The organism is Nonomuraea sp. GTA35, from assembly GCF_041950525.1.
Taxonomy (GTDB): Bacteria; Actinomycetota; Actinomycetes; order Streptosporangiales; family Streptosporangiaceae; genus Nonomuraea.
Map to the genome: position 1 here is coordinate 1 of NZ_JBGNUV010000006.1, position 111,395 is coordinate 111,395.

The following is a 111,395-nucleotide window of genomic DNA, read 5'->3' on the forward strand; positions in this document are numbered from 1 at the left end:
ATCACCTGACGGGATTCCTCGGTAAGTGTGTGGGGCGTGAGAACGCCCACACGCCCCGACCCCAAGATCGTTAACTCACTGCGGCGCCCCGGTGGCTAGAAGAGCGCTCTGTTCTCCAACAGTGCTCATGTACGCGATAATGGCTGGTTATCCCGTACATGAGCGATCATGGCGGCGCGCCGACCAGGACAACCCCTCGCCGGGAGGGTGCGCGACTCGGGCACGTTATCCGGTACATCGCCCAGGTCGGCGCAGCGCCCGCCACTCGGCGGGCGGTATGAGCGCCGCGCCGAAGATCACCGCCCTTCGCGGCGGGCACGTCACGCTCGCCGCGGCCGCCGTCGCCTTTCTGGCCACCCCGCGCACCGCCAATCCCCACACCCACCGCGCCTACGTCTCGGCCATCGACCGCGTCACCACCCTCCTTGGCCGCGACCGGCCGCTCGCCGAGGTCGCCGACACCGAGATCGGCACCGCCCTCACCGAGCTGTGGGGCCGATGCGCGCCGGCGACCTGGAACCGCAACCGCGCCGCCATCTCCTGGCTCGCCTGGTGCCAGACCAAAAAGCACTGGGCCGCCCCGTCGGTCCCGGCCGACGCCGAACGCCGCAAGGAGAGCGCCGACGAGACCCGCGCGGTCGCCAAGACCACGATCCACCGGCTGCTGTCGCGCCGTGACATCCCGCTGCGTGAGCGGGCGCTGTGGCGCGTGCTCTATGAAACGGCGGCCAGAGCAGCCGAGATCCTGGCGCTCAACGTCGAGGACCTCGACCTGGAGCACCGCCGCGCCCCCGTCCGCTCCAAGGGCGGCGCGACCGAGTGGGTCTACTGGGACAGTGGCACTGCCCACCTGCTGCCCCGGCTCCTCCGCCTCCCCGGCGGCAGCACGCGCACGCACGGGCCGCTGTTCCTGTCCGAACGGCGCCCCGTCCCGGCCCGCCGCCCGGCCGCGGGCGACATCTGCCCGCACACCGGCCGCGCCCGCCTCGGCTACGACCGCGCCCGCATCCTGCTGGAGAAGTACGCCGGACTCGATCTGCACCAGCTACGCCACTCCGCCGCCACCCATCTGGGCGAGGCCGAAGTCCCGCTGCAGCTCATCATGGGCAAGACCCGGCACAAGAACCCCCGCACCGCCATGCGCTACGTCAAACCAGGCCCGGAGGCCATCGGCAAGGTCACCGAGCACCTCGCCCCGCCCCGCCGCTGAGGCCCCGTCGCGTGGCCGGCACCTGGATGGTAGTCGCTCATATCCGCCCCGGTTCTCGGCGATCACTACGGTGGATCCCGACGACAAATACCGATCCAAGAATCACGACCTCAAGCGATCCAAGTCACACACCGGAGCACCGCCGATGGGCATGAGCTGAAGGAAGAGGGCCTCGGTTCCGGTTCCATGGCAGAGGGGAGCCGGCCCCGCAGCCCCCCTCCAACGTCTGCAGGGTCGGCCTCCCTCTGCTCACCACCCTCACCGATAGCGCGCTGAGCAGGAAGGACCCGGGGTTCCAGGGAATGATTTTCCCCGGAAGTTTGGCAGCAGGAGTGCCATCATGGCCGGACATGGACGGCGCCCGGATCTCTTCCCCGCGCGGACCGCTGGCCGACTTCCTGTCCGCCCGGCGCGCCGCGGTCGCCGCCGCCGACCATGGCCTGCCCGAACCGGCCTATCCCCGCCGGGTCCCCGGTCTGCGGCGGGAGGAGGTGGCCCAGCTCGCCGGGATCAGCACCGACTACTACAGCCGTCTGGAACAAGGCCGCGTCCGCACTGCCTCCCGTGCCGTCCTGGCCGCTATCGCCCGTGCCCTGTTGCTGAACGACGAACAGCAGCGGCACCTGTTCCTGCTGGCCCACCCCGAGGTGAAGGAGCAGCCCGGTGAGACCGAACAGCGCATCACCCCGCAAACGGTGCGGCTGCTGGCCAACCTCATCGATACCGCGGCCCTGGTGTTCGGCCGGGACCGACGGGGCGGCCCAGTGCTTCTTGGTCTGGCACCAGGTCAGCCAGGAGGTGATGGCGGCGCGGTTGCGGTTCCAGGTCGCCGGCGCGCATCGGCCCCACAGCTCGGTGAGCGCGGCGCCGATCTCGGCGTCGGCGACCTCGGCGAGCGGCCGGTCGCGACCGAGCCGTTCTATGGTGCGGTCGATGGCCGAGGCGTAGGCGCGGTGGGTGTTGGGGTTGGCGGTGCGCGGGGTGGCCAGGAAAGCGTCGGCGGCCGCGGCGAGGGTGACGCCTTCACCGCGAAGGGCGGTGATCTTCGGCGCGGTGCTCATGCGGGCCGCCGGGCGACGTTCGACATGATGTACCGGATAACGTGCCGGAGTCGTGCACCGTCCCGGCGGAGGGTTGTCCTGGTCGCCGCGCCGTCATGATCGCTCATGTACGTGATAATAGACAGTTATCACGTACATCATGTGGGCCAATGACTCTCGGATGTACTTCCTAGCAGCGGGTTAATGACGGGCAGATAATCGACTCGCGCGTCAGCGGGAATGCCGGTCTAATACCGCCATGCGCATCACCTCGGAAACGTGCACCGACGGCATCCACGAGCAACTCTTCACCATCGGAGACATACCTGGGGTGCTCTGGACGCCCGCCGAGGGCTCCGGTCCCCGCCCACTAGTCTTGATCGGACATGGCGGCGGCCAGCACAAGAAGGGATGGGAGGTCGTCTCCCGGGCCTTCCCCTACGTCACCTCCTGCGGCTTCGCGGTCGCCGCGATCGACGCCCCAGGGACCGGCGACAGGCCGGAACACCCGGAAATCCGGCGGCTCGTCGCACTCATCCAGGAACAAGAGGCCGCGGGCGCGCCCGTCCGGTCCTGCCCGGAGTGGCCCGCCCTCAACGAAACCGTGGCGGCGCAGCTCATCCCCGACTGGCAGACCACACTCGACGCGCTCCAGAAACTGGATTCCGTCGGCGACAGCCAGCCCGTCGGATACTACGGCCTGTCCCAGGGCGGCGAGATGGGCATCCGCCTCGTCGCGGCCGAACCTCGGATCACAGCGGCGGTCTTGGGCCTCGTCGGAAACAACTGGCTCATAGACATCGCGGCCCGGATCACGATCCCAGTCGAGTTTGTACTGCAGTGGGACGATGAAGGCCAACCGCGGGACTCGGTCATGAAGCTGTTCGACGCACTCGGCTCCGCCGAGAAAACCCTGCACGCTAACCCCGGCGGCCACTTCCGAATCCCGTCTTTCGAAATCGACAGCTCGATCCGATTCTTCGCTCGGCACCTGAGTAGCTCCTGACCACCGGTGCCCAATACATGCCCGGCATTGGAGCCGCATGTGGAATGGCCTCCACGACAACAACGAGCGCGCCGCCGCCATCACAGCGTTCCTCCAGAGCGAAGCCGTCGCCCCTGCCCGATTACCTAACCCGCACCGGCATCTCCGCCTTCCTGGCCCCCCACGCGGGTCCGCGCGACCGGCCCCAAAGTAGCTCTCTGTAATTGCCAAGCGACCTGAGAATGTCAGTGGCCTGCGACACGTGATATCAGTGGCGACGACACGAGAGCGTCAGTGCGTCGCGACACGAAAACGCCAGTAAGTCTGGCTTCCCGTCGGCGTGCTCAGCGGCGGACGTGTGACTTTCTGGCGTTCTGATGTCGTCGGTGGTGGGCCCGGCTCGGTGCCGTACCCGGGCTCGGCGTGTGCCTGCTCGATGGCCTCGGGGTAGGGCTGCGTCTTCTCATACTCGGCTTGGGCATGCCGGTAGATGCTGGCCAGGGACGGGTTCTCGCCTTTGCGCTTGCCGGTGGGGATGATCAGGTTCTTCGGATGTCTTCGACGCGTTCCCTGGCGGTTTTGCGGCGCAGCACGGTACGGCGCGGCGCGAACCTCAAAGGCGAGCCTCACCCCGCGATGCTACTGTTGGTAGTAATTAAACTACAAAAAGTTACTAGTCTTGGGTAGCCGAAGAGTAAGGTCTTCGGACCTAGGCACCCTCTTCCGGATGGCGGAGTCGCTGGCGGGCTACCTCAACAGCAAGATCAACCCAGTTGTGGGGCCTCTGGCGGGGTTCCTGCCGGCACCCCTACCGGGATCGGGCGGGCACGAAGGTCAGCGGCGACCGCTGGCCTGGAGCATGGCGAACTCGGCGTGTGCCTGCTCGACGGCCTCGGGAAAGGTCTGCGCGGCCGCCCACCTCGGCCTCACCTACCCCCGAGCCGCGATCAGCCGCAAATCCCGGCGATCCGGCGCGTGAGGCGCTCAAGCATCACGGCGCGGTGCTCCCGGGAACGGCAAGGTGGCGCCAGGGCAAGGCACAGCATCAGTCGCGCAGGGCGAAAGTGTCGCCGGCTCGTGGCACGCTGCGGTGATGTCGGGATTCACGCGCGACACCCAGCGCTACGGCGACAAGCTCGTGTACGAGGCCCTCGGTTCGAAGTGGCGCCGCTACCACGACACTCACTGCGGGTGCGGCCTGAACTGGGTCACCGAGCACGCCGAACCGGCCGGATTCACCGTGGTGCGCTCCGGCACCGGCTGGGTTGCCCTGACCGGCCCGGGCCTGACCGAGGACGTCGACGAATCCGCACTGACCACCGACGCCCTCTGGAAGGCCGTCACCGGCAAGCCCGGCACGGGCTGGGTCGAGTTGGTGCATGTCATCGACCGGACCCAGGCTGCACCCAAAGACCGCAAAAGGACCGGTGCCGACCCTGCGGCGCGTCGCGAGCGTCCAGCCAAAGCCGCGCCCGAGCCAGCCACCGACAAGCAACTGAAGTACCTCACCACCCTGGCCGGCAAGGTAGGACGCGAGCGATTCGATGCCGCGTTCAACACCGTGGTCCACGGAACCGAGATCGCACCGCGCGGAACTGACGAGAAGACCGGTCAGGCACTACGGCGTTTGACCAAAGCAGCAGCGCGCAAACTGATCACCGCCCTGGTCGGGCCCTGACGCCTCCCTGAGATCACCAACCCCGTACGGCCACACAGAGTAGCAGCGGTTACTTATTGTTTCTTTGAGACTGGTGACGCGGACCCGAGCGGGGGGCCTTATCAGGCGCTGTACTTGGCCCTCGGCTGGAGCCTGCACACGCCCGTGACGGCGGCCGTCCTCACAGCAGCCGGTAGGTGATCCCGAAGGTGCCGCGGGGGTCGTACACGGCCTTGAGCGCGGTCAGGCGCTCCAGGTCGGCCGAGTCGTAGGCGCTGCGCACCTGCTCGGGCCCCGCGTCCTCCCCGTGCCCCATGAGGTTCAGGAAGCGGCCCACGCTCCACGGCGCGAGCGCCCGCACCAGCTCCTTCGCCCTGGGCTCCGCACCCGGGTGCAGCTCCACCAGCAGGTAACGCGCGTCCCGGTGCCCGACGGCGTTCGGATGGGCGGGCGGCCGGGACAGAGCGCCGCCGAGGTGGCGCAGCTCCACGATCAGGTCGCCCTGCCCGATCCGCTCGTCGATCGTCCGGATCGCCGCGTCGTCCAGCTCGCCCAGCAGGACGTCGTCGGAGGTCCACGGCATGGGCACCGGCGGGTCGTCGTGGATGGAGGCGCACTCGGCGTACGGCAGGTCGCGCAGCGTCTCCATCAGCCTGGGGCCGATCGCGCGCAGCGGCTCGACCAGCCGCTCGCCCTCCTCCGGCGGCCCCGTGAACGCGACCCGCACGTGCAGGACCCGCCTGCCGCGCAGCTCCTCCGGCACGCCGGGCACGTCGGGGAACGGGATCAGCGCCACCGAGGAGTTCATCCGCTCCGGCACGGTGCCCGTCCAGCGCAGGTAGGCCGTCAGGACGCCCGGCACCTCGGCGGCGTCGAAGAACAGCCCGCCGCCGTAGAGCCGGGCCACCGGCATCAGGCCGAACTCCAGGCCGGTCACGATCCCGAAGTTGTCCCTGCCGCCGAGCAGCGCCCAGTACAGGTCCGGCTCGCCGTCCGGGGTGACGTGCCGCAGCCGCCCGTCCGCCGTCACCACGTCCATGCCGATCACCCGGTCGGCGGCGTAGCCGTGGCTGCGGCCGAGCAGGGGGAGCCCGCCGCCGAGGGTGTAACCCAGCACGCCGACGTGCGGCGCCGACCCGTTCAGCGGGGCCAGCCCGTACGGCGCCGCCCGCTCGATCACGTCCCCCCACCGGGCCCCTGCGCCCACCCGCGCCGTACGCGCCTCCGGATCCACCCGCACGTCCGTCATGCGCCGCGTGGAGACCAGCACCCCGCCCTCGGCCGCCACCGAGATCCCGTGCCCGGTGCCCTGCACCGCCACCGCGAGCCCGCGTGCCGCGGCGAACTCGACGGCGGCCCGCACGTCGCCCGCCCCCACGGCGCCGACGATCACGTCGGGCGCGTGCCGCGCGGCGAGGTTGAAGCCGGTGCGCTCCTCGTCGTACCCCTCGTCACCCGGCCGCAGCACCGGCCCCGCCACCCGGTCGATCAGGACCTTCACGTCGTTGTCGAAGTCGTTCATGGGGCCGAGTGTGGCGGCATAACTTGACAGCCGCCGTCATATATTGGGGCCGTGAAGTTCGACCGGCTGCTGTCGATCGTGCTGCTGCTCCAGCACCGCGACCTGGTCCCGGCCAAGGAGCTCGCCGAGCGGCTGGAGGTGTCGCCGCGCACGATCTACCGCGACGTCGAGGCGCTGTCGGCGGCAGGCGTGCCCGTCTACGCCGAGCGGGGCAAGCACGGCGGGGTCGGGCTGCTGGCCGGGTTCCGCACCGACGTCACCGGGCTCACCACCGACGAGGCCCGCGCGCTGTTCGTGCTGGCCTCCCGCAGCGCGCACTCGGCGCTCGGGCTGGACCGGGCGCTGTCCTCGGCGCTGCGCAAGGTGATGGCCGCCCTGCCCGCCCCGCACCGCCCGGCGGCCGAGCTGACCAGCCGGCGCATCCTCGTCGACCCCGACCGGTGGATGGCCCCGTCACTCGCCGAGCCGGACCTGGAGACCCTGCACACCGCCGTGCTCACCGACCGCAGGCTGCGCATCCGCTACCGGCACAGCGGCAGCACGGAGCTCGCCACCTACACCGTGGACCCGTACGGGCTGGTGGCCAAGGCCGGCGTCTGGTACCTCGTCGCCGACCACCGGGGCCGGCCGCGGCTGTTCCGCGCCGAGCGCATGCCGGGCGTCACCGTCACCGCCGCGGAGGCGCGCCGCCGCGAGGGCGTGGAGCTCCAGGAGGTCTGGGACGACCTGCGGCGCCGGGTGGAGGACAGGAACGACGAGGTACGCGTGTCCGTCCGGGTGCTGGCGGCCCGGCTCGACATGTTCACCCGCATCGCGGGCGGCTACTTCACCGGCACGCCCGTCGCGGGCGGCGACGGCTGGGCGCGGGTCGAGCTGGCCTACCCGCTGGTCGGAGCCGTCCGCCAGCTGCTGCAGTTCGGCCCCGACGTCGAGGTCATGGAGCCGCCCGAGGCCCGCGCGGAGATGGCCAGGGCGGCCGCCGAGATCTCCGCGCGGTACACGTGAAACGCCGGTCCGGCGGGCCGGACCGGCGGACACGCCACTGGGGTTGGCAGTTGCGCACTCTGACCGTCGAACGCTGGCAGGTCGCCGTGTTCGGCTCTTGCCTGGCCGGCGATGAGGAACTGCACACGGCGCTGCGCCAGGCGGCCCGCACCGGCGTGTGGGAGCGCCTGGCCAGACTGCCAGGTAGCTTCGTCACGATCAGGATCGGCCCGGACGGTGTCCTGGCAGTGCCAGACCTGGCGGGAGCGTGGCCCGTCTTCTTCACCTCAGGGGCAGGAGGCATCGCCTACAGCTCCTCACCCCTGCCCCTTGTCGACCTGATCGGCGCCGCCCCCGACCCGCGATGGCTTGCCGCCCGCCTGTTCACCCCCGACATCCCACAGGCCACCACAGACAGGTCCGCCTTCGCCGCCATCGGCCGGTCGCGGCCCGGCCACATGCTGCTGCTCGACGGCTCCGGACTCCGCCAGCAGCCGATCAGCCTGCCCGTCGGCGGCCTGCCCTTCGAGGCGGGAGCCGAGCAACTCAAGGACGCGCTACTGACCGCGACCGGCGTGCGTGCCGCACGCGCCGAGCGCCTGTCCAGCGACCTGTCCGGCGGCCTGGACTCCTCCAGCCTCGCGCTGCTGGCCGCCCGCCACCGCAGCACGCCCCTTCCGGCCATCACCTATGTCGATCCCATCAGCGGAGGCCAGGACGATCTCGCCTACGCCCACCTGTGTGCGGCCGCGGAACCCGGCCTGGACCACATCGTGCTCTCGCCTGGCCCGGACGCGCTGCCGCTGGCCGGCCTGGAGCACGCCCCGCTGCTGGATGAGCCCTCACAAGACGCCCTGTTCTGGGCTCGAGACCAGAGCCTGCTGGCGCCCGCCGCCGGCGGCCTGCACATGACCGGCGACGGCGGCGACTGCGTGCTGACCGGTCCGCTCGCCTACCTCGCCGATCTGGCCCGGCCCGCCACCATGAAACGGTTCGTGCGCGAGAGCGCGGCATGGGCACGCCTGCGGCACCGCCCCGCCCACGCCGTGATTCGCGCCGCGCTGCACATGGCCCGCACCACCTACCCGCAGGCCCTGGCCGCCGTTGTCTGCCACCTGCGCAGCGGGGACGTGCCTGCCCGGCGCGGAGTGGAGGACGCGCTGCGCTGGTGCGCACCCGGCCCGGCCACCGCCTGGGCCAACCGGCACGCCCGCCTGGACCTGGCCGGCCAGCTCGCCTGCCTCGCCGATACGGGACACGACCGACCGTACGACGCCGACGCCGAAGCGCTTCGGCTCGTTCACGAGGCGGGCGCCAGTAGCAGACTGTTTGCCCAGATGGCCGCCGGTTTCGGCGTGGACGTGGACACCCCGTACCTCGACAACCAGGTGATCATGGCCTGCTCGGCGGTCCCCGTGATCGAGCGGACCACCACCCGCGCCCTCAAGCCGCTGCTCAGCGCCGCGCTGACCGGACTGATCCCCCCGGCGCTGCTGGCCCGCACCACCAAAGGCTCCTTCACCGCCTGCCTGTACGCGGGGCTCCGCCATGCCGCCCCCTACCTGCGGGAACTGCTGGACTCCTCCCGGCTGGCCGACCTCGGCCTGTTGCAAGCCGCTCCCACCCGAAAGGCCCTCGACCTCCTGCTTCACGGGGCAAACGGGCCGGTGGCGGCCATGTGCGACGTGCTGGCCGCCGAGGTGTGGCTTCGCTCGCTGGAGCGGCCCCGCGCTCCACTGTGGTCCCCTGTCTCATCCATGCCCACCCCCCGAAAGCTCGATCATGCCTGTCCTACACGCCCGTGAGGGCGTCCGTTGCACCCACATCACCGATGAGGGAGCCGTCCTGCTGGATACCCGCGCGGGGCTCTTCTACGGCCTCAACCCGGCAGCCGCCGTTATCTGGGCCGCCGTCACCAGCGCCAGCGACGGCGAACCACTCGATCGCGCGACATCCGCCGTGGTCGCCCGGTTCGCCGTCGATGATGCGACGGCACGCGAGCATGCCCACGCCCACCTCGCCTTGCTGATCGAACAGGGCCTGTTGGAGGACTCCCGATGACCAGCCACATGGTGTTGCCGCCGATCCAGCAGCGCCTCACCGCCGTCGACCGCGTGTCCGCGCTGACGGCGCACGTGCTCGCCGCCGTCCTCGTGCGCCTGTCCCTCCCGTACCTGACCAAAGTGATCACCGTGGTGAGCCGGTGCTGCCGCCGCGCCGCCACCCCGCTGGAGGCGGAAATCGCCGCCGACGCGGCCCGCTGGGCGGGAGGATGGATGCCAGGCAGGGCCGCCTGCCTGGAGAACGCGCTGGCCGCCATGCTCACCGCCGCCATCCGTGGCCGACGTGTGCATGTGTGCTTGGGGGCTCGCATGCAGCCTTACGCCGTGCACGCCTGGATCGAGACTGCCGGGAAAGCCATCGGCGAGCCGCGCCAACCTGACCGGCCCTACCACCTGCTACTCCGCATCTGACCAACCACCACCAAGGAGGACCGCCTCGTGACCTTCGCGAACCCGATGACCATCAGCTCAGCCGTCCAGCACGCTCTGAACCACGTCACCGAGGAGCACTACACACTCCAGGCCGACGGGTCCAAGCTGCCGCAGACCTCCGCGCCCGAGATCATCGCTACCATGCTGGACCTGCTCCAGCCGGCTCCGGGCCAACGGATCCTGGAAATCGGCACCGGCTCGGGCTACTCCACAGCCCTGCTGTCCCATCTGGTTGGCGAGCAGGGCCACATCACGTCCCTCGACATCGACCCCAGCCTCACCCGCCGAGCCGAACAGCGGCTCCGCGCCGACGGGCGCACGAACGTCACGCTGCTCACGGACAACGGAGCCGCCAGCGTGCCCGTCACCGCGCCAGTCGATGGCATCATTGCCTGGGCCACCGTAGAACACATCCCGGCAGCGTGGACGCGCCAGACGTTGCCCGGCGCGGTCATCGTCACCCCGATCTCGGTCACCGATCTGGCCAAGACGTTCCTCGTCATCCGCGCCCGCCGCGGCGAGCACGACCGAGCGCTCACCGCCGATCGTCTCCTGCGGGCCGGGTTCGTCGAGGCGACCCCGCACACCGTCGAGCAGTGGATCATTCCACCCCATCGTGTGGACGCCCTGACCCATGACGATGACGGTCGTCCGTGGTGGATGTCGGCCACCTGGCTGCGGAGCAGTGACACCACGAGCGGGCAGGACCTCCTTCACCGCCTGATCAGCGACAGTCGCCAGGAGCCAGGTCCGCTGACCGACCAGCACAATGCGGCGGATTTCTACACCTACCTTCTGGCCCTCCGGCCGAAGGAACTGACCACCGCGGCCCTCGGCGAACCACTGTGGCGCATCGGCGCGGCCACCCCCACCGGCATCGCCCTGATCACCCAGCACGAGGCGCACCACCAGGTGGCCGCCGGGGACAACAGCGCCGCCGACCTGCTCGCAGGATGGGCACGCCAGTGGCGCAACCTGGGCGAGCCCGGCCTCAACCAGCTTCGGCCACAACTGCACGCCGTGAAGGGTGAGTGGGAAGTCAGAATCGTCCCGCCAGCCCTCACTACGGCACCCGCGACCTAGCCTCCCAGGAACGGCACGAAGCACAACTTCGATGAAGCTCCGCAAGGGCCAGCGCCAGCAAGCGGCGTACCGAAGGGCCGCCTCTCCCCCGTGGTCCGAGGGCACGACTTGCATCCGGCGCTCTACGGGGCCGTGGCGTGACCAGCCAGACCTTGACCCTGCCAGTCCATCGCGTGACCCTTGGGGCTCACGGCGTCCACCAGGAGGGCGAAATCTCGTGCAATCCTACGGTGACGGAGACGATCTCTCTCTAGCCTTCTACTGCAAGGACCCCGATTCCAACCAGGACAACGAGTGCGAGACGTTCTACCGGACAGATCGAGGGTCGTGGCTCGTCCAGGTCAAGAAGCGAGGCCCCCGGGTAGGGGCACAGCTCGTCGGCCTAGGGGAAGACGAGACGTTCGGGGAACTCTCCGAGCGCACCGTGAACGTGTTCGTCCGGAAGTACGTGAGGGAGCACTATGGAGTTGATCTCCCCGAAGGAACGGGCTGACCTGGTCAACGGCATCAGCCGGGAAGCTCTCCACGTCGAGATGCGAGACAATTACGGCATCGACGCCGACCTGTTCGCCAACTGGCAGGCAGGTGACCGGGAAGAAGTCCCCCGCGTCCTCAAGCCATGGTGCGACCGGGTCGGGGCCGGAGTTGCCGAGGGCAAGACGTACCGTCGCGTGTGCGTGGTGTCGGAACCGCTCTCGGCCTACCAACGGTGGTGCTTCGAGGCAACGAACGGCCTCAAGGTCGAGGCCGGCGAAGACCTGCGATGGGTGCCGCGACGGCTGACCTCAACGTTGAGCCTGCCGGGCAACGACTTCTGGCTGCTCGACGGTGAAGCGGTCGTGTTCAACGTCTTCGACGGAGCGGACAAGCGCGCCGAGATCCAGCTCTACCGAGACCCCGCCATCGTCAAGCAGTGCGCTGACGCGTTCTCGGCTCTGTGGGATCTGGCCATCCCGCACCGCGACTACCGGCCCGCCTGACAGCAGTGTGCCCTTGTCCGAACAAGACCAAGTACAAGCCGCCCGCAAGGCGTTTGGGCAGCGACTTCGCGGCCTGCGGCTGGACGCCAACCTCAACGGCCGTCAGCTCTCAGCTCGATCCGGGATGCGCGACTCCAAGATCTCCCGGATCGAGCTGGGGCGGCAGAATCCCACCGAAGACGACATACGCATCTGGTGCCGTGCCTGCGATGCAGAGGACCAGATCCCCGAGTTGATAGCCGCGCACCGGCAGATCGACGAGATGTGGGAGGAACACCGGCAAGCGCTGCGGGCCGGGCTCAAGCAGCAGAGCGAGCGCATCAAACCGCTCTACGAACACACCAAGCTGATCCGCGCCTACGAGCCTCAGACCATCCCCGGCTTCCTGCAGAGGCCGGGATACACGCGGGCCGTCATCGAAGATGTCTCCCGTTTCCACGGGCTGACCGACGACATCGACCAAGCCGTCGAAGGACGGCTCAACCGCCTGCGCGTCCTTGAGTCCGGCACGTGCATGTTCTCCCTGGTCATCGAGGCCGGGGCGCTCTACGCCCAACGCGGCGGCCTCGCGGTGATGTTGGATCAACTCGACTACATCGAACGTGCAGCCGGCTTCGCCAACGTGGCACTGGGCATCATCCCTCTGGGCCGACTGCGAACCATCTGGCCGGGGGAAGGGTTCTACGTCTATGACGAATCGCTGGTTCGCAGCGAGCACTGGACCGGCGGCTACCGGACCAAGCGCCCCAGCGAGATCGAGACGTACCTGCGGATCTTCAAGCTGCTGCAGTCCCAAGCCGTCTACGGCGAGGCCGCACGAGCGGAGATAGACGCGGCACGGCGACTGCTGCAATCTCGGGAAATCTCCTAGCCCCCGCTCTGGCGAGGCTCCTACGGTCGTTGCCATGCCGCCGGGACAGCCAGGACCAGCAAGAGTCCGCACGATCGAAGATCTTCGACTCCCCGCCGAGGAAGACTCTCGATCGGACCTGCTAGGGCTGGCTGCCGTGGTGCTACGCGAGCGGAAGATCCCCTTCCTCGCCCTCCAGCTCATCCGCCTTCAACTGGGCTTCGGTCATCCCGGGCTGCCCCAGAGCCTGGGCTTGCTGGAGATCGGCGGAACTGGGGGCGTGGTGGCCACGGTCGCCGTGAGCAAGGACGGCGGCCTCTACTACGTGTTCGTCCCCTCTTCGCAGGCCGAGCCTTACCAGGTACCGGCCGACCAGCCCGAGAGCATATCCGCCCTCATACCCGGTTACGGAGATCGACCATGACAGAGCCCAGCACACCACCCAGCCTCGATTCCGCCCTGGCCGTTCGCCGAGTCGGCAAGACCACGATGGTCCATATCTGCGACCTGACGGCCCCCGACCGCGTGATTCTGATGAGCGCCAGATGCTGGGTGGACTGGAAGGCCGAGGTCATGGAAGACCTCTTCCGTCCGCATCGTGATGGCGACCAGATCACCATCGAGATCGTGGACCGGGCAGTGGGCAAGGCCACTCAGCGCCTCTTCACCACCGAGGTGGCGTACAGGGCGTTCCAGAGTGCGGCGAAGACCGGAAGGTTCGACGGGCTTGCCCCCGTGCCCTACGGCCAGAAGCACGGCCCGTGGATCTGGGCCGGCGGCGTCTTGCAAGAAGCCGAGGCCAAGGCCATGCACGGAGCCGCTTGAGCTGCCCGCGATTTTGCTCGGAGAGGCACGATCCAGGGACGAGACACGCCCACGCCTGGCCCTCCCGCGCACCGACAGACCCCGGCCGATTCGCGTTCTGTTCCCGTCTCGGCCGACCCGCATCGCAGCATAGGGCCGTAGAACACCCAGTAACCTTCCCGCCGAGGCTGGAGCCCTGGCCGTTTGGCTCACACCACGTCCATCCCGGCCACCGAGTACGCAGCATCTCTGGCATGGCCGCCAGCACCTCGACACCTAAGGCGACCCTGCGTGATACGGAGCAGACAAGTCTGAGATCACATGGGTGTGACCTAGGAGGAGGAGCCGGCGCAGAGGGCTCTGGTCGCCTGGCTCACCCCAGTTCATCCCGGCCAGAGCCCGCGGACTCCCGATTAACATCTCTGGCGTGGCCCCGCTTGGGTTCCTCATTCGCCCCCGGGCGGGGTCCACCCGTTCCCGGCTGGGAGCGTGGACGTCAGCGCATAGAGCGATGCCGCGATCTCGCCACCCTCGGCGGCACAGACTCGGCCGTTGACGACTTTCCGCGTCTCGTTCGTCACACGTCCGTCCTCACCGCTCGCGGAAGGTTTGCTCAACCCGGTCAGCAGCCACAGCCAGCGGCGCCCGGCGAAGGCCGCCCGCCCCTCCACCAGATCGGCCAGAAACCGCCGCCGCTCCTGCCGGGCCACCGGCGGTAGACGCAGCGTGGCGAACACCGCGGGCTGAGACCAGGAACGTGAGCGCGTCCCAGGCGAGGATGACACCGGGGCTGCTCGCGGCGATCACCAGACCGGCCAGCCCCGGCCCGGCGATCGCGACCACGTTGAAGCAGATCTGCAGCAGCGCGTTGGCCTGCACCAGCATCGGCCCCGCCGGGACGAGCTGGACGACCAGACCCTTGGCGGCCGGTTGGAAGAACGCACCCGCCGCACCTGCAACCACCGCCAGCCCGGCCAGCGCCCACACCGTCGCCCTCCCGGATAGCACCAGCACGGCCGCGCCGAGCTGCGCCGCGCCGCAAACGAGCTGGCAGGCCACGATGATGGCCAGCCAGCACGCCGACGACCGGAGTGACCGCGAGGAAGATGAGCAGCCCGCTCATCAGCACGAACCCGAGCGCCGTGGCTCCGCCGCCGAGATCGACGACGGCGACTTCCACTGGAACCGCTCTAAAACACGGTCAGGCGCCGACCCGACTCAGCCAGCTCAGCCGGATCGACTACGAGAGGACGCCCAAATACATAATTAGCGCAGAAGATCGCCGACCGCAGCACGGTGGATCACGGGCAGAACGTTATCGCGAAGCATGCTGACAAGGGTCGGCTCATGGGCCACGACATGCTGCAGGGCCGCGCTCAGGGCCCGTGCTCCCTGGTCATCCGCGAGGGCGGCCACAATGGCTATCAACTCGTGCTGGTCAACCACCATCTCATCATCTTCCTGTTCATTCCACCCCCGCTCTCTGATCTGGCGAGTCGCCTGTACAGCCTTCGTCACTTTGTCGAACACGTCTACAGACATGGGGTGGGTCGCGATCTCGTCAGCAAAGTCGGCCCAGCCGTCTGGTGGTGATGGTGGCAAGTGGTCGCCGGGCCGCTTGAGCACCTTCGCCAGCCCGCGAATCTGCGAACGAGCACGAATCTCCTCGGCCACGTCGGGTATCCAACTTTGAAGCGTCTGCGCGGTTGCTCGTGCGGTTAGTGGTCCGCCGAGGGCATCGCGCAATCCTTCCGCGACGGCCTTACGCTGTTGCTCACCGGTGTCGGCGAAACGCAAGAGAACACGAGTGATCAGGAAGAGATCTGGAGGCGTCGGTTCGTACAACACTCGCAGACCGCAAGCGATGAGCCGGTCACGCCACTTGGGCAACGCGCGCGCCATCCCGTCATCGATGAGATCGAGCGCCAGTCTCGGCCCGATAGGCATAAGGTCGCCGAGCCGGTTACAGGCACCCTCATCGATGGACTCTACGAGGTCGACCAGCGTCTCGTGCTGATGACTTTGGGGAGTGGAAAACAACCGGCCAGCGGCGAATATCCACGTATTACGCCAGTGAGGGCTTGGGGCCGCCATCCGCAGGCGTTTCGTCACAGCGGCTGGGGTGCCGGTGGTTAGGTGCATTGCCGCCATGAGTTCTTGCAGTGAGCGTACGTCGAAGCCGTAGCCCTCGTCACCGCGCGGGGCGATGAGCACAAGGCGCCGAGTGGCAGCAGCAACGATGTTCGCCCGCAGCTCGGCGTCGGCTCCCGACGGTTTGAAGCCGGCATCTTCCAATACCGCCCAGGTGAAATCCATAAGCTCCCGATGGGTGAGGGTGGCGTTGGATCGATCACCAGCCTCACTGCGAGCCTGGAGCTCGAATCCGATTCGCTCGTGGAGTTGCAGGATCTGATGGCCGTGATCTTGCAGGATCCTGTTGAAGCTGGTCTGTTTGTCACGTTCGCGCCGGAAGACGGTTTCGTAGTAGCCCCAGAACAGGCTGAACCTGTCGGGCGCGAGGCGGCCGGACGAACCAACGATGATCGACATGATGAGGACCTGCAGTGGGGTGCGCAGCAGGTTTCGCAGCGACTCATCCTCGGCAGCATTTTTTAGCTGCCGAACGACTCTGTCGATTCGGTCCAAGTCGTTGCGAAGCCACACCTTGGTCACCAATGTGCCGTAGTGGATGGCTTGGCCGGGCTCAAGGTAGTCCAGATCAATACGCTCGAACTGTGTGGGCGCGATGTTCTCTGTGTAGCCGATAGGCCGAGTAGTGAGTACGACCAGCAGATCGCAATCATCGGCCTCGGCGTTGGTGACCAGCTCGGTGACGCGCTCAATAAGTCGCTTGCGCACGGTTGGATCGGTGACCTCGTCGAGCCCGTCGAGGACCAGGAACCAGGGCCAGCGTCTCATCCATAACATTAGCGTGGTGGGCGTGATGGTACCAAGGTTGGAGCGCTTGGAAACGCGTTCGGCAATATAGCGGATCAGTGTGGAATCTTCCTCGAACCCATGTTCATGGGCGTATTCAGCAAGGTCGATACGCATGGCCCAGCGGCGATGTCGAGGCAACGCTCTGCGAAAGCGCTGGAGTGCTTCTCCTACGCCAGCGATCACGTCTCGATGTTCCGTACTGAGGTCACTGGCGCCAGCAAGCATCGTAGCTCGGTATGCCTGCACCAAGAACTTGGAAATGGTCGTCTTCCCATTCCCCGGGGCGCCTGCGACGATGAGATGGCGTGGGCCACGGTGAGCGGTCAGGCTGGGGCGCAGCATGTGCTCCCCGCGGTCGAGCACATGCTGGATGACGCTGCCGTGTTTGGCACCATTATCGAGCGTGACCGGCAGGTCGATAACAACTCGGTGCACGGGCAGGCCACTTCCGTCGCCGCTGCCAGCCTCGTCGAAGTAGATGGTGCCTTCGCCCATCAATGTGGTTCTCGCGTGCGCTCGCAGCCCTGGTTCTAATTTCCCAACGGGCAGAGACCCGGTGAACTCGTTGAGGTTGGCGAAGACGTCAGCAGCGGTCAGGAATCCGGGGAATGCTTGGCGTATGCTGGGATACAACGCCAGAAGGCTCTGGATTTGGTTGCCGTCCCACAGGCGCCACTTGCGTACGCGAGAGATCCGGGCGAACTTAGCCCTTCGCTCCTCCCCGGACCCCACATCACGACTGTCATCTTCGAGGCTGGAGATGTAGCGCTGGATTTGGGTGTTCAGCCAATCATGACCACCGGCTGCAGGCACCGGCGTCAAAGCGATGTTCGTAATGATCACTAAGAAGTCAGGGACCGGGTTTCTGCGCTTCGCGGGGTTGGCCCAAGCGTCCAACTCCTTGCGAACCTGCGTCCACAGCCAGGTCGCATCGTCCTCGGGACGCCCGGACAGACGCTCCTTGTGCTTGACCTGAAAAACTGTGTATCCGTCCCAGGCCTCACCAGCTTGGCCTTCGGTCTCCTGCCAGATGAGGAGACCCTTGTGGTACAGATCGCGCCCACCATCACGGCCTGTGCCCATCACCTGAACACCTGGCCCGAAGATCTGCAGGGTTAGCGCAGCCGCAAGATCCTGAAACCCCGTAGGGCCCAGTTGCTCCAAGTTGTAGGCCACCGCATCCCCTTCTTCTCATACGTGAGGACCCGGCTCCGCGGGAGGGATCCTGAGCGCCCAACCTAGTGTCCGTGCGACGCTGTCGGCACGTCATTGACGTAGAGCCGCGCCAATCACTCACTTCGCCGGCTGAGGAGGAACCTCCTCGCAGGCGCGAATGCGCGCATGTGCACGGTTGGCAGAGCGCTGATGGCGCGACAGCAGTCGCAGCCAATGGCCTTTGAACGGCATGCCGGTGCTGTCATCCGCGCCTGAAATCCCCCGTCGGCGAGGGTCTTCACCCCTGCGGCGGTCAGCACCTCGATCAGGCCGACGGCGCGTGCCGCGGTCAGGTCATGCGTGGCACCGGCAGCATAGGCGAGACCATACGAGCCGCCTGGCCGGGTCGGGCAGGACCTGCACGTCGACTCCGTGGCCTCGGTGTTTGATGCATCTCCAGATACGACATTGGTGGCTGTAGTGGTACATCCAGATATAGATTGGCAGCATGGGATAATAAAGCTACCGACTTCAATCCGCAGGCGCGCTAACTTCCCAATGACCGTCGCACGCACCCTGCTGGCCGCCATGGCCGTTCACCCACCGACTCAAAGCAGGCAACCGCCAGCCGAGGACGGGGAGTGCGCACCGGATACGGATGCTTTGTCCGATAATCCTGGTCAAACCTTTACTTCGCCCGCGGTCTGGATCCGGGCCTGATCGCAGGTATTTATAAAGGTGACAGGGATCAGGTGGTCCAGGTGATCGGGCCACACCGACATGATCTCACCGCACGACACCGCAACACCACCGAACCACATCATCCGCTGCACTACGCGAACCGCGGACCATAACGTTCAGCACGACCGACGGCACTCATCTGCCGATCGAAGCGCATCATCGGGCCGACAGCGACTGCACGGTCATTCCAGGCCGGCGCCCTCGAACGGCTTCTCATCTCGCTCGCGCGCGTGGGAGCGGTCCTACGGCGAGAGCCGTCCTTGCTCTGTGGCGCCTTGAAGCGACGAGGGCAGAGCCGGCGGCGGCGCCGTGCGGAGACCGCCGGCACCCCGGTCCGGCGTTGCCCGTCGGATTCGGCCTTGACCAACGCTATCCAGGTGGGCGTCGATACGCCCTGTCCGGCACGGCCATCGATGCGGCGGGGTGACGACCACGGGCGTGCTCGCCCGATCACGCCCGTGGCATCGGCCGTGCCGGGCGGGAACGCGGCGGCCTTCGGCGCTCCACGCCGTACAGACGGTGACACGGGCGACAGGACCGCCGTGGCCCGTAGCCAGCCACCACCGGGGCCATGGCTGAACAGGAAAGCGCGGCATGCGTGTCCGGAACAGGACTGCCTAAGGCACGCCCGTCGAACAGGGCGATCAGTCCCTTCACCGGCCGCTTCCGGGGCTCAGCGCCACTCCGCCCTGCTCACCACCACACCGGCCCCGACCAACAGCACCAAGAGAACGGGGACAGGCACCACCATGGCTGAAGGACGCACCTTCAAACGCTGCTCCTGCCGCGACGCCAACGGCAAGGCAATCGGACAGCAATGCCCCAAACTGCGCCGCGCCGACGGCGGATGGAGCCACCGCCACGGCATCTGGAACTACCAGATCGAACTCCCATCCGGACCCGACGGCAAGCGGCGCGGGCCGCTGCGCCGCGGCGGCTTCGCCACCCAGGACGCCGCCAAGGACGAACTCAGCCGCGTGCGTGACCTGCTCGCGCTGGCCGACCCGCGCGAACCCGCCACCCGCACCCAAATCGCCGACCTGATCAAACGCACCCTGGCCGAGACCGACACCCTCCCGGACGCGGACACGATCCGCCGCAAGATCAAGACCGGGCAGCATCTCACCCAGGAGATCACCGTCGGACAGTGGCTGAACGAGTTCCTCAACCGCAAGCGGAAGATCGAGGAAACCACCCGCCGCTCCTACGAAGGCCACATCCGCCTCTACCTCACCCCCTACCTGGGACGGCTCCGGTTGGATCAGCTCAAGGTCAGCGACATCGCGTTGATGTTTGAACAGATCGAGGAGTTCAACGACACCATCGCCGAACGCCGCACCGACCCCGACCCAGCGGTGCGTCAGAGCGTCAAATATCGGCGGCCGATCAGCATCGCCACCATGCACCGCATCCGTGCCACCCTCCGGCACGCACTCAACATGGCCATGCGCCAAGACCGGCTCATCGACTTCAACCCCGCCGCCGTCTTGGAGATGGCCGCCTACACCCGGCCCAAGCCACTGGTGTGGACCGACGACCGCGTCCGCGCCTGGCAGACCGACTACCGCACCTACCGGGAGAGGGAGAAGCAGCGACGAGGCGGGCGGCGGGTCGATCCCATCGACGCCTACACCAGCGTGCCGCGACCGTCCTCGGTGATGGTGTGGACGCCCGCCCAGACCCGCCTGTTCCTCGAAGAAGCCAAGCGCCACCGCCTGTTCGCCCTGTACCAGCTGATCGCGCTGCGCGGGCTGCGCCGAGGCGAGGCCTGCGGGCTGCGCTGGAAGGAGATCGACCTCGACGGCCACACCCTGACCGTGAACTGGCAGCTCGTGCAGCTGGCCTGGGACGTTCGTGAGGGCACCCCGAAGACCGACGCCTCGGTGCGGACCATCGCCCTGGACACCGACACCGCCCGGGTGCTGCGTGCTCACCGGCAGCAGCAACTCCAGGAACGCCTGGCCATGGGCGACGCATGGACAGACACTGGGTTCGTCTTCACCCAGCCCGACGGCAACCGGCTGCATCCCCAGTACGTTTCCGACCAGTTCCTCTGGCTGGCCTACCTCGCCGGCCTGCCACCCATCCGGCTCCACGATCTTCGCCATGGGGCGGCCTCGCTGATGCTGGCGGCCGGGGTGGAGATGAAGGTGGTCCAGGAAACCCTGGGACACACCTCCAGCGCATTCACCGCCGACACCTACACCTCCGTCTACCCGCAGGTCGCCACGGCCGCGGCCGAGAAGACCGCCGCGCTGCTGTTCGGCAAGGAAGACCAGACCGCGCCTGGGAAAGTCATCTCGCTGAGGAGCTGACAGTCGGATTAAGCATCCGGCCCCGCATTCGCCGCCTGCTCGCGGCGAGGCGGGGCCGCCGCTCTTGCCGCAGCAGTCGGCGGTGGCGAATGGATCATGGTGTGTGCGCGGTTGGTGCGGGCGAGCACGTATGGAGCACGCAACCACTAGACGAAAATTCTAGAACGGGTCCGATCCCGCAAAGCCGCAGGTCAGGACATGATCAAAGCGCGCCCTGCAGGATTCGAACCTGCGACCGTCGGATTAGAAGTGGAGCGACAGTAAGAGTGAGCATGTGGCTCTGACCTCAGAGGATGAGCCTTGTGTGCTGCGGGTACGCGAAGATCGTTCCGCATATGGTCCGGATCTTGGTAGCCCTCTCAGGTCTCCGCCATCCGAATGCCGACGGGTTTACAGCGCGTGACCGTTGTCGCCCGCATCTAGGTCTTGACCTGCGACGTCGCCTCGTCGGTCCACCCTCGGCGCCAAGATCATTGCACGTATATTGCGCGACTCGCCTTGACCGACTCCGGAGAGACCACTGGCAAGGTAATCGCGACGGACCTGAAAGCTTGCGGCCGTCATACCATCGCGTACGCCCCTTTCAGATGACCGACGACCGGTGAGGATCGATGTAGTCGATCTCCTTCTCATCGAAGAGCGCTTCCAACGCTTCCAGACCGGCGTTCACGAGTAGGTCGCGTTCCGCCGCAGTGATCGGCAAAAGCCAGAGAATCCGAGCGTGACCGCCATCCCACCCGCAGACTTCGAAGTCCGGACCGAATGGGTAAGGAAGGCTGATCAGGTACCGGTCACACGCCGAGTCGGCAACCCACGGTCGGCCTATCGGGACGACATGGCCGTGATCGAGGCGCTGATGAGGAGGACCAGCGTGGTAGTAGGCGACCATGGTCATCGATTCAAGGTGCTGCCAGTCGTCGGTCTGCGCGGTGAGGACGAACTCCAGGCCGTGTCCGTCGCGCAATGTGATATCAGCGCATCCTGAGCTCACGTAGGTCCAGCCTCTGAACTTCGGCCCCGGCCCAATACGGAAGATCCGGAAGCCCGGGATTCGCTCCTCAACAGGGCCGGCGACTCCAGGAAGAGAGTCAACCCGATGCCCTCGGAAGAATCCCTCAAGATGACTCAGCAGGGCGTCATTGGCCTCAGCCACATCGTTCCTCTCAGTGCGCACTCGTCCTCACCAGCTCGTCAACGGAGATCAGCCACGTTCTCCGGTGAGCCAGGGTGAGGAACGAACCCTGGATCGTCGATCGCCCCCGAGCACGTACGGCGATCGACCATGCCGTGGCGATCGTAAGGGCTGCATCTGTGCGGCGGCGCGGCAACCCGGCTCTAGCGAGTCCGGCCGGTACGACGCGACTGCCGTGCGGCCCCGGCCCGGTGTCCCGCCGCCGTCCGGGACCGGCCCCCAGGCCGCACGCCCGGGCGGCGGGCGGGCGGAGGGCCGGGGTACGGCGGCGCGCCGCGCCGCCGCTTGATCTCTATGAGAGCAATTCAGCAACGACACACCGTCGTCGATACGTGTTGCCGTGCGTCTGGCCCGCGCTCCGGATGGGGCGACCTTGCGCTCTGGTTCGTCTCACTGCCCGAACAGCAATGAGCTGATGACAGCGACCTCAATCCTTGGGCGATTCTCCTACTTCGCCGAGCGGGCAGCGCCAGTGACGCAAGTGGCCTCGTGGAGATCATTGAGATGACTGAAGAAGACTTCAGAGATTGACATATGATGCAATAGATGTAACGTATGACTCACTCCTGCCGATATGCCATATAGCAGTACATATGTCTGGCTTGGAAGGCTTCACATGACACGCTATTCGGTCGCAGCATACGGGCTCAAAGTCGCACCATTTCGCCAGAACAAGAAGTTTCTCAATCTAGGAGACATGGATGGACGCGGCCTTGATCTACTACATCTAATACACGGGTTCCTTAAAAGCATCCAGACCAGCGCGATCATAGAAGAACAATTCGGTCACTATCTCTCGACAGAGAACATCACCATTCAAGGCAGGTCCATATCCTTTGGCGCTGAGTACGGCAGGTTCGGCTTCGAAGGCGCCGTAAAGAATGTCCGCACAAACCGACGCACTCATCGATTCGGCGTGGATGAGTCCGCAGTGGTTCACGTACGCAATATGATCATCGTTCCTCCCAGTTCGAACACCGCACTACTTCTGGCGGAGAGATGCAGCGGGAGAGGGGCTGCGAGCATTTTCCTGCGCCACCTCACGAAGGCCTTCCGGAAGCGATTCCATGACGAAGGGCTGATTCTACACAAGGAAGGATTAACAGAGGAGGCTGCCTGGAAGAGATTTATGGAGCGTGCTCGCCTTACACAGATTAAAGTGGTCCGGTATTCAAGGAACCACGACCTGGCCGACGCAATCACCGGGATCGGTGAAACTTATATCGGCAGGCTGGAATACACTGTCAAGCCCCTTCGCTCCAGCGGTCTTGCCAGGCAGCTTATATCCCCCCTAATGGATCGTTCCCTCAAGCCCGAAACTCAGATATTGGGACTGCGCGACGAGGTTGAGGCCGACGAGATTCGCCTTCAACTGACTGATGGAGACCAGCAGAGAGAGATCGTACTTGGCAAGGATGGACTCCCCACTCTCGTCTATCCAATCAAGACCTCCAACGAGGATCGCCCTCCCGATGAGGCCGTCTACGACTACATGACCGAGTTGGCCCTGACGCTGGCACAATCGCTAGAGCTTGGGTTACCATCGAATTGGAAACTGGGCTCTTGGACCAAGCAGGCCAAAGCGGTCCAGATGGAGGCGGTGAGAGATGAGTGCTAAATGGTCCATCCTGCCCCTCGTAGAAGATCACCTTGATACATTCAGAGATCAGCGTACCAACGAGCTACGGCGTCAAGATTATCTTTCTTTCTATGCATTTCCGCTAGCCATTGGAATAGCGTGCTACTTATTTGATTTCAAAATGCAAGACCCCGCGAGCATACTTGCAGGAATAGCTGTTTTCACCGCCCTTCTCTTCGGGTTACTCATACACATTTTCAGCATGGGCCTACGCGTCAATGATGATCCCCGTCTTCCCAAGTCAGGAAAATTGGCAACGCTGATCGACCAACTACAGGCCAATGTAAGCTACTCGATATTGATCGGCATTATAACTACCGCTTTTTTGATCGCAGCAGCAGCAATACGCGAGAACAATCAGCCAATCAACAGTTTTCTATCAGCTATTATCACTACGCTGTTAGTGCACTTGATGCTCACCGTGTTGATGGCCCTCAAGAGAACACGAGCAGCATACGCGGCTCTAAGATTCTAGCTGCTGGTCGAACTGCGAGACGGCTTATCTTGTTACTCAAGCAACTCTGGACGCCGGTTCGCGAGTGCTCGCCGTGCAGTCATAAATCGTTCGTGGAATTCAGTGGCAAGTGCATCTTTGCGGTAACGCTGCTGCAGGACACGGTCGAGGTCGCCAGCGCGATTAACCAAATCAGTGAGGGATCGTCGGTCGATGTCGAAGGCAGCCAGGCCCTCATCGACAGCCGCGTCGAGGTCGCCGCGCCGGGCGTGGATGATGCCGAGATCTATGTGCGCGTCGGCGACACGCATGGGGGCGTTGGAGGTGCCGTCCGGGCGGGTGTGCATCTGGATGGTTTCGCGGGCGTGTTCCTCTGCACGGTCGTCGTCGGCGAGCCAGGTGTAGCAGGTAGCGGCGTAGAAGATCCACTTGGCGTGGTCGAAGACGAAGTGGTGGTCGGGGTGCTCGGGCATGGGCAGGCTGCCGAGGACTTCGGCTCCGCGGGTCAGGGCGCGGTCGGCTTCGCGGCGGTCTCCGATGCGGGCCAGGCCGCGGGCTTCTTGGAGGGTGAGTTGGACCATGGCGCTGCTGGTGCCGGCGACGGCTTGGCCCATGCGGGCGGCGGCGACGACGTCTTCGTAGCGGCCTTCGACGAGGGCGAACCAGGCTGACATTTCGTGTGCCCAGCCCATGAGTTCGCCGTGTCCTACCTGGCGGCCCATCTCGAAGGCGGCGCGTCGGGCCGTTTCGGCCTCTTCTCTCTCGCCCAGGTCGTAGTGGACGCAGCCCAGCAGAGCTGTCAGCCAGCCGGTGATCACGAGCAGTTCGCGGTGCTGGTCCAGGGTGAGGCGTCCGGCGAGCAGGCGGTTGATCTGGGCGAGGCGCTTTTGGGTGCGGTCCCGTAGCGTGCCTGCGGGCACGACGGGGTAGGCGCGGCATAGCAGATCGACGGCCTCGGCAAGGGCCTCCAGGGTTCCGGTTCCTACGTCGGATCCCTGGAGTTGCTGGGCGAGTTCCATGGTGCCGTACAGGTCGGCCTCGGCACGGAGGGCGTCGGCGGGGATCACGCGGGCCTCGATGAGGCCGCCGCCGGTCTGCTTGGTCTGAGAGAACCCGAGCGCTTCTGGCTCCAGCCCGGTCAATTGGGTGAGTGCCAGCCGGTACGGCGTACGTGGCCAACGGACTTCGCCGGCCTCCCAGCGACGGACCCGTTCCTCATCACACGTCAGGCGTTCGGCGATGCCTACTGGTGTGGCGTTGATGCGGTCGGCCATGTCCGCGCGGGTGAGCCGGTGCTCGTTGCGCCAGGCGCGGAGGCGGACGTTCGGGATGTAGTCGGGCATCTTCGGGTCTTCCTCCCGGCTGGGGGCTCGAAAGGGGAAATGAGGGGGCCGTTCAGGGGTCCTGCTCAGACTCGGTTGCCGGTGGACTTGTCATCAATCAACCACGGTACGTCACGCGGCCTCCTGCCACAGGGAACGCCGGATGAACGAGGAGATGGCGACGGTGATCCGGCCAGACGAGACAAGCAAGACGTCGCCGTGCCCCGGCTGCCGGGGACGCGGGATCAAGCTGCGCGACTCGCGCCGTGCGCTCCTCATCGGCGACTGCGACACAGATCAGACCCCTAGTGAGGAGCGGGAGTGTCTCGACTGCCTCGGAGGCGGCCAGGCCGAAGGGAACGGGAAATGAACTCGATCATGCAAGCGGCGCTGAACTTCCCGCAGAACCGGGAAGAGGGCGACATGCTCGTCCGGCTGCGCGACCAGCTCACGAACCTCGGTGTCAACGCCGAGTTGCGGGACAACAACACCGCGCTCATGGTGCACAAGCGTGAGCCGGGGATGCCGGTGTGGGTGTTCGTCGGGTTCGGCGGGGCCTACTACTCCTGGCAGAGCGCCGAGCAACGGCACCCGACCAGTGATCCGGAGGGTGCGGCAAAGCTCCTGGCTGAGTACATCGCCAGGTGATGACCGGCGCGGCAAGACGAGCGCGTTCCCTATCGGAGGGGGTAGGGACGCCGCCGCCTCGTCTCGTCGCGCCGCTCCCGGCAGGCAGTTGCAGTGGTAGCCCCCGCGGCGTCCTTTCCCCGCCCGGCTGCTGTGCTGCCTGCCGGTTCTGTCCGTACGGCTCCCCGCCTTGTCGCAACAGCGTGGACAGGCTGTGGCTGGCCGGTTACTCTCAAACTTGGTAAAACAACCTGTCGGCTGTTGGACGGTCATGATGTCGCTAGAGTCCGTGCCGCCTAAGTATGCGCAGCTTGTCCAGACTCTTCAGAGGCGCATTGAGGCAGGAGACTACCCACCGGGCACGCTTCTCCCCAGTGAGAACCAGCTCATCCAAGAGTTCGGTGTCTCCCGTCCCACCGTGGTCGCCGCCCTGCGCGTGCTGCGTGAGCAGGGCTGGATCGAGTCCCAACAGGGCAAGGGGCGCTTCGTGCGCGGCCGTCCGGCCATGGCCTCCATTGAGCAGAAGCGGCCTGGACAGGCGTACCTGACCAAGCCGGAGGCCGACACTACCGGCGAGGTTGTCGAAGTGGGCGCTGTGGCCGTCCCGAACCGCGTCGGTCTGCTGCTAGACGTGCAGCCCAAGAGCAAGGTGTTCGTCCGGCGGCGGCTCATCGTGCGTGACGGCGAGCCGACCGAGTTGGTGTCGCTCTGGCTGCCGTTGGATCTCTCCGGAGGTACGGACCTCACCAGCGGTGAGCCGTTGCGACAGGGGTTCCGGGAGCATCTCCAGGCACGTAAGGGCATCCGGTTCGACCACATCGTGGAGCAGATCACCGCGCGCATGCCCGCGTCCGACGAGGCCAAGCAACTGGCCATGCCCAAGAACATCCCGCTCCTGGCAGTCTTCGGCGCCGTCCGTGATGCCTCCGGCCGGCCCCTTGCTGTCGTCGAGGTCCTGCTCCCTGCTGACCGGCACGAGTTGGAAGACGCCTACCCGACCACGTGATCGGGCTGCCGTCTATGTGCAGCGGTGGTCCCAATCGCTAGAGCTGACGTCGCTGAACTCCACAACGACGGCTCTACCGTCTCCGGTGTCCTCGCCCCAGGTCAGACGGACGTTGGCCTCGTTCTCCACTCCGGCAATCGCGGCCTTGCGGTAGTAGGCACCGATCTCCCCCGCCGACAGGCCGGTGCTGAGAGGCAGTCGGATCTCATAGTGGCAGTAGTCGCCACTTCCACCGGAGTTCTTGCCGAATTCGGCTTCGGTGTCGCCATTGCTGCGTGTCTCAGGCGGCAGCGGGATGGCCAGCACTCGCTCATGAAATTCGTCGAGCCGGGCATCGTCGCGCCACACCGGCTTCATGATCAGCAGGAACAGCCCAACCAGCGGGGCGATCACGGCCACGGCTGAGCAGCCCCACAGGATTCGCATCAGATCCTCCCCAGATGCCGGGTCATCGGCTTGGGCGCCTGTCTATCGCACAGGTGACACGCCCGTCACCTCACACCCAGTCACTTGACCTAGCAAGCTACGCAGAGTTACGGTGCAACTACTTGATAGGTCGAGTGCCTGTCATTCAAGAGAGGAACCCGTTATGGCTCTGCAAGGCCCCATCCCCGTCACCTTCGCCATGGTCTTCCCGCACGGCTGCTACATCGTCGGCGAGGTCGAGCCCGTCAAGGACTTCGACGCCTCGGCTGGCGGCCGATTCGTGCAGGCCCGCGACAAGCAGACCGCAGAGCTGGTCTGGCAGGTCGCGGTCATGGACGGTGACCCGACCCTCAAGCCCGCCCAGAAGACGGTGGCGGTCAAGATCCTGGCCCCGGTTCAGCCGGTGCCGCCGCAGCCCATGCCCGGGCTGCCGTTCACGCCCGTCGAGTTCGACGGCATCTCGGTCACGCCGTACGTCAACGCGGCCGGACGTCTCGCCTACTCGATCAAGGTCCGTGAGATGCACGCGCCCCGCCAGACCGCCCAGCCCGCCAAGGCCGGAAAGGAAGCCGCCTGATGACCCGACGCCGTACCCCGCGCAACAGCGTGATCCGGCTGACCACCGGGCACGCCGCCCGCACCATGAACCACCCGTTCGCCCGCCGTGAGCCCGTCCTGGCGCTCGACTTCGGCGCCACCTCCGTACTGGTCACCACCAACGGCCCCGTGACGGCCGAAGACCTGGAGTTCGCGCGCCAGCTCGCCCGCGAGGCCCACCGCTTCGCCCGCTCCCTGGAACGCAGCTTCTACGGCCTTCCCGACGGTCAGGGGATGGCGGCGTGAGCGAGCACCGGCCCTACACCTACGTCACCTTGTCCATGCGGCCCGACTCCGCACCACACGTCGGCGTCTCCTTCCACACGCCGCGCCTCCAGATCCGCGCCGGACTGCTGGTCAGCAATCCCCGGCCGTACCTGGAGTTCGTCTCCCACGAGGCCAACGTGCACATCTCTACCTCTGGGGCCGGGCCGGTAACCGACGCCGATCTGGACATCGCCCGCGAGATCTTCAACGCCGCCGCCCGCTATCTGGCTGACTGCGAGCTGCTGCACGCCGAAGAGTCGGCCAAGGACGCCACCGGCACGGCGGCCTGAGACGAAGCGGGGCCGCTGGAAGCGGCAACTTCCGGCGGCCCCTCGGTTCTCCCCTGACTCCACATCACGAGAGGTTCCCAGCTTATGTTCAAGCGGCTTCCTGGCGATGAGGCGCGCAACCTCGTCTCCACCACGCCGGATACGGCCGTCGTCTTCCGACCGGCCGTGCTCAAGACTCCCGCCATCATCACCTTCCTCGTCTACGGCTGGCGCTTCCTGGCCGCCCTCGTCCGCACGACATGGCGGCATCCGGTCGCCGTCGCCGTCCCCGTCGTCCTCGGCGGCATCGGGTACTGGTACGGCTGGTCTGCTGCGGCATCCACCCTTGGCATCGTCGTGCTGTCCCTGCTCGCCTGGGCCTGCACCGACGGCGATCTCTTCGCCCGTCTCGTCGGCTTCCGGCTGCTGGCCTGGTGGCGGCTGGTGTCGGTCTACCGGCGTCACTGGCATGGCGTCATGGACGTCTCCGGCCTGGCCAAGCGCGTCAACGGTCGCGTTTACATGCCGCGTATGCTCCGCGTCACCTGCGACGGCTGGGCCGACCGCATCACGGTCCGGATGCTCGGCGGCCAGGCGGTCAAAGACTGGTCCGACCGCATCGACAACCTCGCCCAAGGCTTCGGCGCCACCTCGTGCCGGGTCGCGCTCGTCAAGGGTGGCCGACTGCTGCTGACCTTCCCGCGCAGCGATCCACTCGCCGCGCCCATGCCCGCCCTTCCCATCCCGGACGAGCCATCGGTCGGACCGGTCGAGATCGGCAAACAAGAGGACGGCCGACCGCTCCGGCTCAAGGTCCACGGCACGCACGTCCTGATCGCGGGCGCGACCGGCGCTGGCAAGGGCTCGTTCCTGTGGGACACCATCCGCGGGCTGCTTCCCGCGATGCGGGCGGGCCTGGCCGAAGTATGGGCACTGGATCCCAAGCTGATGGAGCTGTCCTTCGGCCGAGAGCTGTTCCAAGGCCGCTACGCCGCCGATCCAGCCGACTGCGCCGACCTGCTCGACGAGGCCGTCTCCGTCATGCAGAAGCGGGCCGCCCGCTTCGCCGGACTCCAGCGCTCCCACGTCCCGACGATCGAGGACCCGTTCGTCCTGGTGCTCGTGGACGAGGTGGCGTTCCTGACCGCCTACCAGCCCGACCGGCAACTCCGGCAGCGCATCTCCGCCGCCCTGGCCACCCTCGCCACCCAAGGCCGCTCGGTCGGCGTCGGCGTCATGGCCGCACTCCAAGACCCACGCAAGGAAGTCATGAACATCCGCAACCTGTTCCCCGACAAGATCGCCCTCCGGCTCGACGAGTCGGAGCAGGTGGACATGGTCCTCGGCGATGGCGCACGCGATCGAGGCGCACTCGCCGACCACATCTCACCCGTCACGGAACTGGGCGCGGGCGTCGCGTACATGCGCCTGGAGACCTCACCCGAACCGATCCGCGTCCGCGCCGCCTACGTCTCCGACACCGACATCCGCGCCATGGTCGCCTACTACGGGCAGGCCGCATGACTCACCTGCTCCACGGCCTTCGCTGCGCCACCTGCCTCACCCTGAACGTTCTCTGGCTCGACCCTGTCCGCGCCCTGGTCGAGTGCTCCGAATGCGGCCAGACCGCGCTCATCGTCACCGACCCCGACGAAGGGAAGACCACATGACCCATGCGCAAGACCGCGCTCTCCCCCGCGCCGTCCGACAGGCCATGCCCATGGCCCGCGACGTACTCGTAGAGGTCGCCAAGCAGCACGGCGTCTGCGTACGCCCCATCCCTCTCCGGCGGCTCGACACCCACACCGGCAAGACCGAGATCATCGACGTCCCGTGCGGCGCCACCCTCGACAGCAAGTGCCCGCCCTGCGCCCAGCGCAACAAGCAGCTCCGCAAGGCCCAGTGCCGCGAGGGCTGGCACCTCGACGCCGAACCCATCGTCACGCCCGACGAACCGAACGAGGAACAGCGCTGGCTGGTGGAGTTTCGCGCCGACGTCCAAGCCCAGCGCGACGCCGCCGAAAAGGCCGGCGACGACACCACCGACCTGGACGCGCTCATCACCGGCCTGGACGATGAGATCAACGCCGCAGGCATGCGCGGCAACGTCCTCGGCCGCACAACCGCCAAGCGCTCCCGCTCCACCCGGCGGCGGCAGGACGCGCCCGACCTGCCCAAGCGCAAGATGACCCACACCACCCTTGGACGCACCTTCCAAGGCAGCGATGGCAAGGTCTACCGGCCGTCCCTGTTCGTCACGCTCACCTTGCCCTCGTACGGCAAGGTCCGCGACGGCGCACCCATCGACCCCGACACCTACGACTACCGGCGCGCCGCACGGGACGCCCTGCACTTTTCCAAACTCGTCGATCGCTTCGTACAGAACCTGCGCCGCGTCGCAGGCTACGACGTGCAGTACTTCGCCGCCGTGGAGCCTCAGAAGCGGCTCGCCCCGCACCTGCACATGGCCATCCGTGGAACGCTCCCACGCGCCGAGATCAAGCAGATAGCCGCCGCCACCTACCACCAGGTCTGGTGGCCCCAGGCCGACGAAGTGCTCTTCGACGGCGACCATCTGCCCGCCTGGCAGGACGGCACCGGCTACCTCAACCCGGCCACCGGCGAAGTCCTGCCCACCTGGGACGAAGCCCTCGACGCCCTCGACGAAGACGCCGAACCGCTCCACGTCATCCGCTTCGGCGAACAGGTCAATGTCCAAGGCGTGCTCGCTGGCACCCCGGACGCCGACCAGTGCATCCGCTACCTGTCCAAGTACCTCACCAAGTCCCTCGGCGACGCCCTCGACGGCGGCCAGGCCCAGCGCGAGCATGCCGCCCGCATGCTGGACGCCCTCCGCTACGAACCCTGCTCCCCCGCCTGCCCGAACTGGCTCCGCTACGGCATCCAACCCAAGGGAGCCAAGCCCGGCATGCAGCCCGGCCGCTGCCGCAGCAAGGCCCACAAACCCGAACACCTCGGCTACGCCGGACGCCGCATCCTCGTCTCCCGCAAGTGGAGCAACAAGACCCTCGCCGAACACAAGCAGGACCGCCGCACCTGGGTCCTGGAAGCCCTCGGCCAGACCGACCAGCCCATCGACCCCCACCGCTACGTCTGGCGCCCCGTACCGGCCGGAGACGCCAACGTGCCACCCCTTGCCGTACGCCTCCTCAGATCCGTCCACGAACGCCAACGCTGGCGCGCCCACCTGCGCGAACTGGAGGCCCGAGCAGCCGGACAAGATCTTTCGGCAACCGAGGACGTCGGGAGGGCCGCATGACCAAGCACGACGAACTACTGACCGTCCGCCAGGTCCTCGACGAGCTCGGCGGCGTCTCCCGCCGCACCTTCTACCGCTGGCGAGAGATCGGCAAGGCACCAGAGGGCATCCGCCTGCCCAACGGCGAACTCCGCATTTACCGCAGCGACCTCAACGCATGGCTCGAATCCCTCCGGAGCGCCGCATGACCACCTCCTACAAGGTCAAGTTCTGGGACATCCGAACCAACACCAGAGCGGACAAGCCCGATAAGAAGCCCCGGATCGTCTCCCACACTGTGCGGTGGACGGTCGGCAACCGCGAGAAGTCGCAGACCTTCAAGACCAAAGGGCTGGCCGAAAGCTTCCTGTCCGACCTGCGGCAGGCGGCCAAGAAGGGCGAAGCCTTCGAGGTGGGCAGCGGTCTTCCCGCTTCGATGGTCAAGGCCAAGGATGCCCGGACCTGGTATGCCTTCGCCGTCGCGTACGTCCACGCTTGGTGGCCTCACGCGGCGGCGAAGTCTCGCGAGGGCATGACCGACACCCTCGCCACCGTCACCCGCATCCTGGTCGGCGACGTACCCGGACGTCCGTCCGACGAGATCATCCGGCGGGCACTGCGCGAGTACTCTTTCCTGCCCGAGGACCGCAGGCGGGAGCCGGCACCGGAGATCTCCCGCGCTGTCCGCTGGCTGGAGGGCGCTTCACTCCCGCTGAGCGCCCTGGAGGAGACCAAGCACGCCCGTGCGGCGCTGGAAGCCCTGGCGCTGTGCCTGGACGGCACGCCTGCGGCGACCTCGACATACCGCCGCAAGCGGGCCGTCTTCCATCACGCGCTTGAGTACGCCGTGGAGCTGGAAGAGCTTTCGGCAAATCCACTGCACAAGGTCAAGTTCCGCAAGGCCAAGGTGAGCGGCGAGATCGATCGGCGCTCGGTGGTCAGCCCCAGCCAGGCGCGTGAACTGCTCACCGCGGTGACCTACGTGGGGCGATCGCGAGGGCCGATGCTGGCCGCCATGTTCGCCTGCATGTACTTCGGAGGTCTTCGTCCGGCAGAGGCGGCGGGACTGCGGCAGAAGGACTGCCGGCTTCCAGAGAAGGGCTGGGGGCTGCTGACGCTGGAGAAGACCAGGCCACAGAGCAACAGGCGGTTCACCGACTCAGGGCAGGCCCACGACGAGCGCGGGCTGAAGCACCGGGACGTGAAGCACACGCGCACCGTGCCCATCCCGCCCGAACTGGTGGCCATCCTCCGGGATCACATCGCGGCGTTCGGAGTCGGCGAGGATGGCCGGCTGTTCCGTACGCGCACGGGCGGCGTGATCTCGGGCTCGGCGTACGCGAAGGTCTGGCAGGAAGCCCGGACGTACGCCTTCACTCCTGACCAGGTCGCCTCTCCCCTGGCGGGCAGACCGTACGACCTCCGGCACGCGGCCGTCTCGCTCTGGCTCAACGCGGGCGTGCACGCCCCGGAAGCGGCCGAGAGAGCGGGACACGGCGTGGACGTGATGCTCCGCGTCTACGCCAAGTGCATCGACGGCCAACGGGAGATCGCCAACCGGCGCATCCTGGAAGCACTCGCGGCGTGACACACGAGCCACGGCAGGACCCCGGGACACCTCGGGGTCCTTTCGCCGTTCCGGGCCTCAAACTCCCTTGCCGACCTGGGAAAACGTGGCGGCGAGCATTCCGCGTATGTTCCGCGAGCAGTGGCACAGGGCTGCTTTCGGCGGCCTCCCCCTGCGTACGGCGCAACCGGGGCGATCATGCAAAAGACCAGGTCAACCCGCGGATTGCCTGGTCTCGATTGCGCGCCCTGCAGGATTCGAACCTGCGACCGTCGGATTAGAAGTCCGGTGCTCTATCCAGCTGAGCTAAGGGCGCTCCCGCCTTATTGTGCATGATCCGGCGACATGTCACGCACACGTTTTCCCCGTGTCAGTCTGTCAACCCGATCACACCCCACATGAACAGCGTTCCCAGCACGGTCGCCGTCAACGTCCATCCAGTGGCCCGTCTGGGCGTATGGGCCTCAGGGAGGATATCGGACGTGGCGAGGTAGAGGAGGAATCCGGCGAAAAGGCCGAGGTACGCGCCGAGGGTGGCGTCCGGGATGGTGAGGAGGGTGGTGATGGTGGCGCCGGCTATGGGGGCGAGGGCGTCCAGGGTGAGGGCGCGGTGGCGGGCGTTGCCGTAGAGGGAGGTGACGGTGTACGTGTTGAAGCCGTCCGTGAAGTCGTGAGCGATGACGCCTATCGCTACGGCCACCGCCAGGGAGGTGTCCGTCCGGTAGGCGGCGCCGTCCAGGAAGCTGTGGATGACGAGGGCCGAGCCGGCTGTGAGGCCGGCGCCCGCCCGGGCGTGTCGGTGGGTGGCGTAGTCGGTCTCGTGGGCGTCGTGCATGCCCATCGAGCGTTCCACGATGTGGATGCCGAGGAAGGCCAGGGCGAGCGTGAGCATGGGCAGAAGTACGCCGTGCACGCGCAGCGGTTCGAGGGCCAGGGCCTCCGGGAGGAGGCGGAAGGCGACCACGCCGGGCATGACGCCGGCCGCGAAGCCGAGGACGAGGTGGCGGCGGCCGCCGGTGCGGTCGGCGACGAGGCCGCCGAGCAGCGTCATCACGAAGGCGGCCGGCGACAGCAGGATCGGCATGAAGTCGCAGGCTGGCGGGCCGCGGCGGCAACCTTCTGAGTTGGAAAAGGCCAGGCGGGGACGGGGCAAATAGGTCTAAGCTGTCTGGGCATGGTCGCGACGCTCCTGCATGAGATTCCCCTGCAGGGCGGGGACGTGACAGACGGGGTGGTGCGCGTCGGTGACACCGTGCGCAGACCGGCCAGTACGTCCACGCCCGCCGTGCATGCCCTGCTCAGACACCTTGAAGCCGCCGGGTTCGACGGGGCGCCGAGGGTGGTGGGGATGGACGAGTTCGGCCGGGAGATCCTCACCTTTCTTCCTGGTACGACCGGGCTTCGGCTGGAGAGCGTGACCGACGAGGCCTTGGCCCAGCTTGCCGGGTTGTTGCGGCGGTTTCACGATGCGACCGCCGGGTTTCCGCTGACGGGGGCGGGGTGGGAAGGGGGGTCGAACGACGATCGGTCGCCGGAGGTGATCGGGCATTGTGATTTAACGCCCGAGAACGTGATATTTCGGCATCGTTCGGGTGGCCGCTCCGATGGGGTCGCCGGTGGTGAGACCGGTCCGTACGCGTTGATTGATTTCGATCTGGCCCGGCCGACGACCAGGCTCTTCGACATCGTGACCACCCTGCGCCACTGGGCCCCCATCTCCGACCCCGTCGATCGCGCCCCTCTCCTGCGCTCTGTGGACGTGGGTGCCCGGCTCCGCCTGTTCTGTGACGCGTACGGCGTGCCGCCCCGCGACCGCCGCCGCCTCCTGGAACTGGCCAGGCTCCGCTTCCACCGCTCCTACGCCGTCATGCGCACCCGCGCCACCGCCGGCGGCAACTGGGCCAAGATGTGGGCGGGCGGCGCCGGCGAGCGCATCCGTCGGGCCGCCGCGTGGCTGGATGTGCACGAAGATGAGCTTCATGCCCATTTGGTATGACCCTCTGGGGCTCGCCCTCGGCGTCGCCCTCGACCGGCTCCTCGCCGACCCGCAGAGCCCCGCACACCCGGTGGCGGTGTTCGGGCGCGGCGCGGCGCGGCTGGAGCGGGCCCTGTACGCCGACGACAGGCGGCGCGGCGTGCTGCACGTCGCCGTGTGCGTCGGCGGCACGGCCACGCTCGGCGTGCTGGCGGTGCGGGCGACCTCCCGCAGCAGAGTCCTCCGTACGACCCTGACGGCCCTGACCACCTGGGCCGTGCTCGGCGGCACCACGCTGGCCAGGGAGGGCGCGTACATGTCCGACGCCCTGGAGCACGGCGACCTGGAACGCGCCAGGGCCCGCCTCCCCCACCTGTGCGGCCGGGACCCCAGCGGGCTGGAGGCCCCCGAGCTGGCGCGGGCCACGGTCGAGTCGCTGGCCGAGAACACCTCCGACGCCGTCGTGGCCCCCCTGTTCTGGGGCGCGGTGGCGGGGGTGCCGGGGATGCTGGCGTACCGGGCGATCAACACGCTGGACGCCATGATCGGGCACCGTTCCCCTCGCTACGAGAGATTCGGCTGGGCCGCCGCCCGGCTCGACGACGTGGCGAACTACGTGCCGGCGCGGCTGACCGGCGTGCTCACGGTGCTGACCGCGCCCGATCCGGGCGGCGCGCGGGCCATGCTGCGCAGGGACGGGCACCGCCATCCCAGCCCGAACGCCGGACGGTGCGAGGCCGCGTTCGCCGGCGCCCTCGGCGTCACGCTCGGCGGGAAGAACGTCTACGGGGGGAGGGTCGAGGAGCGGCCGACGATGGGGGACGGGCCCTCGCCCCAGGTGCACGACATCCCCCGTGCGGTGCGGCTGACGCGGGCCGTGAGCGTGGCCGCTGCCTGCGTGGCGGGAGCCGCCATGATCGGGGCGTCCATCGCGGGCGCCTGGATACGCCGCCGCTGAGGACGCCGCTGAGGGCGGGGGTGAAGGTGAGGGGTGAGGGTGAGGGCTGCTCGGAACGGGCGGAGTGTGGTGCGCTGTGCGGCCCCGCCCAAGGGCCCGCACAGCGTGCCATGACCACCACACCGCAACCACACACACGCGCGCCCCGCGACGCGCGCCCCGCCTACATGATGCGGTTGAGGTTGAGTACGAGCCAGATCACGAAGATCACGACCAGCGTGATCCCGATCATCGACTTGGCGGCGTTGTGCGCGGTGGTCCTCCTCGCCATGACTTGCCTGGCGCTCTGCTTGTACACCTGACGCATGATGATCATGGCTTGGAATCGACGCCCGAGAGCGAACACGGCGAGCCCGATCAGGATGAATAAGATGACGCGGCCATCTGCAGGTTCCACGGGAATCCCCCCTGTGGTCCTCTGGAGTCGCTTACCGCCCCCGAAACTGTGAGAACACAGGATACTCGGCCGACAGCGGTTTGTGATGATATTTATGCATCCACGTCAACCACGATCGGCGCGTGATCCGACGGCCCCTTCCCCTTGCGCGCCTCCCGGTCCACGTACGCCGACCGCACCCGCCCGGCCACGTCCCCGCTCGCGTACACGAGGTCGATCCGCATCCCCTTGTTCTGGTGGAACATCCCGGCCCGATAGTCCCAGTACGTGAACGGATACGGCCCCTTCATCGGCGTCGGCACCACGTCGTGCAACCCGAGGGCACGCAGCTCGGCCAGCGCCTGGCGTTCGGCGGGCGTGACGTGGGTGGCCCCGGCGAACAGGGCGGGGTCCCACACGTCGGCGTCCGTCGGCGCCACGTTGTAGTCGCCGCAGGCCACCACGGGCCCGGCGGCCACCTCGGCGGCCAGCGCGTCACGCAGCGCGGCGAACCAGTCGAGCTTGTAGGCGTAGTGGGGCGAGTCGGGCGTGCGGCCGTTGGGCGCGTACAGGGACCAGACGCGCATCCCGGCGCAGGTCGCGCCGATGGCGCGGGCCTCGGGGCGGGCGGCGCCGACCCCTTCGAGCTCGCCGAAGCCGGGCTCGCCGGGGAAGCTGAGCGTCACGTCCGCCAGCCCCACCTTGGACAGCACGGCGACGCCGTTCCAGCGGCCGTCCCCGTGGGCCGCGGCGGCGTATCCGAGGGCCTCCACCTCCGCCATCGGGAACGCCTCCGCTGGGCATTTGGTCTCCTGCAGGCACACAATGTCAGGCGCGGTCTCCGCCAGCCAGTCGAGCAGGCGGGGCAGCCGTGCCTTGACGGAGTTCACGTTCCAGGTAGCCAGGCGCATCTCTCCAGCGTGCCACCACGACCCGCAGGAGACCCGCATGTACGGGCCTGTACATGCGCCCGTGGTCAGCGGCTGGTCCAGAGGGGCCTGTTGTCCTTGGAGCAGACGATGACCCGGCCGTCGTTGCCGACCGCGAGCCAGGCGCCGGGGTTGCCGGCGGTCTTGGCGCTCCGCAGCGCCTTGTTGTCGCGGTCGGCCACCACCCGGTTGCCCTCGGCCTGCATGATCGAGCGGGGCGCGTGGGTGGCGGCCGGCGCGTCCGGCCACGTGCTGCGGGCGGACTCCGAGCGGGTGGACGCGCTCGTCGGGCGCTCAGGTTCCGGTCGAGGGCGCCGAGCAGCGGGTACGACGAGGCCGGCGGCACGCTCGCCCGCGTGGACGTCCCGCTCGGCCTGCTCACCTCGACCGGGCCGAGCACGCGGATGTCCATCCCGGCCGAGCACAACGGGTCAGACCGCCTTCATCAGCGCGCCGGACACCTCCTCCAGCAGCCCGCCGGCGCCCCGGTCCATGGCCTGCTTGGCGTGCCGCGCGGCGTCCAGGGCGTTGCCCGCGGCGCTGGGCGAGTCCTCGACGACCAGGCGCAGCTCCAGCTCCAGCGGGGATCCGCCGAACCCCTCGCCGTCCAGCCTGATGTAGGCGACCTTGCGGTCGTCCATGAACGGGACGTACTGGGCGCCGACGTGGATGGACGTGCCCGCGCCTGTCGCCTTCGTCGCCTGCTTGCTCCGCATCCGCCCGGCGTCCTCCAGGTTGACGAAGTCCATGTTGCCGCCGCCCAGGAGCTGGTGGCCTCCGGTGAGGCTGACCCCGCTGCCGGTCAGGGCGTCGACCAGCGCGCGGTGCACGAGCGTGGCGCCGAACGAGCTCTTCAGGTCGTCGCCGACCAGCGGCAGCCCGGCCGCGGCGAAGCGGGCGCGCCACTCGGGCGAGCGGGCCAGCACGGCCGGCATACAGTTCACGAACGCGCATCCGGCCTCGATGGCGGCCTGCGCGTAGAGCTCGGCGGCGCGCTGCGCACCGGTCGGCAGGAAGTTGAGCACCACGTGGCTGCCCGTCTCCCGCAGGTGGGCGGCGACCTCGGCGGGCGTGGCCGCGCCGCGCGGGTCGACGAGGCCGGCCGAGCCCGGGCCGACGCCGTCGGCCAGGATGCCCTCCACCACGGGGACGCCCAGGTGCGGCACGTCCGCGAACCTGCGGGCGTTGTTCGGCGCGGTCCAGATGGCCTGCGACAGGTCCTGGCCGAGCTTGGCGCGGCCGACGTCGAAGGCGGCGGTGAAACGGACCTGGGAGATCGCGTAGCCGGCGCAGACAGGGTTCGGCAGGCCGGGGGCGTCGCCGTCACGGTAGTGCTCGACGCCCTGCACCAGGGCGGACACGCAGTTTCCGACGCCGATCACGGCGACGTTCACAGAGCTCATGCCCGGATTAGATCAGGCTCGTGCGCCGGGCACGCGCGACGGCCTCCACGCGGGAGGCCGCGCTGCCGCCGGCCAGGGTCAGGGTCGCCGGGTTCGCTCCACTCCCACGGTGATCTCGTTGCCCAGGCGGCGGCCCAGGAGCAGCTCCAGGTCGTCGCCGCTCCAGAACCTGCCGGGGTCGTACCAGTTGGGGCGGCGCCCGCCGGCCAGCAGCCCCATCGCCTCGTAGGTGACGGCCACCACCTCGGCGCAGTAGGCGCTCTCCAGGGTCTGCTCCCTGCGGCTCCTGCGCGGCACCCTGCCGCGCATCCAGCGCGCGGCCAGCCGGGCGGTGGAGGGGAACGGGGTGCCGTCGAGCCTGGCCACCGTGCGCAGGGCCGCGTCCTCCATCTCGGGGGTGGCCTCGGGGTCGAGCTGGCGCAGCCAGGCCCGCTGGTCGTAGCGGTCGGCCCACACGGTCACGGCCTCGCGCAGGTCGTGGAGCTGCACGCCGCGCTGGTGGGTGCCCGACCACAGGTCGAGCAGGGACTTGCCGAGTTCGGCGTGCCACATCATCGGCGGCATGTCCTCGATCACGATGGCCATGCCCACGTGGTTGACCGGGCTGTTGGTCATGGTCTGGATGGCGCGGTCGGGCACGGAGCGGCCGCGGAAGATCCACAGGTCGCCGGTCCTCGTCACCTTGACGGCCTCGTCGAGAGTCAGCACAGGGCTAGCCTAGGCAACATGCGCTGGTGGAAGATGCTCGGATTGGCCGGAATCATGGGTGTGGCGGCCACGGGAGTGGTGATCGCGCGGGCGGAGCGGCGGCGCCGCGCCTACACCCCCGAGGAGATCAGGGCGCGGCTGCGCGAACGGGTGGAGAGCGATCAGCCCGACGGCGGCACGTCGCAAGCGGGCAGCGATCAGCCCGACGGGCGCAGGTCGTAGACGAAGACCACGTCCGGGTAGGCGGGGTTGTCGTCGTAGCCCTGGATGCCGCCCAGGTAGGCCCGCCGCGACTTGACCACCCAGGGCAGCGCGGCGGCCACCCGCTGGTCCAGCACGCGCGTGGTGGCCTGCTCGTACGCCCGCTGCGCCGCCGGCTTGTCGGTCACCGTCAGCTCCGGCAGCGTGCCGAGCAGCGCGTCGAGGGTCCGGTCGTTGAGGTAGGACAGGTTCATCACGGGCGGGTTCGCGCTCTGGAAGACCTGGCCGAAGTAGGAGTAGCCGTCGGCGTAGTCGGGCCACCAGTACATGACGAAGATGTCCTGGCCGCGCTTCTTGCCCAGCTCCCACTGGGCGTTCCAGTGCATGCCCCTGACTTCGAGGGTGACGTTCAGCGTGCGCAGCGTGGCCCGTAGCCGCCGGGCGAGCACCTGCTCGTCGGCCTCGCCCTCGGCGTAGGTCAGCCGCAGCCGCAGCGGGCGGCCGCCGGGGCCGTAGCCGGCCTGCTGGAGGAGCCGGGTGGCGCCGGCGAGGTCCTGCTGGGGCACGCGGTCCGGCACGTGGCCGAGCAGCCCTTCCGGCACGACGCCGCTGGCCGGCATCACGGAGCCCTTGAGCGCCTTGATCAGGCCCTGGTAGTCGATGGCCTTCTGGACGGCCTTGCGCACCCTGATGTCCTTCATCGGCCCGGCGGCCGTGTTGAACAGCATCATGGCGGTCGTGAACGACGGCCGGTCGGAGGTGCGCAGCCCGGGCGCGGCGGAGGCGCGGGCGAACAGCCGCGGGTCGAGCCGGTCGACGAAGCTGGCCTCGCCGCTCTGCAACATCCGGTACGCCCGCTCGGTGTCGGGCACGACCTTGTACTTGATGGTGTTGTAGTGCGGGCGCCGCCAGCCGCCCCAGTACCCGTCGTACGCCGAGAGCGTGAGCTCGTCCTCCTTGCCCTTGTTCCACCTCGTCACCGTGTACGGGCCGGAGCCCGCGTCCCTGCCCTGCCGGAAGAACGCGGGCAGGTCGGGGGCGGCCTTGGTGTCGTAGATGTAGGCCGCGTACCCGGCGGAGGCCACCAGGTCCAGCGGCACGGGGTACTTCAGCGCGAACGTGACCGTGAGCGGCCCCTCGACCCGGATGGAGGAGACGGGGTCCCAGATGTAGGAGGCACCGGTCTTGGCCTGCATCGTGCGCTCGATGGACGCCTTGACCGCCTCGGCGTCCAGTGGCCTGCCGGTGTGGAAGGTGACGCCTGAGCGCAGGGAGAAGGTCCAGGTCCGGCCGTCGGCGGAGGAGCGCCAGGACGTGGCCAGGCGGGGGGCGGACTTCTTGGTGACGGGGTTCCAGAGCGTGAGGGTCTCGTAGACGTTCTGGAAGGCGATGATCTCGTTGGAGTAGGAGCGGCTGGGGTCCCACTCGGTGACGATGTCGGTGTTCTTGACGTAGACGAAGGGTGACTCCCCCGCCGGCGCCCGCTGCGGCTCCTGGGGGGTCGAGCAGGCCGCCACGAGGACCAGCGCGGCGGCCGCAACGAGTCGACGGCGCAACGCAGGCTCCCTCTGTGGCCGATGTGATTCCCGGGAAACCTACTCCAAGATCCAGCAGAGGCGTGACACGTGTCCAAAAGTCCCGAAAAATTGGGCATTCTGGTGATCGAATTGCTATTCTCGGGGCTTGTCCCGTCCGGGGTTGCCAGCTTGGGACCGACCGGAGTGAGGTGCCATGGGTCGTAGCCGAACGATCCGCATGAAGATCATCGGACTGCTACTGGTGCCGCTGACCTCCATGGTGGTGTTGTGGGGGGTCATCACCGCCGTCACTGCCAGCGAGAGCTTGGAGCTGCGTCAATACAAGACAGTCTGGACGAACCTCCGCCTGCCCGCGTACAAACTGATCAGCGAGATCCAGCGCGAGCGTCTCATCTCGGCCCAGCTCCTGCGTGACATGGCGGACGAGTCCGCCGTCGCCGCCCAGCGCACCAAGACCGACGCCGCCCGGGACTCGTTCATCCAGCTCTCCAGCACCTCCAAGGACAGATCGGAAGAGATCCGCACACAGGTGGACGCGGTGCACACGCAACTCGACAGGCTCGACTCGGTCCGTGGGGAGATCGACGCGGGTCTGTCCGACCGTCTGCACAGCGTGGAGGCGTACAACTCGGTCATCGACACCCTGTACGGCCTGCACCGCAAGGTCGCGCTGATCGACGACATCCCGATCTACGAGCAGTCGCGCGTGGTCGTCGACATGAGCTACGCCAGGGAGCTGCTGAGCAGGGAGCAGGCCATCGGCCTCGGCACGGTCGACGCGGCCGAGCGCAGGCTGTTCACCCAGATCGCGGGCAACCGGCGCTTCCTCATCGACCAGGGCCTCGGCGAGCTCGACCCGGCGCTGCGCGACCCCCAGGTCGCCCTCATCAGCTCCCCCGCCTACCAGCGGATGCGGATGATGGAGGACCAGATCATCGCCGGTGGCACGCCGCAGGGCTGGCTGAGCACCACCGAAGGGCTGGCCAAGTCGTTCAACGAGGCCCAGCTCAGGGCCAGTACGCTGCTGAACGAGCGCGCCGACCCGGTGGCCGACCAGGTGCTGTCGCGGGCGTTCCTGCTGGCGGGCACGGCGCTGGCGCTGGTGATCGTGTCGATCGCGTTCTCGCTGCGCATGGGCAACCGCCTGTCGAAGGAGCTCGGCGCGCTGCGGCTGGCGGCGCTGGAGGTCTCCCAGGAGCGGCTGCCGCACGTGGTCGCCAAGCTGCGCAAGGGCGAGAAGGTCGAGATGCCCGAGCTGTCCGTGGCCAGCACCACGGTCGAGATCGACGACGTGGGCCAGGCGTTCTCCGCCGTGCAGCAGACGGCGGTGGAGGCCGCGGTCGGCCAGGCGCAGCTCAGCGAGGGCGTCGGGCACGTCTTCCGCAACCTGGCCAGGCGCAGCCAGACGCTGCTGCACCGCCAGCGCATCCAGCTGGCGGACATGCAGCACCGGGCCACCGACCCCGAGCAGCTCGACGACCTGTTCAAGCTGGACCACCTGACGACACGCATGCGCCGCCACGCGGAAGGCCTGATCATCCTGTCGGGCGCCACGCCCGGGCGCGGCTGGAGCCGGCCGGTGCCGCTGCTCGACGTGGCCCGCGGCGCCGCCGCCGAGGTGGAGGACTACCAGCGCGTCGTCATCGAGCCGATGTCCGGCCAGCGCCTGGCCGGCACCGTGGTCGGTGACGTGATCCACCTCATCGCCGAACTGATCGAGAACGCCACCGTCTACTCCCCCGCGCACACCTCGGTCATCGTGCGCGGAGAGGGGACGGCCCGGGGCTTCGCCTTCGAGGTCGAGGACCGGGGGTTCGGGATGGAACCAGAAGAGCTGGCCGAGTACAACGAGCGGCTGGCCAGCCCGCCGGAGTTCGACCTGGCCGACAGTGACCGGCTCGGCCTCTTCGTCGTCTCCCGCCTGGCCGCCAGGCATGACATCCGCGTGACGTTGCGCGGTTCACCATATGGAGGGACCACCGCGATCGTGTTGATCCCGGAAGAGCACGTGGCAGAGCCGGAGCCCGAGGCCCCGGCGATCGCCGTGCAGAAGGAGCCCGCCGCTCGCCCCATGCGGGTGGTGCGAAGTGACTGAAGAGCGCTGGCTGGACGAGGACGCCGGTCCGATCGTCCCCGCCTACCTGCTGACCAGGGGGCGCACGGTGCCCGCGAGCGAGGCCATCGACCTCATCGCGGTCATCATCACCGCCGGCGGCCTCACGCCGCCCCGCGGCCTCGACCCCGAACACCTCATCATCCTGCAGAAGTGCACCCAGCCCACGCGGCTGGTGGACGTGGCGGCCGAGCTGAACCTGCCCATCGGCGTGGTCCGGGTCCTGGTCGGCGACCTGCACGCCCAGCAACTCGTGCAGGTCGAGCTGCCGCCGCCCGCCCCGGACGCCAAGGTGCTGCTGGAAGTGATCAGTGGCCTGAAGGCGCTGTGACCGGCCTGCGGTTGAGATAGCCGTACCCGGCCGCGAACAGCGCGGCCACGACGCCCGCTCCGGCGGCTGCCCCGAAGACCCACGGGTAGCCGCCGCCCGCGGCGAGCACGGCGGCGATCGCGGCGCCCGCCACGCTGCCGCCCACGATGCGGACCAGGGCGTTCACCCCCGCCGCCACGGCGGTCCTGTCCGGAGCCACGTGCTCCACGGCCATGGTGCCCAGCGCCGCGTAGCCGACGCCGAGGCCCACGCCCATCAGCGAGGACGCCACGTACAGGTGCGCCGGAGCCGTGTGCTGGACCACCAGCCAGAGCCCGGCCAGCGCGGTGACCCCCGAGCCGATCGCCACCATGGCGGACGCCGGGAGCCTGCGCATGATCCGGCCCGCGAACAGCGAGATCACCAGCATGAAGAGCGTGCTCGGCAGCAGGTAGATCCCCACCTGCAGGGTGGTCGCCGCGAGCCCGCCCGCCGCCTCCGGCGCCTGGGCGAAGCCGGACATGCCGGTCAGCAGGGTGAAGAACGAGAACCCGAGCAGGAAGGAGGACACCGTCGCGCCGACCGTCCCCCTGTGCACCAGCATCGCCATCTCCACCAGCGGCTCGGCCACCCTGCGCTCCACCAGCACCCAGACGACCGCCAGCACGGCCGCCGCGCCGAAGAGCCCGAGCACGCCCGGCGAGGTCCAGCCCCAGGAGCCGCCCTCGCTGACGGCCAGCAGCAGCGCGACCAGCCACGCGGTCAGCAGCGCCGCACCCAGCAGATCGGGACGGCCCTTGACCGGCGGGGCCGAGTCACGCACGAGGAAGGCCACGACGATGCCCGCCACCAGCGAGATGCCGCCGGTGATCCAGAAGACCAGGTGGTAGTCGCCGGAGGCGAGCCCGGCCAGGATCATGCCGCCGCCGCTGCCGAACCCCATGGTCGCGCTCAGCACCCCGATGCCCGTCGCGAGCTGCTGCCTGGGCAGGGAGTCCCTGACCACCCCGATCGACAGCGGCACCAGCGCGGACACGAAGCCCTGCAGCACCCGCGCCACGATCAGCCAGGTCAGCGAGGTCGCCAGCGCGGCCATGACCGAGCCGATCACCAGGAGCGTCAGGGCGGCGAGGATCATGCGGCGCCTGCCGTACATGTCGCCGAAGCGCGACAGCAACGGCGTGGACACCGCGCCCACCATCAGGCTCAGCGTGAGTGTCCAGCTCACGGCGCTCAACGAGGTGTTCAGCTCTCGTTGCAGCACGGGAAGCAGCGGAACCACCGCGGTGTTCTGGAGAGCGGCGATGGAGGCGGCGAAGGCCAGTGAGATCACCGCGGGCCAAGGGTTCCGGCTGGTCGTTGCCCGCGACGCGGGCACGACGACTGTCGCCATGTCGGCTCCTTTAGATAACTTAGGTAAGTAACCGGGAACCGATAATACATACGTAAGTTAGGTAATCAAGCGGATGGACGAGAATCTGCGCCGAACGGTGGACGCCTATCGCCGGCTCGCGACCTCAATGAACCGCGCCAAGACGCACGAGCGGCTGACCGAGGCCGCGGGCGTCCGCCTGGACCGGCCGGACGTCCAGATCCTCGTCGATCTGCTGGACGCGGGCGAGCCGCGCCGGATCGGCAAGATCGCCGAGAGCCTGCAGGTGGAGAGCCCGCACGTGACGCGCCACGTGGCCGCGCTGGAGCGGCGCGGGCTGGTCGAGCGGGTACGCGACCCCGACGACGGCCGGGCGTGGCGCATCGCGCTCACCGAGGAGGGCGGCCAGGCGGCGCTGGCGTGCCGCCGGGCCGCCTCACAGTGGTTCGAGGCCGCGCTGGCCGGCTGGTCCGAGCCGGAGCGGGCGGAGCTGGCCCGGCTGATGGACAAGCTCGCCGACGACATGTGCGCGCACCTGAAGGGTCAGGTGGAGAGCACGTCCTCCGCCCGGTGACAGGCCACCTGACGGCCTGCCACGTCCCGCGCCACGGGGGCCTGCTCGCACGCGGGCACGGCCAGCGGGCAGCGCAGCCTGAACGGGCACCCGGTCGCCGCGGGGACCGCCTCCGTCCTGCCCCCGAGGGCCGAGGCGGCCTCGGGCGGGGCGCCGCCCAGCTTGGGCACGGCGTCGCGCAGCGCCCTGGTGTACGGGTGGGTCGGGTTCGCCAGGAGCTCGGAGGTGGGGCCCGACTCGACCACGCGGCCCGCGAAGAGCACGTGGGAGGTGCGGCAGAGCCGCTCCACGACGGCCAGGTTGTGGGTGATGAGCAGGCGCTCGGTCTCCAGCGAGGCCAGCAGGTCGAGGATCCTGGCCTGGACGGTGACGTCGAGCGCGCTGGTGGGCTCGTCGAGGATGAGCAGGCGGGGGCCGACGGCCAGGGCCCTGGCGATCACCACGCGCTGGCGCTGGCCGCCCGAGAGCTGGTGGGGGCGGCGATCGGCCAGCGCGGGATCGAGGCCGACCTGTTCGAGCAGCTCGCCGACGCGGGCGCGGGCGGCGCGCGGGAGAGCCTCGGCGATCGAGCGGCCGACGCGCATCCGGGGGTCGAGGGCCTCGGCCTGGAAGACGGGCTGCACGTCCTTCCTGAACGCCCTCAGGTCCGCCTTCTTGAGGTCTTGGTCGCCGTACCAGATATTTCCGGATATGGGGCTCAGGAGGCCCAGGAACGCGCGCGCCAGCGTCGTCTTGCCGGAGCCGCTCTCCCCGATCAGGCCCACGCCGCCCCCGGTGATGTCCAGGCTGACGTCGTGCACGACGGGGCGGCGGCCGTACCCGAGCGTCACGCGCTCGGCCCTGAGCATGGTCACGGCAGCGCCTCCAGCAGCTCGCGGGTGTAGGGATGGGACGGCTCGGCCAGCACCTCGGCGGCGGGCCCCGACTCCACGACCGCGCCGTCCTTCATGACGAGCACCCGGTCGGCGATCGTCGAGACCAGGGCCAGGTCGTGGGAGACCAGCAGCAGCGCGAGGTCCCGCTCGGCCCGCAGCCGCCGCAGCACTCCGACCACCTCGGCCTGTACGGTCACGTCCAGCGCGCTGGTGGGCTCGTCGGCCAGGACGACCTCGGCGCCCAGGGCGATGGCCAGCGCGATGGCGAAGCGCTGGGCCTGGCCGCCGGAGATCTCGTGGGGGTAGCGGCGCAGGATCTCGCGGTCGAGCACGACCGTTTCCAGGGCCCGCGCCATGACCTCGTCCGTGGCTTGCCTGCCGTGCAGCTTGAGGGCGCGGCGCATGAGCACGCCGAGGCGGGTGGCGGGGCTGAGCGCGGCCTGCGGCGACTGCATGACCAGGGCCGCGCGGGCGCCGCGGATCTGGCGGAGCGCCTTCGGGGAGGCGGTGACCACGTCCACGCCACACACCCGCACTTGTCCCGAAATTTCGGCATTCTCGGTGAGGCCGAGGAGCGAGAGCAGCGTCGTGGACTTGCCCGACCCGCTCTCCCCCACGATCGCCACGCACTCCCCCGCGCCGACGTCCAGCTCGGGCACGTCGGCGACCAGCCGCCCGCCGTACCGCACCTGGAGGTCGCGTACTTCGATCACTTGACCGCCCTGCGTGCTCATGGTCGCGGCCGCTCCGGCATCCGTTGGCTCCTTCGTCGCTCTCTCCTGCCGAGCACCTGCGCCCGGGGGTCGAGCGCGTTGCGCAGCCCCTCCCCCAGCACGTTGAACGCGAACGCCGTCACCAGGATCGCCAGCCCGGGAAAGGTCACCACCCACCAGTTCGTGGTGAACAGCGTCTGCCCCTGCTGCACCATCAACCCCCACTCCGCCGTCGGCTCCTGCGCGCCCAGCCCCAGGTACGACAGCGCCGCCGAGGTCAGGATCACCCCGCCCGCGTCCAGCGAGAGCTGCACCAGGACGGGGGTGAGCGAGTTCGGCAGCACGTGCCGCACGATGATCAGCGGCGCGGGCACGCCGAGGCAGCGCGCGGCGTCCACGTACGGGCGGGTGGCGATCGAGGCGGCCACGGAGGCGGCCAGCCGGGTGTACCACGGCCACCAGGTCACCGCGATGGCCAGGATCACGGTGTTCACGCTGGGCTGCAGCACGACGGCCAGCGCCAGGGAGAGCAGCAGCGCGGGGAAGGCCAGGAACACGTCCGTGACCCGCATGATCACGTCCCGGATCCAGCCGCCCGCGTACCCGGCGACCACGCCGAGCGTCACCCCGACGGCCGCCGAGACGCCCAGCACGGCCACGGCGATGGTCAGCGAGGTGCGCCCGCCGTACAGGATCCGGGTGAGCACGTCCCGCCCGACCTGGTCGGTGCCGAACCAGTGGGCGCCGCTCGGCGGCAGCAGCCGCTCCAGCGGGCGCGGCTCGTCCAGCGGGTACGGCGCCAGCCACGGCGCCAGCAGCGCCGCCAGCACGACGACCGCGAGCAGCACCGCCCCCAGCGCGGCGAACCGGTCGGGGACGCGGGGCAGGCCGCGGCGCGGCGGTTGACCGTCCATGGTGATCGGGGGCGTCATCGGGACCTCGTGCGGGGATCGACGTAGCCCTGGAGGATGTCCACGACCAGGTTGGCCAGGACGTACACCAGGGCGACCAGCAGGGTGACGCCCGCGATGCCGGGGGTGTCCAGCGAGCGGATCGACTCGGCGGCGTAACGGCCCAGGCCGGGCCAGTTGAAGACGGCCTCGACGAGGAACCCGTTGACGATCGCGTACGCGAAGACCAGCGCGATCAGCGACAGCACCGGGCTCAGCGCGGGCCGCAGCGCGAACCTGGTCAGGATCGACGTCTCGCCGAACCCGAGCGCCCGCTCCAGCCTGGCGTGGTCCTGGCCCGACTCCTCGATGAGCGCGGCCCTGGTCATCTGGGCGATCACGCCCGTGGGGTAGGCGGCCACGACCAGGGCGGGCAGCACCAGGTGTTCGAGGGTGCTGGTGAAGATGGGCCAGTTGCCGGTGATGAGGGCGTCGACGATGGTGATGTTCGTCCAGAGGGTGAGCGGGCTGGTGGTGTCGAGCGAGGTGTCGTACTCGCCGGCGATCGGGAACCAGCCGAGGTGGCCGGCGAACACCGTCTGCAGCGCCAGGGCCAGCCAGAAGACCGGTACGGAGACGGCCAGCATGCTGCCCAGCCGTACCCCGAAGTCCGGCAGCCTCCTGTGGTGGCGGGCGGCGAGCACCCCGAGCGGGACGCCCAGGGCGATCGCCACGAGCAGCGCCGCCCCGACCAGCTCCAGCGAGGCGGGGAAGGCCAGGTAGAGGTCGTCGCGCACGGGCTGCCTGGTGCGCAGGCTCGTCCCCCAGTCGCCGGTGACCAGGTCGCGCGCGTAGTTCAGCAGCTGCACGGGCAGCGGGTCGTCCAGGCCGAACCGCGCGCGGGCCTCGGCGAGCTGCTCGGGCGTGGCCTTCGGCCCGGCGAACGCGACCGCCGGGTCGCCGGGCACCAGCCGCATGATCGCGAACGTGAGCACGACCACGCCGGCCACGACCAGGAGGGCCTGGCCGAGCCGGCGGGCCAGATAGCGGAGCATGGCCTAGCTTGCGCGCGTGAGCTCGTAGAAGAAGACCACGCTGGGATAGGCCGGGTTGTCCTGGTAACCCTGGACGTCCGCCGACAGCGCGCGCTGGTAGCGCTGCACGTACGGCACCGCGACCGCCGCCTCCTCCTGGATGATCTTCTGCTGGAGCTTCCGGTACTCCTGCTCGGCCGCCGTCCGGTCCGTGGCCGTCAGCTCCGGCAGCTTGTCGATGGCCGTGTCGATCTCCGCGTTCTTCAGGTACGACAGGTTGAACTGCGGCTTGTCGGCACTCTTGAACACGTTGAGGAACCAGGAGTAGGCGTCCGGGTAGTCCGGGTACCAGTACATGACGAAGACGTCCTGGCCGCGCTTCTTGCCCAGGTCCCACTGCGCGCCCCAGTTCATGGGCTTGGCCCGCAGCGTCACGTTGAGCTGCTTCAGCGTCGAGCTGAGCAGCGTCACCAGCAGCTTCTGGTCCTCGTCGCCGATGGCGTAGGTCAGGCTGAGCTCCAGCTCCTCCAGGTCGGGGCCGTACCCGGCGTCGGCGAGCAGTTGCTGGGCCCTGGCCAGGTCCTGCTTGGGCTCCATGCCGTCCACGTGGCCGAGCAGGCCCTGCGGCACCAGGCCGCTGGCCTTCACGCCCGAGCCCTCCAGCGCCGCCGCCAGGCCGTCGTAGTCGATCGCGAGTTGCAGCGCCTGCCGCACCCTGACGTCCTTGGTGGGGCCGTCGGCGGTGTTGAAGAGCACCAGCAGGTTCTGGAACGACTGCGTCTGCGCGCTCTGCACGCCCCGCGTGGTGCCGGCCTGGGCGAAGAGCTGCGGGTTCAGGCGCCTGACGAAGTTGACCTCGCCCTTCTGCAGGAGCTGCCAGGCGGTGGTGATCTCCGGCGTGACGCGGAAGGTGACCTTCCTGTACTGCTCGGGCTTCCAGCCGCCCCAGTAGTCCTCGAACGCCTTCAGCGTCAGCTCGTTCTCCTCGCCCTTGCGCCACGAGTCGATGGTGTACGGGCCGGTGCCGGCGGTCGTCCCGCCGTCGGCGTCCACGGCGTCCACGTCGTAGATCCAGGCGGCGTAGCCGGAGGAGGTGACCAGGTCGAGCGGGGCGGCGTACTTGAGCGTGAACTTCAGCGTGCTCGCGTCCACCGCCTCGATCTCGTCCACCGGGTCCCAGATGTAGGCGGCGCCGCCCTTCTTCTCGATCGTCCGCTCGATCGCCTTCTTGGCGGCCTCGGCGTCCATCGGGTCGCCGGTGTGGAACTTCACGCCCTGCCGCAGCTTGAACGTCCACTCCTTGCCGTCGCCCGACGAGGTCCATTCGGTCGCCAGGCGGGGCTCGGCCTGCTTGGTCTGGGAGTTGTACCTGGTGAGACCCTCGTAGATGTTGGCCAGGGCGACGATCTCGTTGGAGTAGGAGGTCGCCGGGTCCCAGTCGGTGACCACGTCGGAGTTCGGCGCGTAGACGAACGTGCTGTCGTTGGCCTGCCCGCCGGTCTGGTCCGCCGGACTGCCGCTGCTCGCCTGCGGCTGGGGCGTCCCGCCGGCGCCGCGCACCTGTCCGCCCGCGCACGCGGACGCGGTCAGGGCGAGGACACCGGCTACCCCGGCGACGAGCAGACGCTTGTGCCAGCGCATGGTGGGGGGGTCCTTTCGATTGTCACCGGGCGAGGGGTCCGGCTGCTTTGACGTGCACCCGCACGGCGGGCTCGGAGAGATAGCTCAGCGGCACCTCGAGGAGGTCCACGATCTCGACTCCGGCGGGGTCGGCCCCCGCCGCCACGGCTCGCGCCCGCGCCTCCTCCTTGGCGCTCTCGATCGCCGCCGCCCGGCTGTCTCCCGCTGGCAAGATCGTATCGACTCTGCCGCTCGCGAGGGCGATGGCGGCGCCCACGGCGTTGGCCACCTCGGCGTGCTCGGGCCTGATCACGCGGCTCACCCCGGGGATGTGATCGGGCAGCAGGAACGCCCCGCCCCCCACCGCCACCAGGGGACGGTCGCTCCTGCCGAGCGTCATCCGGTCCACCGCGTCGATCACCATCTCGTCGGCCCAGGTAACCGCGCTTTCCAGAATGTCTGCCTTTTCTTCCGACATGTCACCTTGGAGGACTTCTTCTTCTGACATGCCACCTTTCAGGCGTCCTCCTTCCGACAGGGCGCGCCGAAGGCGTTCGCGCCAGTCGTGGGCGCCCGGCGGGACGCGGCCCGCCGCGACGGCCGCGTCCGTCATCGTCGCCGTCGCCCCGCCGAACACCAGCGCCTCGCGCACGATCCGGTAGCCGACCGAGTCGGGGCCGAGGCCTCGCGGGCGCACGACGGTGCCGCCGCCGAGCGCGATGGCCAGGATGTCGGGCATGCGGAAGTTGGTCAGCACCCCGCCGATCTCCACCGCCGCCGCCGACTCCCGGGGGAAGCCGCCGGCCAGCACCCCGAGGTCCGTGGACGTGCCGCCCACGTCCACCACGACCGCGTCGGCCACCCCCGACAGGTACGCGGCGCCGCGCAGGGAGTTCGCCGGGCCAGAGCCGATCGTGGAGACGGGCAGCCGCGCGGCGTGCTCCAGCGTCATGAGCGTGCCGTCGTTCTGGGCCAGGTACGGCCGCGCCCCCAGGCCCCGCTCCGCCAGCGCCGTGACCAGGGCGTCGGTGACGTGGGCGGCGACGCCGTGGAGCGCGGCGTTCAGCACGGTCGCGTTCTCGCGCTCCAGCAGGCCCAGCGAGCCGATCTCGCAGCTCACCGAGACCGGCAGGCCGTACTCGGCCCTGACCAGCTCCGCGACCCGCCGCTCGTGCCCGTCGTCGGCGGGGCTGAACACGCTGGTGACGGCCACGGCGTCGGCCCGCACGCCGTCCAGGAAGCGGCGGACGGCGTCCAGGTCGAGCGGGCTGATCTCGCGGCCGTCCACGTAGTGGCCGCCGGGCACGACGGCCTCGCCCGCCGAGACGGCCTTGCGCAGGTCGTCCGGCCAGTCGGAGAGCGGGGGCACGGCGGTGGTGGCGGGCGCGCCCAGCCGCACCACGGCCACCCGGCCGAGGCCGCGCCGCTCCAGGATGGCGTTCGTGGCGTGCGTGGTGCCGAGCATGACGCGCGTGATGCTCTGCCGGCCCTCGCTGTCGAGCCCGGCCAGCACGGCGTCGAGTGCCGCCCGCAGGCCGCCGGTCACCTCCGGGGTGGTCGGCCGCTTGGCCTTCGCGATCACCCGGCCGTCAGGGTCGAGCACGACCGCGTCGGTGTTCGTGCCTCCGACGTCGATCCCTATGCGCAGGTCAGCCATGCGACAGCTCCTCGACGGGCACGTAGCCCAGGTCGTAGCCGAAGGCCCGCGGCCCGGCCGTCTCCAGGCCCTTCGGGGTGCGCCAGAGCGGGTCGCAGGGCCAGGCGAGCACCGTGACGCGCTGGCCGTACCTGAGGCCCTCGGTCTGGACGGCGGCGGCGGTCTCGGTGTCCACGACCGTGATGAGGTCGGGCACCATGGCGCGGATCCGGCCGCCCTCCTCCGCGACCAGGTTCTCGTTCTGCAGCTCCAGGGTCAGGCGGCGGCCGCGGTCGTCGCCGGTGCCCTCGATCGTGGCGGTGCCGCGGACGAAGCCGCCCGTGGTGCGCCGCTCCACGTCGGTCAGCTTGCCGGTGATGAGCCTGGTGGCGCCCAGGCGGTCGCGCAGGGCGCCGAGCGGGTCCGCCGAGCCCTCCGTGGCGCGGCCGATCTCCAGGGCGCGGGTGACCGTACCCTCGATGACCGCGCCCCTGGCCCGGTCGGCGGTCAGGATGTAGTCGGACATCAGCGCGTGCGAGCCCGCCGCCACGCAGACGGCCCGCGCGATGCGCTCGGACCAGAGCCCGTCGACCGGGCGGATCGTCACCACGTTGCCCGCCACGTCGGACATGATCACGAGGTCGGCCGGGATCCCCGCCACGTACATCGAGACCATCTGGACCTCGGGGAAGGCCCGGCCCATGCCGTCGGCGTCGAGCAGCGGCACCCCGAGCTGGGCGGCCCAGGCGACGGGCGCGACGCCGTTGGCGCCCCCGATCTCGGAGGACATGATCGCGCTCGGCGGCCGGCCGAAGATGCGCTCGGCCTCCTCGGCGATGCGCTTCGGCTCGTCCTCCCCGTGGATCATCTCGTGGCTGACGGTCGGCGCGCCGATGCCGGACAGCGGCAGGATCAGCGCGTCGCCCGGCAGGTCGTCGAGTTTCAGCAGGGGCACGGGGCCGTACTCGCGGATGGCTCGCATCGCGGCCAGCGACCCCGTACGCACGTCTCCCCCGCCGCCGGTGCCCAGCACGGCGCAGCCGCGGGCGAGGGCCGGAATGTCGTTCGCGTCAATTCTCATATGCCGCCACAACCAAGCACATACCGCCTCATGACGCCAGCCTCACCGCCCCGTGCCGCCTCTACGCTGGAACGGGAAGGGGAGCCGACCTGGAGGGACGCATGCGGATTTCGGTGGCCGCCGACAGCAAGGACGGCGTGGCGGAGCGGGTCGTGTCCGAGCTGCGCCGGCGGGGGCACGAGGTGGTGACCCACGGGGCGCTCGACGACGGCGAGCGCGACGACTGGGCGTGGGCCTGCGAGCTGGCCGCCAGGGACGTCAGCGAGGGCCGCGCCGAGCAGGCGGTCGTCTGCTGCTGGACCGGCACGGGCGCGTCGATCGCCGCGAACAAGGTGCCCGGCGTGCGCGCGGCCCTGTGCGTGGACGCCTACACCGCCGACGGCGCCCGCAAGTGGAACGACGCCAATGTGCTGGCGCTCAGCCTCCGCCTCACCTCGGACGTGGTGCTGGACGAGATCCTGGACGCCTGGCTGGCGGGGCGCCCGAGCACCGACCCTGCCGACGTCGCGAACGTCGCCCACCTCGACGCCATCTGATCAGGGTCTCAGCACCCGGGCGAGCGCGGTCTCCACGGCGGCCCTGACGGTGGCGGGGTCGTCGAGGTCGAAGCCGACCACGAGCCCGTCCCTGACCAGCAGCAGCACGTCGGCGGTCCGCTCGGGGTCCGGGTGGCCGTCGGCGGCCAGGAGGTCGCGGTAGAGGTCGCGCGTCCAGCGCCGGTGCTCGGCGATGGCCTGGCGTACGGGATGGGCGGGGTCGGGATACTCGGCCGCCGTGTTGACGAAGGCGCAGCCCCGGTAGGCGGGGCCGGCGCCGAACTCGCACATGAACGTGAAGATCGCCAGCAGCCGCTCTCGCGGTGATCCCTCGCGCATGCTCTCGGCCATGCCGCGCTGCGCCGCGCCCTGCTCGACGATGTACGCCCTGACCAGGTCGTCCTTGCTCGGGAAGTGGTGGTAGAAGGTCGCCTTCGCCACGCCCGCCTCCGCGATGATGCGGTCGATGCCCACCGTGTGGACGCCCTCGCCGTAGAACAGGCGGGCGGCGGTCTCCAGCACCCGGGTCCGCGCCGGGCTCCGCGTTCCTGCGCTCACCTGTTGACGATACCAGACAGACCTGTCTACTCTCAGATGCACAGACAGGTCTGTCTACCAAGGGAGCCAGGATCATGTACACCGCCATCGCCACCGCGGCGGGCCGCGACGGCCGCGCCGTCTCCTCCGACGGAAAGCTCGACGTCCGGCTCGCCCTGCAGAAGGAGCTGGGCGGCAACGGCGAGGGCACCAACCCCGAGCAGCTCTTCGCCGCCGGCTACGCGGCCTGTTTCGCCTCCTCGCTGCAGTTCGTGGGGGCGAGCAAGAAGGTCGACGTCTCCGACGCCGCCGTCACGGCCGAGATCGGCCTGTCGCCCAACGGCAAGGGCGGCTTCCGGCTCGACGCCACGCTCAGGGTGGAGCTGCCCGACGGCATCGCGCCGGAGGTCGCGCAGGAGCTCGTCGAGGCCGCTCACCAGGTGTGCCCGTACTCCAACGCCACCCGCGGCAACATCCCGGTCAAGCTGGTCGTCGAGTAGGTCTTCAGAACCGTCACACCAGGGGGCAGGGAAATCGTCGGTCCCGCCCCTTAGGGTGCTGGGCATGACCGACGTGCTGCTCCGCGGTGGGCTCCCCTGGGGGCTCGGAGCGCCTGCCGACATCCTGGTCCGCGACGGCCGCATCGACCGGGTCTCGCTCGGCCCCGTCGAGGCGCCCGGCGCCCAGGTCTTCGACGTGGCGGGGCAGCTCGTCCTGCCCGGCCTCGTCGAGGCCCACTGCCATCTCGACAAGACCCTCTACGGCGGGCCGTGGGTGCCCCACTCCGCCGACGACACGCTCTCCGGCCGCATCGCCAACGACCTCGGCCGCCGCGCCGAGCTGGGCGTGCCGAGCGTGGCCCGGATCGCCGCCCTGCTGGAGCGCATGAGCGCGGCGGGCACCACGCACGTGCGCACCCACACCGACATCGACCCCGCGGCCGGGTTGCGGGGCGTGGAGGCCGTGCGCGAGGCCGCGGCCGGCTCGCCCGTCGAGGTGCGCCAGGTCGCCTTCCCCCAGCACGGCGTGCTCACCAACCCGGGCACCGCCGAGCTGCTGGAAGAAGCGCTGAAGAGCGGCGTGGAGGCGGTGGGCGGGCTCGACCCCGCGGGCATCGACCGCGACCCGGTGCGCCACCTCGACCTCGTCTTCGGCCTGGCCGGGCGCTACGGCACCCATCTCGACATCCACCTGCACGACGGGGGCTCGCTGGGCGGGTGGGAGCTGGAGCTGATCATCGAGCGGACGAAGGCGCTCGGGCTGGGCGGCAGGGTGGCGGTCAGCCACGCGTACGCGCTGGGCCAGCTCGACGACGCCCACCAGGACCGCCTCGTCGAGGGCCTGGCCGAGGCCGGGGTCGCGGTGGTGACCGCGGCCGTCTACAGCTTCCCCGTGCCACCCGTGAAGAAGCTGCGGGCCGCGGGGGTCACGGTCGCGTGCGGGCACGACGGCATCCGCGACCTGTGGGGCCCGTACGGCAGCGGCGACATGCTGGAGCGGGCCATGCACCTCGCCTACCGCAGCACGTTCCGCAGGGACGACGACATCGAGCTGGCGCTGGAGGCCGCCACCGTCGGCGGCGCGCGGGCGCTGGGGCTCGACGACTACGGCCTGGCGCCCGGCGACCGGGCCGACCTCGTCGTGGTGCCGGCCGGGAGCCCGGCGGAGGCCGTGGTCGTTCACCCAGCGCGCACTCTGGTCATGAAGGACGGCGTCGTCCTGCACAATTGACCGGCGGGACCATCGAAAGGCAGGCAAGTGCTCTCTATTCACCAGCGGATCGCCGCAGAGCTCGGCGTACGCGACGGGCAGGTGCAGGCGGCCGTCGACCTGCTCGACGGCGGCGCGACCGTGCCGTTCATCGCGCGATACCGCAAAGAGGCCACCGGCGCCCTCGACGACGCGCAACTGCGCACGCTGGAGGAGCGGCTGCGTTACCTGCGCGAGCTTGACGAGCGCAGGACGGCGATCCTGGAGTCCATCGAGTCTCAGGGCAAGCTCGACGACGAGCTGCGCGAGCAGATCATGGCCGCCGAGACCAAGGCCAGGCTCGAGGACATCTACCTGCCGTACAAGCCCAAGCGGCGCACCAAGGCGCAGATCGCCCGCGAGCTGGGGCTGGAGCCGCTGGCCGACCAGCTCCTGGCCGACCCCACGCTCGACCCCGAGGCCACCGCCAAGGGCTTCGTCACCGAGGGCGTCGCCGACGCGGGCGCCGCGCTCGAAGGGGCCAGGGCCATCCTGATCGAGCGCTTCGCGGAGGACGCCGACCTCATCGGCGGGCTGCGCGAGCAGTTCTGGAACCACGGGCGGCTGGTGTCGAAGGTCCGCGAGGGCAAGGAGGAGGCGGGGGCCAAGTTCTCCGACTACTTCGAGTTCGGCGAGCCGTTCACCAAGCTGCCCTCCCACCGGATCCTGGCCATGTTCAGGGGCGAGAAGGAGGAGGTCCTCTCCGTCACCCTGGAGCCCGACGACAGCCCCGACTACGAGCTGCGCATCGCCTCCCGGTTCGGCGTCTCCGACCAGGGCCGCCCGGCCGACAAGTGGCTGAGCGAGACCGTGCGCTGGGCCTGGCGCACCCGCATCCTCGTGCACCTGGGCATCGACCTGCGCATGCGGCTGTGGCAGGCGGCCGAGGACGAGGCTGTGCGGGTGTTCGCGGCCAACCTGCGCGACCTGCTGCTCGCCGCCCCGGCCGGCGCGCGGCCGACGATGGGGCTCGACCCCGGCCTGCGTACGGGCGTGAAGGTCGCCGTGGTCGACGCCACCGGCAAGGTCGTCGAGACCGCCACCATCTACCCCCACGAGCCCAAGCGGCAGTGGGACCAGTCGCTGGCGGTGCTGGGCGCGCTCGCGCAGCGGCACGGCGTCGAGCTGATCGCCATCGGCAACGGCACGGCCTCGCGCGAGACCGACAAGCTGGCCGGCGAGCTGGTCAAGCACATGCCGTCGCTCACCAAGATCGTGGTCTCGGAGGCGGGCGCCTCGGTCTACTCGGCCTCCGCGTACGCCTCGCAGGAGCTGCCCGAGCTCGACGTGTCGCTGCGCGGCGCGGTCTCCATCGCCCGGCGCCTGCAGGACCCGCTCGCCGAGCTGGTCAAGATCGACCCCAAGTCGATCGGCGTCGGCCAGTACCAGCACGACCTGGCCGAGTCCAAGCTCTCCCGCTCGCTCGACGCGGTCGTCGAGGACGCCGTGAACGCCGTCGGGGTCGACGTCAACACCGCCTCGGCGCCCCTGCTCACGCGCGTGTCGGGCATCGGCTCCACGCTGGCGGAGAGCATCGTCCGCCACCGCGACGCCAACGGCCCCTTCCGCACCCGCGCGGCGCTCAAGAGCGTGCCCCGCCTCGGCCCGAAGGCGTTCGAGCAGTGCGCGGGCTTCCTGCGCATCCGGGGCGGCGACGACCCGCTCGACATGTCGAGCGTGCACCCCGAGTCCTACCCCGTGGTGCGCCGCATCCTGACCTCCGCCAAGACCGACCTCAAGGAGCTGATCGGCAACACGGCGGCGCTGCGCACACTGCGGCCCGAGGAGTTCACCGACGAGACCTTCGGCCTCCCGACGGTCACCGACATCCTGCGCGAGCTGGAGAAGCCGGGCCGCGACCCGCGTCCCGCCTTCAAGACCGCCACCTTCAAGGAGGGCGTGGAGAAGATCTCCGACCTCACGTCCGGCATGATCCTGGAGGGTGTGGTCACCAACGTGGCGGCGTTCGGCGCGTTCGTCGACGTCGGCGTGCACCAGGACGGCCTGGTGCACGTGTCGGCCATGTCGCGCAACTACGTCAAGGATCCGCGTGACGTGGTCAAGCCCGGCGACATCGTCCGCGTCAAGGTCCTCGACGTGGACATCCCGCGCAAGCGCATCTCCCTGACGCTGCGCCTGGAGGACGAGACGACGGCCCAGCAGGGCGGCGAGGGGCCTCGCAAGGGCGCCGGCCGGCCAGGGGGCGGTCGCGGCGACGGCCAGCCGGGGCGCGGCGCGCGTGGTGACGGCGGGCGCGGGCACGGCGGCCGCGGAGACGCCCGTGGCGAAGGCGGTCGTGGTGAAAGCGGTCGTGGTGAAGGCGGTCGTGGTGAAGGCGGGCGCGGTGAAGGCGGCGGTCGTGGCGATGGCGGGCGCGGGAACGGCGGCCGCGGTGACGGTGGCCGCGGCAGGGGTGACGGCCAGCGCGGCGGTGACGGCGGTCAGCGCGGGCGCGGCGACGGCCGGGGCGGCCAGCGCCGCCAGGACCGGCCCGCGCCGACCGGCGCCATGGCCGAGGCCCTGCGGAAGGCGGGCCTGACCGGCGACAACCGCTAGCACGAACGCACGGCCCGGGCCCACGGACGCACCTGCGCGTAGGCCCGGGCCGCCGCATATCCGCCCGAACGCGGGCACACTTGCCCCGTCCCATCCCGCGCTCTGCCCGCCCCGCCCCGCCCTGCCTTGCCGTGCCCGCCCCGCCCTGCCGTGCCCACCCCGCCCTGCCGTGCCCGCCTCACCCCGTCCTGTGCGCCTCGATGCCGCGCACGCAACGGCGCGCACATGACGCAGGGGCACGCCTTGCACTAGTGCACAGCCCGGCGATTTCCCTCGTGGCGCTGGGGCTGGGCGCCCGGCTCCGTACGGTGCTCACATGAAGTATCTGGAGGGGGCCTTCGCCCCCGTCACCGAAGAGATCACCGCCTTCGACCTCCCCGTCACCGGGCGGATCCCCGTCGAGCTGAACGGCCGCTACCTGCGCAACGGGCCGAACCCGCTGAACGTGGAAGATCCCGCCGTGCACATCTGGGGCATGGGCCAGGGCATGGTGCACGGGGTGAGGCTGCGTGACGGCCGGGCCGAGTGGTACCGGAACCGTTTCGTCCGGACGCCGGGCTTCGCGCCCATGGTGCACGTGTTCGAGCACGCCCGCCGCGTCTTCGCCCTGGCCGAGGGCGGCCTGCCGCCCGCCGAGCTGGACGCGGAGCTGAACACGGTGGGATTGTGCGACCTGGGCGGGACGGCGCAGGGGCTCACGGCGGGAGCGCACTCCAAGCACGACCCGCTCACCGGCGAACTGCACTCGCTGTCGTACATGCCGGGCCACGACTTCGTCCAGCACATCGTGACCGACGCCGGGGGAAGCGTCGCCCGGACCACCACCATCCCCATGACCCGGACGCCGTTCCTGCACGACTTCGCGCTCACCGAGTCCCACGTAGTGTTGTGGGACACTCCGCTGGGCTTCGACGGGTTCGAGTGCCGGTGGCTGCCGGGGCGCCCGACCCGGGTGGGTGTGCTGCCGCGAGCCGGTGGTGAGGTGCGCTGGCTGGACGTCGGCCCCGTGCACGTCAGCCACACGCTCAACGCCTACGACGACGGCCACTCCGTCGTGGTCGACCTGGTCACGGCCGAAGGGCCGTTCGACCCCGCCGACCCCGGGGCGATCCGGCCCGTGCTGGACCGCTGGACGATCACGCCGGACGGCATCGACCAGCGGCGCCTCGACGACCGGCCCCAGGACTTCCCGCGCGTGAACGAGGCGCGGGCCACCCGCCCGTACCGATACGGCTATTCGGCCGCGACCGCCCTGTACGGGATCCCGTTCACGTCCGAGGGCCCGCCGCCCGACGACGCCTTCACCAACGCCCTGGTCAAGCACGACCTGGAACGGGGGACGGCCGAGGTGCACGGGTTCGGCAGGGACGCGGCGGTCGGGGAGGCCGTGTTCGCCGGCACGGGCGCGGGCGAGGACGAGGGGTACCTGCTGACGTACGTGCACGACGCCGAGCGCGGTGCCGCCGACCTGGTGATCCTCTCCGCCCAGGACTTCACCGGCGAGCCCGTCGCGCGGGTCCACCTACCCGCCAGGGTGCCGCTCGGCCTGCACGGCAACTGGCTGCCCGATCACTGAGGCATGGCAGCATGACGTCGTGAACGATCCGCGACCGCCGTACCTGCGCATCGTGGCCGACATCGAGCGCCGCATCGCCGAGGGAGAGCTGCGGCCCGGCGATCCCGTCCCCACGACCAGGGCGATCATGAGCGAGTGGGGCGTGGCGATGGCGACGGCCACCAAGGCGCTGGCCGCGCTCAAGCAGGCGGGCGCCATCGAGTCCACGTCCCGGGTCGGCGCCGTGGTCGCTCCCCGGAGGCTGCCGTCGCGCTCCGCCGGAGGGCTGGAACGCGACCGCGTCGTCCGCGCGGCCATGGAGATCGCCGACACCGACGGCCTGGCCGCGCTGTCCATGCGCGCGGTGGCGGCCAAGCTCGGGGTCGCCACCATGACCCTCTACCGGCACCTCGACGCCAGGGCCGAGCTCACCCAGCTGATCGCGGACGCCGCGTTCGCCGGCATCGAGTATCCGGAGCCGCCGCCGGGATGGCGCTCCCACCTGCGGGTGGCCGCTCAGCTCCAGTGGGCCGCCTACCATCGCCATCCCTGGTTGCCGCGGCTGGTGTCCATCACCCGGCCGGTCGCGCTGCCGGGGCTGCTGGCGTACGGGCAGTGGACCCTACGCGCGCTGGACGGCCTCGGTCTGGATCCGGGCACCCGGCTGCACGTCTACGGCACGCTGGTCAACTTCGTGCGGGGGACGGCGATCAACATCGAGAGCGAGGCGGGCGCCGAGCTGGACACGGGGCTGACCAGCAAGCAGTGGGTCGCGGCGCGGCTGCCCTTCGAAGGGCCGCTGATCGCCCGGATCACGGAGCCGGGCGCGGAGCTGGACCTGGAGTCGCTGTTCGCCTTCGGCCTCGAACGCCTGCTGGACGGCCTGGCCACCGTGATCACGCCGCGGGACCTCCACCGGTGACAGCCGCCACCGGTGCGTCCCGCCCGGCCGGTACGCCGTGACGATACGGTCTAGGGGTGAGCACGACTGCGTTCGACACGGCGATCACTCAGGCCCGCGACCTGCTCAGATGGCGTTCCCCGCTGCGGACGGAGCTCTGGGCGGCCCGCCTCACGGCCGAGCTGGAGGCGTCGGAGCAGGTGGAGGCGTTCCTGCGGCGATCGGCGGAGGACGGCGGCCAGGAAGCGCGCCTCGCCCTGGCCGCCCTGGCGGCGGTCAACGGCCAGGGCGCGCAAGGCCCGTACGCGGCGGCCGGCGACGCGGCGGCCGAGAGCCTGCCCGGATGGGTGCGCCGGATGGGCCAGGTCACCTGCGACGGCGGCTGGTACGGCAAGGCCGACCCCTACGGCGAGCAGGTTCTGGCAGCCCTGTCCTTCCGTTACGACAACGGCAAGGAGCCGCACGTCCTCGTCGCCGGCATCGACCAGCCCAGCGGCGGCCTGGCCGTGGACGCGGTGGTGGAGGAGGCGAAGTTCCTCGACGAGCTGGACCTGCGGCCGACGCCGCCGGAGAGCGTGGCGGCGCGGATCCTGGACGCCTTCGAGCTGACCGACCGCGTCATGGGGGCGCAGGTCGCCGAGACGCTGCCGGGCGTGCGCCCGTTCGCGATCACCCGCGCCCGCTCCGCGCTCACCCGCACGCACGACGCCACGCCGAACGCAGCCGCCGGGCCTGCGGACGGCGGTGCGCCCGGCCGCACGCGTGACACCGCGTCCGAGATCGCGTCCGAGATCGCTCTGGACGCGCTGCCCGACGTGCCCGGCGCCCAGGAGGCGTTCGGGAAGCTGGTCGAGTTCGTCGGGGATCGCCCGCTGTGGTGGAGCCCGTCCAGGGTCGCGCAGTTCCTGACCCAATGGCTGCCCAGGGAGGCGATCCTCTCGGAGGCGGCGATCGCGGCCATGCCCGAGGTCGTCCGCGCCTGGACCCGCCACCAGGGTGGACATCCCGCCGTGCTGCGCCAGATCGACGAGGACGCGCCCCGCCTGCCGGGCCTCATGGCCGACGACTCCCTGGCCTCGCTCAACAAGCGCCTGGCGCGCGGCCGCTAGAACGCGTACCGGATGCGGCAGTACGGCAGCCGCTCCCCGATCAGGCCGGTGAGCGCCGCGACGTAACGCCCCTTGTGCCCGTTGCGGTAGCGCACGTTCCACCCGCCCGTCTCCGACCGCTTGGCCTGCTGCAGCTCAGGCCGCCACAGCACCTCCTCGGCCTTCGGATGCCAGCCGAGGTTGACCTGGTGCAGCCGGTCGTTGTGGGTCAGGAAGATCACCTCGGCGGCGAGCCGGCGGCGGGCCTCGGCGCTCAGGGCGTCGTCGAGGTGGCCGAGCAGCTCCGCCCAGTCCTCCAGCCACCCGTCCCGTACGACGACCGGGCTGAAGTTGACGTGCACCTCGTACCCGGCCGCCACGAAGTCGTCGATCGCCGCGATGCGGTCGGCGATGGGCGAGGTGCGGATGTCGAGCAGCTTGGAGTCCGCCGCCGGCATGAGGCTGAACCGCACTCTGGTACGCCCCCGGGGCTCCCAGTCGAGCAGGTCGCGGTTGACGTACTTGGTGGCGAAGCTGGCCTTGGCATGCGGCAGCCGGCCGAACAGCTCCACCAGGTCCCGCACGTTGTCGGACACCGTGGCGTCGAGCGAGCAGTCGGAGTTCTCCCCGATGTCGTAGACCCAGGCGTGCGGGTCGATCTGGTCGGGCTCGGCCTTCACGCCCTGCCGGCCGGCGTGCCGCTCGACGTACCCGAGGATCTGGTCGATGTTGGCGAAGACCGTGATCGGGTTGCTGTAGCCCTTGCGGCGCGGCACGTAGCAGTAGGCGCAGGCCATGGCGCAGCCGTTGGCCGTGGAGGGGGCGATGAAGTGGGCCGAGCGGCCGTTGGGGCGCGCGGTCAGCGACTTCTTGACCCCGAGCACGAGGGCCTCGGTCTTGATGCGGACCCAGCGGGCCACGTTCGCCTCGTCGCCGTGGAGCTCGGGGATGCGGTGATGGCTCTCGACCTCGACGCGCTCGGCTGCGGGGAAGCGGGCCAGGATCTCCCGGCCGCGCGGCAGCTCGGCGGCGGCGGGCTCGACGTAGAGGCGCCGGATGTCCAGCAGCGGGTTACGGATCGTGGTGGCCATGTCACTTTTCAGGCTACCGGGGCTGGTCCAGTGGACAGGCGTACGCGGTCCTGGAGGCGAGCTGCCAGGTCTCGACGGGCGCGCCGCAGCGGCGGCAGCGCTCCCGCTTGTAGACCCAGCGCTCGTCGGGCGCCGCCGGGTCGCTGACCACCTGCCCCGCGTCCCTGCCCAGGGCGAGGTACGTGACCGCCGCCTCCCACAGCCGCAGCGCCGTCTCCGCGTCGATGCCGCGCGAGCCGGGGTGGAGCCCCACGAGGAAGAGCAGCTCCGCCCGCCAGGCGTTCCCGATGCCCGCCCACACCCCCTGGTCGAGCACCCCGGCCCCGACCGGCCCCCCGAACCGGGTCAGCCGCCGCACCGCCTCCGCCGCGGACGCGTCCTCGCGCAGCGGGTCCGGCCCCAGCGAGCCGCGCAGCGCGGCCACCTCCTCCGCTTCGAGCGGCTCGCACCGGGAGGGGGCGATGAGGTCGTAGGCCACCTCCCCCGTGGCCAGCCGCAGCCGGGTACCGCGCCGGGGCCCGGACTCCGGATCGTCGTACCGCAGGAAGATCCCCCGCATGCCCAGGTGCACGTGGATCGCCGGGAGGCCGTCCTCGAAGTGGTAGAGGAGGTGCTTGCCGACCGCCTCCACCCCGGCCAGCACCCGCCCGTCGTACGGCCGGGCCTCGAAGCGCCCCTGCGGGCCGGCGGCGCGCACGACGTGACCGGCCAGGGCGGCGTGCTGCTCGCGGGCGTGGCGGTGGATCAGATGACCTTCCGGCATACCCGGGGCTCTACCCCGCGAGCTGGGCCGCCGCGCTGGAGAGCAGCAGGTCGAGCGCCGTCGGGTAGGCGCTGTCGTTCATCCGGGCGACCAGCAGCGGCGCGGTGGCCGCGATGTTGGGGTGGGTGCTGGCCGGCAGCCGCGCGTACGTGTCGCGCCACACCTCCTCGTCGGCCTCCCGCGCCGCCTTCGGCAGGGCCAGGGTGGCGGCGTCGAGGATGGCGAAGGCCAGGCTCTGGTCGATGAACGCGTGGTAGATCCGCACCGCGTCCCTGTCCGCGAACCCGGCGCCGCGCAGGATCCCGATGATCGTCTCGTCGCTGGCCACCTCGTTCGGACGGCCGGTGACCCGGCTGGCGGTCAGCACGGCGGCCTGCGGGTGCGCCAGGTAGGCGTTGTGGATGCGCGTGCCCAGCTCGCGCAGGTCGGCCCGCCAGTCGCCGGTGGGCAGGAACGAGGCCATGGCGCGGCCGAACAGCTCGTCCGCGATGGCCAGGAGCAGATCGTCCATGCCGCGGAAGTACCGGTAGACGGTGCTGGCGTCGGCGCCGAGCGCCAGGCCCAGGCGGCGGGCGGTGAGCCCGGCGGCCCCGTGCTCGCGCAACATGCGCAGCGCGGTCTCCACGATGAGCGCGTGGGTGAGCACCTGCCCCTGCTTGGTCGGACGCCGCCGACGGCGTGCCGCCTCCGGCACCACCCGCTTGGCCATGGAAGGCCTCCCTTATGCCAACACCATTGACGTTGATGAGCATACGAGCGTTTGATGTACGACACACCCCCCGAAAAAGCCATAAAAGGGGATTTATCGTCATGCGTATCCTTCTTGTGGGAGCCGGCGGCGTGGGAACCGCCGTCACCCGGATCGCCGCACGCCGCCCGTTCTTCGACCACATGGTGGTCGCCGACTACGATCTCCCCCGCGCCAAGGCGGCCGTCGCCGCGCTCGGCGACGAGGCCACCAGGTTCACCCCTGCCAGGATCGACGCCGCCGACGCCGGCGCGGTCGCCGCGCTGCTGGCCGAGCACCGCTGCGACGTGCTGCTCAACGCCACCGACCCCCGGTTCGTGCTGCCCCTGTTCGACGCAGCGCTCGCCGCGGGCGTCGACTACCTCGACATGGCCATGTCGATGTCCAAGCCACACCCCGACCGCCCGTACGAGGAGGTCGGCGTCAAGCTCGGCGACGAGCAGTTCGACCGCGCGCCCCAGTGGGCCGACAGGGGCAGGCTGGCGCTGGTCGGCATGGGCGTCGAGCCCGGCCTGGCCGACGTCTTCGCCCGGTACGCCGCCGACGAGCTCTTCGACGAGATCGAGGAGATCGGGATCAGGGACGGCGCGAACCTGACCGTGGACGGCTACGACTTCGCCCCCTCCTTCTCCATCTGGACCACGATCGAGGAGTGCCTCAACCCGCCGATCGTCTACGAGAAGGGCCGCGGCTGGTACACCACCGAGCCGTTCAGCGAGCCCGAGATCTTCGACTTCCCCGACGGGATCGGCCCCGTGGAGTGCGTGAACGTCGAGCACGAAGAGGTCGTGCTGGTGCCCAGGTGGATCCCGGCCCAGCGGGTGACGTTCAAGTACGGGCTGGGCGAGGAGTTCATCGGCACCCTGAAGACCCTGCACGCGCTGGGCGTGGACCGCACCGAGCCGGTCGCGGTCAGGACCGACCGGGGCACCGCCAGGGTGTCGCCGCGCGACGTGGTCGCCGCCGTGCTGCCCGACCCGGCCGAGCTGGGCGAGCGCATGCACGGCAAGACGTGCGCCGGCACCTGGGTGAAGGGCGTCAAGGACGGCCGGCCCCGCGAGGTGTACCTCTACCACGTGGTGGACAACCAGTGGTCGATGCGCGAGTACGGCTCGCAGGCCGTGGTCTGGCAGACCGCGGTCAACCCGGTGATCGCGCTGGAGCTGCTGGCCGGCGGGGTCTGGCAGGGCACGGGCGTGCTGGGGCCGGAGGCGTTCGAGCCGCGCCCGTTCCTGGATCTGCTGGTCGAGTACGGCTCCCCCTGGGGCATGCGCGAGCAGTGAGGGGGGCGGCAGGCGCCACCGGATCCGGACACTGGATCATTGAGGTGCCGCAACCTGTACATCGGAGGAATCCTGTTGAGCATCGCCGACGATCCCGACCGCGCACCGGCCCGCTCCCACCTGTACGCCATGGGCATGTCGGAGGAGGAGATGCGCCGCCCCGTGGTCGGCATCGCCTCCACCTGGACCGGCACCATGCCGTGCAACCTGACCCACCGCGAGCTCGCCGCCGAGGTGGCCGAGGGGGTGCGCGCGGCCGGCGGGCTGCCGATGGAGTTCAACACCATCGCGGTCTCCGACAACCTCACCATGCACACGCCCGGCATGCGGGCCTCGCTGATCAGCCGGGAGGTCATCGCCGACTCGATCGAGCTGATGGGCCTGGCCCACCAGTTCGACGCGCTGGTGGCGATCGTCGGCTGCGACAAGACCGTGCCGGCGGCGATCATGGCGCTGGCCCGCCTCGACGTGCCGTCGGTGGTCCTTTACAGCGGCAGCATGATGCCGGGCCGCTGGCGCGGCCGTGACGTGACCATCCAGGACATGTGGGAGGCGCTCGGCGAGCGCGCGGTGGGCCGGATGGACCAGGCGGACCTCGACGACCTGGCCCGGCACGCCTGCCCGGGCGCCGGCACCTGCGCCGCGCAGTACACCGCCAACACCATGGGCACGGTCGCCGAGTTCCTGGGCCTGGCCCCGTTCGGCATCGGCGACATCCCCGCGGTGGCCCAGGAGAAGGGTGCCGCGGCCCGCCGGGTCGGCGAGCTCGCCATGCAGGCGCTGGCCCGCGACGCCCGCCCCTCGCGCGTGCTCACCGAGGACGCCCTGCACAACGCGATCGTGTCGGTGGCGGCCATGGGCGGCTCCACGAACGCCGTGCTGCACCTGCTGGCCATCGCGCGCGAGGCCGGGCTGCCGCTGGAGATCGACCGGATCGGCGAGGTCTGCCGCCAGGTCCCGATCATCACCGGGCTCAAGCCGAGCGGCGGCGACGCCACCGCGCTGGACCTGTGGCGGGCCGGCGGCACCTCGCTGGTGGTGCGCCGCCTGCTGGAGGCGGGGCTGCTGCGCGAGAGCGTCACGCTGGTGGACGGCCGCTCGCTGGCCGACGTGGCCGCGGACGCGCGGGAGACGCCGGGGCAGCAGGTGGTGGCGAGCGCCGAGCAGCCGTTCAAGCCGCGTGGCGCGCTGGCCATCCTGCGCGGCTCGCTGGCGCCTGACGGGTGCGTGCTCAAGCTGGGCGGCAAGGACGACTTCCGCCACGAGGGACCGGCGAAGGTGTTCGACTCGGAGAGTGACTGCTACGTCGCCATCCAGGAGGGCCGGATCGTGGCCGGGGACGTCATCGTGGTCCGGTACGAGGGCCCGGCGGGCGGCCCCGGCATGCGCGAGATGCTCTCCATCACCGGCCCGCTGGTCGGCCGGGGCCTGGGCACCTCCGTGGCGCTGGTCACCGACGGCCGCTTCAGCGGGGTTTCGCACGGGCTGGTGATCGGGCACGTGGCGCCGGAGGCGTACCACGGCGGGCCGATCGCGCTGGTGCGCGACGGCGACACGGTGGTCATCGACAGCGCCGCCGGCACCCTCGACCTGCTGGTGCCCGAGGCGGAGCTGGCCGAGCGGCGGGCCGCGTGGGTGCGGCCCGAGCGGGCGGTCGAGCGCGGGGTGCTGACCAAGTACGTGGCGACCGTCGGCTCCGCCTCCGACGGGGCCGTGACGGCGTGAGGCCAGGGACCGAGCAGCGGGCGGGGACGGCTATGCTGCGCATTGACGTTTGCCCCGCCCCCTGATGCGAAGGAGACCTGCGCGATGTACAAGGAGTTCGCCGGCGAGGTCGTGATGTGGCTCGTCCCGGTCGTGGTGCTGATCGGAGTGGCACTCCTCGTCACCGCGTGAGCCCCGGAGGGGCCGGGTGTCCCGGCCCCTTCCGCCGTCGTCAGCGGTAGTACCTGTACGACACGTACGTGCTGGCGTAGGTGCGGAAGTTGCCGTACCCGTCGATGTAGTCGTTCCACGCCTCGGACAACCGCGCGGTGCGCACGGTGCAGCCCGTGTAGCGCACCTTGCGCGCCGCGATGCGGCCCACGTTGCTGTAGCACGAGCCGACCTTGCGGCCGTTCACCTTCAGGTTGACGTTGAGCTTGACGTTGAAGAGGTTCTTGCGGGAGATGTTGGTGATCCGCACCTTGACGCGGCAGGTGTCCTCGCACTTGCCCCAGTAGGACTTGGTGCGGATGAGCTGCGCGCCGGTAGTGGCGGCTTCGGCGGGTGCGGCCGGCAGCGTGGTCGCGGCGAGCGCCACTAACGCCGTGGCGGCAAGGCTTTTGAACATTTCGCCCCCATAGTCGAGACAGTCGCTCCCCCCTGTCGGCAGCGACACGTACGTGTCCGACTACTACCAGGCAGCCCGCTTCCTCGCGTTTGCCGGGCATGATCCGATACGAAACGGTTATCCCTTTATATCGGGCTTATCCGCCCGCAACCTGGCCGGGTCAGGACGCCCACGCCAGCAACGGCCCCCCTTGCCTGAGCCGTCTCAACGCCTGCTTCTCCAGTTGCCTGATGCGCTCCCTCGTGAGGCCGAGACACTGCGCGATCTCCGTGTAGGTGTGGACCTCCTCTCCGGTCAGCCCGTACCTGAGCCTGATCACGAACGCCTCCCGCGGCGGCAGGGTCGTGACCACCTGGCGCAGCTCCGCGCTGAGCGCGCGCAGCTCGGTCAGCTCCTGCACCTGCAGCCCGTCCTCGTCGGCGATCATGTCGCCGATCCGGCCCTCGCCGTGCTCCCCGACGGGAATGTCGAGGCTGACCATGTCCTGGCCGAGCCTGCGTAACGCCGCGACCTGGCCGGGCGAGCGCTCGGCCACCTCGGCCAGCTCCACGTCGGTCGGCTCGCGGCCCAGCTCGGTGGCGAGCTGCCGCTCCACCCTGATCAGCCGCGACAGCTCCTCCGCGACGTGGATCGGCAGCCGCACGGTACGGCTCTTGTCGTGGATGCCGCGCTCGATGGCCTGGCGGATCCACCACATCCCATACGTGGAGAACTTGTATCCCCGCGTGTAGTCGAACTTCTCCACCGCCCTGATCAGCCCGAGGTTGCCCTCCTGGATGATGTCGAGCAGCGGCAGCCCCCGGTAGGAGTACCGCCTGGCGGCGGACACCACGAGCCGGAGGTTGGACCTGATCAGCAGGTCCTTGGCGCGCTTGCCATCGAGCGCGACGAGTTCGAGTTCTGGCGTGCCCTCACCACGCTCGATCAGATGGCCCGCGTACAGGCCTGCCTCGATCCGCCGGGCGAGCTCCACTTCGTCCGCGGCGGAGAGCAAGGGGGTCTTTCCGATCTGCTCGAGGTACGTACCGAGCAGATCGGGCTCTTCGGCCGACATGCACGAGCACTACCCGGTAAACGGCGGCGAATTCCCCACTTCGTTGAGCTCGGCGATGGCCAGCTCCGCCGTACTGCGGATATCGAAGAACTTGTCCAGCGCGGTGATCGCGAACAGGTGCTTGCACCGGCCGTTCAGGCCCGACAGCAGCAGCCGCCCGCCCGAGGCCGTGACCGCCTTGTGCAGGTAGACCAGCACGGAAAGACCCGAGGAGTCGCACACGCTGACGGCCTGCATGTCGATGACGAGCATCGGGGGCTGCGTGAGATCGAGCGCCTTGGTGACGCGGTCGCGCACCTCCGCCGCGGACCCGAAGTCGAAATCCCCCGTCAACCGCGCGATGACGCAGGGTCCCTGGAGTCCGAGGCTGATCGACAAGGCCTGCTCCGAAGTCACCCAGCTCCACCTACCCGCGTCGCTCTCCCGATCCACCCACTTTACGAGAAGTAGCGCTTCGGGTTGAACACCAGCATCTGCTCAATCTGGTCATCGGTCACACCCGCGTCCAGCAGGGCGGCCAAGACATCGTCGTGAATGTGATCGTAGCGCCAGTTCGGCGCCAGCGTCTGGAGGGCCTCGTCCCAGGCGCCGCCGAAGTAGTCCATGAAGCAGGCGGCGTCGTGGCTGAGGACCATACGGTCGGCGTACCCTCGCCGGCACAGGGCCGCGATCGTGGCCACGCGCTGCGGCGTCGGGTTGAAGACGTCCAGACCGAACCGGTCCATGCCCAGGATCGCGCCCGTGTCGGCCAGCCGCATGAGGTAGTCGAGGTCGTTGCTGTCACCCGCGTGCCCGACGACGACCTTCTCCAGGCTCACGCCCTCCTTGGCGAACAGGTCGAGCGTGATCAGGCCGCTGCGCGTGAACGAGTTCGTGTGGACGGTGATCGGCGCGCCGGTGCGTACGTGGGCCTGCGCGACGGCCCGGCAGATGCGCTCGACGCCGGGCGTGAGCCCCTTGGCCTCGACCACGCACTTGAGGAAGGCCGCCTTGACCCCGGTGTCGGCGATGCCCACGGTGAGGTCGCGGACGAAGTCGTCGATCATCGGGTCGGGGCCGTCGACGAACAGGCCGGGGCCGCGGTGCTCGTACTGGTGGGGCAGCTCCTCGTAGGAGTAGATGCCGGTGGCGGCGATGATGTGCAGGCCGGGCACCTGCTCGGCGATCCGCTGGACGCGCGGGATGTAGCGGCCCAGCCCCCACACCGTCGGGTCCGCGATCGTGCGCACGCCCTTCGCGGCCACCGCGTTGAGCTTGGTGACCGCGTCCGCCACCCGGAGCTCCTCGTCCCACCAGGCGCCCCTGCCGTAGTTGTCCAGGTGCTCGGTGGCCACCACGAACACGTGCTCGTGCATCAGCGTCTGCCCGAGCTCGTCGACGTCCACGGGGCCGCGCAGGGTTTCGACGGTGGGCATGCACGCCTCCATACCAGCCGGTCGGTGTGGCCGCAAACCTAGGCTCTCCCGGGATCTCCGTCAACAGGCACGCCGCGGGGATCACCGGCCGGCGCGTCCGCGTCGTACCGCGTGGATCGCCAGCCCGGCCGCGAACACCGCCAGGCCCGCCACCACCGACGTCATCGGCAGCGTGGCCGCCAGCCCCAGGCACAGCGCCAGCCCCAGCACCGGAACGGCGCGGGGCGGCGCGCCCTCGTCGCGGCGGAGCGTGAGGGCGCAGGCGTTGGCGACGGCGTAGTAGACGAGCACGCCGAACGAGGAGAACCCGATCGCCTCCCGCAGGTCGGCCACGAGCAGCAGCACGATCACCGCGCCGCCGACCGCCAGCTCCGCCCGCCTCGGCACCTGCCGCACCGGGTCGACGGCGGCCAGGGCGCCGGGCAGATCGCGCTCGCGCGCCATGGCCAGCACCGTACGCGAGACACCCAGCAGCAGCGCCAGCAGCGCGCCCAGCGCCGCCACCGCCGCCCCCGCGCCCACCACCGGCGCCAGCCACCCGAACCCCGCCCGCCTGACCAGGTCGGCCAGCGGCGCGTCGGACGTGGCCAGCAGCTCGGGCCGCAGCGTACGCAGCGCGGCCACGGCGACCAGCGCGTAGACGGCCAGCGTGATGCCCAGCGCGATCCCGACGGCCCTGGGGATGGTGCGGGCGGGATCGCGTACCTCCTCGCCGAGGGTGGCGATCCTGGCGTATCCGGCGAACGCGAAGAACAGCAGCCCCGCCCCCTGCATCACCCCCCACCCGTCGAAGCGCAGGGACACCTCGGTCCCGGGCGGGTGGGCGGACCAGCCGAAGCCGGCCGAGCCGTCACCTGCCAGCCCGGCCAGGATCACGATGACCAGCACGGCCAGCACGAACGCCACGATGATCCGCGCCGCACCCGCCGAGCGCTGCACGCCGAACAGGTTGAGCAGGGTCAGCACGGCCACCGCGGCGATCGCGAGCGGCCGTTCGAGGCCGGGCAGGGCGTAGGAGCCGAACGTGAGCGCCATGGCCGCGCACGAGGCGGTCTTGCCGACCGTGAAACCCCAGCCCGCCAGGTAGCCCCACAGAGGGCCGAGCCGGCGCCGGCCGTAGACGTAGGTGCCGCCCGACTCGGGATAGAGGGCGGCCAGCCGGGCCGAGGAGGTGGCGTTGCAGTAGGCGACGACGGCGGCCAGCGCCAGCGAGGCCAGCAGCCAGTGGCCGGCCGCCGCGGCGGCCGGGGCGAAGGCGGCGAACACGCCCGCGCCGATCATCGCGCTCAGCCCCACGACGACCGCGTCGGTGGTGCCCAGCCGCCTTGCCAGCTCCTCCGGCAACGCCGGCCTCCCCTCGCGCTCGCAGGAGGCACCCACTCTGCCGCACCCCACCGGCATCCCGCATCAACGCCCGGGTGAACGCCTTGAGGCGAGCTGTCCCCTGACTGTCGAGCCGGGTCAGCCGCCCTTGCCGTTCGGGCCGGGGACCACCAGCACCGGCCGGTGCGCGTGGTGCAGCACCCGGTCCGACGTGCTGCCCAGCAGCAGCGACCGCACCCCGCCCAGCCCCCTGGTGCCGGTCACGATGAGCTGGGCGTCGAGCTCGTCGGCCACGTCCACGATGGTCGACCAGACGGCCACGGAGTCCGCGTCGCACCGCGGCGTCGCGTCCAGCCCGGCCTGGCGGGCCAGCTCGGCCCCGTGCCTGGCCAGCTCGCTCATCGCCTGGCCGATGGCCTCGTCCTCGACCCCGGACTGGTCGAGCGCCACCATGAGCCCGGCCGACGCCCTGGCCGAGGTCATCGCCAGCCGCTCCCACACCGTCAGCACGACCGCCTGCTCGCCGCGGAACAGCTCGCCCGCGAAGGCGATGGCGGCCTTGGAGTCATCAGATCCGTCGTACGCGATCAAAATCGTCATCTCAGCCACTCCTGGAAAGAGGTCGGGAACCTTCCTCTTTCCAGGCAGGCGCAGTTCAAGCCTGGTGGGACCTCACGCCATGACCGCCGACACCGCGGGCCGGGCCGACGGCTTGAGCAGCGACAACCCGGCCAGCGCCAGCACGGCGAGCTCCGTCACGACCACGAACCGCTGGGTCAGCCCCGCCGGGATGTCCTCGTTGCTCAGCGGGATGCCGAACATGCGCACCACGTACGGGATCACGACCAGCACCAGCGCGCCCAGGGCCACCCCGCTGAGCACCCGCATCGCCCCGGCGTACCGGATCCTCGCCCTGGCCAGCAGCAAGCCGGCCACCGGCATCACCAGGAAGGCGGCGAAGGCGGCGTAGCGGTGGATGCCACCCGACATCGACAGCGGCACGCCGGGCCTGTCGGTCGGGAAGGCCCCGATCAGGAACATGCTCGCCCCCCATGCCAGCAGCAGCGCGACGATCCAGCGGCTCATGCCGGCCCGCCGCACCGCCTCGGCGATCAGCGCGGCGCCCGCGGCGAACAACGTCAGCGAGGCGGGCAGCAACCATCCGGCCGACTGCCACACGTACTCGCTGATCACGCTGTGGAACGGATCGAGGTCGGATCCGGCGTGCAGGCTGAGCATCGCGCCGCTCCCGGCGCCGATGGCCGCGCAACCACTGACAAGCAAACCCTTCATGCCTCCAAGCTCGTGGAACGCGGACTTGACGACCATCGGAGATCGGCCCGAACCGGCCCTGAAGTACCCCTTAATACCTTGGTCCGGTCAACCCCTGGCCGGGGCCGATGACCTGCCCTTACGCGACCCCGGGTAGGGACAGCCCCCTCAGGGTGGCGGCGGTTGCCCCGACGCCGATTTGACTTGGAGTGCGCTCTAAGGTCCAACCTGGACACATGACGATCCAGGAGGCCGCGCAGCGGTCCGGCCTGAGCGCTCACACGCTGCGCTACTACGAGCGCATCGGCCTGATCCACTCCGTGGGCCGCAACAGCAGCGGCCATCGCGACTACGCGGAGGAGGACCTCCAGTGGCTGGAGTTCCTCACCAAACTGCGCACGACCGGCATGCCGATCGCCGACATGTGCCGGTACGCGGAGCTGCGCCGGATGGGGCAGCACACCGCCGACGAGCGCAGGGAGATGCTGGAACTGCACCGCGAGCGCGTCAGCGCCAGGATCGCCCAGCTCAGCCAGGACCTGAAGGTTCTGGACTACAAGATCGACAACTATCGCAGGGGGCAACTGGCATGAACAAGCGCACTCTCGGCAGGGAAGGCCTCCAGGTCTCCGCGCTCGGGCTCGGCTGCATGGGCATGTCCGAGTTCTACGGCCAGGGCGACGAGAAGGAGTCGATCGCGGTCATCCACCGCGCCCTCGACCTTGGCATGAATTTTCTGGACACCGCCGACATGTACGGCAGCGGCGCCAACGAGGAACTGGTCGGCCGCGCCATCAGGGACCGGCGCGACGAGGTCGTGCTGGCCACCAAGTTCGGCATCAAGCGCGACGGCGCCACCCGCACGATCGAGAACAGCCCGGAGTACATCAGGGCCGCGTGCGACGCCTCGCTCCGGCGCCTCGGCGTCGACCACATCGACCTGTACTACATGCACCGCCGCAACCCCGACGTCCCCGTCGAGGAGTCGGTCGGGGCCATGGCCGAGCTGGTACGGCAGGGCAAGGTGCGGCATCTCGGCCTGTCGGAGGTGAGCGCCGACACCCTGCGCAAGGCCGGCGCCGTGCACCCGATCGCGGCCCTGCAGAGCGAGTACTCGCTGTTCACCAGGGGCCTGGAGGCGGAGATCCTGCCGGCGGCCAGGGAGCTGGGGGTCGGGCTGGTGGCGTACTCGCCGATCAGCCGCGGCCTGCTGTCGGCCGCGCTGCCCAGCGCCGACGAGCTGCCCGCCGACGACTTCCGCCGCTACCTGCCGCGCAACACCGGCGAGAACGCCGAGCACAACCGGGCGCTGGCGGCCGGGGTCAAGAAGATCGCGGACGCGGCCGGGGTGACGGCCGCCCAGCTCTCCCTGGCCTGGCTGCTCGCCCAGGGCGAGGACATCGTGCCGATCCCCGGCACCAAGCGGCTGAAGTACCTGGAGGAGAACGCCGCCGCGGCGGACCTCACCCTCACGCCCGAGCAGCTCGACGCGCTGGCCGCCGCCGTGCCCGCGGACGCCGTGCGCGGCACCCGTTACCCCAGCATGCAGGAGGTCGAGCGCTAGGGCAGGTCGAAGTAGGCGCGTACGGCGGTCGCGCCCGCGCGGGTGTGCACGCGTACGAGATCGCTGAGGAGGTTGACGATGAGCAGGCCGCGCGAGCCCGCGTCACGCGGATCGACCGGCCTGCGGCCCACCAGCGGGTCGGTGATGTGCCCCGCGTCGCTGACCTCGCACACCAGCCGGTCGTCCTCGACCCACACCCGCAGCACGCCGGAGCCGCCGCCGTGGTCGAGGCTGTTGGCGCCGAGCTCGGCCACCGCGAGCCGGATGTCGTCGAGCCGGTCGCCCTGGAAGCCCAGCGCGGCGGCCTCCCGGGCGGCCAGCCCCCGCACCGCCGACAGGTTGGTGTGGTCGAAGCTCAGCCAGGCGGCCTTCTCGGGCTCGACAAGCGGCTGGTTGTGCCCGTCGACGACCAGCTCGGGCGCGTAGTCGGCGCTGGCCCGCTCCCCCGCCGTGTCGCGCAGCACGGGGTGGGTGCGCGCCGCCTCGCGGATGACCTCGCCGCTCAGCCCCACGAGGTCGTACGGGCACAGGATCGTCACCCTCCGCCCCGTGAACGACAGGTTGATCAGTGCCTCGTGCTGGGCGCAGGCCGGATACTCCGTCTCGGTGCGCCCCGGCCAGATCGGCTCGCCGATGATCCGCACGTGGTGGTCGGGATGCCGGTCGGCGAAGGCCCGCAGCACGCCGGGGATGATCCGCCCGGGATTGCGGCCGGCCTGCGTCATGTCGAGCAGGAGCACGTCGCCGGCCTGCGCGCCGAGCTCCGCCTCGATCAGCGCGAGGTTCCACGGCGGAACGGCCACGGCGACGGGCTCTCCGGCCGCCAGCCCTTCGCGGATGAAGGTCGTGGTGGCAGCGACGTACTCACCGGCGCCCCGATAGAAGAGCGCCGGATGCACGAACGGTTCCGACCACATCAGAACCACGCTACCTAACGTTGATGAGTTCACGGCAATCCGTTGGGTACCTATTGAGATGTGAAGAGAGTCCAGCTCATCCGCCGCCCCCGTCCCGAACGCCGTCCCTTCCCCCTCGACCTCCGCACCCCCTCCGGGCGACGCCTCCCGTTCTGACCCCGCCGCGCCTATGCTCGGGACATGTCGGAATTGCAGATGCGGGTCTCCGACGAGGACCGGGAGCGCACCGCGCAGCAGCTCCAGCAGGCGTTCGCGGAGGGCCGGCTGACCCAGCCGGAGCTCGAGGACCGGCTGGGGGCGGCGCTGTCCGCGAAGACCTACGGCGACCTGCTCGGCCTGATCACCGACCTGCCGAGCACGCAGCCGCAGGTCGATGACGTGGTGGAGCTGGCGTCCAAGAACGGTAACGTCAAGCGCTCGGGCGACTGGGCCGTCCCGCGCCGGCTGCGGGTCGCCTCCAAGTACGGCAGCGTCGAGCTGGACTTCACCGAGGCGGTCGTCCCCCACCAGGTCGTCGACATCGAGCTGGACCTCACGTACGGATCCGCCAAGATCATCCTGCCCGAGGGCGCGGTGGCGAACGTGGACGCCTTCCAGAGCGACTGGGGCCACCCGACGTCCAAGGTGCCGGGCAGGCCCCGTCCCGGCGTGCTCTGCGTGGTGATCACCGGCCGGGCCAAGTACGGCGGCCTCACCGTGCGCTATCCGCGCAGGCGCTGGTTCACCCACTGATGGAACAGGGCGATGTGGTGCTCGCTCGGCACGAGCACCCCGCCCTCCCGGTACGCCCGTGACGACATGCCGGGCTGGGTCCGCTCGCAGGCGTCGAAGTCCTGCTCGTTGACGCGGTGGAACAGCTCCACCGACAGCGTCAGGTCGGCCCCGGAGTCCACGACGTCGGGATGGTAGAGCCAGTCGCACTCCACCACGGTGCGGTCCGCGGCCATGGGGAACATCCGGTGCAGGATCACGTGGTCGGGCACCAGGTTCACGAACACCTGGGGCTTGACGGTGATCGCGTAGTAGCGGCGGTCCTGGTCCTCCGACACGCCGGGCAGCCTGCCGAACCCGGGGCTGCCGTCCACCGTGAACCCCTCGGCCCGCTCGGCGAACTCGGCGCCGTGCCCGACGTAGTACTGCGCCGCGTAACCGCCGGCGAACTCGGGGAGCACCGCGGTCAGCTCCGGGTGGATGGTGGCGCAGTGGTAGCACTCCATGAAGTTCTCGACCAGGAGCTTCCAGTTGGCCCTGACGTCGTAGACGATGCGGCGGCCGAGCGCGAGCCGATCCACGTGGTAGTGCTCGATGGCGGCGGGGTCGCCGAGGCGCTCGGTGGCCGCGTACGTCACGCTCTGCTCGAACGAGGGCGGCTCGGCGGCCAGGCACACCCACGCGTACCCGAGCCACTCGCGCAGGTGCACGGGCACCAGCCCGTACGCGACGCGGTCGATGTCGGGCATCCTGGCCAGGTTGGGCGCGGCGGCCAGCCGGCCGTCGAGGTCGTAGGACCAGGCGTGGTAGGCGCACCTGATCGTCCGCCTGACCTCCCCCGCCTCCTCCGGGCACAGGCGGGCGCCGCGGTGGCGGCAGACGTTGAGGAACGCGCGCAGCAGGCCGTCGCGCCCGCGCACCACGATCACGCTCTCGCGGCCGACCTGGACCGTCCTGAACGCGCCCGGGCCCGGCAGGTCACCGGATCTCACGGCGCAGAACCAGAGGCTCTCGAAGATCCTGGCCTGCTCCTCGGCGAAGATCTCGGGGTCGGTGTAGGCACGGCCGGGAAGCGTGGAGATCAAGCTCGACGTGGTGGTCAACCGACACCCCTTGTTGCGTATTACGCACCGAGTTGCCCTATATGCGACATCGTCAGGCGGCCTCAGGGGGCTGTCAAGAGGTAGTTGCTGTAGCCGCGCAGCATGGAGGCGTACACCTTCGTCGCGACCCCGTCGGGGATCAGCCGCACGATCGGCCCCTGCCTGTCGGTGAGCTCCGTGCCCGCCATCCTGGCGGGCCTGCGCACCACCTTCGACCTGGCCCGCTCGTAGGCGCGCAGGTCACCGAGCGACCGGGCGAGCAGCCAGGCGTCCTCCAGCGCCTGGTTGGCGCCCTGGGCCATGGTGGGCGGCATGGTGTGCGCGGAGTCGCCGGCCAGCGTGGTGGGGCCCCTGCCCCACACGTCGGGGATCGGCTGCTTGTGGTGCGGGAAGAACTCGACGTCGGCCATCGTGTCGAGGATGCCGGGCACCGGGTCCACCCAGCCGCGGAACCGCTCCCGCAGCCGCTCCACCACGTGCGGGTCGTCGGCCCAGAAGGGCTTGCCGGGAGCCGACCTGACGTCGAACCACCACAGCAGCCGCCCCCGCCCCGCCGGGATCAGCCCGCACAGCCCCTGCCTGCCCGCGATCATCACCGCCCGGTGGTCCTCCGTCAGCGCGGTCGGCCTGGTGGTGAACCCCTGCCAGGTGACCCAGCCGCTCAGTTTCGCCCGGTCGCCGCCCATCAGGGCCTCGCGCACCACCGATCGGCGGCCGTCGGCGCCCACCAGCACGTCGCCGCGTACCGTGCGGCCGTCCGACAGCCGCACCTCGGCCCGCTCGGGCACCACGTGCTCGGCCCGCGCGCCGTACGTCACCGGCACGCCGTCGGCGAGCAGCTCGACCAGCTCACGCCGGGCCACGTGCACGACGGGGTGGCCGTAGCGGCGCTCGGGCACGGTGAGGTCGACGGTGAGCAGCCGCCGCCCGTCGGAGGCCCACGACTCCAGGGTCTCCAGCCGCCGGCCGACGCCGGTGTAGTCGGCCTTCAGCTCCTCCAGGATGGCCGTGCTGCCGGGCCAGAGCGATACGGAGCCGCCGGCGGTGCGCAGCTCGGGGGCCTCCTCGTACACCTCGGCCTCGTGTCCCGCGTTGAGCAGGCCGCGCGCCAGGGCGAGCCCCGCGACGCCCGCGCCGACGACGATTACCCTCATTACGTCTCCCTATACTGAGACTCTAAATATCAGATACTAGGAGTATCACAATGTCTGCGCGCGGCCGCAAGCCCGACCCCACGGTCGACCACCGCATCAGGCAGGCCGCGGCCGGACTGGTGCTCTCCCACGGCCTCGACTTCACCATGGACGACGTCGCCGCGGCGGCAGGCGTGGGCAGGGCGAGCGTGTTCCGCCGCTACGCCTCCAAGCGCGACATGCTGCTCGAAACCCTCACCGGCCTGATGAACGCGCACGTCGCCATCCCCGACACCGGCTCGCTGGAAGGCGACCTGCGCGTGGTGGTCGCCGACACGCTCGCCCTGTGGCACCAGCCCGGCGTCGCCCGCATGGCCAAGCAGGTGTACGGCGAGGCGGGCCGCGACCCGGCGGTGGCCGAGCTCATCCGCACCTCGATGCGCACCCGGATGGAGCGGTCGTGGGTCGTGTACGAGCGCGCGATCGAGCGCGGCGAGCTGCCGCCGAACGCGGACCTGTGGATGCTGACCGACCTGTTCACCGGCCTCGTCGCCTACCGGGGGCTCCTGGATCTTCCACTGCCGGATCCGGAGGAGATCGTGCAGGTCCTGCTGCACGGCTTTACACCCGCCTGACACTCCTGGTGTTAGTGGGGTGCAAGCGGCGATCAAGTCAGGGCCCATAATGTTCCCTTCGTTCGCTAAACCTACGAAGGGCACGGAACATGACTCCCCCTCGTCGTCGCCTCGCCGTTGCGGTCGCGACGCTGACTCTTGCCGCTCTCACCACCGCCTGTGGTGCGATCGGCCAGGCTGTTGACTGCACGCAGGTCAGCCAGGAGATCACCAAGATCACCAATGAGTACAGCAGCTCGCTGAGCAGCGCCGCCACCGACCCGAAGGCCATCGAGAAGGCGAGCCAGGAGACCGCCGACAAGCTCAAGACCCTCGCGAGCAAGTACGACGGGGATCTCGCGGGCGCCGTGAACGACATGGCGACCGTCTTCTCGAGCATCAAGGTCGACGACCCGTCCGGCGCCACCGAGGCGATGGGCAAGCTCCCCGAGATCCAGGCCAAGGCCGTCGCGGCCTGCGGCTGATCGGCTCGCGGCCGTCGCGCGACCGCCTGTGGGGGGCAGGTCGGAGCGGGCGGCCGCGTCGTGGCGGGCGAGACGGTCGTGGCGCACGTGGGGGTGCCACCGCCGGGGTGGTGGCGCACATGGGGGGGCGCCGCCGCCGAGATCGTGGCGCACATGGGGGACGCCACGTGCGAGGTCGTGGCGCAGCCCGGGGGGCGCGCCATCTCCTCCCCGCCACAGGCTTCCGGCCACCGCGTGCGAGCACGACGCTCGCCGCGGTGGCCGTTCGCGTTCGCGCGCTGGCCGTTCGCCTTTCCGCGGCGGCCGTTCGCGTTCGCGGAGGGCCGTGCCGGCCGCGCGTCCGCCGGCCGCGCGTGGCCTATCGCGTCTCCGCGGAGCCCCGCCGGCCACGTGCCAGCTCGGACGCCTGCTCGTAGGCCCGCTCGAACCCTTCGAGCACGGTGGGCCACGAGCCGGCGGCGGGCGGGGTCGCGCGGTTGTGCGCGGCGATCGACTCGCGCAGCTCCGCGTCGGTGCACAGCCGCGCCACCGCCCGGGCCAGGTCGCCGAGCGTGCGGCCGAGCAGCCCCTCGGTGCCGTCCTTGACGAAGTCGGCGACCCCGCTCTGCGCCCTGGCCACCACCGGCAGCCCCGCGGCCCGCGCCTCGAGCGCCGCGATGCCGAACGACTCGCGCGGCGCCGGGGCCACGAACACGTCGGCCGACTCCAGCACCTTCGCGATCTGCTCGCGGGTGTGCCGCCCCGGCAGGGAGACCCAGCCGGCCATGCCGTGCCTGTCGAGGAAGCGCGCCATCTGGCCCCGAGCCGGCCCGTCGCCGACGATCGTGGCCCGCATGGGGATCCGGGAGGGCACGCGCGCGCGGGCCGCCTGGAGCAGCTTCAGCAGGCGCAGCGGCTGCTTGCGCGGCGCCAGCCGGCCCACGGCCACGATGTGCACGCCGTCGCGGGGGCCGGGCCGGCTGCCGGGAGGCGGCGCCCAGCCCGAGAGGTCGAGCCCGTTGGAGACCACCCGCACCGGCACCCGCGGCCCGGCCACGGCCCTGATGGGAGCCGCCGCGGCGGTGCTGACCGTGGTGGCCACCAGCCGCCACCGCTGCCAGCCGTACACGAGCCGCAGCAGCCGGTACATCGCCCGCGTCACCGGATCCCACATGCTGTGGACGGTCACCACGCACGGCACCCCCGCGCGGAACGCGGCCCGCACGCCCATCCACGCGAACGGCGAGACCGCCCCCGCGTGGACGTGCACCACGTCGGGACGCGCCGAGGTGATGCGGCGTGTGAGATGGCCCACGCCGAACGGATGCACGGGCAGGTCGAACGGCATCTTCGCGACGATCCTGTGCACCCCGGGCAGCGGCTCGCCCCTGGTCGCGGTGGCCACCGACACCTCGTGCCCCGCCTCCCGCTGCATCCGCACGAGATCGGCGACCTGGACCTCGATCCCTCCGAGTCGCGGCAGGTAACAGTCACTCACGTGAAAGATCCGCACCCCTCCCAGACTAATCTGGGCGTGTGCCTCCACGTACCGCTGTGTTCTTCCATGCCCATCCCGACGACGAGGCCCTGCTGACGGCGGGCACCATGGCGATGCTCGCGGCCGAGGGGCACCGGGTGGTGCTCGTGGTGGCCACGGCGGGCGAGCGCGGCCTGGCCGAGATGGAGCCGGGCGAGGCGCTGGGCGAGACCCGCCTCAAGGAGCTGTACAAGTCGGCCGCGCTGCTCGGCTGCGCCCGCGTCGAGTGCCTCGGCTACGGCGACTCGGGGCTCAGCCCCAAGGGCGGCAGCGCCGAGGAGCGGCCCGACAACGCCTTCATCGACGCCGACACCGAGGCGGCGGCCAAGGCGCTGGCCGCGATCCTGCAGGAGGAGCAGGCCGACCTGCTGGCGATCTACGATCCGGCGGGCGGCTACGGGCATCCCGACCACGTCCAGGTGCACCGGGTCGGCAAACGGGCGGCGAAGATCGCGGGTACGGAGATCGTCCTGGAGGCGACGGTCAACCGCGATCCGCTGCTGTGGCTGCTGCGGGTGGCGGGCCGGTTCTACAAGTTCCCGCCGGAGTTCGACGTACGGACGTTCGAGAGCGCGTACTCGCCCGGCGAGGCGATCACCCACCGCGTCAACGTCCGGAAGTACACCAGGCAGAAGCGGGCCTCCATGGCCGCGCACGCCTCCCAGGCCAGCGGCGGCGACAGCGACCGCACGCTCGCTGTCATGCTGAAGGTCCCCCGCCCCCTCTACCGCTTCGTCTTCGGCACCGAGTGGTACGTCCGCCGCGACCTGCCCCCCGGCGCCCGCCTCACTCATCCCTTCGACCGGTGGCCCACCTAGTACTTCAGAACGACGAGGCCGCCCGCCGTGACCCGGCAGACTGGACTTCGATGAAGAACAAGTGGCTACAGATCGCCCTGTCCGTGCTGTCGCTCGGCCTGGCCGTGGCGCTCGTGGTCTACCTCCCCCAGATCGTGCAGGCGCTCACCGGCAAGCCCGTCTCCTGGGCCGAGATCGGCCGGGTGTTCGGCACGCTCGGCGCGGGCGAGATCGCGCTGATGGCCGCGCTGTGGCTGCTGAGCCTGCTGGCCTACACGTTCGTGCTGACCAACTCCCTGCCCGGCCTGAACAACCTGCAGGGCCTGGCGCTCAACGCGGCGGGCAGCGCGGTCAGCAACCTGCTGCCGTTCGGCGGCGCGGTGGGCGTGGCGCTGTCGTGGGCGATGACCAAGGGCTGGGGCTTCACCAGCCGGGCCTTCGTGGTCATGACGCTGGTCAGCGGCGTGTGGAACACGTTGTTCAGGTTCGTCCTGCCCGCCGTCGGGATCATCGCGCTGCTCATCGCCGGGCAGGCGCCCAACGCGACCGTGGCCAACGCGGGCTGGACGGGCGCGATCTCGATCATCGTGCTCTGCGTGGTCGTGGCCGTCGCGCTCTACTGGGAGCGCGCGGCCGTCTGGCTCGGCAAGGGCCTCGACGGGGTGACCCGGCTGCTGCGGCTGAAGATCCACGCCTCCGAGGCGTTCCACCGCCTGCGCGCCGACACCGCGGGCATCGTACGCGGGCGGTGGCCGGGGCTGTCGCTCGGCATGATCTTCTTCCTCGGCTTCCAGTGGGCGATCATGGCGGTCTGCATGCAGGCCACCGGCGCCTGGCCCGGCCTGGCCCAGTCGATCGCCGTCTTCGCCCTGTCGCGGGTGCTCACCAGCGCCCTGATCACGCCCAGCGGGGCGGGGATCATGGAGGGCGGGGTGGTGCTCCTGCTGACCTCCGCCTTCGGCGTGCCGGCCGCTCCGGCGACCGCGACCGCACTGCTTTTCGGCTTCTGGACTTACACTATCGAGATCCCGTTCGGCGGCCTGGCACTGGGCGCATGGGCGCTGCTGCGCAGGCGCAACGGCCGGAACGCCGGCGCGGAGCCCCCGTCCGCGATCTCGAAGGCCACCCAGTGACAATCCCAAACCCATCGCGTGCTAATCGACCACGGGCCTTGTGCGTGATTCGCAGGCCCGCATAGCGTGGCGGCTGACATGGTGGCGTTCCGAGTTCTGGGGCCAGTCGAGGCGTACGAACACGACGACGAGCTCGACCTCGGCGGGTTGCGGCAGCGGGCCGTCCTCGCCCGACTTCTCGTGGCCAGAGGTCAGGTCGTGCCGGTTGACACGCTTCTTTACGATCTGTGGGACGACGACGCGGCCAAGGGCGCGCAGTCGGGCCTGCAGGTCTACATCTCCCGCCTGCGCCGGGTGCTCGAGCCGGGCCGCCCGCGCGGCGGGCCCAACCGGCTGCTGGTGACCGTCGCGTCCGGCTACGCGCTGCGCGTGGCGCCCGACCAGGTCGACGCGCTGCGCTTCGAGCAGCTCGTCCGGGCGGCCGGCGAGCACCTGGAAGAGGGCGACCCGCAGTCGGCGCGCGACCGCCTGGAGAAGGCGCTGGGGTTGTGGCGCGGCACCCCCTACTCCGACTTCGCCGACCAGGCGTGGGCCGAGGCCGAGGTCAACCGGCTGACGGAGCTGCGCCTGGTGTCCAGGGAGCGGCACGCCGACACCGGGCTGCGGCTCGGCCTGCACGCCGAGACCGTGCCCGACCTGGAGGCGCTCACCACCGAGCACCCGCTGCGCGAGGAGGGCTGGCGGCTGCTGGCGCTCGGCCTCTACCGCTGCGGTCGGCAGGGCGACGCGCTGGCCGCGCTGCGCCGCGCCAGGAACATGCTGGCCGACGAGCTCGGCATCGACCCGGGCCCCGCGCTGCGCAAGCTGGAGTCCGACATCCTGGCCCAGGCTCCCGAGCTGGAGCTGGCGCCCGCTCCCGCGCGGGCGCCGCGGCCGTCGGCGCCGGTCAGCGACACCTGGCCGCCGCGCCCCGCCACGCCGATCGAGCCGCCGCCGCTGGAGCCCGAGCCGTTCGTCGGCCGCGACGCCGAGCTGACCAGGCTGACCACGGCCGCCTCGCGCACCGGCCGGTTCCAGGTCGCGATCGTGACCGGCGTGGCCGGCGCGGGCAAGACCACGCTGCTGCGCCAGCTCGAGAGCAGGCTGGCCGCCGACGGCTGGACCACCGCCTCCGGCGCCTGCCCCGACTCCAGCGCCACCCCGCCCGGCTGGGCCTGGGTGGAGATCCTGCGCACGCTCATCGACATGACGGGCGCGGGCGAGTACGCCCAGCTCCTCGCGCCGCTGCTCGACGACGCCGCCCCCGACCCCGACGAGGACGAGGCGTCCGGCGGGTTCCGGCTGCACCGCGCGGTCGGCGGTTACCTGGCGGGCGTGGCCCGGCGCGGCCCCGTCCTGCTGACGCTGGAGGACCTGCACTGGGCCGACGACCAGACGCTCGCCCTGCTGCGCGCGCTGCCGAGCCTGCTGGCGACCAGCCGGGTGCTGCTCGTGGTGACGTGCAGGGAGAGCGAGCTCGACGACCGCCAGTCCGACGTGCTGGCCGCCCTGGCCAGGCTGGGCCCGGTGCGGGTGGGGCTGTCCGGGCTCGACCCGAAGGCCGTGGCCGAGCTGGTCAAGGCCACCTGCGTCCGCGAGATCGACGAGGACGCGGTCGAGTCGATCGTCGAGCGCACCGGCGGCAACCCGTTCTTCGTCCGCGAGACCGTGCGGCTGCTCGACTCCGAGGGCGCGGCCGACCGGGCCAGCGCCACCGAGGTGCTCTCGCAGGTGCCCTCGGGCGTGCGTGACGTGCTGCGGCGGCGCATCTCGCGGCTGCCCGCCGGGGCGCAGCAGATCCTGCTGCAGGCCGCGGTGATCGGCCGCGACGTCGACCTCGACGTGCTGGTCGCGGTGGCCGTGGACGAGGAGTCGGTGATCGAGGCCGTCGAGGCGGCGCTGCTGGCCGGGCTGGTGACCGAGCCGGGCCCCGGGCTGCTGCGCTTCGACCACGACCTGGTGCGCGACACGATCTACTCCGACGCCTCCAGGCTGCGCCGCACCCGGCTGCACGCCGCCGTGGCGTCCGTCATCGAGCAGCGCACGCCGTCCGACGTGGCGGCGCTGGCGCACCACTACTTCCTGGCCGACGCCGCCGACAAGGCGGTCCACTACGCGGGCCTGGCGGCCGAGCAGGCCGAGCGGCGCTTCGCGCATCGCGAGGCGGCCACGCTGTGGGAGCAGGGCATCGCCGCCTTCGACCGCTCTCGCAGCGACGAGCAGAGCGGCGAGCAGCGGCCCGAGCGGGCCAAGGAGCGCCTGCGGCTGATGCTGCGCCAGATCAGGGCCCTGGCGCTGTGCGGCGACATGCACGCCGCGCGGCTGCTGCGGCGCCAGGCCATGGACGCCGCGCTGCCGCTGGGCGACCTGGAGATCACCGCGAAGGTGGCGGCGTCGCTGGCGGTGCCGCACAAGGGCATGGCGCGCGACTTCACCCGCACCGCGTGGGAGATCGTGGACGTCACCGAGAAGGCGCTCATGGAGCTGCCGGCGGGCGAGCAGCGGCTGCGGGCGAGCCTGCTGACCACGCTGGCCCTGGAGCTGGAGGGCTCCTCCTCGCCCGAGCGGGGCCGGCAGGCGTCGCTGGAGGCGCTGGAGCTGGCCCGGCAGAGCGGCGATCCGGCGCTGATCGCGGCGGCGCTGAGCGGGCGGCTGCGGCAGTCGTACGACATCCCCGCGGTCGACTCCCGCGAGAGCATCGGCAGGGAGCTGCTGGAGGTGGCCCAGCGCTCGGGGCAGATGGCCACGCAGGCGCTGGCCCACCTGGTGCTGCTGGAGTGTGCGGCGGCCCGCGGCGAGTTCACCGTGGCCGACGAGCACGCGGCGGCGGCCGACCAGCTGGCCAAGCAGTACGACCTGTCGGCCAACGCCGCGGTCGTCGTCTGGTACCGGGGCCAGCGGCTGATGATCGCCGGCGACTACGAGGGCGCCGAGCGGGCCTACGCGGAGGCGGCCAGGATGACCGCGCGGGCGGGCATGCTGGAGGGCCGCCAGGACCTGCCGCTGATCACCAGGTTCTGCCTGCATCTGGTGGCCGGCCGGGCGGCCGACATGGTGGAGCCGCTGGCCGAGGCGCACATGCGGGGCGCCAAGTGGACGCTCGACGCGTACGCGCTGGCCCTGGCCTCGGCCGGGCACCAGAAGGACGCCAGAGCCGTGGCCGCGACCCGGCCGCCGGTGCGCCCCGACTTCCTGTACGAGCTGGCGATGACCTGGCGGGCGCTGGCCGGGATGCTGCTCGACGACCGGGAGCGGATGGTCGACTGCTACGACAAGCTCAAGCCGTTCGCCGACCGGGTGGCGGGCGCGGGCACCGGCGTGGTGGCGCTGTGGCCGGTGGCGCTGACGCTCGGCGACCTGGCCATCCGCCTGGGGCAGCCGGACGCCGCGCGCGAGCACTACGAGAAGGCTCTGGAGGTGGCCGAACGGGTGGGCGTGCCGCGCTGGGTGGAGGCCGCGCGGCAGTCGGTCAGCAGCTCGCTCGGAAGCGGTCGCTCCTGATCGGTCAGCAGCTCACTTGGAAGCGGTCGCTCCTGATCGGCTCGGTGCCCTCGATCGTCAGCTCGACGCGGTACCACCCCGGGTTCCCCGAGACCATGGGGCGCCACTCGACCGCGCGCTCGGGGGCGGCGAAGCCGTCGTGGTCGGCCAGGTACGTGCGCCACGCCTTGGCCGCCGGGCTCCAGCGGGCCAGTCTCCAGTGGTAGGAGACGGCTCCGGCCGGGTCCGGGTTGGTCAGGAGGCTGCGGGCGACGTACGACTTGGCGCAGCCGGGGCCGCCGTCGGCCAGCACGCTCATGGTGACGCGGCCCGCCGTGGCGAGCTCCTCTGCCGGGGCGGTGACGGGCAGCTCGCGGGCCGACAGGGTGACCTGCGTGGCGGGCTCGGGTGTGGAGCTGGCGTTGCTGTAGGCGGACAGGCCGACGTACGCGCTGGTGAACGCCAGGGCCGCCACGAACAGCTTGGCGGCGGTGGCGGTCCCGCTGGTCAGGACGGCTGCGCTTTTCGTCGGCATCTTCAACACCCCTTTTGGCTCACCCCTAGAGTGGGGCTGGGTGGTTGAGCGCTGGTTGTCGGCCGGTTGCACCTTTTGCGGGAGGCTTGCAGCCTGGTGTGGCCTCCGCCGGCACCTGAGGGTAAGGTAAGGCTGGCCTAAGGTTTGTGGAGGGGTGGTGGGCCGGACCATGTGGCATGCGGCGATCGCCGTCCCCGCGCCGACCGAGCCGTTCTGGCTGGGGCTGCCGTACTGGCTGGTGGGCGCCGTTCTGATCCTGGCGCTGTTCGGCGCGTTCCAGGTGTACTACTGGGTCGGGCGCAGGCTCGGCGAGAAGCTGTACGACTCGCGCATCGGCGTCAAGGTGGGCCGCGAGCGGATCCAGAAGATCGAGCAGGTCGTCGAGCGGTGGGGCGCGCTGGCCGTCTACGGCTGTTTCTGGGTGCCGATGCTGCGCCACACGCTGCCCTGGGTGGCGGGGGCGCTGCGCGTGTCCTACCCCTGGTACGTCGTCGCCAGCGCGCTGGGCTGCCTGACGTGGGCGCCACTGTGGTGGTTCGGCGGCACGGCGGCCGTGTTCGGGTGGCTGGAGCTGGCCAGGCGATCGCCCGTCACGGCGGCGGTCGTGGCCGTGGCCGTGGTCGGGCTCGTCGCCTGGCTCGTGATCCGGCGCAGGCTGAAGCGGCGGCGCGACGCCGACGACAAGGCCCTGGCCTCCTGAGACTTGCGGCATCCGCCCTGCCCTCGCCGCCGAGTGCCCATCATGGGCCCCGTTCCCGCACCTACCGCCCGCTCCGAGGAACCGCACCGCGGGCGGGCGGTGGCACGCACAGGGCGGGCGGTCAGGCGCCGACGTAGTCGGCCAGGTGCTCCCCGGTGAGGGTGGAGCGGGCGGCGACCAGGTCGGCCGGGGTGCCTTCGAAGACGACCCGGCCGCCGTCGTGACCGGCGCCGGGCCCCAGGTCGATGATCCAGTCGGCGTGCGCCATGACCGCCTGGTGGTGCTCGATGACGATGACCGACTTGCCGGCGTCCACGAGCCGGTCGAGCAGCCCGAGCAGCTGCTCGACGTCCGCGAGGTGCAGGCCGTTGGTCGGCTCGTCGAGGACGTAGACGCCGCCCTTGTCGGCCATGTGGGTGGCCAGCTTGAGCCGCTGCCGCTCGCCGCCCGACAGCGTGGTGAGCGGCTGGCCGATGGTGAGGTAGCCGAGCCCGACGCTCGCGAGCCGTTCGAGGATGGCGTGCGCGGCCGGCGTACGCGCCTCGCCCGCGCCGAAGAACTCCTCGGCCTCGGTCACCGGCATCGCGAGCACCTCGCTGATGTCGCGCCCGCCGAGCTTGTAGTCCAGCACCGCGGCCTGGAACCGCTTGCCCTCGCACTCCTCGCAGGTGCTGGACACGCTGGCCATGATCCCGAGGTCGGTGTAGACGACGCCGGCGCCGTTGCAGCCGGGGCAGGCGCCCTCGGAGTTGGCGCTGAACAGCGCCGGCTTGACGCCGTTGGCCTTGGCGAAGGCCTTGCGGATCGGGTCCAGCAGCCCCGTGTACGTGGCCGGGTTGCTCCGCCGGGAGCCGCGGATCGGGCTCTGGTCGACCGACACCACGCCCGCGCCCCTGGGGATGGACCCGTGCACGAGCGAGCTCTTGCCCGAGCCGGCGACGCCGGTGATGACGGCGAGCACCCCGAGCGGGATGTCCACGTCCACGTCCTGCAGGTTGTGCGTCGTCGCGCCGCGGATCTCCAGCGTGCCGGTGGGCTTGCGCACCGCCTGCTTGAGCTTGGCCCGGTCGTCGAGGTGGCGTCCGGTGATGGTGCCGGCGGCCCGCAGGCCCTCGACCGTGCCCTCGAAGCAGACGGTGCCGCCCGCCGTGCCTGCGCCGGGGCCGAGGTCGACGACGTGGTCGGCGATCGCGATCACCTCCGGCTTGTGCTCGACGACGAGCACCGTGTTGCCCTTGTCCCGCAGTCGCAGCAGCAGGTTGTTCATGCGCTGGATGTCGTGGGGGTGCAGGCCGGCGGTGGGCTCGTCGAAGACGTAGGTGACGTCGGTGAGCGAGGAGCCGAGGTGGCGGATCATCTTGGTGCGCTGGGCCTCGCCGCCCGACAGCGTGCCGGCCGGCCGGTCGAGCGACAGGTAACCCAGCCCGATCTCCACGAACGACTCGAGGGTCCGCAGCAGCGCGGTGAGCAGCGGCCGCACCGACGGCTCGTCGAGGCCGCGGACCCATTCGACCAGGTCGCTGATCTGCATGGCGCAGGCGTCGGCGATGTTGATCCCGGCGATCCGCGACGACCTGGCCGCCTCGCTGAGCCGCGTGCCGTCGCACTCGGGGCAGGTGGTGAAGGTGACCGCCCGGTCCACGAACTCGCGGATGTGCGGCTGCATCCCCTCGCGGTCCTTGGACAGGAACGACTTCTGGATCCTCGGGATCAGCCCCTCGTAGGTGAGGGTCGAGCCTTCGACCTTCACCTTGGTCGGCTCCCGATACAGGAAGTCCTGCATCTCCTGCTTGGTGAAGTCGCGGATGGGCTTGTTCGGGTCGAGGAAGCCCGACGCGGCGTAGGTCCGCACCGTCCACCAGCTGTCCGACTTCCAGCCGGGGATGGTGAACGCGCCCTCGGCGATCGACTTGGAGTCGTCGTAGAGCTGGGTGAGGTCGATGTCGGAGACCGTGCCGCGGCCCTCGCAGCGCGGGCACATGCCGCCCAGCCGGGTGTACGTCGCCCGTTCGGCCTTCTTGTTGCCGCGCTCGACGGTGATCGCGCCGCTGGCCCGTACCGTGGGGACGTTGAAGGAGAACGCGTTGGGCGAGCCGATGTGCGGCTGCCCGAGCCGGCTGAACAGGATGCGCAGCATCGCGTTGGCGTCGGTGGCCGTGCCGACCGTGGAGCGGGGGTCGGCGCCCATCCGCTGCTGGTCGACGATGATCGCGGTCGTCAGCCCGTCGAGCACGTCGACCTCGGGCCGCGCCAGCGTCGGCATGAAACCCTGCACGAAGGCGCTGTAGGTCTCGTTGATCATCCGCTGCGACTCGGCGGCGATCGTGTTGAACACCAGCGAGCTCTTGCCCGAGCCGGACACGCCGGTGAACACGGTCAGCCTGCGCTTGGGGATCTCGATGCTGACGTCCTTGAGGTTGTTCTCGCGCGCGCCGTGCACGCGGATCAAGCCGTGGCTGTCGGCAACGTGCTGCGCGGACGGCTGGGTTTCCGTGGTCGTATCCGTGCTCATCGTGTCTCCATCTATCGGGCCCGGCTGTGAGGCGGGGCCGCTTTCACGGGCTCCGTCGGTGCTCAGCGGTCCTGAAGCACACCGAGGACGTTGCCGTCGGGGTCGGTGAAGGTGGCCACCACGCGGCCGCCGCCCACCTCCCGGGGCTTGTCCTTGATCGTGGCGCCGGCGGCGGTCACCTCGGCCAGCTTCGCCTCGATGTCCTCCACCTGCCAGTACGCCACCGGCGCGGTCATGCCCTGTGCCGCGCCACCCGGGACCAGCCCGATGTGCTGGCCCTCGGCCTCGAACCCGACATAGTAGGACTCATCGGTCTGGGGCGGGAAGCCGAGGAGGGCGGTGTAGACCGCCTTGGCCGCCTCGATGTCGGACACGGGGTGCAGCACGGTCTTGATGCCCTGGGTGGAAGAGTCAGCCATGGTTCGCTCCTGCAGTCGGGGGTCGGTTCGACCCGGTGTGCGCCGTCGAGCCCGAAGGCCCGAAGGGCGATGTATCTGCAGGTTAGGCGGGCCTCCGCGAGCGGCGCTTCTCGATTCCTGATCGGTTCTCGCCCGCCGGCGGAGAAGCCGTGGTCAGTCCGTCGCCGGCGACGGTTCCGGGCCGCTCCGGTCGTCGATGGGGGCGTCAGGGGCGTTCCTGCGTACGGTCTCGATGCCGTTCACGCATGCCACCTTGTTCGGGAAACCCTCGCCGACCGCCAGCGTCTGCCCGTTGTTCGCGACCAGCGCGAAACGGTAGCCGCCCTGGCCGTCCTCGCTGATGATGAATCTTCCTGCCATGGCCGCCGCCCCCCGCCATATCGGATCTATCAATGATTTACCCCCATCTGAGGGCGGCACGTGGCCCAGTCAGGCAAACGGAGCGTCCGGCTCTGTCAACATGATGGGCATGCGTATTGGGCGTTTGATGGGCTCTGTCGTGATCGCCTTGGTCGTGGGGGTCTCCTCCCCCGCCATGGCCGCCGACGAGCCGACCGTGGGGGCCAAGGCGGCGTACGTCATCGATTCCGCAGGAACGATCCACTTCGGCAAGCGGGAGACGAAGCGGGTGCCGGTGGCCAGCCTGGTCAAGATCATGACCGCGTACGTCGTGCTCAGCGAGGGCCGGCTGAACGACACGATCACGATCACCGCAGCCGACGTCAAGTACGCCGCCAAGGGCGGCGCCGCCACGGCGGGACTGCGCAAGGGCGAGCGCTTCACGACCAGGGACCTGCTGTACGCGCTCATGCTGCCCTCCGGCGCCGACGCGGCCAACGCCCTGGCCCGCCACTACGGGCCGGGCAAGACGGCCTTCATCGCCAAGATGAACCGCACGGCCCGCGCCCTCGGCCTCGCCGACACCCGCTACACGAACGCGGACGGCATGCCCACCCCGGCCGGCGGCTACTCCACGGCCGTCGACCAGGCCAGGCTGGCGCAGCTCGCGTTGCGGAGCAGCGCCTTCACGACCGTGGTCAGCAGCACCGCGCACAAGGTGACCAAGACCAAGGTGCACCGGGCGCACACGTGGCGGAACACCAACAAGCTGCTCACGCGGGCCGACGACGTGCTGGGCGTGAAGACCGGCTACACGGACGCGGCCGGGTACTGCCTGCTGTTCGCCGCCGAGCGCAACGGGCTCCAGGTCGTCGGCGTGCTGCTGGACGACGAGAACGAGCGCCGCTTCTCGACGGCCGAGAAGCTGCTGGACTACGCGGGCGACCAGATCGGCCTCGCCTGACCAGGCCCGCCCCGGCCGTACGAGCCCGTCAGCCGAACACGATGCGGCCGCTGCCCGGGAGCGTGGCCATGCCCCGCGTGGCGCAGCCGAGGATGGCCGTGGCGGGGCTGATGCCACCCCTCACCGGCTCCTTGGCCAGCCATCCCGCCGTGACGGTGCCGGTGAGCAGCGTGTCCGCCGGGCGCTGGGCCACGAGCCGGTCGGCCCTGACGCGCAGCCTCGACGTGCCGACGGGGCGCCCGTTCTCCCCGAACCAGGTGATCACCGCGCTGCCGCGCACCTGACGGGCGCTGGTGCACGACACCTGGGCGGTGGCTCGCACGCTGGCCCACCCGGAGCGCAGGTACGTGGCCGTGCCGTCGGGCGAGGTGCACCCGGTGAGCTCCAGGTGCCCGCGCGCCTGGACCCGGCGAGGCGTGAGCCCGACCTTGGGTTCGAACACCAACGGCCGCGCCGCGGGAGTGGCGACGGCGCAGCTCAGCGCGACAGGCGCCGCCGCACCCCCGGCGCCCGCCCCCGAGCTCAAGTACCCCGCTGTGGCGGTCAGGGCGATGATCCAGGCCACGTTCATGGAGCCCCCGCTCTGCACGTGTTTCTGTAATCGATCGCTCACATTGTGCATCATCGGGCGGCGCGGCACGCCGGATCCCGCCGGTCGCCCGAGCCGGTCGTCCGCCGTTCCCGCGCCCCTCTTCCGGGCGATGACCTGCGCACCTGCACCCACGACACGAACTAACCGGGAAATCCCCGTGAAATCCGGCCTCTCTTTCGTTTCCGCAGGTAGGGTGAGGCCCACACCTCTCCACTAAGGACAACTCATGGCGGAATTCGTCGAGATCCGCATGACGATCGGGAGTCACGAGAGGGCGGCCGAGCTGGCGCACGGCATCCTCCTCGCGGGCCTGGCCACGTCGATCGACATCGCAGAAGCCCCCGACCCGGCCGCCCCCCGCGACGAGCTCGCCTGGCAGCTCACGCTCATCACGACGGATGAGCAGGTCCCGATGCTGGAGCGGCACGTCAGGGGCGCCGGCGCCGACGCCCCCATCGACTGCCGGCCGGTGATCCACGACTTCGACGGCCATCCCGACTGGCTCGCGGGCGACCAGCAGTGACGGCGTCCCGCCTCAGTGGCCCCGGTGCCGGAAGGTCTGCGCGCCGGCGCGGTGCACGGCGGCCTTGACCAGCCCGAAGATCGCTCCCTGCAGGGCCGCGGCGACGAGGACCTCGGTCCAGCCGCGTTCGAGGTCGTCGGCGTCCGGGGCGTCGTCCTGACCGGACGCCAGCTTCCAGGCCCGCTTGAACAGCGCGGACGCCAGCACGCCGCCCAGCAGGCCCATCCCCAGCGACGTGGCTTTCTCTACGGATTGCATGGCATCTCCTTACCGTGATGTGGTGTCTGCCCGTGCCCCGTACCAGCCGCTTAAACCCCGATCAGCCGACTCGGCGCATCAGGCCGTGGCAGGCGATGGCGGCGGCGGCCACCACGTTCAGCGAGTCGACCCCGGCTGCCATGGCCTGCGCGCTCATCGGGATGCACACCGCCTGGTCCGCCTCCTCCAGCCAGTGGGACGACAGGCCGTCGCCCTCCGCGCCGAGCAGCAGCGCCACCCGGTCGCCCAGCTCGACGCCGTCGATGGGGGCGGCGCTCTGGTCGGGGGTCAGGGCCAGGGTGCGGTAGCCGGCGGCGCGCAGCCGGTCGAGGCCGGTGAACCAGTCGTCCATGCGCGCGTACGGGATCGAGAAGACCGCGCCCATCGAGACCTTCACCGCCCGCCGGTAGAGCGGGTCGGCGCACCGGGGGGACAGGATGACGGCGTCCACACCCAGCGCGGCGGCGGATCGGAAGATCGCGCCGACGTTGCTGTGGTCGACCAGGTCCTCCAGGACCAGGAGGCGGCCGGTGCCGCTCTTGAGCAGGGCCTCCATGGGAGGCAGCGGCAGGCGCTCCATCGAGGCCAGCGCTCCCCTGTGCACCTGGAAGCCCGCGATGCCCGCCATGATCTCGTCGCTCACGACGTAGACGGTGGCCTCGCCGAGGACGTCCTCCAGCGAAGCGAGCCAGCGGCGGGTGGTCAGGACCGAGCGGATCGGGTAGCCGGCGCCGATGGCCCGCCTGATCACCTTCTCTCCCTCGGCCAGGAACAGGCCCCGCTCGGCTTCGAGGCTCTTGCGCAGCTCGACGTCCCTGAGCCGGGTGTAGTCGGACAGGCGGGGGTCGTCGGCGTCGGTGACGTACTCAAGCACCTTCCGATACTGCCACGCGCCGCCTGACCTGCCAGACCACGGCGTAGCAGAGGAGGACCGCGGCCAGGCCGATCACCGTCCCCGCGCCGGTCTTGGTGATCACGGCGGCGATGCCGAACTTCGGGTTGGGCTCGTCGATCAGGGGCCAGAACAGGCCTCCGGCCAGGACGCCGGCGCCGGCCGCCGCCAGCACGGCCCAGCGGGCGCGGCCGGGCAGGCGCAACCGCTCAGGTACGGGCGCCGCCACCATGCGGGACAGCCCGCGCCAGCCCCACCACACCACCACGGCCAGGCCGATCGCGGAGGAGACGTACTGCAGGAGGCGGAAGAGCCTGATCACGCCGAAGACGGAGACCGACAGCCACGCGCCCCACTCGGCGGGGCCCGTGGAGTGGGTGAAGGAGTCCCACAGCACGTGGGTGGCGGCGCCGATCACGGCGCCGGCCAGCATCGGGAGCAACCGCAGCCGGCCGGGCACGAGGAGCGCGGCGCGTCCCGCCAGGCCGGGCGGGAGCAGGGCGATCAGCGGGTCGCGCAGGACGGCGTGGAAGAGCGGCAGCAGGATCAGGACCGCGAGCGGGTCGATCGTGACCACGCCCAGCCAGGAGTGCGTGTCGGTGTAGTCAGGCATGAACGGCAGGAAGACCGGCAGATCGGGCACCATGGCCCCCAGCGCGAGCGCCCACGGGTCGACGAACCTGCGGATCCGCCGCGAGCCGATCAACGGCAGCACGGCGGCGACATGGCTGGGCGTGAACGGCACGGTGTCTCCCCCTGGTGGACATCCCCCGCGATCATTATGCGGCCGGGATTTGACCTTGTTTTGCCGACGTTGTACGAGGTCACGGTCGGTAGTGGGTACCTTACGTATCGCTGTCGACGGCCGGATAGCCGGGAGTTCGGGGGTTCATGGTGCCTGATCAGCGGATTCAGGAGCATCCGGCCGCGTCAGCCGAATGGTTGCGTGCCGCGCGGACCGCGCGCACGCTCTCCGTGGGCACGCTGGTCTGGCTGGGTGCGGAGAGCACGCTCGGCCTGGCCGCGGGGCTGGCGGCGCACTCGGTGGCGCTCATCGGGTGGGGGCTGTCGGCGTTGGTGGAGGCGGTGGCCAGCCTGATCGTGGTGTGGCGGTTCACCGGCGCGCGCACGTTGTCGCCGAGCGCCGAGAGCACCGCCAGGAAGGCGGTGGCGGTGAGCTTCTGGCTGCTGGCGCCGTATCTCGTCCTTCACGTCGCGCACGACCTGGACGCGGGGCATCGGGCGGCGCCGAGCGTGCTGGGGATCGTGGTGACGACGTTCAGCCTGGTCAGCATGCCGGTGCTGGGGGTGGCCAAGCGGCGGCTCGGGGCGCGGCTGGCCTCGGCGGCGACCTCGGGCGAGGGCACGCAGAATCTCATCTGCGCGGCCATGGCGGCGGGGGTGCTGGCCGGGTTGTGGCTCAACACCGTCGGCTGGTGGTGGGTGGATCCGCTGGTGGCGGTGGTGCTTGCGGCCGTCGCCGTACGGGAGGGCAGGCGCGCCTGGCACGGTCACGACTGCTGCCATTGACAGCCGATCACGATCACGCTCACCGTAGATCGCGGCCACATTAAGTAATCGCCGCACCAAAAGGGCGGTTTTGCCACATAGACCGCACCGAGTATCGTTCCCGAAGTATTGCGGAGCATCTCCCGCTAGGGTCTCCGGAAGGTCACGAGAACACCTAAGAGGACATCGTGGGGCGACACCGCACAGACGATCTCGACGGCGGATACAGAGCCAGCGAACCACCACCACCGCGCAGGCGAGCCAGGCGCGGTCGCGGCAGAGTGCTCGTACCGCTGGCGGGGGCCGTCGCCCTGGCAGTGCTGCTCGGCGTCGCCGCGTTCGTGATCTTCAACCGGGAGCACGACTGCTCGGGCGGCAAGCTGCCGCTGCGCGTGGTCGCCACCCCCGACATCCAGCCGGCGCTGAACAAGATCGCCAGCAACTATAACAAGGCCCTGCACTCGATCGACAGCAAGTGCGTCGAGGTGACGGTGGCCAAGGAGGCGGCGGCCAGGACGGCGAACGCGCTGGCGGCGGGCAAGGTCGGCGCCGACTTCTGGGTGGCCGACTCCAGCCTGCTCATGGAGAGCATGCGCAGCACCGGGGCCGGCGACGCGCTGCCGCAGGTGGAGGGGTCGATCGCGAGCTCCCCCGTGGTGCTGGCGGCGGCCAGGTCGGCCGCGTCGAAGCTGTCCGGCACGCTCCAGCCGAGCTGGGTCTCCCTGATCTCGGCGGCGAACGTGGCCAACGTGGACGGCCCCGGCAGGAAGGTGCGGGTGCTCGCCCTCGACCCGCAGAAGAACTCCGCGGGCCTGGCGGCCCTGCTGGCCGCGGCCGGCACCGCCAGGGAGGCGAAGCAGGACAAGGCCCTGGTCGGCGCGCTGAAGGAGCTGTCGGGCCAGCTCGCCTCCGACTCGACCGCGCTGCTGGCCAGCCTCACCGTCAAGTCGGGCAGCAGGGTGCCGGTGGGCGTCGCGTCCGAGCAGGCCATCTACGCGCACAACACGAAGAAGCCCGAGTCGCCGGTGGTCGCCCTCTACCCCAAGGAGGGCACGCTCAGCCTGGACTACCCGGTCACGATCCTGACCAAGAACCCCGAGGTGCTGAAGGCCGCGGCGGACTTCAAGCAGGCCCTGGCCGCCGAGTCGGCCAAGAAGATCCTGCGCGACGCCGGCTTCCGCAGCACCGACGGCAAGGCGGGCGACGCGCTGACCGAGGACAAGGGCTTCACCTCCGAGACCCCGGCGGCGCTGGACCCGCCGGACGGCGCGACCGTGGCCCGCATGGTGCAGACCTGGACCCGGCTGAACCTCGGCACCCGCCTGCTCACCCTGCTCGACGTCTCCGGCACGATGGCGCTGCCCGTGCCCGGCACGAACATGACCCGCATGCAGGCCATCAACCGGATCGCCACCGAGGGCCTCGGGCTCTTCCCGCCGGGGTCCGAGATGGGGCTGTGGTCGTTCTCCACGCACATGGACGGGCAGGGCAAGGACTGGAAGGAGCTCGTCTCGGTCGGGCCGCTCAGCGAGTCGATCGACGGGGCGACGCGCAAGGAGATGCTGGTCAGGACGTTCGCCCAGCTCCAGGCCAAATCCACCGGCGACACCGGGCTGAACGACACGATCAAGGCGGCCTACACGCAGCTGACCAAGACGTTCCAGGAGGACAAGGTCAACACCCTCCTGATACTCACCGACGGCGCGGGCAACGACGACCCGGACGGCGGCGTCAAGAACGCCGAACTCCTGGAGTTCCTGAAGAAGACCTACAACCCGAAGCGGCCGCTCACCATCCTGCTCATCGCCTTCGGCCCGGACGCCAAGAAGGGCAAGTCGCAGATGGAGGCCGTGGCCAAGGCCACGGGTGGCGAGGCGTACATCGCCGAGAACATCCTTCAGGTCCGCGACTTCTTCCTGCAGGGCATGGAGCGCCGCCTCTGCATGCCGAACTGCGACGGCTGACAGCGACAGGCCCGCCATGCTCGTTGGGCATGGCGGGCGAACCTGGCCGATCGAGGCGGCGTCCTCTCCGCGTGGGGCTTGAGTGAGCGTCCTACCTGCGGGGAGGGAAATCCGTGCCTGGATGGCCGACCGTCGATCGCGCGGGCGATCAGGAGCTGGTCGAAGCTCTGCGGCGCGCGGAGACCGCCGCTCCCGCGACGCTCTACGACTCCTACGCCGAACGGCTGCACGACTACGCGTTCTCCCTGTCGGGCCGGAGCGACGTGGCGGCCGACTCCGTGCACGACGCGCTGGTCACCGCGCAGGGCTGCGTGGCCCGGCTCAGGGAGCCGGCCCGGCTGCGCGCCTGGCTGTACGCGCTGACCAGGTTCCAGGTACGGGCCAGGATGGCGCGCCGCCCCGGCACCCCGTCGGGCGGCATGCCGCTGCCCGGCTTCCCGGAGCCGGGCGAGCACGGTGACACCGAGCTGGCCGACCTGGTCCACGAGGCGCTGGGCGAGCTGAGCAGGGGCCAGCGCGAGGTGCTGAAGCTGTCGGTGCGCCACGGCCTGACCCCGTCGGAGGTCGGCGCGGTGCTCGGGCTGACCTCCAGGCAGTCGGCCGCCAGGCTGGGCAGGGCCCGCGACCATCTGGAGAACGCCGCCGCGGCCGTGCTGCTGGCCCGGACCGGGCGGGCGCACTGCCCCGACCTGTCGGCGATGCTGGACTCCTGGGAGGGGCCGCTCACCCCGCTGCTGCGGCGCCGGCTGTCGGGGCACATCAGCGGGTGCGAGGTGTGCACCGAGGGCAGGCACCGGCAGGTCTCGGCGGCCAAGCTGCTCGACCTGGTGCCGTTGGCCCACCCGCCGATCTCGCTGCGCCGCCGGGTGATCGACACGTGCGTCAAGCCCGAGCTGGACGACACGCGCGTCCTGATCACGGATCGGGGTGACAGCTTCGACCGGTCGGGGTTCCCGGTGCCGGCCGATCGCCGCTCGCGCCGCCGGCCGCGGCGGCTGGCGCCGCTCATGCTGGCGGGCGCGTGCCTGCTGGCCGCGACGGGCGCGGTCGTGGCGCTGAACGGCGGCGGCAGCTCCGGGACGACCACGCTGCGGCCGGTCCCCTCCCCCACCACCTACCTGGAGGAGAACCCGACGCCGGAGCCGGTGATCGAGGAGGACGAGCCCAGCCCGTCGCCGACGCCGAGCGCGACCCCGAGCCGCACCCCGTCGCCCAGGATCACGCCGCCGGCGGCCGCCCCGCGCAGGAGCAGCAGGCAGGCCGCCGCGCCCACGCCCTCCCGGCGCAGGCCCGTGCCGGAGGCCCGGCTGCGCGTCTCGTGCCCGCAGACGATCGCCGGCGTGGCGCGGATCGGCATCGGCGCCCGCAACGCCGCCGTCTCGTGGGTGGCGACGGCCTCGCAGGGTCTCGACGTGCACCCGGCGAGCGGTTCGGTCAGGGCGGGCGCGTCGGCCACGGTCGTGGTGACGGTCGTCGAGCCGAACGCCTCCGGCAGCGGCCGCGTCACCTTCACCTCGAACGGCGGCACCGCCACGTGCTCCCTGTCCTGGCAGGGCGACGACGACCCCGAGCCACCGACCGACGGCCCGCCTGCCACAGAAGAGCCGACCGAGTCGCCGAGCGCCGGCGTCGCCACCACCTCGGCCGGCGGTGCCGTGGAGGACCCGGGCACTGACTCCCAGTAGCCCCACCTTTAACACGACAAACAGATATAAATCGGACCCTGACTCGTGAACCCTAGGCAACATAGGGCATTCTGGTGTGCTTGGGGATGCGCCGGGACAAGCCGATTTTTTGACTGTGTGTCGAAGGTCACACGAGAAACCTCGGCATGCCTGTAAACCGGAGCGCGTCGCCAAGCGTCGGCATTGACGTGTCATAGCGCGGATTGGTCCCATGAACTGCGATCAACACGCGCTTCAACCAGCAAGGGCAGGAGAGAGACAGGAGATGCTCAAGCAGCACCGCAGAGCGCTGGCCTGGCTGGTCGCGCTCGCCTGCATCGCGGGAGCGGTCATCGCGCTGTTCGATATCGAGACACCGCTGCGCCCGTTCCTGATCTCCTTGTTCCTTCTGGTCGTGCCAGGAGCGGCAGTGGTGGGACTGTTGCGTGATCGTGACCCCCTCGCCGCCCTATCCGTAGGAGCCGCGGCGAGTCTCGTACTCAATGTGCTCCTCGCCGAAGCCATGCTGCTCTTCAACGCGTGGTCGCCCCGAGCCGGTGTGGCGACGGTCGCCGTGCTCGGAGGGTTCATGTACGTGCTTCGGGTCTTGTACCGGGGGAAGAGCATGCAGACCGAACAGGGGGCCAGGGCAAGGTGAACATCCAGGTAGTTCGGCCGCGAGAGCTCGGGGACTCCGAGCGGGCCCGATGGCGGGAGCTGCAGAAGGCCGACCGCAGTCTGGACAACCCGTTCCTGTCCGTCGAGTTCGCCGTGGCGATGGACCGCTTGCGCGACTACGTGAGGGTGGCGGTCATCTCCGACGGGAGCGGCATCCAGGGGTTCTTCCCCTACGAGCGGCACAGCTTCGGCATCGGCAAGCCGCTCGGCGGATTCCTCACCACCTGTCACGGCCTGATCTCGGTCCCGGAGTTGAAGCTCGACGCCAAGGCTCTGCTGCGCGCCTGCAAGCTCAGCGTCTTCGACTTCGACCACCTGGTGGCGGGGCAGCCGACGTTCGCCGAGTACGAGTCGGACGTCCGCCCCGCGCCGGTCATGGACTTCACCTCGGGCTTCGAGGCCTGGATCGAGCAGGTCAAGGCCAACTCCCCGAAGAACCTCAAGACCGTCCGCTACAAGGAACGCAAGATGGGCCGGGAGCAGGGCGACCTGCGCCTCGAGTGGGCCTCGGCCGACCCCGAGGTGCTGCGTACCCTGCTCGCCTGGAAGTCCGACCAGTACCAGAGGACTGGCCGGGTGGACAGGTTCGCCCAGCCGTGGATCGTCGAATTGACGAACATGATGCATGCCGAGAACTCATCGGACTTCGCGGGTGTCCTGACCATGCTTTATGCCGGTGACGTACCGGTGGCGGGGCATTTCGGCCTTCGTACGGCGACCACGCTTGTAGGGTGGTTCCCCGCCTACGACACCGAGTTCGCCCGCTACTCGCCGGGCATCGTCCACCATCTCCAGATGGCCGAGGCCGCCGCGAACGCGGGTCTGCACATGGTCGACATGGGCAAGGGCGGCAAGGAGTACAAGGACTGGCTGAAGAGCGGGACCCTGTACGTCGCCGAAGGCCGCGTCTCGCGTCCGTCCGCCTCCGCGGCCGTTCACTGGATGGGCCGAACTCCTTTCAACAAGGCCCGAACAATTGTCCTGGATCGGCCGTCTCTCTATAAGGCGGCCGACCGTGTCCTGAAGGGCTTCGGTCGGGTGCGCAGCTCGATGCAACGTCAGGAGCCCTCCAACGCAGTAACCCAGGAACCAACGGGAGCGCGCTGAGCGACCCCGGAAACACCCCCCGGCACCAGCACCAACACCCTCACACTCCACACAGGACCCTTCGATGCACCGTTCGCCGGCTTCGCCTTTCCCGCAGCACCCGGGGGTGGTTCCGTCCGGCCCGCAGAGCGGGGTCCCGGAAGGATTTCCCTCGCCATGAGTCCCGAGATAACCAAGCACAACGGCAAGGTTCACTCCTCGCCCCTCCGGTCGATGCCGCCGCCTTCGAGCTTCACGCCGGTGACCCCGCACCTGGCCATCTCCCCGACGGTCAGCGTGGTCGTGCCGGCGATGAACGAGGCGGAGAACCTGCCGCACGTCTTTGCCACCATCCCGCAGTGGGTTGATGAGATCGTGCTCGTCGACGGCAACTCCGTCGACGACACGGTGGCCGTGGCCAAGCGGCTGCGGCCGAACGTCAAGGTGGTGACGCAGACGGGCAAGGGCAAGGGCGACGCCCTGGCCGCCGGTTTCGCCGCCTGCACCAGCGACATCATCGTGATGATCGACGCCGACGGCTCGACCGACGGCCGCGAGATCATCAACTTCGTGGGCGCGCTGGTCACCGGAGCCGACTTCGTCAAGGGCTCGCGCTACGCCGCCGGTGGCGGCAGTGACGACCTGACGCTCAACCGGCGTCTTGGCAACAAGGTGCTCACGGGCATCGTCAACGTGATGTACAAGACCCAGTACACCGACCTGTGCTACGGCTACAACGCCTTCTGGGCGCGCCACCTTGATGTGCTCAACCTTGACTGCGACGGCTTCGAGGTGGAGACGCTGATGAACGTTCGCGCGGCCAAGGCCGGGCTGAAGGTGCACGAGGTGCCCAGCCACGAGCGCAACCGCATCCACGGCGAAAGCAACCTGCACGTCGTACGAGATGGCTTCCGCGTGCTCAAGACCATCCTGAAGGAGTGGCGTCGCCAGCCCACTCCGCCTCAGCCTGAGCCCGCCGCCACTCCCGCCGCTGACCGAGGCGTCGCATAAAAAAGGATCCGAGTGAACACGTCTGTTGTCATCTGCGTCTACACCGAGGAGCGGTGGGAGGACATCAGGCAGGCAGTCGAGTCGGTCGAGAACCAGACACGCCCGGCACACGAGCTGATCCTGGTGGTCGACCACAACCCCGACCTGCACCTCAAGCTCAAGCACGAGTACCCGCAGGCCATCGTGGTGGAGAACACGCACGAGCAGGGGTTGTCCGGTGGCAAGAACACCGGCGTGGCCACGGCCAACGGTGAGATCGTCGCCTTTCTCGACGACGACGCGGTCGCCGATCCCGGGTGGCTGGAGGCTTTGGAGGAGGGCTTCCAGGAAACCGGTGTCGTCGGCGTGGGCGGTCGTACCGACCCCATCTGGGCGTCGGGCACGCGGCCGCGCTGGTTCCCGTACGAGTTCGACTGGACGGTCGGCTGCACCTACCGCGGCATGCCCGCGGTCAGGGCGCCGATCCGCAACGTCATGGGCGGCAACGCCGCCTTCCTGCGTGAGGCCGTGTCCGAGGTGGGCGGCTTCCACAGCGGCATCGGCCGCAGCGTGCAGGGACGCAAGTCGCGCCCGCTCGGGTGCGAGGAGACGGAGTTCTGCATCAGGCTGAGCCAGCGCAAGCCTGGCTCGGTCATGCTGTTCGAGCCGCGCGCGGTGATCGGGCACAAGGTGTCGAAGCAGCGCGAGCGGTTCGCCTACTTCAGGTCCAGGTGCTACGCGGAGGGGCTGTCGAAGGCCCTGGTGACGCGGGAGGTCGGCACCCAGGACGGGCTGTCCAGCGAGCGCGCGCACGCGATGAAGACGCTGCCGCTCGGCGCGCTGCGCGGGGTCGGTGAGGCCCTGCGCGGCGACGTGGGCGGGCTCGGCAGGGCCGTCGCGATCGTGGTCGGGCTGGCCTGGACGACCTGGGGTTACGTCGTGGGTTCCGTACGGCTGAAGGTGGCACGATCATGATCCGCGTACCGATCCTGATGTACCACTCGGTCACCGACGCGCCCAACGACGAGACCAAGCCGCACGCCGTACGCCCCTCCGACCTGGAGGAACAGCTCGCCTACCTGGCGGAGAGCGGCTTCACGCCGCTCACGCTGGGCGACCTGGTGGCCAGGTTCAACAAGAACAACGGGCTGTCGCTGCCGGACAAGCCGATCGTGGTGACGTTCGACGACGGCTACGCCGACTTCCACACCCGCGCGCTGCCGCTGCTGGAACGCCACAACTTCCCGGCCACGGTCTTCCTGACCAGCGGCTGGGTGTCCGACGCGGGCAGGGACGCCGCGGGCCGGCCTCTCGACGACATGCTGTCGTGGGGCCAGGCCCGCGAGGCCGCGCAGACCGGCGTCGAGATCGGCGGCCACAGCCACAGCCATCCCCAGCTCGACCAGCTCCGCACCGAGGACCTGCGGCAGGAGCTGCGCAGGAACAAGGGCCTGCTGGAGGAGAAGATCGGCACGCCGGTCGCCACCATGGCCTACCCGTACGGGTACTCCAGCGCCCGGGTCCGCCGCGAAGTGCGCAAGGCCGGGTATTTCGCTGCCTGCGCCGTGAGCAACACGATCGCCGCCGATCGGCATGACATGCTCGCCATCCCCCGGTTGACGGTCGGCAAGAACACGACCATCAACATGTTCAAGCGCGCCGTCGAAGGCAACGCCGTACCTCTCATCTACATGCGCGAGCGCATCCTCACCAAGGGGTACGCGGTCGTCCGCAGGACGAGGTACGGGCTGCAGCGGGTGCGCGGAAATGTCTAACCTCTGGGGGAAGGTCCTGCGCGACCTGCGTAACCCGCTGTTCCTGCAGGGTTACGCGCTCATGGTGAACACCGTGATCACCGGCGTGCTCGGCATGGGCTACTGGTTGCTGGCCGCGCACTTCTACTCGCCCGAGGAGTTCGGCCGCGGGCAGGCCGTGATCACGGCGATGCGGCTGTTCGCGTCGCTGACCGCGCTCGGCTTCGTGGGCGCGCTGGCCCGGTTCCTGCCGGTGGCGGGCCGCCGCACGCCCGAACTCATCCTGCGCGGGTACGGCCTGGCCGCCGCAACGGGCGGGGTCGCGGCCCTGGGGTTCCTGCTGACGCTGCCCATGTGGGGGAAGACGTACTCGGTGCTGGCCGGGTTCGGGCCGGGGCTGTTCTTCCTGGCGTCCGTGGTGGTGTGGGCGGTGTTCACGCTGCAGGACGTGGTGCTGACCGGGCTGCGCAGGGCCACGTTCGTGCCGCTGAACAACCTGGTCTTCGGCCTGGTCAAGATGGGGCTCCTGGTCGCGGTGGCCGGGGCGCTGCCGTCCGGCGGGATCTTCGTCTCGTGGGTGATCCCGACCGCGCTGGCCCTCATCCCGGTCAACTGGCTGATCTTCGGCGTCGTCGTGCCCCGGCACGTCAAGCGGGCCGATCCCGTACAGGAGCCGCCGAAGCTGCGGGAGGTCGGCCGCTTCCTGGCCGGCGACTTCCCCGGCACGCTGTCGATCCTGGCGATCGTCTACCTGGTGCCCGTGGTCGTCGCCACGCAGGTGGGCGAGGCCACGTTCGGCCGGTTCTCGATGGCGCACACGCTGGCCAGCATGATCGAGCTGCTGGCCATGAACATGGCGGTGTCGCTGACCGTCGAGGGCTCCTTCGACCGTGGCAGGCTGGCCGAGAACTGCCGGCGGGCGCTGCGGCGCGCCTTCATGATCGTCACTCCGATCATCGCGGTGGCGATCCTCGGGGCGCCGCTGATCCTGACCATCTTCGGCTCGGCCTTCGCCGAGGAGGGCACGACCCTGCTGCGGCTGATGGCGCTGGCGGTGCTGCCCCGGGTGCTGATCGAGGTCTACCTGAGCGCGCTGCGGGCGCAGAGCAGGGCGCGGACGCTGGCGATCGTCCAGATCGGGCTGGCGGTGCTCGTGCTGGTGTCCACCGTGACGCTGTTCCCTCACTTCGGGGTGAACGCCGTCGGGTACGGATTGCTCTTCAGCGAGGTACTTGTCGCACTTTTGATCTTCGGAAATCTACGTAAAATTCTCAAATTCGACGAAAGCGGTAGGTCGACTGTCACCCAGGGGTCGTCCGGGGCTTCATGATGGTCAACGTGAGGCAACGGGACGGCGATGGCATGCAATCGGGGATCACGGGCTCCTCGGACGTGCGTGGTGACAAGGAGGAGTCAGACGTGCCCTTCGATCCGGAAGCGACGGGAGTCATCCCCAAGCTGACGTTCCCGCCCGCGGGCGAGGAGGCCGGCTCGGCCGACGACTCCCCGGAGAGCACCGGCGGCGAGGGAAAGGCCACGCCGGAGGCGGACAGGACTACGGCCATCCGGCTGCCCGGGCCCCTGCACATCGGGCATCCGCCCACGGCCGACGAGACCGCCGACCCCTCGACGGCCGGCACGGTCTCCATGCCGGTGCAGCCGGCGACCGAGGGCTCGGAAGCCGGGAGCTCGGAGACCGGGAGCTCGGATTCGGAGGCCGCCGACGAGGGCGACACCTCGCCCGGCCTGCGCCCCCAACCGGCCAGCGGTCCCCAGCCCGCGAGCGGAACCAAATCCGGCACGGAAACCCAGCCCGCGAGCGGAACCAAGCCGGGTGCTGGTGCCCAGCCGGCCCCTGGCGCCCGGCCTGCTACGGGTGCCCAGCCCGGCAGCGGGCCGCAGCCTGCCAGCGGGCAGGGCGCGGCTGCCGGCAAGGCAGGCACGGCCGCGAAGCCAGGCACCCCCGCTGCGAAGCCTGCGACGGCGGGTTCTGCCGCCTCCGGTGCGCCCGCCAAGGGCACGTCCGGCGCGCCTTCGTCCAAGGGCACCGGCGCGTCCCCGGCTGAGGCGCGGCCGAGCAGCGGCGCGCCTTCCAGCGGGGCGCCGTCCACCGGGGCGGCGGCGACCGAAGGGGCGTCCGCCGCAGCCGCCGCCGGAACGCAGCCCATGAGCACGCATCCCGCTGGAGCGCCGACCACCGGCGGACCCGCCACCAGCGGGCCCGGGGCCGGTGGACCTGGCGCCAGTGGACCTGGGGCAGGTGGGCCCGGGGCAGGTGGGCCCGGGGGTGGGGCTCGGCCTGTTGCCGGGTCGCAGGGGCTGGCGAATCTGGTGCAGCCGCCCCCGGCCACCTCCCCCGCGCCGGGGATGGCGCCGCAGGGCCCGTCGGGGCCGCAGGCCGTGCCCGAGCAGGCGCAGCAGGCCGCGTTCCAGCAGGCCCCGCCGCGCCAGGCGCCGCCCGGGCAAGCACCCCGGCAGGCGCCCCGGCAGGTCCCCGCCAAGCCCCGCACGCTCAGGAGCAGGCTCGGGGCGCTGGTGGCGAGCGCGCCCACGTGGCTGCCCGTGCTGCTGGTCATCGAGGGCCTGGTCATGTACGTCCTCGCGCTCAAGGTCCCCCCGGGCCCGCTGCGCGGCGTGGATCCGGCCGACATCGACGGCCTGGGCCTGATCTCGGCACTGCCGACCACGGCGTTCATCGCCATCCTGATCATGATCGTGTCGTTCTTCATCACGGTCACCCAGAGCACCGACCGCAAGTTCCTGCTGCTGTTCCAGATCGCCGCCATCACGTTCGCCCTGCACGGCGCGGGCGCGCTGGTGGCCGACGAGCCGCGCTTCCCGACCGCGTACATCCACGCCGGTTTCGTGGAGTTCATCGGCAGGACCGGCGAGACGGCGATCAACATCGACGCCCGCATGGGCTGGCCGGGCTTCTTCGCGTTGTTCGCGTTCGTGACGAAGGCCGCCGGGATCACCGACCTGACGCCGATCCTGCAGTGGACGCCGCTGCTGTCGAACCTGCTCTACCTGCTCCCGTTCGTGCTGATCCTGCGCCAGGTGGTGGCGACCACGCGGGCGCGGTGGTTCGCGGCGCTGCTGTTCGTGCTGGTGCAGTGGATCGGGCAGGACTACTTCTCGCCCCAGGGCTTCACGTTCGCGCTGTACCTGGCGTTCGTGGCGATCCTGCTGAGATGGTTCGGACGGGTGGAGACGCGGACGAAGCCGATCCCGCCCAAGGGCCTGCGCAAGCTGATCGGCAAGCTGGACGCGATGACGCCGGGCGAACTGGCCAACACCGGCACGTTCAGGGCCGACAAGCTGCTCATGCTGATGATGCTGGTGGCGCTGTTCGTGGCGTCGGTGGCCTCGCACCAGATCACGCCGTTCATGATGCTCGGCGTGGTGACGGCGTTCCTGATCTTCAAGCGGACCACGCTGACCTGGGCGCTGCCGTTCTTCCTCGGGCTGGTGGTGCTGGCCTGGATCAGCTACATGACGGTGGGCTTCTGGGCCAGCCAGATCGACACGATCTTCGGCGGCCTGGGCAACATCCTGCAGAACCTGCGCAGCAACACCGGCGACCGGATCGAGGGCACCGACCCCGCGCACGCGATGGTGCTGCAGGCCCGCCTGGGCATCCTCGCGGTGATCCTGGGCTGCGCGGCGGTGGGCATCTTCCGCCGGTTCCGGCGCGGGGTGTTCGACCGGTCGGCGCTGATCCTGCTGTGCGTGCCGGTGCTGGCGCTGGGCCTGCAGAGCTACGGCGGCGAGATCGGGCTGCGGATCTACATGTTCGCGCTGCCCGGCGCCTGCCTGCTGGCCGCGTACGCGTTCTTCCCGAACCTGCCGGCCGACAGCGCGGACGTACGCGAGGAGACCGTCCCGCTGCGCAAGCGGAACGTGCGCTTCAACCCCGAGCTGACCAAGCGGATCTCGATCGTGCTGGCGGCGTGCTTCGCGGTCATGTTCGCGTTCGCGTTCCTGGTGGCCAGGTACGGCAACGAGAAGTTCGAGCGGGTCACCACCGGCGAGGTGGCCGCCCTGCACTACGTCTACGACCACGACGAGCCCAGCGCCCGGGTGCTCTACCTGGTGCCCAAGGAGGGGCCGGAGGTCACGCCGACCCTGCCGTGGGGTGAGCGGGACGTGGAGAAGGTCAGCTTCAACCTGCAGGCGCTGGTGCACAAGGATCCGGCCCAGATCTCCGACGCCGTGCAGGCGCTGAAGGAGGCGTCCAGGAACTCGTACCTGATGGTGAGCCGGGGCCAGGTCAGCTACCTGCAGCTCAACGAGGGCTTCCCGGCCGACTGGGGCGAGAAGTTCCGCGCGGCGCTGGACAAGTCGCCCGACCTGAAGCGGGTCTACTCCAACGCGGACGCGGCGCTCTACACCTGGAAGAACTTCGTCAGAGGCACCGAGATCCCCGAGCCGAACCCCTACAAGGGCCGCGGCGAGCCCACCTCGCCGTGGACGCCGGTGGGCATCGGCGCGCTGGCTGTGACCTGGGTCGCACTCTTCGGGTACGAGATCATCCGGCTGAACGGCCCGAACCGGGCGCCGAGGGCCCGCAGACGCCTGCTGTTCCTGGCGATCCCGGCCTTCGCGGTGGCGCTGGCAGTGATCATCGAGCGGTTCATCTATATCGCGCAAAATAACTGAATTCCCAGGAAACACTCAGCTTGTGCGGGATGATGCTCTCCGATGAGGACACCGGAGACACATCCCGCCAGGCCGGACATACGCCTCGCCGCAGCGAGAATCGCCTCCGTCGACGCCTTACGGGGTTTCTCGCTGCTGGGCATCCTCGTCGTGAACATCGCCTTCCTGGCCTCCGGCTACCGGATGGCCGGGATGGCGGAGCCCGCGTTCGACTCGTCCCTCGACTGGGGCGTGCGGTGGTTCGTGACGCTGTTCCTGGAGAACAAGTTCTATCTGCTGTTCTCGTTCCTGTTCGGGTACAGCTTCACGCTGCAGGCCGACTCGGCCGGGCGGCGGGGGCGGCCGTTCGTGCCGATGTTCCTGCGGCGGCTGGCCGGGCTGTTCCTGCTCGGGCTGGCGCATGCCGTGCTGCTGTTCCCCGGGGACATCCTGACGACGTACGCCGCCGTGGGGCTGGCCCTGCTGATCTTCCGCCGGGTCCGGCCGAGGACGGCGGTGGCGCTCGCCATCGCGCTCACGCTGGTGCTGGCGCTCGCCTTCGTGCTGCTCGCGCTGCTGGCCACGGCGGGCCTGGACCTGTCGGGCCGGGTCGCTGACGGGCAGGCGCAGGCCGCCGCCTCGGACTCGGCGCTCGGCGGGGAGTTCTGGCAGATCGTCTCCGAGCACCTCAGGAAGCTGTCGCTGATCATCGTGGCGCGGGTCTTCTTCCAGGGCCCGGCGGTGCTGGCCGCGTGCCTGATCGGGCTGGCGGTCGGCAAGCTGGGCGCGCTGCGCGACGTGTCCGCGTACACGGGGACGCTGCGCAGGCTGCAGTGGACCGGGTTCACGGTCGGGCTGGGCGGCGCGATCTTCTACACGGCGTCGGTCTGGACCGGCTCGGTGCACAAGTTCTGGGGCGAGGCGGTGGACCTGGTGACGGCGCCGCTGCTGGCGGCGGCGTACGCGGCCACGTTCCTGCGCGTGCTGCCGCACGTGCCGCGGCTTGCGCGGGCGCTGGCGGCTCCCGGCAGGATGGCGCTGTCCAACTACCTGGCGCAGTCGCTGATCTGCTCGCTCATCTTCACCGGGTACGGCCTGGCGCTCGTGGACCGGGTCAGCCCGCCGCTGGAGGTGCTGATCGCGCTCGGCGTCTTCGCGCTCCAGGCCGGTTACAGCCACTGGTGGCTCAACGGGCACCGGTACGGGCCGGTGGAGTGGCTGCTGCGCTGGCTGACGCACTGGCGAAGGCCCCCCGTGCGGGGATGAACGCCGTACGGGGAAAACCGGGTGAGGCGGCCGGCGTGACCGGGAACAATGGGCGGGCATGCGCAACTGGCCTGTACACGACCTGCGGCTGACCACGCCCCGCCTCACGCTCCGGCTCCCCTCCCTCGACGACCTCGACGAGCTGGCCGACCGTGCCGTGGAGGGGGTGCACGAGCCTGACCGGATGCCGTTCGGCGTGCCCTGGACAGACGCGCCCGCCGCGGAGCTGCCCTCGAGAGTCGTGCTCTACCACCTCGGGGTCATGTCGCGGTGGCGGCCCGAGGAGTGGTGCTGCAACTTCGCCGTCGTCCACGAGGGCCAGGTGATCGGCACCCAGGACGTCAAGGGGATCGACTTCGCGGTCACCCGCGAGGTGCACACGGGCTCCTGGCTGGGCCGCGCCTACCAGGGCAAGGGGCTCGGCACGGAGATGCGCGCCGCCGTCCTGCACCTGGCCTTCGCCGGGCTCGGGGCGCTGTCGGCCGTCTCCGGCGCCTTCCTGGACAACCCGGCCTCGCTCGCCGTCTCGCGCAAGCTCGGCTACCGGCCCGACGGGGTGATGGTCCAGTCGATCCGCGGGCGGCGGGGGACGCAGCAGCGGCTCCGGCTCGACCGCGAGGACTTCGACTGCCCGGTCCCGGTGGAGATCCACGGGCTGGCGGCCTGCCTGCCGCACTTCGGGCTGGGGTGATCGGGGCACCCCGTAGTACTCCAGAGCTACGTCACAGATCCACTCCCAGGTGGGACGCCGGCGACGGGGCGTGATCCATAGGTTCGCCGCATGT

112 protein-coding genes and 1 tRNA gene (1 of these 113 running past the window's edge) are annotated in these 111,395 nt (G+C 70.0%); 67 read left to right on the forward strand and 46 right to left on the reverse strand.

Going from position 1 to position 111,395, the window contains the following annotated elements:
• Positions 1–277 precede the first annotated feature (277 nt).
• From ACBJ32_RS26485 to ACBJ32_RS26495, 3 genes are all read left to right on the forward strand, one after another.
• Positions 278–1,210, forward strand: a complete 933-nt coding sequence (locus ACBJ32_RS26485; RefSeq protein ID WP_375129000.1) for a tyrosine-type recombinase/integrase — start codon at positions 278–280, stop codon at positions 1,208–1,210.
• A 350-nt stretch (positions 1,211–1,560) separates the two neighbouring features.
• Positions 1,561–2,370, forward strand: coding sequence for a helix-turn-helix domain-containing protein (locus tag ACBJ32_RS26490; protein ID WP_375129001.1), 810 nt, complete (start codon positions 1,561–1,563; stop codon positions 2,368–2,370).
• A gap of 139 nt (positions 2,371–2,509) precedes the next feature.
• Positions 2,510–3,256, forward strand: a complete 747-nt coding sequence (locus tag ACBJ32_RS26495) for a dienelactone hydrolase family protein (protein ID WP_375129002.1) — start codon at positions 2,510–2,512, stop codon at positions 3,254–3,256.
• A 270-nt stretch (positions 3,257–3,526) separates the two neighbouring features.
• Here ACBJ32_RS26495 and ACBJ32_RS26500 read toward each other — a convergent pair whose 3' ends face one another.
• Positions 3,527–3,865, reverse strand: a complete 339-nt coding sequence (locus ACBJ32_RS26500) for a hypothetical protein (protein ID WP_375129003.1) — start codon at positions 3,863–3,865, stop codon at positions 3,527–3,529.
• 463 nt (positions 3,866–4,328) lie between these two features.
• Here ACBJ32_RS26500 and ACBJ32_RS26505 point away from each other — a divergent pair, with 463 nt between their 5' ends.
• The gene (locus ACBJ32_RS26505) at positions 4,329–4,913 is read left to right on the forward strand and encodes a hypothetical protein (protein WP_375129004.1); all 585 of its coding nucleotides are present in this window, start codon (positions 4,329–4,331) and stop codon (positions 4,911–4,913) included.
• 160 nt (positions 4,914–5,073) lie between these two features.
• Here ACBJ32_RS26505 and ACBJ32_RS26510 read toward each other — a convergent pair whose 3' ends face one another.
• Positions 5,074–6,414, reverse strand: a complete 1,341-nt coding sequence (locus ACBJ32_RS26510) for an FAD-binding oxidoreductase (protein WP_375129005.1) — start codon at positions 6,412–6,414, stop codon at positions 5,074–5,076.
• 51 nt (positions 6,415–6,465) lie between these two features.
• Here ACBJ32_RS26510 and ACBJ32_RS26515 point away from each other — a divergent pair, with 51 nt between their 5' ends.
• The 10 genes from ACBJ32_RS26515 (at position 6,466) to ACBJ32_RS26560 (ending at position 13,631) form a co-directional block, all read left to right on the forward strand.
• Complete coding sequence (locus ACBJ32_RS26515) at positions 6,466–7,419, forward strand: helix-turn-helix transcriptional regulator (RefSeq protein WP_375129006.1); 954 nt, start codon at positions 6,466–6,468, stop codon at positions 7,417–7,419.
• 50 nt (positions 7,420–7,469) lie between these two features.
• The gene (locus ACBJ32_RS26520) at positions 7,470–9,203 is read left to right on the forward strand and encodes an albusnodin/ikarugamycin family macrolactam cyclase (RefSeq protein WP_375129007.1); all 1,734 of its coding nucleotides are present in this window, start codon (positions 7,470–7,472) and stop codon (positions 9,201–9,203) included.
• On the forward strand, positions 9,181–9,459 hold the full coding sequence (locus ACBJ32_RS26525) for a PqqD family peptide modification chaperone (protein WP_375129008.1): 279 nt from the start codon (positions 9,181–9,183) through the stop codon (positions 9,457–9,459). Before ACBJ32_RS26520 ends, ACBJ32_RS26525 begins: the two co-directional genes overlap by 23 nt.
• Positions 9,456–9,872, forward strand: a complete 417-nt coding sequence (locus tag ACBJ32_RS26530) for a lasso peptide biosynthesis B2 protein (protein ID WP_375129009.1) — start codon at positions 9,456–9,458, stop codon at positions 9,870–9,872. The genes ACBJ32_RS26525 and ACBJ32_RS26530 overlap by 4 nt, the downstream gene beginning before the upstream one ends.
• Positions 9,873–9,899: 27 nt before the next feature.
• Positions 9,900–10,976, forward strand: a complete 1,077-nt coding sequence (locus ACBJ32_RS26535; RefSeq protein WP_375129010.1) for a protein-L-isoaspartate O-methyltransferase — start codon at positions 9,900–9,902, stop codon at positions 10,974–10,976.
• A 217-nt stretch (positions 10,977–11,193) separates the two neighbouring features.
• A complete protein-coding gene (locus tag ACBJ32_RS26540) occupies positions 11,194–11,469 on the forward strand; it encodes a hypothetical protein (protein ID WP_375129011.1) in 276 nt (91 codons plus the stop codon).
• Positions 11,438–11,956: a DUF6879 family protein gene (locus ACBJ32_RS26545; protein ID WP_375129012.1), complete on the forward strand. Its 519-nt coding sequence runs from the start codon at positions 11,438–11,440 to the stop codon at positions 11,954–11,956. Before ACBJ32_RS26540 ends, ACBJ32_RS26545 begins: the two co-directional genes overlap by 32 nt.
• A gap of 13 nt (positions 11,957–11,969) precedes the next feature.
• On the forward strand, positions 11,970–12,827 hold the full coding sequence (locus tag ACBJ32_RS26550) for a helix-turn-helix domain-containing protein (RefSeq protein WP_375129013.1): 858 nt from the start codon (positions 11,970–11,972) through the stop codon (positions 12,825–12,827).
• A gap of 34 nt (positions 12,828–12,861) precedes the next feature.
• Entirely contained in the window at positions 12,862–13,230 is a 369-nt protein-coding gene (locus ACBJ32_RS26555; protein WP_375129014.1) for a hypothetical protein, read from the forward strand.
• Positions 13,227–13,631, forward strand: a complete 405-nt coding sequence (locus ACBJ32_RS26560; RefSeq protein WP_375129015.1) for a hypothetical protein — start codon at positions 13,227–13,229, stop codon at positions 13,629–13,631. Before ACBJ32_RS26555 ends, ACBJ32_RS26560 begins: the two co-directional genes overlap by 4 nt.
• A gap of 570 nt (positions 13,632–14,201) precedes the next feature.
• Here ACBJ32_RS26560 and ACBJ32_RS26565 read toward each other — a convergent pair.
• Together ACBJ32_RS26565 and ACBJ32_RS26570 are read right to left on the reverse strand one after the other, a co-directional pair.
• The gene (locus ACBJ32_RS26565; protein WP_375129016.1) at positions 14,202–14,669 is read right to left on the reverse strand and encodes a hypothetical protein; all 468 of its coding nucleotides are present in this window, start codon (positions 14,667–14,669) and stop codon (positions 14,202–14,204) included.
• 207 nt (positions 14,670–14,876) lie between these two features.
• Positions 14,877–17,726: an NACHT domain-containing protein gene (locus tag ACBJ32_RS26570; protein ID WP_375129017.1), complete on the reverse strand. Its 2,850-nt coding sequence runs from the start codon at positions 17,724–17,726 to the stop codon at positions 14,877–14,879.
• 1,079 nt (positions 17,727–18,805) lie between these two features.
• Between ACBJ32_RS26570 and ACBJ32_RS26575 the strand changes: the two genes are divergently transcribed.
• Entirely contained in the window at positions 18,806–20,761 is a 1,956-nt protein-coding gene (locus tag ACBJ32_RS26575; protein ID WP_375129018.1) for a tyrosine-type recombinase/integrase, read from the forward strand.
• Between the two features lie 583 nt (positions 20,762–21,344).
• Here ACBJ32_RS26575 and ACBJ32_RS26580 read toward each other — a convergent pair.
• Positions 21,345–21,914, reverse strand: coding sequence for a suppressor of fused domain protein (locus tag ACBJ32_RS26580; RefSeq protein WP_375129019.1), 570 nt, complete (start codon positions 21,912–21,914; stop codon positions 21,345–21,347).
• Positions 21,915–22,569: 655 nt separating this feature from the next.
• On the opposite strand from ACBJ32_RS26580, the gene ACBJ32_RS26585 reads away from it, so the two are divergent.
• Positions 22,570–23,571 carry a hypothetical protein gene (locus tag ACBJ32_RS26585; RefSeq protein ID WP_375129020.1) on the forward strand — a complete coding sequence of 334 codons (1,002 nt, stop codon included), beginning with the start codon at positions 22,570–22,572 and terminating at the stop codon, positions 23,569–23,571.
• Positions 23,561–24,067, forward strand: a complete 507-nt coding sequence (locus ACBJ32_RS26590) for a hypothetical protein (protein WP_138672186.1) — start codon at positions 23,561–23,563, stop codon at positions 24,065–24,067. Before ACBJ32_RS26585 ends, ACBJ32_RS26590 begins: the two co-directional genes overlap by 11 nt.
• A gap of 32 nt (positions 24,068–24,099) precedes the next feature.
• Here ACBJ32_RS26590 and ACBJ32_RS26595 read toward each other — a convergent pair whose 3' ends face one another.
• On the reverse strand, positions 24,100–25,389 hold the full coding sequence (locus tag ACBJ32_RS26595; protein ID WP_375129021.1) for an XRE family transcriptional regulator: 1,290 nt from the start codon (positions 25,387–25,389) through the stop codon (positions 24,100–24,102).
• A gap of 345 nt (positions 25,390–25,734) precedes the next feature.
• Between ACBJ32_RS26595 and ACBJ32_RS26600 the strand changes: the two genes are divergently transcribed.
• Together ACBJ32_RS26600 and ACBJ32_RS26605 are read left to right on the forward strand one after the other, a co-directional pair.
• Positions 25,735–26,016 carry a hypothetical protein gene (locus ACBJ32_RS26600; RefSeq protein ID WP_375129022.1) on the forward strand — a complete coding sequence of 94 codons (282 nt, stop codon included), beginning with the start codon at positions 25,735–25,737 and terminating at the stop codon, positions 26,014–26,016.
• 253 nt (positions 26,017–26,269) lie between these two features.
• Positions 26,270–27,001 (forward strand): GntR family transcriptional regulator, encoded by a 732-nt coding sequence (locus ACBJ32_RS26605; RefSeq protein WP_375129434.1) that lies wholly within the window; start codon positions 26,270–26,272, stop codon positions 26,999–27,001.
• A 12-nt stretch (positions 27,002–27,013) separates the two neighbouring features.
• Here ACBJ32_RS26605 and ACBJ32_RS26610 read toward each other — a convergent pair whose 3' ends face one another.
• On the reverse strand, positions 27,014–27,427 hold the full coding sequence (locus ACBJ32_RS26610; protein WP_375129023.1) for a hypothetical protein: 414 nt from the start codon (positions 27,425–27,427) through the stop codon (positions 27,014–27,016).
• Between the two features lie 163 nt (positions 27,428–27,590).
• Here ACBJ32_RS26610 and ACBJ32_RS26615 point away from each other — a divergent pair, with 163 nt between their 5' ends.
• The 8 genes from ACBJ32_RS26615 (at position 27,591) to ACBJ32_RS26650 (ending at position 33,407) form a co-directional block, all read left to right on the forward strand.
• Positions 27,591–28,004 (forward strand): plasmid replication, integration and excision activator, encoded by a 414-nt coding sequence (locus ACBJ32_RS26615; RefSeq protein WP_375129024.1) that lies wholly within the window; start codon positions 27,591–27,593, stop codon positions 28,002–28,004.
• Positions 28,004–28,270 carry a hypothetical protein gene (locus ACBJ32_RS26620; RefSeq protein ID WP_375129025.1) on the forward strand — a complete coding sequence of 89 codons (267 nt, stop codon included), beginning with the start codon at positions 28,004–28,006 and terminating at the stop codon, positions 28,268–28,270. Before ACBJ32_RS26615 ends, ACBJ32_RS26620 begins: the two co-directional genes overlap by 1 nt.
• Positions 28,267–28,581 carry a hypothetical protein gene (locus ACBJ32_RS26625; protein WP_375129026.1) on the forward strand — a complete coding sequence of 105 codons (315 nt, stop codon included), beginning with the start codon at positions 28,267–28,269 and terminating at the stop codon, positions 28,579–28,581. Before ACBJ32_RS26620 ends, ACBJ32_RS26625 begins: the two co-directional genes overlap by 4 nt.
• An 84-nt stretch (positions 28,582–28,665) precedes the next feature.
• The gene (locus ACBJ32_RS26630) at positions 28,666–30,084 is read left to right on the forward strand and encodes an FtsK/SpoIIIE domain-containing protein (RefSeq protein WP_375129027.1); all 1,419 of its coding nucleotides are present in this window, start codon (positions 28,666–28,668) and stop codon (positions 30,082–30,084) included.
• On the forward strand, positions 30,081–30,230 hold the full coding sequence (locus ACBJ32_RS26635; protein ID WP_375129028.1) for a hypothetical protein: 150 nt from the start codon (positions 30,081–30,083) through the stop codon (positions 30,228–30,230). Before ACBJ32_RS26630 ends, ACBJ32_RS26635 begins: the two co-directional genes overlap by 4 nt.
• Entirely contained in the window at positions 30,227–31,840 is a 1,614-nt protein-coding gene (locus tag ACBJ32_RS26640) for a replication initiator (RefSeq protein ID WP_375129029.1), read from the forward strand. Before ACBJ32_RS26635 ends, ACBJ32_RS26640 begins: the two co-directional genes overlap by 4 nt.
• Complete coding sequence (locus tag ACBJ32_RS26645; RefSeq protein WP_168009989.1) at positions 31,837–32,028, forward strand: AlpA family transcriptional regulator; 192 nt, start codon at positions 31,837–31,839, stop codon at positions 32,026–32,028. Before ACBJ32_RS26640 ends, ACBJ32_RS26645 begins: the two co-directional genes overlap by 4 nt.
• A complete protein-coding gene (locus tag ACBJ32_RS26650) occupies positions 32,025–33,407 on the forward strand; it encodes a tyrosine-type recombinase/integrase (RefSeq protein ID WP_375129030.1) in 1,383 nt (460 codons plus the stop codon). Before ACBJ32_RS26645 ends, ACBJ32_RS26650 begins: the two co-directional genes overlap by 4 nt.
• A gap of 221 nt (positions 33,408–33,628) precedes the next feature.
• Here ACBJ32_RS26650 and ACBJ32_RS26655 read toward each other — a convergent pair.
• Both ACBJ32_RS26655 and ACBJ32_RS26660 read right to left on the reverse strand, forming a co-directional pair.
• Positions 33,629–33,702: transfer RNA gene (locus ACBJ32_RS26655), tRNA-Arg, on the reverse strand.
• A 54-nt stretch (positions 33,703–33,756) separates the two neighbouring features.
• Entirely contained in the window at positions 33,757–34,470 is a 714-nt protein-coding gene (locus ACBJ32_RS26660; RefSeq protein WP_375129031.1) for a ZIP family metal transporter, read from the reverse strand.
• A 90-nt stretch (positions 34,471–34,560) separates the two neighbouring features.
• On the opposite strand from ACBJ32_RS26660, the gene ACBJ32_RS26665 reads away from it, so the two are divergent.
• Both ACBJ32_RS26665 and ACBJ32_RS26670 read left to right on the forward strand, forming a co-directional pair.
• Positions 34,561–35,382: a phosphotransferase gene (locus ACBJ32_RS26665; RefSeq protein ID WP_357873035.1), complete on the forward strand. Its 822-nt coding sequence runs from the start codon at positions 34,561–34,563 to the stop codon at positions 35,380–35,382.
• Complete coding sequence (locus tag ACBJ32_RS26670; RefSeq protein WP_375129032.1) at positions 35,366–36,319, forward strand: cobalamin biosynthesis protein; 954 nt, start codon at positions 35,366–35,368, stop codon at positions 36,317–36,319. Before ACBJ32_RS26665 ends, ACBJ32_RS26670 begins: the two co-directional genes overlap by 17 nt.
• A gap of 163 nt (positions 36,320–36,482) precedes the next feature.
• Here the strand turns inward: ACBJ32_RS26670 and ACBJ32_RS26675 are convergent, their stop codons facing one another.
• The 5 genes from ACBJ32_RS26675 to ACBJ32_RS26695 form a co-directional block, all read right to left on the reverse strand.
• On the reverse strand, positions 36,483–36,635 hold the full coding sequence (locus ACBJ32_RS26675) for a hypothetical protein (RefSeq protein WP_357873031.1): 153 nt from the start codon (positions 36,633–36,635) through the stop codon (positions 36,483–36,485).
• Between the two features lie 173 nt (positions 36,636–36,808).
• Entirely contained in the window at positions 36,809–37,606 is a 798-nt protein-coding gene (locus ACBJ32_RS26680; RefSeq protein WP_375129033.1) for an exodeoxyribonuclease III, read from the reverse strand.
• A 65-nt stretch (positions 37,607–37,671) separates the two neighbouring features.
• Positions 37,672–37,830 (reverse strand): hypothetical protein, encoded by a 159-nt coding sequence (locus tag ACBJ32_RS26685; RefSeq protein ID WP_375129034.1) that lies wholly within the window; start codon positions 37,828–37,830, stop codon positions 37,672–37,674.
• A 225-nt stretch (positions 37,831–38,055) separates the two neighbouring features.
• Positions 38,056–39,027, reverse strand: a complete 972-nt coding sequence (locus ACBJ32_RS26690) for an inositol-3-phosphate synthase (RefSeq protein WP_375129035.1) — start codon at positions 39,025–39,027, stop codon at positions 38,056–38,058.
• Between the two features lie 78 nt (positions 39,028–39,105).
• Positions 39,106–39,732, reverse strand: coding sequence for a hypothetical protein (locus tag ACBJ32_RS26695; protein WP_375129435.1), 627 nt, complete (start codon positions 39,730–39,732; stop codon positions 39,106–39,108).
• A gap of 21 nt (positions 39,733–39,753) precedes the next feature.
• On the opposite strand from ACBJ32_RS26695, the gene ACBJ32_RS26700 reads away from it, so the two are divergent.
• The gene (locus tag ACBJ32_RS26700; protein WP_357873078.1) at positions 39,754–39,957 is read left to right on the forward strand and encodes a hypothetical protein; all 204 of its coding nucleotides are present in this window, start codon (positions 39,754–39,756) and stop codon (positions 39,955–39,957) included.
• Here ACBJ32_RS26700 and ACBJ32_RS26705 read toward each other — a convergent pair.
• Positions 39,933–41,492, reverse strand: coding sequence for an ABC transporter substrate-binding protein (locus ACBJ32_RS26705; protein WP_375129036.1), 1,560 nt, complete (start codon positions 41,490–41,492; stop codon positions 39,933–39,935). The two genes, ACBJ32_RS26700 and ACBJ32_RS26705, sit on opposite strands and share 25 nt — an antisense overlap.
• Positions 41,493–41,691: 199 nt before the next feature.
• On the opposite strand from ACBJ32_RS26705, the gene ACBJ32_RS26710 reads away from it, so the two are divergent.
• Both ACBJ32_RS26710 and ACBJ32_RS26715 read left to right on the forward strand, forming a co-directional pair.
• Positions 41,692–43,569: a nitrate- and nitrite sensing domain-containing protein gene (locus tag ACBJ32_RS26710; RefSeq protein WP_375129037.1), complete on the forward strand. Its 1,878-nt coding sequence runs from the start codon at positions 41,692–41,694 to the stop codon at positions 43,567–43,569.
• The gene (locus tag ACBJ32_RS26715) at positions 43,562–43,918 is read left to right on the forward strand and encodes a DUF742 domain-containing protein (RefSeq protein ID WP_043630385.1); all 357 of its coding nucleotides are present in this window, start codon (positions 43,562–43,564) and stop codon (positions 43,916–43,918) included. The genes ACBJ32_RS26710 and ACBJ32_RS26715 overlap by 8 nt, the downstream gene beginning before the upstream one ends.
• On the opposite strand, the gene ACBJ32_RS26720 is transcribed toward ACBJ32_RS26715, so the two are convergent.
• Complete coding sequence (locus ACBJ32_RS26720) at positions 43,896–45,290, reverse strand: MFS transporter (protein WP_375129038.1); 1,395 nt, start codon at positions 45,288–45,290, stop codon at positions 43,896–43,898. The two genes, ACBJ32_RS26715 and ACBJ32_RS26720, sit on opposite strands and share 23 nt — an antisense overlap.
• 73 nt (positions 45,291–45,363) lie before the next feature.
• Between ACBJ32_RS26720 and ACBJ32_RS26725 the strand changes: the two genes are divergently transcribed.
• Complete coding sequence (locus tag ACBJ32_RS26725) at positions 45,364–45,843, forward strand: MarR family winged helix-turn-helix transcriptional regulator (protein WP_375129039.1); 480 nt, start codon at positions 45,364–45,366, stop codon at positions 45,841–45,843.
• Here the strand turns inward: ACBJ32_RS26725 and ACBJ32_RS26730 are convergent.
• The 7 genes from ACBJ32_RS26730 to ACBJ32_RS26760 are packed head-to-tail and all read right to left on the reverse strand — an operon-like array spanning position 45,813 to position 53,692.
• A complete protein-coding gene (locus ACBJ32_RS26730) occupies positions 45,813–46,691 on the reverse strand; it encodes an ABC transporter ATP-binding protein (protein ID WP_375129436.1) in 879 nt (292 codons plus the stop codon). The genes ACBJ32_RS26725 and ACBJ32_RS26730 overlap by 31 nt on opposite strands.
• A 2-nt stretch (positions 46,692–46,693) precedes the next feature.
• Positions 46,694–47,431, reverse strand: a complete 738-nt coding sequence (locus tag ACBJ32_RS26735) for an ATP-binding cassette domain-containing protein (RefSeq protein WP_375129040.1) — start codon at positions 47,429–47,431, stop codon at positions 46,694–46,696.
• Between the two features lie 17 nt (positions 47,432–47,448).
• A complete protein-coding gene (locus ACBJ32_RS26740; RefSeq protein ID WP_375129041.1) occupies positions 47,449–48,363 on the reverse strand; it encodes an ABC transporter permease in 915 nt (304 codons plus the stop codon).
• Entirely contained in the window at positions 48,360–49,376 is a 1,017-nt protein-coding gene (locus ACBJ32_RS26745; protein ID WP_375129042.1) for an ABC transporter permease, read from the reverse strand. The genes ACBJ32_RS26740 and ACBJ32_RS26745 overlap by 4 nt, the downstream gene beginning before the upstream one ends.
• Positions 49,377–49,379: 3 nt before the next feature.
• Complete coding sequence (locus tag ACBJ32_RS26750; protein WP_375129043.1) at positions 49,380–50,996, reverse strand: ABC transporter substrate-binding protein; 1,617 nt, start codon at positions 50,994–50,996, stop codon at positions 49,380–49,382.
• Positions 50,997–51,018: 22 nt separating this feature from the next.
• Positions 51,019–52,632 carry a hydantoinase/oxoprolinase N-terminal domain-containing protein gene (locus tag ACBJ32_RS26755; protein ID WP_375129044.1) on the reverse strand — a complete coding sequence of 538 codons (1,614 nt, stop codon included), beginning with the start codon at positions 52,630–52,632 and terminating at the stop codon, positions 51,019–51,021.
• Positions 52,625–53,692 (reverse strand): DUF917 domain-containing protein, encoded by a 1,068-nt coding sequence (locus ACBJ32_RS26760; protein WP_357872998.1) that lies wholly within the window; start codon positions 53,690–53,692, stop codon positions 52,625–52,627. The genes ACBJ32_RS26755 and ACBJ32_RS26760 overlap by 8 nt, the downstream gene beginning before the upstream one ends.
• A gap of 101 nt (positions 53,693–53,793) precedes the next feature.
• On the opposite strand from ACBJ32_RS26760, the gene ACBJ32_RS26765 reads away from it, so the two are divergent.
• Complete coding sequence (locus ACBJ32_RS26765) at positions 53,794–54,228, forward strand: RpiB/LacA/LacB family sugar-phosphate isomerase (RefSeq protein WP_357872995.1); 435 nt, start codon at positions 53,794–53,796, stop codon at positions 54,226–54,228.
• Here the strand turns inward: ACBJ32_RS26765 and ACBJ32_RS26770 are convergent, their stop codons facing one another.
• A complete protein-coding gene (locus ACBJ32_RS26770) occupies positions 54,229–54,786 on the reverse strand; it encodes a TetR/AcrR family transcriptional regulator (protein ID WP_375129045.1) in 558 nt (185 codons plus the stop codon).
• Between the two features lie 74 nt (positions 54,787–54,860).
• Between ACBJ32_RS26770 and ACBJ32_RS26775 the strand changes: the two genes are divergently transcribed.
• The 6 genes from ACBJ32_RS26775 (at position 54,861) to ACBJ32_RS26800 (ending at position 62,635) form a co-directional block, all read left to right on the forward strand.
• Complete coding sequence (locus ACBJ32_RS26775; protein ID WP_375129046.1) at positions 54,861–55,265, forward strand: organic hydroperoxide resistance protein; 405 nt, start codon at positions 54,861–54,863, stop codon at positions 55,263–55,265.
• 64 nt (positions 55,266–55,329) lie between these two features.
• Positions 55,330–56,496 (forward strand): amidohydrolase, encoded by a 1,167-nt coding sequence (locus ACBJ32_RS26780; protein WP_375129047.1) that lies wholly within the window; start codon positions 55,330–55,332, stop codon positions 56,494–56,496.
• Between the two features lie 27 nt (positions 56,497–56,523).
• On the forward strand, positions 56,524–59,070 hold the full coding sequence (locus tag ACBJ32_RS26785) for a Tex family protein (protein WP_375129048.1): 2,547 nt from the start codon (positions 56,524–56,526) through the stop codon (positions 59,068–59,070).
• Between the two features lie 316 nt (positions 59,071–59,386).
• Entirely contained in the window at positions 59,387–60,646 is a 1,260-nt protein-coding gene (locus ACBJ32_RS26790; protein ID WP_375129049.1) for a carotenoid oxygenase family protein, read from the forward strand.
• Positions 60,647–60,665: 19 nt separating this feature from the next.
• Positions 60,666–61,547, forward strand: a complete 882-nt coding sequence (locus ACBJ32_RS26795) for a GntR family transcriptional regulator (RefSeq protein ID WP_375129050.1) — start codon at positions 60,666–60,668, stop codon at positions 61,545–61,547.
• A gap of 56 nt (positions 61,548–61,603) precedes the next feature.
• Positions 61,604–62,635, forward strand: a complete 1,032-nt coding sequence (locus ACBJ32_RS26800; RefSeq protein ID WP_375129051.1) for a hypothetical protein — start codon at positions 61,604–61,606, stop codon at positions 62,633–62,635.
• Here the strand turns inward: ACBJ32_RS26800 and ACBJ32_RS26805 are convergent.
• The 3 genes from ACBJ32_RS26805 to ACBJ32_RS26815 are packed head-to-tail and all read right to left on the reverse strand — an operon-like array spanning position 62,632 to position 65,177.
• On the reverse strand, positions 62,632–63,705 hold the full coding sequence (locus ACBJ32_RS26805) for a spore photoproduct lyase family protein (RefSeq protein WP_375129052.1): 1,074 nt from the start codon (positions 63,703–63,705) through the stop codon (positions 62,632–62,634). The genes ACBJ32_RS26800 and ACBJ32_RS26805 overlap by 4 nt on opposite strands.
• Positions 63,706–63,718: 13 nt before the next feature.
• A complete protein-coding gene (locus tag ACBJ32_RS26810; protein ID WP_375129053.1) occupies positions 63,719–64,468 on the reverse strand; it encodes a DNA-formamidopyrimidine glycosylase family protein in 750 nt (249 codons plus the stop codon).
• Between the two features lie 10 nt (positions 64,469–64,478).
• A complete protein-coding gene (locus tag ACBJ32_RS26815; RefSeq protein WP_357872968.1) occupies positions 64,479–65,177 on the reverse strand; it encodes a TetR/AcrR family transcriptional regulator C-terminal domain-containing protein in 699 nt (232 codons plus the stop codon).
• 101 nt (positions 65,178–65,278) lie between these two features.
• Here ACBJ32_RS26815 and ACBJ32_RS26820 point away from each other — a divergent pair, with 101 nt between their 5' ends.
• From ACBJ32_RS26820 to ACBJ32_RS26830, 3 genes are all read left to right on the forward strand, one after another.
• Positions 65,279–66,499: a saccharopine dehydrogenase family protein gene (locus tag ACBJ32_RS26820; RefSeq protein WP_375129054.1), complete on the forward strand. Its 1,221-nt coding sequence runs from the start codon at positions 65,279–65,281 to the stop codon at positions 66,497–66,499.
• 75 nt (positions 66,500–66,574) lie between these two features.
• Positions 66,575–68,224 (forward strand): dihydroxy-acid dehydratase, encoded by a 1,650-nt coding sequence (gene ilvD / locus ACBJ32_RS26825; protein ID WP_375129055.1) that lies wholly within the window; start codon positions 66,575–66,577, stop codon positions 68,222–68,224.
• A 42-nt stretch (positions 68,225–68,266) separates the two neighbouring features.
• On the forward strand, positions 68,267–68,395 hold the full coding sequence (locus tag ACBJ32_RS26830; protein ID WP_281402447.1) for a hypothetical protein: 129 nt from the start codon (positions 68,267–68,269) through the stop codon (positions 68,393–68,395).
• Between the two features lie 40 nt (positions 68,396–68,435).
• On the opposite strand, the gene ACBJ32_RS26835 is transcribed toward ACBJ32_RS26830, so the two are convergent.
• From ACBJ32_RS26835 to ACBJ32_RS26865, 7 genes are all read right to left on the reverse strand, one after another.
• Positions 68,436–68,831, reverse strand: a complete 396-nt coding sequence (locus ACBJ32_RS26835; protein ID WP_375129056.1) for a hypothetical protein — start codon at positions 68,829–68,831, stop codon at positions 68,436–68,438.
• A gap of 160 nt (positions 68,832–68,991) precedes the next feature.
• Positions 68,992–69,885, reverse strand: a complete 894-nt coding sequence (locus ACBJ32_RS26840) for an RNA polymerase sigma factor RpoD/SigA (protein WP_375129057.1) — start codon at positions 69,883–69,885, stop codon at positions 68,992–68,994.
• A 9-nt stretch (positions 69,886–69,894) separates the two neighbouring features.
• Entirely contained in the window at positions 69,895–70,281 is a 387-nt protein-coding gene (locus ACBJ32_RS26845; RefSeq protein WP_357872951.1) for an STAS domain-containing protein, read from the reverse strand.
• A gap of 41 nt (positions 70,282–70,322) precedes the next feature.
• Complete coding sequence (locus ACBJ32_RS26850; RefSeq protein WP_375129058.1) at positions 70,323–71,300, reverse strand: phosphotriesterase; 978 nt, start codon at positions 71,298–71,300, stop codon at positions 70,323–70,325.
• Positions 71,301–71,381: 81 nt separating this feature from the next.
• Positions 71,382–72,644 (reverse strand): APC family permease, encoded by a 1,263-nt coding sequence (locus tag ACBJ32_RS26855; RefSeq protein ID WP_375129059.1) that lies wholly within the window; start codon positions 72,642–72,644, stop codon positions 71,382–71,384.
• 117 nt (positions 72,645–72,761) lie between these two features.
• Complete coding sequence (locus tag ACBJ32_RS26860) at positions 72,762–73,223, reverse strand: universal stress protein (RefSeq protein WP_375129060.1); 462 nt, start codon at positions 73,221–73,223, stop codon at positions 72,762–72,764.
• Positions 73,224–73,295: 72 nt separating this feature from the next.
• Positions 73,296–73,916 (reverse strand): DUF998 domain-containing protein, encoded by a 621-nt coding sequence (locus ACBJ32_RS26865; RefSeq protein WP_375129061.1) that lies wholly within the window; start codon positions 73,914–73,916, stop codon positions 73,296–73,298.
• A gap of 215 nt (positions 73,917–74,131) precedes the next feature.
• Between ACBJ32_RS26865 and ACBJ32_RS26870 the strand changes: the two genes are divergently transcribed.
• Positions 74,132–74,488, forward strand: a complete 357-nt coding sequence (locus ACBJ32_RS26870; RefSeq protein ID WP_375129062.1) for a MerR family transcriptional regulator — start codon at positions 74,132–74,134, stop codon at positions 74,486–74,488.
• Positions 74,485–75,459, forward strand: a complete 975-nt coding sequence (locus ACBJ32_RS26875; RefSeq protein WP_375129063.1) for an aldo/keto reductase — start codon at positions 74,485–74,487, stop codon at positions 75,457–75,459. The genes ACBJ32_RS26870 and ACBJ32_RS26875 overlap by 4 nt, the downstream gene beginning before the upstream one ends.
• On the opposite strand, the gene ACBJ32_RS26880 is transcribed toward ACBJ32_RS26875, so the two are convergent.
• Positions 75,456–76,376 (reverse strand): anti-sigma factor RsbA family regulatory protein, encoded by a 921-nt coding sequence (locus ACBJ32_RS26880; RefSeq protein ID WP_375129064.1) that lies wholly within the window; start codon positions 76,374–76,376, stop codon positions 75,456–75,458. The two genes, ACBJ32_RS26875 and ACBJ32_RS26880, sit on opposite strands and share 4 nt — an antisense overlap.
• A gap of 180 nt (positions 76,377–76,556) precedes the next feature.
• Here ACBJ32_RS26880 and ACBJ32_RS26885 point away from each other — a divergent pair, with 180 nt between their 5' ends.
• Complete coding sequence (locus tag ACBJ32_RS26885; RefSeq protein ID WP_375129065.1) at positions 76,557–77,108, forward strand: DUF1707 domain-containing protein; 552 nt, start codon at positions 76,557–76,559, stop codon at positions 77,106–77,108.
• Here the strand turns inward: ACBJ32_RS26885 and ACBJ32_RS26890 are convergent.
• Positions 77,078–78,190 (reverse strand): SRPBCC family protein, encoded by a 1,113-nt coding sequence (locus ACBJ32_RS26890; RefSeq protein ID WP_375129066.1) that lies wholly within the window; start codon positions 78,188–78,190, stop codon positions 77,078–77,080. The two genes, ACBJ32_RS26885 and ACBJ32_RS26890, sit on opposite strands and share 31 nt — an antisense overlap.
• A 62-nt stretch (positions 78,191–78,252) precedes the next feature.
• Positions 78,253–79,344 (reverse strand): FAD-dependent oxidoreductase, encoded by a 1,092-nt coding sequence (locus ACBJ32_RS26895; RefSeq protein ID WP_375129067.1) that lies wholly within the window; start codon positions 79,342–79,344, stop codon positions 78,253–78,255.
• 50 nt (positions 79,345–79,394) lie between these two features.
• Here ACBJ32_RS26895 and ACBJ32_RS26900 point away from each other — a divergent pair, with 50 nt between their 5' ends.
• Positions 79,395–79,958 carry a TetR-like C-terminal domain-containing protein gene (locus tag ACBJ32_RS26900; RefSeq protein WP_357872919.1) on the forward strand — a complete coding sequence of 188 codons (564 nt, stop codon included), beginning with the start codon at positions 79,395–79,397 and terminating at the stop codon, positions 79,956–79,958.
• Between the two features lie 89 nt (positions 79,959–80,047).
• On the forward strand, positions 80,048–80,422 hold the full coding sequence (locus ACBJ32_RS26905; protein WP_375129068.1) for a hypothetical protein: 375 nt from the start codon (positions 80,048–80,050) through the stop codon (positions 80,420–80,422).
• A gap of 358 nt (positions 80,423–80,780) precedes the next feature.
• Here the strand turns inward: ACBJ32_RS26905 and ACBJ32_RS26910 are convergent, their stop codons facing one another.
• Positions 80,781–81,899, reverse strand: a complete 1,119-nt coding sequence (locus ACBJ32_RS26910) for a glycosyltransferase (RefSeq protein ID WP_375129069.1) — start codon at positions 81,897–81,899, stop codon at positions 80,781–80,783.
• Between the two features lie 38 nt (positions 81,900–81,937).
• Between ACBJ32_RS26910 and ACBJ32_RS26915 the strand changes: the two genes are divergently transcribed.
• The 3 genes from ACBJ32_RS26915 to ACBJ32_RS26925 all read left to right on the forward strand — a co-directional run bounded on the left by ACBJ32_RS26915 (position 81,938) and on the right by ACBJ32_RS26925 (position 87,348).
• Entirely contained in the window at positions 81,938–82,756 is an 819-nt protein-coding gene (locus ACBJ32_RS26915) for a PIG-L family deacetylase (protein WP_357872910.1), read from the forward strand.
• Between the two features lie 50 nt (positions 82,757–82,806).
• Positions 82,807–83,868 carry a lysylphosphatidylglycerol synthase domain-containing protein gene (locus ACBJ32_RS26920; RefSeq protein ID WP_375129070.1) on the forward strand — a complete coding sequence of 354 codons (1,062 nt, stop codon included), beginning with the start codon at positions 82,807–82,809 and terminating at the stop codon, positions 83,866–83,868.
• A gap of 78 nt (positions 83,869–83,946) precedes the next feature.
• The gene (locus ACBJ32_RS26925) at positions 83,947–87,348 is read left to right on the forward strand and encodes a BTAD domain-containing putative transcriptional regulator (RefSeq protein ID WP_375129071.1); all 3,402 of its coding nucleotides are present in this window, start codon (positions 83,947–83,949) and stop codon (positions 87,346–87,348) included.
• 4 nt (positions 87,349–87,352) lie between these two features.
• On the opposite strand, the gene ACBJ32_RS26930 is transcribed toward ACBJ32_RS26925, so the two are convergent.
• Positions 87,353–87,862: a hypothetical protein gene (locus ACBJ32_RS26930; protein WP_375129072.1), complete on the reverse strand. Its 510-nt coding sequence runs from the start codon at positions 87,860–87,862 to the stop codon at positions 87,353–87,355.
• A gap of 157 nt (positions 87,863–88,019) precedes the next feature.
• Here ACBJ32_RS26930 and ACBJ32_RS26935 point away from each other — a divergent pair, with 157 nt between their 5' ends.
• Entirely contained in the window at positions 88,020–88,562 is a 543-nt protein-coding gene (locus ACBJ32_RS26935; RefSeq protein WP_375129073.1) for a DedA family protein, read from the forward strand.
• A 121-nt stretch (positions 88,563–88,683) separates the two neighbouring features.
• On the opposite strand, the gene ACBJ32_RS26940 is transcribed toward ACBJ32_RS26935, so the two are convergent.
• The 3 genes from ACBJ32_RS26940 to ACBJ32_RS26950 all read right to left on the reverse strand — a co-directional run bounded on the left by ACBJ32_RS26940 (position 88,684) and on the right by ACBJ32_RS26950 (position 91,853).
• Positions 88,684–91,074 (reverse strand): ATP-binding cassette domain-containing protein, encoded by a 2,391-nt coding sequence (locus ACBJ32_RS26940; protein WP_375129074.1) that lies wholly within the window; start codon positions 91,072–91,074, stop codon positions 88,684–88,686.
• Between the two features lie 62 nt (positions 91,075–91,136).
• Positions 91,137–91,493, reverse strand: coding sequence for a VOC family protein (locus ACBJ32_RS26945; protein ID WP_357872893.1), 357 nt, complete (start codon positions 91,491–91,493; stop codon positions 91,137–91,139).
• Positions 91,494–91,646: 153 nt separating this feature from the next.
• The gene (locus ACBJ32_RS26950) at positions 91,647–91,853 is read right to left on the reverse strand and encodes a DUF1508 domain-containing protein (RefSeq protein ID WP_357872890.1); all 207 of its coding nucleotides are present in this window, start codon (positions 91,851–91,853) and stop codon (positions 91,647–91,649) included.
• Positions 91,854–91,980: 127 nt separating this feature from the next.
• Here ACBJ32_RS26950 and ACBJ32_RS26955 point away from each other — a divergent pair, with 127 nt between their 5' ends.
• Positions 91,981–92,796 carry a D-alanyl-D-alanine carboxypeptidase family protein gene (locus tag ACBJ32_RS26955; RefSeq protein ID WP_375129075.1) on the forward strand — a complete coding sequence of 272 codons (816 nt, stop codon included), beginning with the start codon at positions 91,981–91,983 and terminating at the stop codon, positions 92,794–92,796.
• 28 nt (positions 92,797–92,824) lie between these two features.
• Here ACBJ32_RS26955 and ACBJ32_RS26960 read toward each other — a convergent pair whose 3' ends face one another.
• Entirely contained in the window at positions 92,825–93,409 is a 585-nt protein-coding gene (locus ACBJ32_RS26960; protein WP_357872885.1) for a hypothetical protein, read from the reverse strand.
• Between the two features lie 205 nt (positions 93,410–93,614).
• Between ACBJ32_RS26960 and ACBJ32_RS26965 the strand changes: the two genes are divergently transcribed.
• Positions 93,615–93,911 (forward strand): hypothetical protein, encoded by a 297-nt coding sequence (locus tag ACBJ32_RS26965; RefSeq protein ID WP_375129076.1) that lies wholly within the window; start codon positions 93,615–93,617, stop codon positions 93,909–93,911.
• Positions 93,912–93,923: 12 nt separating this feature from the next.
• Here ACBJ32_RS26965 and ACBJ32_RS26970 read toward each other — a convergent pair whose 3' ends face one another.
• The 3 genes from ACBJ32_RS26970 to ACBJ32_RS26980 all read right to left on the reverse strand — a co-directional run bounded on the left by ACBJ32_RS26970 (position 93,924) and on the right by ACBJ32_RS26980 (position 95,806).
• The gene (locus tag ACBJ32_RS26970) at positions 93,924–94,169 is read right to left on the reverse strand and encodes a DUF4235 domain-containing protein (RefSeq protein WP_357872880.1); all 246 of its coding nucleotides are present in this window, start codon (positions 94,167–94,169) and stop codon (positions 93,924–93,926) included.
• 61 nt (positions 94,170–94,230) lie between these two features.
• Positions 94,231–95,043, reverse strand: coding sequence for a TrmH family RNA methyltransferase (locus tag ACBJ32_RS26975; RefSeq protein WP_375129077.1), 813 nt, complete (start codon positions 95,041–95,043; stop codon positions 94,231–94,233).
• A complete protein-coding gene (locus ACBJ32_RS26980) occupies positions 95,036–95,806 on the reverse strand; it encodes a DUF4184 family protein (protein ID WP_375129078.1) in 771 nt (256 codons plus the stop codon). The genes ACBJ32_RS26975 and ACBJ32_RS26980 overlap by 8 nt, the downstream gene beginning before the upstream one ends.
• Before the next feature lie 146 nt (positions 95,807–95,952).
• Here ACBJ32_RS26980 and ACBJ32_RS26985 point away from each other — a divergent pair, with 146 nt between their 5' ends.
• From ACBJ32_RS26985 to ACBJ32_RS27045, 13 genes are all read left to right on the forward strand, one after another.
• Complete coding sequence (locus ACBJ32_RS26985; protein ID WP_375129079.1) at positions 95,953–96,591, forward strand: hypothetical protein; 639 nt, start codon at positions 95,953–95,955, stop codon at positions 96,589–96,591.
• Positions 96,592–96,851: 260 nt separating this feature from the next.
• Complete coding sequence (locus ACBJ32_RS26990; protein WP_375129080.1) at positions 96,852–98,534, forward strand: substrate-binding domain-containing protein; 1,683 nt, start codon at positions 96,852–96,854, stop codon at positions 98,532–98,534.
• Between the two features lie 113 nt (positions 98,535–98,647).
• Positions 98,648–100,219, forward strand: a complete 1,572-nt coding sequence (locus ACBJ32_RS26995; protein ID WP_375129081.1) for a sigma factor-like helix-turn-helix DNA-binding protein — start codon at positions 98,648–98,650, stop codon at positions 100,217–100,219.
• Between the two features lie 265 nt (positions 100,220–100,484).
• A complete protein-coding gene (locus ACBJ32_RS27000) occupies positions 100,485–100,856 on the forward strand; it encodes a hypothetical protein (RefSeq protein WP_080045753.1) in 372 nt (123 codons plus the stop codon).
• Positions 100,853–101,983: a GNAT family N-acetyltransferase gene (locus tag ACBJ32_RS27005; RefSeq protein ID WP_375129082.1), complete on the forward strand. Its 1,131-nt coding sequence runs from the start codon at positions 100,853–100,855 to the stop codon at positions 101,981–101,983. The genes ACBJ32_RS27000 and ACBJ32_RS27005 overlap by 4 nt, the downstream gene beginning before the upstream one ends.
• A 156-nt stretch (positions 101,984–102,139) precedes the next feature.
• Positions 102,140–102,973: a glycosyltransferase family 2 protein gene (locus tag ACBJ32_RS27010; protein WP_375129083.1), complete on the forward strand. Its 834-nt coding sequence runs from the start codon at positions 102,140–102,142 to the stop codon at positions 102,971–102,973.
• 12 nt (positions 102,974–102,985) lie between these two features.
• Complete coding sequence (locus tag ACBJ32_RS27015; RefSeq protein ID WP_357872862.1) at positions 102,986–103,927, forward strand: glycosyltransferase family 2 protein; 942 nt, start codon at positions 102,986–102,988, stop codon at positions 103,925–103,927.
• The gene (locus ACBJ32_RS27020; protein ID WP_375129084.1) at positions 103,924–104,727 is read left to right on the forward strand and encodes a polysaccharide deacetylase family protein; all 804 of its coding nucleotides are present in this window, start codon (positions 103,924–103,926) and stop codon (positions 104,725–104,727) included. Before ACBJ32_RS27015 ends, ACBJ32_RS27020 begins: the two co-directional genes overlap by 4 nt.
• Positions 104,720–106,036: a lipopolysaccharide biosynthesis protein gene (locus ACBJ32_RS27025; protein ID WP_375129085.1), complete on the forward strand. Its 1,317-nt coding sequence runs from the start codon at positions 104,720–104,722 to the stop codon at positions 106,034–106,036. The genes ACBJ32_RS27020 and ACBJ32_RS27025 overlap by 8 nt, the downstream gene beginning before the upstream one ends.
• A 1,001-nt stretch (positions 106,037–107,037) precedes the next feature.
• Positions 107,038–109,365, forward strand: coding sequence for a hypothetical protein (locus ACBJ32_RS27030; RefSeq protein WP_375129086.1), 2,328 nt, complete (start codon positions 107,038–107,040; stop codon positions 109,363–109,365).
• Positions 109,366–109,407: 42 nt separating this feature from the next.
• Positions 109,408–110,610, forward strand: a complete 1,203-nt coding sequence (locus ACBJ32_RS27035) for a DUF418 domain-containing protein (RefSeq protein ID WP_375129087.1) — start codon at positions 109,408–109,410, stop codon at positions 110,608–110,610.
• A 58-nt stretch (positions 110,611–110,668) separates the two neighbouring features.
• Positions 110,669–111,301 (forward strand): GNAT family N-acetyltransferase, encoded by a 633-nt coding sequence (locus ACBJ32_RS27040; RefSeq protein WP_375129088.1) that lies wholly within the window; start codon positions 110,669–110,671, stop codon positions 111,299–111,301.
• A gap of 90 nt (positions 111,302–111,391) precedes the next feature.
• On the forward strand, positions 111,392–111,395 hold the start of the coding sequence (locus tag ACBJ32_RS27045; protein ID WP_375129089.1) for an alpha/beta hydrolase. 647 nt of this gene lie beyond the right edge of the window; 4 of the gene's 651 nt are visible here — the first part of the coding sequence; its start codon is at positions 111,392–111,394; its stop codon lies off the right edge, out of view.

What these genes read in the sequence shown, in the direction of transcription:
- ACBJ32_RS26485 (WP_375129000.1), top strand. Translation starts at nt 278, where the DNA reads ATGAGCGCCGCGCCGAAGATCACCGCCCTTCGCGGCGGGCACGTCACG.
- ACBJ32_RS26490 (WP_375129001.1), top strand. Translation starts at nt 1,561, where the DNA reads ATGGACGGCGCCCGGATCTCTTCCCCGCGCGGACCGCTGGCCGACTTC.
- ACBJ32_RS26495 (WP_375129002.1), top strand. Translation starts at nt 2,510, where the DNA reads ATGCGCATCACCTCGGAAACGTGCACCGACGGCATCCACGAGCAACTC.
- ACBJ32_RS26505 (WP_375129004.1), top strand. Translation starts at nt 4,329, where the DNA reads ATGTCGGGATTCACGCGCGACACCCAGCGCTACGGCGACAAGCTCGTG.
- ACBJ32_RS26510 (WP_375129005.1), bottom strand. Translation starts at nt 6,414, where the DNA reads ATGAACGACTTCGACAACGACGTGAAGGTCCTGATCGACCGGGTGGCG.
- ACBJ32_RS26525 (WP_375129008.1), top strand. Translation starts at nt 9,181, where the DNA reads ATGCCTGTCCTACACGCCCGTGAGGGCGTCCGTTGCACCCACATCACC.
- ACBJ32_RS26530 (WP_375129009.1), top strand. Translation starts at nt 9,456, where the DNA reads ATGACCAGCCACATGGTGTTGCCGCCGATCCAGCAGCGCCTCACCGCC.
- ACBJ32_RS26545 (WP_375129012.1), top strand. Translation starts at nt 11,438, where the DNA reads ATGGAGTTGATCTCCCCGAAGGAACGGGCTGACCTGGTCAACGGCATC.
- ACBJ32_RS26555 (WP_375129014.1), top strand. Translation starts at nt 12,862, where the DNA reads ATGCCGCCGGGACAGCCAGGACCAGCAAGAGTCCGCACGATCGAAGAT.
- ACBJ32_RS26560 (WP_375129015.1), top strand. Translation starts at nt 13,227, where the DNA reads ATGACAGAGCCCAGCACACCACCCAGCCTCGATTCCGCCCTGGCCGTT.
- ACBJ32_RS26585 (WP_375129020.1), top strand. Translation starts at nt 22,570, where the DNA reads ATGACACGCTATTCGGTCGCAGCATACGGGCTCAAAGTCGCACCATTT.
- ACBJ32_RS26590 (WP_138672186.1), top strand. Translation starts at nt 23,561, where the DNA reads ATGAGTGCTAAATGGTCCATCCTGCCCCTCGTAGAAGATCACCTTGAT.
- ACBJ32_RS26595 (WP_375129021.1), bottom strand. Translation starts at nt 25,389, where the DNA reads ATGCCCGACTACATCCCGAACGTCCGCCTCCGCGCCTGGCGCAACGAG.
- ACBJ32_RS26600 (WP_375129022.1), top strand. Translation starts at nt 25,735, where the DNA reads ATGAACTCGATCATGCAAGCGGCGCTGAACTTCCCGCAGAACCGGGAA.
- ACBJ32_RS26605 (WP_375129434.1), top strand. Translation starts at nt 26,270, where the DNA reads ATGTCGCTAGAGTCCGTGCCGCCTAAGTATGCGCAGCTTGTCCAGACT.
- ACBJ32_RS26610 (WP_375129023.1), bottom strand. Translation starts at nt 27,427, where the DNA reads ATGCGAATCCTGTGGGGCTGCTCAGCCGTGGCCGTGATCGCCCCGCTG.
- ACBJ32_RS26615 (WP_375129024.1), top strand. Translation starts at nt 27,591, where the DNA reads ATGGCTCTGCAAGGCCCCATCCCCGTCACCTTCGCCATGGTCTTCCCG.
- ACBJ32_RS26620 (WP_375129025.1), top strand. Translation starts at nt 28,004, where the DNA reads ATGACCCGACGCCGTACCCCGCGCAACAGCGTGATCCGGCTGACCACC.
- ACBJ32_RS26630 (WP_375129027.1), top strand. Translation starts at nt 28,666, where the DNA reads ATGTTCAAGCGGCTTCCTGGCGATGAGGCGCGCAACCTCGTCTCCACC.
- ACBJ32_RS26635 (WP_375129028.1), top strand. Translation starts at nt 30,081, where the DNA reads ATGACTCACCTGCTCCACGGCCTTCGCTGCGCCACCTGCCTCACCCTG.
- ACBJ32_RS26640 (WP_375129029.1), top strand. Translation starts at nt 30,227, where the DNA reads ATGACCCATGCGCAAGACCGCGCTCTCCCCCGCGCCGTCCGACAGGCC.
- ACBJ32_RS26645 (WP_168009989.1), top strand. Translation starts at nt 31,837, where the DNA reads ATGACCAAGCACGACGAACTACTGACCGTCCGCCAGGTCCTCGACGAG.
- ACBJ32_RS26650 (WP_375129030.1), top strand. Translation starts at nt 32,025, where the DNA reads ATGACCACCTCCTACAAGGTCAAGTTCTGGGACATCCGAACCAACACC.
- ACBJ32_RS26660 (WP_375129031.1), bottom strand. Translation starts at nt 34,470, where the DNA reads ATGCCGATCCTGCTGTCGCCGGCCGCCTTCGTGATGACGCTGCTCGGC.
- ACBJ32_RS26665 (WP_357873035.1), top strand. Translation starts at nt 34,561, where the DNA reads ATGGTCGCGACGCTCCTGCATGAGATTCCCCTGCAGGGCGGGGACGTG.
- ACBJ32_RS26670 (WP_375129032.1), top strand. Translation starts at nt 35,366, where the DNA reads ATGCCCATTTGGTATGACCCTCTGGGGCTCGCCCTCGGCGTCGCCCTC.
- ACBJ32_RS26675 (WP_357873031.1), bottom strand. Translation starts at nt 36,635, where the DNA reads ATGATCATCATGCGTCAGGTGTACAAGCAGAGCGCCAGGCAAGTCATG.
- ACBJ32_RS26680 (WP_375129033.1), bottom strand. Translation starts at nt 37,606, where the DNA reads ATGCGCCTGGCTACCTGGAACGTGAACTCCGTCAAGGCACGGCTGCCC.
- ACBJ32_RS26685 (WP_375129034.1), bottom strand. Translation starts at nt 37,830, where the DNA reads ATGCAGGCCGAGGGCAACCGGGTGGTGGCCGACCGCGACAACAAGGCG.
- ACBJ32_RS26690 (WP_375129035.1), bottom strand. Translation starts at nt 39,027, where the DNA reads ATGAGCTCTGTGAACGTCGCCGTGATCGGCGTCGGAAACTGCGTGTCC.
- ACBJ32_RS26700 (WP_357873078.1), top strand. Translation starts at nt 39,754, where the DNA reads ATGCGCTGGTGGAAGATGCTCGGATTGGCCGGAATCATGGGTGTGGCG.
- ACBJ32_RS26710 (WP_375129037.1), top strand. Translation starts at nt 41,692, where the DNA reads ATGAAGATCATCGGACTGCTACTGGTGCCGCTGACCTCCATGGTGGTG.
- ACBJ32_RS26720 (WP_375129038.1), bottom strand. Translation starts at nt 45,290, where the DNA reads ATGGCGACAGTCGTCGTGCCCGCGTCGCGGGCAACGACCAGCCGGAAC.
- ACBJ32_RS26725 (WP_375129039.1), top strand. Translation starts at nt 45,364, where the DNA reads ATGGACGAGAATCTGCGCCGAACGGTGGACGCCTATCGCCGGCTCGCG.
- ACBJ32_RS26730 (WP_375129436.1), bottom strand. Translation starts at nt 46,691, where the DNA reads ATGCTCAGGGCCGAGCGCGTGACGCTCGGGTACGGCCGCCGCCCCGTC.
- ACBJ32_RS26740 (WP_375129041.1), bottom strand. Translation starts at nt 48,363, where the DNA reads ATGACGCCCCCGATCACCATGGACGGTCAACCGCCGCGCCGCGGCCTG.
- ACBJ32_RS26745 (WP_375129042.1), bottom strand. Translation starts at nt 49,376, where the DNA reads ATGCTCCGCTATCTGGCCCGCCGGCTCGGCCAGGCCCTCCTGGTCGTG.
- ACBJ32_RS26750 (WP_375129043.1), bottom strand. Translation starts at nt 50,996, where the DNA reads ATGCGCTGGCACAAGCGTCTGCTCGTCGCCGGGGTAGCCGGTGTCCTC.
- ACBJ32_RS26755 (WP_375129044.1), bottom strand. Translation starts at nt 52,632, where the DNA reads ATGGCTGACCTGCGCATAGGGATCGACGTCGGAGGCACGAACACCGAC.
- ACBJ32_RS26760 (WP_357872998.1), bottom strand. Translation starts at nt 53,692, where the DNA reads ATGAGAATTGACGCGAACGACATTCCGGCCCTCGCCCGCGGCTGCGCC.
- ACBJ32_RS26765 (WP_357872995.1), top strand. Translation starts at nt 53,794, where the DNA reads ATGCGGATTTCGGTGGCCGCCGACAGCAAGGACGGCGTGGCGGAGCGG.
- ACBJ32_RS26775 (WP_375129046.1), top strand. Translation starts at nt 54,861, where the DNA reads ATGTACACCGCCATCGCCACCGCGGCGGGCCGCGACGGCCGCGCCGTC.
- ACBJ32_RS26780 (WP_375129047.1), top strand. Translation starts at nt 55,330, where the DNA reads ATGACCGACGTGCTGCTCCGCGGTGGGCTCCCCTGGGGGCTCGGAGCG.
- ACBJ32_RS26790 (WP_375129049.1), top strand. Translation starts at nt 59,387, where the DNA reads ATGAAGTATCTGGAGGGGGCCTTCGCCCCCGTCACCGAAGAGATCACC.
- ACBJ32_RS26805 (WP_375129052.1), bottom strand. Translation starts at nt 63,705, where the DNA reads ATGGCCACCACGATCCGTAACCCGCTGCTGGACATCCGGCGCCTCTAC.
- ACBJ32_RS26810 (WP_375129053.1), bottom strand. Translation starts at nt 64,468, where the DNA reads ATGCCGGAAGGTCATCTGATCCACCGCCACGCCCGCGAGCAGCACGCC.
- ACBJ32_RS26815 (WP_357872968.1), bottom strand. Translation starts at nt 65,177, where the DNA reads ATGGCCAAGCGGGTGGTGCCGGAGGCGGCACGCCGTCGGCGGCGTCCG.
- ACBJ32_RS26820 (WP_375129054.1), top strand. Translation starts at nt 65,279, where the DNA reads ATGCGTATCCTTCTTGTGGGAGCCGGCGGCGTGGGAACCGCCGTCACC.
- ACBJ32_RS26835 (WP_375129056.1), bottom strand. Translation starts at nt 68,831, where the DNA reads ATGTTCAAAAGCCTTGCCGCCACGGCGTTAGTGGCGCTCGCCGCGACC.
- ACBJ32_RS26840 (WP_375129057.1), bottom strand. Translation starts at nt 69,885, where the DNA reads ATGTCGGCCGAAGAGCCCGATCTGCTCGGTACGTACCTCGAGCAGATC.
- ACBJ32_RS26850 (WP_375129058.1), bottom strand. Translation starts at nt 71,300, where the DNA reads ATGCCCACCGTCGAAACCCTGCGCGGCCCCGTGGACGTCGACGAGCTC.
- ACBJ32_RS26860 (WP_375129060.1), bottom strand. Translation starts at nt 73,223, where the DNA reads ATGACGATTTTGATCGCGTACGACGGATCTGATGACTCCAAGGCCGCC.
- ACBJ32_RS26865 (WP_375129061.1), bottom strand. Translation starts at nt 73,916, where the DNA reads ATGAAGGGTTTGCTTGTCAGTGGTTGCGCGGCCATCGGCGCCGGGAGC.
- ACBJ32_RS26870 (WP_375129062.1), top strand. Translation starts at nt 74,132, where the DNA reads ATGACGATCCAGGAGGCCGCGCAGCGGTCCGGCCTGAGCGCTCACACG.
- ACBJ32_RS26875 (WP_375129063.1), top strand. Translation starts at nt 74,485, where the DNA reads ATGAACAAGCGCACTCTCGGCAGGGAAGGCCTCCAGGTCTCCGCGCTC.
- ACBJ32_RS26880 (WP_375129064.1), bottom strand. Translation starts at nt 76,376, where the DNA reads ATGTGGTCGGAACCGTTCGTGCATCCGGCGCTCTTCTATCGGGGCGCC.
- ACBJ32_RS26885 (WP_375129065.1), top strand. Translation starts at nt 76,557, where the DNA reads ATGTCGGAATTGCAGATGCGGGTCTCCGACGAGGACCGGGAGCGCACC.
- ACBJ32_RS26895 (WP_375129067.1), bottom strand. Translation starts at nt 79,344, where the DNA reads ATGAGGGTAATCGTCGTCGGCGCGGGCGTCGCGGGGCTCGCCCTGGCG.
- ACBJ32_RS26900 (WP_357872919.1), top strand. Translation starts at nt 79,395, where the DNA reads ATGTCTGCGCGCGGCCGCAAGCCCGACCCCACGGTCGACCACCGCATC.
- ACBJ32_RS26905 (WP_375129068.1), top strand. Translation starts at nt 80,048, where the DNA reads ATGACTCCCCCTCGTCGTCGCCTCGCCGTTGCGGTCGCGACGCTGACT.
- ACBJ32_RS26920 (WP_375129070.1), top strand. Translation starts at nt 82,807, where the DNA reads ATGAAGAACAAGTGGCTACAGATCGCCCTGTCCGTGCTGTCGCTCGGC.
- ACBJ32_RS26925 (WP_375129071.1), top strand. Translation starts at nt 83,947, where the DNA reads ATGGTGGCGTTCCGAGTTCTGGGGCCAGTCGAGGCGTACGAACACGAC.
- ACBJ32_RS26930 (WP_375129072.1), bottom strand. Translation starts at nt 87,862, where the DNA reads ATGCCGACGAAAAGCGCAGCCGTCCTGACCAGCGGGACCGCCACCGCC.
- ACBJ32_RS26940 (WP_375129074.1), bottom strand. Translation starts at nt 91,074, where the DNA reads ATGAGCACGGATACGACCACGGAAACCCAGCCGTCCGCGCAGCACGTT.
- ACBJ32_RS26945 (WP_357872893.1), bottom strand. Translation starts at nt 91,493, where the DNA reads ATGGCTGACTCTTCCACCCAGGGCATCAAGACCGTGCTGCACCCCGTG.
- ACBJ32_RS26950 (WP_357872890.1), bottom strand. Translation starts at nt 91,853, where the DNA reads ATGGCAGGAAGATTCATCATCAGCGAGGACGGCCAGGGCGGCTACCGT.
- ACBJ32_RS26955 (WP_375129075.1), top strand. Translation starts at nt 91,981, where the DNA reads ATGGGCTCTGTCGTGATCGCCTTGGTCGTGGGGGTCTCCTCCCCCGCC.
- ACBJ32_RS26965 (WP_375129076.1), top strand. Translation starts at nt 93,615, where the DNA reads ATGGCGGAATTCGTCGAGATCCGCATGACGATCGGGAGTCACGAGAGG.
- ACBJ32_RS26970 (WP_357872880.1), bottom strand. Translation starts at nt 94,169, where the DNA reads ATGCAATCCGTAGAGAAAGCCACGTCGCTGGGGATGGGCCTGCTGGGC.
- ACBJ32_RS26985 (WP_375129079.1), top strand. Translation starts at nt 95,953, where the DNA reads ATGGTGCCTGATCAGCGGATTCAGGAGCATCCGGCCGCGTCAGCCGAA.
- ACBJ32_RS27000 (WP_080045753.1), top strand. Translation starts at nt 100,485, where the DNA reads ATGCTCAAGCAGCACCGCAGAGCGCTGGCCTGGCTGGTCGCGCTCGCC.
- ACBJ32_RS27010 (WP_375129083.1), top strand. Translation starts at nt 102,140, where the DNA reads ATGAGTCCCGAGATAACCAAGCACAACGGCAAGGTTCACTCCTCGCCC.
- ACBJ32_RS27020 (WP_375129084.1), top strand. Translation starts at nt 103,924, where the DNA reads ATGATCCGCGTACCGATCCTGATGTACCACTCGGTCACCGACGCGCCC.
- ACBJ32_RS27025 (WP_375129085.1), top strand. Translation starts at nt 104,720, where the DNA reads ATGTCTAACCTCTGGGGGAAGGTCCTGCGCGACCTGCGTAACCCGCTG.
- ACBJ32_RS27035 (WP_375129087.1), top strand. Translation starts at nt 109,408, where the DNA reads ATGAGGACACCGGAGACACATCCCGCCAGGCCGGACATACGCCTCGCC.
- ACBJ32_RS27040 (WP_375129088.1), top strand. Translation starts at nt 110,669, where the DNA reads ATGCGCAACTGGCCTGTACACGACCTGCGGCTGACCACGCCCCGCCTC.